112 protein-coding genes (1 of these 112 only partly in view) are annotated in these 115,343 nt (G+C 45.2%); 69 read left to right on the forward strand and 43 right to left on the reverse strand.

The genetic code is table 11. The features are described from left to right. Positions 1-409: 409 nt before the first annotated feature. Both QT987_RS04715 and QT987_RS04720 read right to left on the reverse strand, forming a co-directional pair. Positions 410-769, reverse strand: a complete 360-nt coding sequence (locus tag QT987_RS04715; RefSeq protein ID WP_333055558.1) for a group 1 truncated hemoglobin — start codon at positions 767-769, stop codon at positions 410-412. 183 nt (positions 770-952) lie between these two features. Continuing rightward, on the reverse strand, positions 953-1,174 hold the full coding sequence (locus QT987_RS04720; RefSeq protein WP_333237715.1) for a hypothetical protein: 222 nt from the start codon (positions 1,172-1,174) through the stop codon (positions 953-955). Positions 1,175-1,419: 245 nt separating this feature from the next. Here QT987_RS04720 and QT987_RS04725 point away from each other — a divergent pair, with 245 nt between their 5' ends. From QT987_RS04725 to QT987_RS04755, 8 genes are all read left to right on the forward strand, one after another. Continuing rightward, complete coding sequence (locus QT987_RS04725; protein WP_333055556.1) at positions 1,420-2,022, forward strand: 2OG-Fe(II) oxygenase; 603 nt, start codon at positions 1,420-1,422, stop codon at positions 2,020-2,022. A gap of 252 nt (positions 2,023-2,274) precedes the next feature. Then, a complete protein-coding gene (locus tag QT987_RS29850; RefSeq protein WP_445299597.1) occupies positions 2,275-2,682 on the forward strand; it encodes a deaminase domain-containing protein in 408 nt (135 codons plus the stop codon). A gap of 17 nt (positions 2,683-2,699) precedes the next feature. Then, entirely contained in the window at positions 2,700-3,569 is an 870-nt protein-coding gene (locus QT987_RS04730) for a hypothetical protein (protein ID WP_333237717.1), read from the forward strand. A 68-nt stretch (positions 3,570-3,637) separates the two neighbouring features. Next, positions 3,638-4,027, forward strand: coding sequence for a hypothetical protein (locus QT987_RS04735; RefSeq protein WP_333237719.1), 390 nt, complete (start codon positions 3,638-3,640; stop codon positions 4,025-4,027). 216 nt (positions 4,028-4,243) lie between these two features. Then, positions 4,244-5,518, forward strand: a complete 1,275-nt coding sequence (locus tag QT987_RS04740) for an alpha/beta hydrolase (RefSeq protein ID WP_333237722.1) — start codon at positions 4,244-4,246, stop codon at positions 5,516-5,518. Positions 5,519-6,518: 1,000 nt separating this feature from the next. Further along, the gene (locus tag QT987_RS04745) at positions 6,519-8,693 is read left to right on the forward strand and encodes a glutamine synthetase III (protein ID WP_333237724.1); all 2,175 of its coding nucleotides are present in this window, start codon (positions 6,519-6,521) and stop codon (positions 8,691-8,693) included. A 207-nt stretch (positions 8,694-8,900) separates the two neighbouring features. Continuing rightward, positions 8,901-9,905, forward strand: coding sequence for a BMP family protein (locus tag QT987_RS04750; protein WP_333237726.1), 1,005 nt, complete (start codon positions 8,901-8,903; stop codon positions 9,903-9,905). Positions 9,906-9,946: 41 nt separating this feature from the next. Then, a complete protein-coding gene (locus QT987_RS04755; RefSeq protein WP_333237729.1) occupies positions 9,947-12,778 on the forward strand; it encodes a PAS domain S-box protein in 2,832 nt (943 codons plus the stop codon). Positions 12,779-12,922: 144 nt separating this feature from the next. On the opposite strand, the gene QT987_RS04760 is transcribed toward QT987_RS04755, so the two are convergent. The 6 genes from QT987_RS04760 to QT987_RS04785 form a co-directional block, all read right to left on the reverse strand. Next, positions 12,923-14,293 (reverse strand): cation:proton antiporter, encoded by a 1,371-nt coding sequence (locus QT987_RS04760; RefSeq protein ID WP_333237731.1) that lies wholly within the window; start codon positions 14,291-14,293, stop codon positions 12,923-12,925. Between the two features lie 158 nt (positions 14,294-14,451). Then, the gene (gene hisA / locus QT987_RS04765; protein ID WP_333237733.1) at positions 14,452-15,225 is read right to left on the reverse strand and encodes a 1-(5-phosphoribosyl)-5-[(5-phosphoribosylamino)methylideneamino]imidazole-4-carboxamide isomerase; all 774 of its coding nucleotides are present in this window, start codon (positions 15,223-15,225) and stop codon (positions 14,452-14,454) included. Between the two features lie 131 nt (positions 15,226-15,356). After that, positions 15,357-16,034 (reverse strand): TIGR02117 family protein, encoded by a 678-nt coding sequence (locus tag QT987_RS04770; protein ID WP_333237735.1) that lies wholly within the window; start codon positions 16,032-16,034, stop codon positions 15,357-15,359. 14 nt (positions 16,035-16,048) lie between these two features. Then, positions 16,049-17,251, reverse strand: a complete 1,203-nt coding sequence (locus tag QT987_RS04775) for a glycoside hydrolase family 10 protein (protein ID WP_333237737.1) — start codon at positions 17,249-17,251, stop codon at positions 16,049-16,051. A gap of 131 nt (positions 17,252-17,382) precedes the next feature. Continuing rightward, positions 17,383-18,522 carry a serpin family protein gene (locus QT987_RS04780; protein WP_333237740.1) on the reverse strand — a complete coding sequence of 380 codons (1,140 nt, stop codon included), beginning with the start codon at positions 18,520-18,522 and terminating at the stop codon, positions 17,383-17,385. A gap of 113 nt (positions 18,523-18,635) precedes the next feature. Next, a complete protein-coding gene (locus tag QT987_RS04785) occupies positions 18,636-20,081 on the reverse strand; it encodes an amidohydrolase (RefSeq protein WP_333237742.1) in 1,446 nt (481 codons plus the stop codon). Between the two features lie 209 nt (positions 20,082-20,290). On the opposite strand from QT987_RS04785, the gene QT987_RS04790 reads away from it, so the two are divergent. The 4 genes from QT987_RS04790 (at position 20,291) to QT987_RS04805 (ending at position 24,080) form a co-directional block, all read left to right on the forward strand. Continuing rightward, positions 20,291-21,061 (forward strand): cysteine hydrolase family protein, encoded by a 771-nt coding sequence (locus QT987_RS04790; RefSeq protein ID WP_333237745.1) that lies wholly within the window; start codon positions 20,291-20,293, stop codon positions 21,059-21,061. A gap of 213 nt (positions 21,062-21,274) precedes the next feature. Further along, positions 21,275-21,727, forward strand: a complete 453-nt coding sequence (locus tag QT987_RS04795) for a cupin domain-containing protein (RefSeq protein ID WP_333237748.1) — start codon at positions 21,275-21,277, stop codon at positions 21,725-21,727. Between the two features lie 393 nt (positions 21,728-22,120). Continuing rightward, entirely contained in the window at positions 22,121-23,713 is a 1,593-nt protein-coding gene (locus QT987_RS04800; RefSeq protein WP_333237750.1) for a CocE/NonD family hydrolase, read from the forward strand. A gap of 19 nt (positions 23,714-23,732) precedes the next feature. After that, positions 23,733-24,080, forward strand: coding sequence for a DUF952 domain-containing protein (locus tag QT987_RS04805; protein WP_333237752.1), 348 nt, complete (start codon positions 23,733-23,735; stop codon positions 24,078-24,080). Positions 24,081-24,207: 127 nt separating this feature from the next. Here QT987_RS04805 and QT987_RS04810 read toward each other — a convergent pair whose 3' ends face one another. Further along, positions 24,208-25,458: a CCA tRNA nucleotidyltransferase gene (locus QT987_RS04810; protein WP_333237754.1), complete on the reverse strand. Its 1,251-nt coding sequence runs from the start codon at positions 25,456-25,458 to the stop codon at positions 24,208-24,210. 108 nt (positions 25,459-25,566) lie between these two features. On the opposite strand from QT987_RS04810, the gene QT987_RS04815 reads away from it, so the two are divergent. The 3 genes from QT987_RS04815 (at position 25,567) to tsaB (ending at position 28,566) form a co-directional block, all read left to right on the forward strand. Next, positions 25,567-25,815 carry a Ycf34 family protein gene (locus QT987_RS04815; RefSeq protein ID WP_006632635.1) on the forward strand — a complete coding sequence of 83 codons (249 nt, stop codon included), beginning with the start codon at positions 25,567-25,569 and terminating at the stop codon, positions 25,813-25,815. 232 nt (positions 25,816-26,047) lie between these two features. Beyond that, on the forward strand, positions 26,048-27,760 hold the full coding sequence (locus QT987_RS04820) for a serine/threonine-protein kinase (RefSeq protein ID WP_333237755.1): 1,713 nt from the start codon (positions 26,048-26,050) through the stop codon (positions 27,758-27,760). 2 nt (positions 27,761-27,762) lie between these two features. Further along, positions 27,763-28,566 carry a tRNA (adenosine(37)-N6)-threonylcarbamoyltransferase complex dimerization subunit type 1 TsaB gene (tsaB, locus tag QT987_RS04825; RefSeq protein WP_333237757.1) on the forward strand — a complete coding sequence of 268 codons (804 nt, stop codon included), beginning with the start codon at positions 27,763-27,765 and terminating at the stop codon, positions 28,564-28,566. A 278-nt stretch (positions 28,567-28,844) separates the two neighbouring features. Here the strand turns inward: tsaB and QT987_RS04830 are convergent, their stop codons facing one another. Beyond that, the gene (locus QT987_RS04830) at positions 28,845-29,108 is read right to left on the reverse strand and encodes a hypothetical protein (protein ID WP_333062003.1); all 264 of its coding nucleotides are present in this window, start codon (positions 29,106-29,108) and stop codon (positions 28,845-28,847) included. 151 nt (positions 29,109-29,259) lie between these two features. Here QT987_RS04830 and QT987_RS04835 point away from each other — a divergent pair, with 151 nt between their 5' ends. Then, entirely contained in the window at positions 29,260-32,199 is a 2,940-nt protein-coding gene (locus QT987_RS04835) for a CHAT domain-containing protein (protein ID WP_445299598.1), read from the forward strand. A 1,022-nt stretch (positions 32,200-33,221) separates the two neighbouring features. On the opposite strand, the gene QT987_RS04840 is transcribed toward QT987_RS04835, so the two are convergent. Together QT987_RS04840 and QT987_RS04845 are read right to left on the reverse strand one after the other, a co-directional pair. Further along, positions 33,222-34,043 (reverse strand): SDR family NAD(P)-dependent oxidoreductase, encoded by an 822-nt coding sequence (locus QT987_RS04840; RefSeq protein ID WP_333237762.1) that lies wholly within the window; start codon positions 34,041-34,043, stop codon positions 33,222-33,224. Between the two features lie 716 nt (positions 34,044-34,759). Further along, positions 34,760-36,193: a carotenoid oxygenase family protein gene (locus QT987_RS04845; protein WP_333237765.1), complete on the reverse strand. Its 1,434-nt coding sequence runs from the start codon at positions 36,191-36,193 to the stop codon at positions 34,760-34,762. A 194-nt stretch (positions 36,194-36,387) separates the two neighbouring features. Here QT987_RS04845 and QT987_RS04850 point away from each other — a divergent pair, with 194 nt between their 5' ends. The 8 genes from QT987_RS04850 to QT987_RS04885 all read left to right on the forward strand — a co-directional run bounded on the left by QT987_RS04850 (position 36,388) and on the right by QT987_RS04885 (position 45,520). After that, entirely contained in the window at positions 36,388-37,401 is a 1,014-nt protein-coding gene (locus QT987_RS04850; RefSeq protein WP_333237768.1) for an LD-carboxypeptidase, read from the forward strand. A gap of 104 nt (positions 37,402-37,505) precedes the next feature. Next, positions 37,506-38,264 (forward strand): class I SAM-dependent methyltransferase, encoded by a 759-nt coding sequence (locus tag QT987_RS04855; RefSeq protein WP_333237771.1) that lies wholly within the window; start codon positions 37,506-37,508, stop codon positions 38,262-38,264. A 221-nt stretch (positions 38,265-38,485) separates the two neighbouring features. After that, entirely contained in the window at positions 38,486-39,487 is a 1,002-nt protein-coding gene (locus QT987_RS04860; protein ID WP_333237775.1) for a cytochrome c oxidase subunit II, read from the forward strand. 78 nt (positions 39,488-39,565) lie between these two features. Next, positions 39,566-41,371, forward strand: coding sequence for a cytochrome c oxidase subunit I (gene ctaD / locus QT987_RS04865; protein ID WP_333237778.1), 1,806 nt, complete (start codon positions 39,566-39,568; stop codon positions 41,369-41,371). A 143-nt stretch (positions 41,372-41,514) separates the two neighbouring features. Beyond that, positions 41,515-42,138, forward strand: coding sequence for a heme-copper oxidase subunit III (locus QT987_RS04870; protein ID WP_333237781.1), 624 nt, complete (start codon positions 41,515-41,517; stop codon positions 42,136-42,138). Positions 42,139-42,429: 291 nt separating this feature from the next. Then, the gene (locus QT987_RS04875) at positions 42,430-42,717 is read left to right on the forward strand and encodes a hypothetical protein (RefSeq protein ID WP_333237784.1); all 288 of its coding nucleotides are present in this window, start codon (positions 42,430-42,432) and stop codon (positions 42,715-42,717) included. Between the two features lie 233 nt (positions 42,718-42,950). After that, complete coding sequence (locus tag QT987_RS04880; RefSeq protein ID WP_333237786.1) at positions 42,951-44,228, forward strand: transposase; 1,278 nt, start codon at positions 42,951-42,953, stop codon at positions 44,226-44,228. Positions 44,229-44,290: 62 nt separating this feature from the next. Then, positions 44,291-45,520 carry a hypothetical protein gene (locus tag QT987_RS04885; RefSeq protein ID WP_333237787.1) on the forward strand — a complete coding sequence of 410 codons (1,230 nt, stop codon included), beginning with the start codon at positions 44,291-44,293 and terminating at the stop codon, positions 45,518-45,520. A gap of 14 nt (positions 45,521-45,534) precedes the next feature. Here the strand turns inward: QT987_RS04885 and QT987_RS04890 are convergent, their stop codons facing one another. Both QT987_RS04890 and QT987_RS04895 read right to left on the reverse strand, forming a co-directional pair. Further along, entirely contained in the window at positions 45,535-45,834 is a 300-nt protein-coding gene (locus QT987_RS04890; protein WP_333208076.1) for a (2Fe-2S) ferredoxin domain-containing protein, read from the reverse strand. A gap of 262 nt (positions 45,835-46,096) precedes the next feature. Next, a complete protein-coding gene (locus QT987_RS04895) occupies positions 46,097-47,071 on the reverse strand; it encodes a cysteine synthase A (RefSeq protein WP_333237789.1) in 975 nt (324 codons plus the stop codon). Between the two features lie 155 nt (positions 47,072-47,226). On the opposite strand from QT987_RS04895, the gene QT987_RS04900 reads away from it, so the two are divergent. Next, positions 47,227-47,838 carry a lipase family protein gene (locus QT987_RS04900; RefSeq protein ID WP_333237791.1) on the forward strand — a complete coding sequence of 204 codons (612 nt, stop codon included), beginning with the start codon at positions 47,227-47,229 and terminating at the stop codon, positions 47,836-47,838. 21 nt (positions 47,839-47,859) lie between these two features. On the opposite strand, the gene QT987_RS04905 is transcribed toward QT987_RS04900, so the two are convergent. Continuing rightward, entirely contained in the window at positions 47,860-48,444 is a 585-nt protein-coding gene (locus tag QT987_RS04905; protein ID WP_333237793.1) for a Uma2 family endonuclease, read from the reverse strand. Positions 48,445-48,746: 302 nt separating this feature from the next. Next, positions 48,747-49,385 carry a peroxiredoxin gene (locus tag QT987_RS04910; RefSeq protein WP_006632618.1) on the reverse strand — a complete coding sequence of 213 codons (639 nt, stop codon included), beginning with the start codon at positions 49,383-49,385 and terminating at the stop codon, positions 48,747-48,749. A 160-nt stretch (positions 49,386-49,545) separates the two neighbouring features. Here QT987_RS04910 and QT987_RS04915 point away from each other — a divergent pair, with 160 nt between their 5' ends. The 6 genes from QT987_RS04915 (at position 49,546) to QT987_RS04940 (ending at position 53,621) form a co-directional block, all read left to right on the forward strand. Further along, positions 49,546-49,821, forward strand: a complete 276-nt coding sequence (locus QT987_RS04915; RefSeq protein WP_333055589.1) for a hypothetical protein — start codon at positions 49,546-49,548, stop codon at positions 49,819-49,821. Positions 49,822-49,916: 95 nt separating this feature from the next. Then, entirely contained in the window at positions 49,917-50,279 is a 363-nt protein-coding gene (locus tag QT987_RS04920) for a cupin domain-containing protein (RefSeq protein WP_333055521.1), read from the forward strand. Positions 50,280-50,927: 648 nt separating this feature from the next. After that, a complete protein-coding gene (locus QT987_RS04925; protein ID WP_333237795.1) occupies positions 50,928-51,809 on the forward strand; it encodes a ChaN family lipoprotein in 882 nt (293 codons plus the stop codon). 38 nt (positions 51,810-51,847) lie between these two features. Beyond that, positions 51,848-52,429, forward strand: a complete 582-nt coding sequence (locus QT987_RS04930; RefSeq protein WP_333237797.1) for an NAD(P)H-dependent oxidoreductase — start codon at positions 51,848-51,850, stop codon at positions 52,427-52,429. A gap of 148 nt (positions 52,430-52,577) precedes the next feature. Then, positions 52,578-53,048 carry an excisionase family DNA-binding protein gene (locus QT987_RS04935; protein WP_333237799.1) on the forward strand — a complete coding sequence of 157 codons (471 nt, stop codon included), beginning with the start codon at positions 52,578-52,580 and terminating at the stop codon, positions 53,046-53,048. A gap of 3 nt (positions 53,049-53,051) precedes the next feature. Beyond that, positions 53,052-53,621, forward strand: coding sequence for a PIN domain-containing protein (locus tag QT987_RS04940; RefSeq protein ID WP_333237802.1), 570 nt, complete (start codon positions 53,052-53,054; stop codon positions 53,619-53,621). Between the two features lie 522 nt (positions 53,622-54,143). Here the strand turns inward: QT987_RS04940 and QT987_RS04945 are convergent. Together QT987_RS04945 and QT987_RS04950 are read right to left on the reverse strand one after the other, a co-directional pair. Beyond that, positions 54,144-54,974, reverse strand: coding sequence for an inositol monophosphatase family protein (locus QT987_RS04945; protein WP_333055514.1), 831 nt, complete (start codon positions 54,972-54,974; stop codon positions 54,144-54,146). 94 nt (positions 54,975-55,068) lie between these two features. After that, positions 55,069-56,502: a BCD family MFS transporter gene (locus tag QT987_RS04950; protein WP_333237804.1), complete on the reverse strand. Its 1,434-nt coding sequence runs from the start codon at positions 56,500-56,502 to the stop codon at positions 55,069-55,071. A 150-nt stretch (positions 56,503-56,652) separates the two neighbouring features. Between QT987_RS04950 and QT987_RS04955 the strand changes: the two genes are divergently transcribed. Continuing rightward, positions 56,653-57,597 carry an aldo/keto reductase gene (locus QT987_RS04955; protein WP_333208184.1) on the forward strand — a complete coding sequence of 315 codons (945 nt, stop codon included), beginning with the start codon at positions 56,653-56,655 and terminating at the stop codon, positions 57,595-57,597. Between the two features lie 193 nt (positions 57,598-57,790). Beyond that, positions 57,791-58,306 carry an isoprenylcysteine carboxylmethyltransferase family protein gene (locus QT987_RS04960; RefSeq protein ID WP_333237806.1) on the forward strand — a complete coding sequence of 172 codons (516 nt, stop codon included), beginning with the start codon at positions 57,791-57,793 and terminating at the stop codon, positions 58,304-58,306. A gap of 112 nt (positions 58,307-58,418) precedes the next feature. Here the strand turns inward: QT987_RS04960 and QT987_RS04965 are convergent, their stop codons facing one another. Beyond that, entirely contained in the window at positions 58,419-59,729 is a 1,311-nt protein-coding gene (locus QT987_RS04965; RefSeq protein WP_333237809.1) for an NB-ARC domain-containing protein, read from the reverse strand. Positions 59,730-60,144: 415 nt separating this feature from the next. Between QT987_RS04965 and QT987_RS04970 the strand changes: the two genes are divergently transcribed. The 3 genes from QT987_RS04970 to QT987_RS04980 all read left to right on the forward strand — a co-directional run bounded on the left by QT987_RS04970 (position 60,145) and on the right by QT987_RS04980 (position 62,656). Further along, positions 60,145-61,212: an N-acetylmuramoyl-L-alanine amidase gene (locus tag QT987_RS04970; protein ID WP_333237811.1), complete on the forward strand. Its 1,068-nt coding sequence runs from the start codon at positions 60,145-60,147 to the stop codon at positions 61,210-61,212. A gap of 162 nt (positions 61,213-61,374) precedes the next feature. Then, positions 61,375-61,785, forward strand: a complete 411-nt coding sequence (locus QT987_RS04975) for a D-Ala-D-Ala carboxypeptidase family metallohydrolase (protein WP_333237814.1) — start codon at positions 61,375-61,377, stop codon at positions 61,783-61,785. 280 nt (positions 61,786-62,065) lie between these two features. After that, positions 62,066-62,656 (forward strand): C39 family peptidase, encoded by a 591-nt coding sequence (locus QT987_RS04980; protein ID WP_333237930.1) that lies wholly within the window; start codon positions 62,066-62,068, stop codon positions 62,654-62,656. A 242-nt stretch (positions 62,657-62,898) separates the two neighbouring features. Here the strand turns inward: QT987_RS04980 and QT987_RS04985 are convergent, their stop codons facing one another. Genes QT987_RS04985 through QT987_RS04995 form a run of 3 tightly spaced genes read right to left on the reverse strand, consistent with a single transcriptional unit; the run spans position 62,899 to position 63,551 of the window. Beyond that, complete coding sequence (locus tag QT987_RS04985; RefSeq protein WP_333237817.1) at positions 62,899-63,024, reverse strand: pentapeptide repeat-containing protein; 126 nt, start codon at positions 63,022-63,024, stop codon at positions 62,899-62,901. Further along, positions 62,997-63,377, reverse strand: coding sequence for a pentapeptide repeat-containing protein (locus tag QT987_RS04990; RefSeq protein WP_333237819.1), 381 nt, complete (start codon positions 63,375-63,377; stop codon positions 62,997-62,999). The genes QT987_RS04985 and QT987_RS04990 overlap by 28 nt, the downstream gene beginning before the upstream one ends. Then, positions 63,378-63,551 (reverse strand): hypothetical protein, encoded by a 174-nt coding sequence (locus QT987_RS04995; RefSeq protein ID WP_333237821.1) that lies wholly within the window; start codon positions 63,549-63,551, stop codon positions 63,378-63,380. It lies immediately after the preceding gene. A gap of 50 nt (positions 63,552-63,601) precedes the next feature. Between QT987_RS04995 and QT987_RS05000 the strand changes: the two genes are divergently transcribed. The 5 genes from QT987_RS05000 to QT987_RS05020 all read left to right on the forward strand — a co-directional run bounded on the left by QT987_RS05000 (position 63,602) and on the right by QT987_RS05020 (position 68,929). Further along, on the forward strand, positions 63,602-65,035 hold the full coding sequence (locus QT987_RS05000; RefSeq protein WP_333237823.1) for a hypothetical protein: 1,434 nt from the start codon (positions 63,602-63,604) through the stop codon (positions 65,033-65,035). 401 nt (positions 65,036-65,436) lie between these two features. Continuing rightward, positions 65,437-67,020 carry a chloride channel protein gene (locus QT987_RS05005; RefSeq protein WP_333237825.1) on the forward strand — a complete coding sequence of 528 codons (1,584 nt, stop codon included), beginning with the start codon at positions 65,437-65,439 and terminating at the stop codon, positions 67,018-67,020. A gap of 62 nt (positions 67,021-67,082) precedes the next feature. After that, on the forward strand, positions 67,083-67,958 hold the full coding sequence (locus tag QT987_RS05010; RefSeq protein WP_333237827.1) for an Rpn family recombination-promoting nuclease/putative transposase: 876 nt from the start codon (positions 67,083-67,085) through the stop codon (positions 67,956-67,958). A 128-nt stretch (positions 67,959-68,086) separates the two neighbouring features. After that, complete coding sequence (locus QT987_RS05015; protein ID WP_333237830.1) at positions 68,087-68,566, forward strand: J domain-containing protein; 480 nt, start codon at positions 68,087-68,089, stop codon at positions 68,564-68,566. 90 nt (positions 68,567-68,656) lie between these two features. Continuing rightward, positions 68,657-68,929, forward strand: a complete 273-nt coding sequence (locus tag QT987_RS05020) for a DUF3143 domain-containing protein (RefSeq protein WP_333039717.1) — start codon at positions 68,657-68,659, stop codon at positions 68,927-68,929. A gap of 145 nt (positions 68,930-69,074) precedes the next feature. Here the strand turns inward: QT987_RS05020 and QT987_RS05025 are convergent, their stop codons facing one another. The 3 genes from QT987_RS05025 to lysA form a co-directional block, all read right to left on the reverse strand. Then, positions 69,075-69,821: an isoprenyl transferase gene (locus QT987_RS05025; RefSeq protein WP_333237832.1), complete on the reverse strand. Its 747-nt coding sequence runs from the start codon at positions 69,819-69,821 to the stop codon at positions 69,075-69,077. 20 nt (positions 69,822-69,841) lie between these two features. Further along, positions 69,842-70,735: a diadenylate cyclase CdaA gene (cdaA, locus tag QT987_RS05030; protein WP_333055496.1), complete on the reverse strand. Its 894-nt coding sequence runs from the start codon at positions 70,733-70,735 to the stop codon at positions 69,842-69,844. 230 nt (positions 70,736-70,965) lie between these two features. Next, on the reverse strand, positions 70,966-72,384 hold the full coding sequence (lysA, locus tag QT987_RS05035; protein ID WP_333237834.1) for a diaminopimelate decarboxylase: 1,419 nt from the start codon (positions 72,382-72,384) through the stop codon (positions 70,966-70,968). Positions 72,385-72,509: 125 nt separating this feature from the next. Between lysA and rimI the strand changes: the two genes are divergently transcribed. The 7 genes from rimI (at position 72,510) to QT987_RS05070 (ending at position 80,759) form a co-directional block, all read left to right on the forward strand. Continuing rightward, positions 72,510-73,250 carry a ribosomal protein S18-alanine N-acetyltransferase gene (rimI, locus tag QT987_RS05040; protein ID WP_333237836.1) on the forward strand — a complete coding sequence of 247 codons (741 nt, stop codon included), beginning with the start codon at positions 72,510-72,512 and terminating at the stop codon, positions 73,248-73,250. Positions 73,251-73,252: 2 nt separating this feature from the next. Then, positions 73,253-73,528: a hypothetical protein gene (locus tag QT987_RS05045; RefSeq protein WP_333237838.1), complete on the forward strand. Its 276-nt coding sequence runs from the start codon at positions 73,253-73,255 to the stop codon at positions 73,526-73,528. Positions 73,529-73,771: 243 nt separating this feature from the next. After that, positions 73,772-74,299 carry a hypothetical protein gene (locus QT987_RS05050; protein ID WP_333237840.1) on the forward strand — a complete coding sequence of 176 codons (528 nt, stop codon included), beginning with the start codon at positions 73,772-73,774 and terminating at the stop codon, positions 74,297-74,299. 49 nt (positions 74,300-74,348) lie between these two features. After that, complete coding sequence (locus QT987_RS05055; protein ID WP_333237842.1) at positions 74,349-76,067, forward strand: hypothetical protein; 1,719 nt, start codon at positions 74,349-74,351, stop codon at positions 76,065-76,067. 625 nt (positions 76,068-76,692) lie between these two features. Then, complete coding sequence (locus QT987_RS05060; protein WP_333237844.1) at positions 76,693-79,170, forward strand: ATP-dependent Clp protease ATP-binding subunit; 2,478 nt, start codon at positions 76,693-76,695, stop codon at positions 79,168-79,170. Positions 79,171-79,568: 398 nt separating this feature from the next. Continuing rightward, positions 79,569-80,162 carry a signal peptidase I gene (lepB, locus tag QT987_RS05065; protein WP_333237846.1) on the forward strand — a complete coding sequence of 198 codons (594 nt, stop codon included), beginning with the start codon at positions 79,569-79,571 and terminating at the stop codon, positions 80,160-80,162. 273 nt (positions 80,163-80,435) lie between these two features. Continuing rightward, positions 80,436-80,759: a DUF1825 family protein gene (locus QT987_RS05070; protein WP_006632589.1), complete on the forward strand. Its 324-nt coding sequence runs from the start codon at positions 80,436-80,438 to the stop codon at positions 80,757-80,759. Between the two features lie 194 nt (positions 80,760-80,953). Here the strand turns inward: QT987_RS05070 and QT987_RS05075 are convergent, their stop codons facing one another. Beyond that, positions 80,954-82,873 (reverse strand): transglycosylase domain-containing protein, encoded by a 1,920-nt coding sequence (locus QT987_RS05075; RefSeq protein WP_333237849.1) that lies wholly within the window; start codon positions 82,871-82,873, stop codon positions 80,954-80,956. A gap of 283 nt (positions 82,874-83,156) precedes the next feature. Between QT987_RS05075 and tyrS the strand changes: the two genes are divergently transcribed. The 3 genes from tyrS to QT987_RS05090 all read left to right on the forward strand — a co-directional run bounded on the left by tyrS (position 83,157) and on the right by QT987_RS05090 (position 85,967). Then, positions 83,157-84,389, forward strand: a complete 1,233-nt coding sequence (gene tyrS, locus QT987_RS05080) for a tyrosine--tRNA ligase (protein ID WP_333237933.1) — start codon at positions 83,157-83,159, stop codon at positions 84,387-84,389. A gap of 116 nt (positions 84,390-84,505) precedes the next feature. Beyond that, positions 84,506-85,216 (forward strand): orotidine-5'-phosphate decarboxylase, encoded by a 711-nt coding sequence (pyrF, locus tag QT987_RS05085; RefSeq protein ID WP_333237851.1) that lies wholly within the window; start codon positions 84,506-84,508, stop codon positions 85,214-85,216. Between the two features lie 166 nt (positions 85,217-85,382). After that, on the forward strand, positions 85,383-85,967 hold the full coding sequence (locus tag QT987_RS05090; RefSeq protein WP_333237854.1) for a hypothetical protein: 585 nt from the start codon (positions 85,383-85,385) through the stop codon (positions 85,965-85,967). A gap of 31 nt (positions 85,968-85,998) precedes the next feature. On the opposite strand, the gene QT987_RS05095 is transcribed toward QT987_RS05090, so the two are convergent. From QT987_RS05095 to QT987_RS05105, 3 genes are all read right to left on the reverse strand, one after another. Further along, entirely contained in the window at positions 85,999-86,916 is a 918-nt protein-coding gene (locus QT987_RS05095; RefSeq protein WP_333237856.1) for a Bpu10I family restriction endonuclease, read from the reverse strand. Continuing rightward, positions 86,909-88,177 carry a DNA methyltransferase gene (locus QT987_RS05100; RefSeq protein ID WP_333237859.1) on the reverse strand — a complete coding sequence of 423 codons (1,269 nt, stop codon included), beginning with the start codon at positions 88,175-88,177 and terminating at the stop codon, positions 86,909-86,911. The genes QT987_RS05095 and QT987_RS05100 overlap by 8 nt, the downstream gene beginning before the upstream one ends. A gap of 223 nt (positions 88,178-88,400) precedes the next feature. Next, positions 88,401-89,087 (reverse strand): uracil-DNA glycosylase, encoded by a 687-nt coding sequence (locus QT987_RS05105; RefSeq protein ID WP_333237862.1) that lies wholly within the window; start codon positions 89,085-89,087, stop codon positions 88,401-88,403. A gap of 193 nt (positions 89,088-89,280) precedes the next feature. Here QT987_RS05105 and QT987_RS05110 point away from each other — a divergent pair, with 193 nt between their 5' ends. Further along, a complete protein-coding gene (locus QT987_RS05110; protein ID WP_333062723.1) occupies positions 89,281-89,952 on the forward strand; it encodes a phosphoribosyltransferase family protein in 672 nt (223 codons plus the stop codon). A gap of 42 nt (positions 89,953-89,994) precedes the next feature. After that, positions 89,995-90,285, forward strand: a complete 291-nt coding sequence (locus QT987_RS05115; protein WP_333237865.1) for a hypothetical protein — start codon at positions 89,995-89,997, stop codon at positions 90,283-90,285. A gap of 116 nt (positions 90,286-90,401) precedes the next feature. Here QT987_RS05115 and QT987_RS05120 read toward each other — a convergent pair whose 3' ends face one another. Both QT987_RS05120 and QT987_RS05125 read right to left on the reverse strand, forming a co-directional pair. Further along, positions 90,402-90,785 (reverse strand): VOC family protein, encoded by a 384-nt coding sequence (locus QT987_RS05120; RefSeq protein ID WP_333237867.1) that lies wholly within the window; start codon positions 90,783-90,785, stop codon positions 90,402-90,404. Positions 90,786-90,977: 192 nt separating this feature from the next. Further along, positions 90,978-91,598 (reverse strand): histidine phosphatase family protein, encoded by a 621-nt coding sequence (locus tag QT987_RS05125; RefSeq protein ID WP_333237869.1) that lies wholly within the window; start codon positions 91,596-91,598, stop codon positions 90,978-90,980. Between the two features lie 55 nt (positions 91,599-91,653). On the opposite strand from QT987_RS05125, the gene QT987_RS05130 reads away from it, so the two are divergent. Then, the gene (locus QT987_RS05130) at positions 91,654-92,121 is read left to right on the forward strand and encodes a hypothetical protein (RefSeq protein ID WP_333237872.1); all 468 of its coding nucleotides are present in this window, start codon (positions 91,654-91,656) and stop codon (positions 92,119-92,121) included. A 148-nt stretch (positions 92,122-92,269) separates the two neighbouring features. On the opposite strand, the gene QT987_RS05135 is transcribed toward QT987_RS05130, so the two are convergent. After that, positions 92,270-92,596: a hypothetical protein gene (locus QT987_RS05135; protein WP_333237874.1), complete on the reverse strand. Its 327-nt coding sequence runs from the start codon at positions 92,594-92,596 to the stop codon at positions 92,270-92,272. 351 nt (positions 92,597-92,947) lie between these two features. Here QT987_RS05135 and QT987_RS05140 point away from each other — a divergent pair, with 351 nt between their 5' ends. From QT987_RS05140 to QT987_RS05165, 5 genes are all read left to right on the forward strand, one after another. After that, positions 92,948-93,349, forward strand: coding sequence for a hypothetical protein (locus tag QT987_RS05140; protein WP_333237876.1), 402 nt, complete (start codon positions 92,948-92,950; stop codon positions 93,347-93,349). A 323-nt stretch (positions 93,350-93,672) separates the two neighbouring features. Then, positions 93,673-94,500, forward strand: coding sequence for a PHP domain-containing protein (locus QT987_RS05145; protein ID WP_039886987.1), 828 nt, complete (start codon positions 93,673-93,675; stop codon positions 94,498-94,500). A gap of 197 nt (positions 94,501-94,697) precedes the next feature. Next, positions 94,698-94,907 carry a CsbD family protein gene (locus tag QT987_RS05150; RefSeq protein WP_333237878.1) on the forward strand — a complete coding sequence of 70 codons (210 nt, stop codon included), beginning with the start codon at positions 94,698-94,700 and terminating at the stop codon, positions 94,905-94,907. Positions 94,908-95,546: 639 nt separating this feature from the next. Next, complete coding sequence (locus QT987_RS05160) at positions 95,547-96,506, forward strand: DUF362 domain-containing protein (protein ID WP_333237880.1); 960 nt, start codon at positions 95,547-95,549, stop codon at positions 96,504-96,506. A gap of 693 nt (positions 96,507-97,199) precedes the next feature. Then, positions 97,200-98,459, forward strand: a complete 1,260-nt coding sequence (locus QT987_RS05165) for a glycosyltransferase (protein WP_333055928.1) — start codon at positions 97,200-97,202, stop codon at positions 98,457-98,459. 607 nt (positions 98,460-99,066) lie between these two features. Here QT987_RS05165 and QT987_RS29855 read toward each other — a convergent pair. Then, positions 99,067-99,258 carry a transposase gene (locus tag QT987_RS29855; protein WP_445299596.1) on the reverse strand — a complete coding sequence of 64 codons (192 nt, stop codon included), beginning with the start codon at positions 99,256-99,258 and terminating at the stop codon, positions 99,067-99,069. A gap of 54 nt (positions 99,259-99,312) precedes the next feature. Here QT987_RS29855 and QT987_RS05170 point away from each other — a divergent pair, with 54 nt between their 5' ends. Further along, on the forward strand, positions 99,313-99,480 hold the full coding sequence (locus QT987_RS05170) for a hypothetical protein (RefSeq protein ID WP_333055927.1): 168 nt from the start codon (positions 99,313-99,315) through the stop codon (positions 99,478-99,480). Between the two features lie 113 nt (positions 99,481-99,593). Here the strand turns inward: QT987_RS05170 and QT987_RS05175 are convergent, their stop codons facing one another. Together QT987_RS05175 and QT987_RS05180 are read right to left on the reverse strand one after the other, a co-directional pair. Next, positions 99,594-101,696: a M3 family metallopeptidase gene (locus tag QT987_RS05175; protein WP_333237883.1), complete on the reverse strand. Its 2,103-nt coding sequence runs from the start codon at positions 101,694-101,696 to the stop codon at positions 99,594-99,596. Between the two features lie 533 nt (positions 101,697-102,229). Beyond that, positions 102,230-103,066, reverse strand: coding sequence for a hypothetical protein (locus QT987_RS05180; RefSeq protein ID WP_333237886.1), 837 nt, complete (start codon positions 103,064-103,066; stop codon positions 102,230-102,232). A 144-nt stretch (positions 103,067-103,210) separates the two neighbouring features. Here QT987_RS05180 and QT987_RS05185 point away from each other — a divergent pair, with 144 nt between their 5' ends. Together QT987_RS05185 and QT987_RS05190 are read left to right on the forward strand one after the other, a co-directional pair. Beyond that, positions 103,211-103,393 (forward strand): hypothetical protein, encoded by a 183-nt coding sequence (locus QT987_RS05185; protein WP_333237888.1) that lies wholly within the window; start codon positions 103,211-103,213, stop codon positions 103,391-103,393. Positions 103,394-103,517: 124 nt separating this feature from the next. After that, positions 103,518-103,652 carry a hypothetical protein gene (locus tag QT987_RS05190; RefSeq protein ID WP_333237890.1) on the forward strand — a complete coding sequence of 45 codons (135 nt, stop codon included), beginning with the start codon at positions 103,518-103,520 and terminating at the stop codon, positions 103,650-103,652. 210 nt (positions 103,653-103,862) lie between these two features. Here QT987_RS05190 and QT987_RS05195 read toward each other — a convergent pair whose 3' ends face one another. Both QT987_RS05195 and QT987_RS05200 read right to left on the reverse strand, forming a co-directional pair. After that, positions 103,863-104,306, reverse strand: coding sequence for a hypothetical protein (locus tag QT987_RS05195; RefSeq protein WP_333237893.1), 444 nt, complete (start codon positions 104,304-104,306; stop codon positions 103,863-103,865). Continuing rightward, positions 104,287-104,763: a type II toxin-antitoxin system antitoxin SocA domain-containing protein gene (locus QT987_RS05200; RefSeq protein WP_333237896.1), complete on the reverse strand. Its 477-nt coding sequence runs from the start codon at positions 104,761-104,763 to the stop codon at positions 104,287-104,289. Before QT987_RS05200 ends, QT987_RS05195 begins: the two co-directional genes overlap by 20 nt. Positions 104,764-104,878: 115 nt before the next feature. Between QT987_RS05200 and QT987_RS05205 the strand changes: the two genes are divergently transcribed. Both QT987_RS05205 and QT987_RS05210 read left to right on the forward strand, forming a co-directional pair. After that, entirely contained in the window at positions 104,879-105,259 is a 381-nt protein-coding gene (locus QT987_RS05205) for a hypothetical protein (RefSeq protein ID WP_333237898.1), read from the forward strand. Next, the gene (locus QT987_RS05210; protein WP_333237900.1) at positions 105,256-105,582 is read left to right on the forward strand and encodes a hypothetical protein; all 327 of its coding nucleotides are present in this window, start codon (positions 105,256-105,258) and stop codon (positions 105,580-105,582) included. The genes QT987_RS05205 and QT987_RS05210 overlap by 4 nt, the downstream gene beginning before the upstream one ends. 5 nt (positions 105,583-105,587) lie before the next feature. Here the strand turns inward: QT987_RS05210 and QT987_RS05215 are convergent, their stop codons facing one another. Then, positions 105,588-106,988, reverse strand: a complete 1,401-nt coding sequence (locus QT987_RS05215; protein WP_333237902.1) for an NB-ARC domain-containing protein — start codon at positions 106,986-106,988, stop codon at positions 105,588-105,590. Positions 106,989-107,127: 139 nt separating this feature from the next. On the opposite strand from QT987_RS05215, the gene QT987_RS05220 reads away from it, so the two are divergent. From QT987_RS05220 to QT987_RS05240, 5 genes are all read left to right on the forward strand, one after another. Then, positions 107,128-107,451: a hypothetical protein gene (locus QT987_RS05220; RefSeq protein ID WP_333237904.1), complete on the forward strand. Its 324-nt coding sequence runs from the start codon at positions 107,128-107,130 to the stop codon at positions 107,449-107,451. Positions 107,452-107,672: 221 nt separating this feature from the next. Further along, entirely contained in the window at positions 107,673-108,671 is a 999-nt protein-coding gene (locus QT987_RS05225) for a tetratricopeptide repeat protein (protein WP_333237907.1), read from the forward strand. A gap of 255 nt (positions 108,672-108,926) precedes the next feature. Continuing rightward, the gene (locus QT987_RS05230; protein ID WP_333237909.1) at positions 108,927-109,193 is read left to right on the forward strand and encodes a hypothetical protein; all 267 of its coding nucleotides are present in this window, start codon (positions 108,927-108,929) and stop codon (positions 109,191-109,193) included. Positions 109,194-109,315: 122 nt separating this feature from the next. Next, complete coding sequence (locus QT987_RS05235) at positions 109,316-109,591, forward strand: BrnT family toxin (protein ID WP_194011534.1); 276 nt, start codon at positions 109,316-109,318, stop codon at positions 109,589-109,591. Next, a complete protein-coding gene (locus tag QT987_RS05240; protein ID WP_106147613.1) occupies positions 109,575-109,787 on the forward strand; it encodes a hypothetical protein in 213 nt (70 codons plus the stop codon). The genes QT987_RS05235 and QT987_RS05240 overlap by 17 nt, the downstream gene beginning before the upstream one ends. Positions 109,788-110,024: 237 nt before the next feature. Here the strand turns inward: QT987_RS05240 and QT987_RS05245 are convergent, their stop codons facing one another. The 5 genes from QT987_RS05245 to QT987_RS05265 form a co-directional block, all read right to left on the reverse strand. Next, positions 110,025-110,318, reverse strand: coding sequence for a TIGR03792 family protein (locus QT987_RS05245; RefSeq protein ID WP_333237912.1), 294 nt, complete (start codon positions 110,316-110,318; stop codon positions 110,025-110,027). Between the two features lie 26 nt (positions 110,319-110,344). After that, on the reverse strand, positions 110,345-112,555 hold the full coding sequence (locus QT987_RS05250) for a PAS domain S-box protein (protein ID WP_333237914.1): 2,211 nt from the start codon (positions 112,553-112,555) through the stop codon (positions 110,345-110,347). A gap of 326 nt (positions 112,556-112,881) precedes the next feature. Further along, positions 112,882-114,090: an AAA family ATPase gene (locus QT987_RS05255; RefSeq protein ID WP_333237919.1), complete on the reverse strand. Its 1,209-nt coding sequence runs from the start codon at positions 114,088-114,090 to the stop codon at positions 112,882-112,884. A 71-nt stretch (positions 114,091-114,161) separates the two neighbouring features. Next, positions 114,162-114,707, reverse strand: a complete 546-nt coding sequence (locus QT987_RS05260) for an RNA 2'-phosphotransferase (RefSeq protein WP_333237921.1) — start codon at positions 114,705-114,707, stop codon at positions 114,162-114,164. A gap of 325 nt (positions 114,708-115,032) precedes the next feature. After that, positions 115,033-115,343 carry the final stretch of a methyltransferase domain-containing protein gene (locus QT987_RS05265; RefSeq protein WP_333237923.1) on the reverse strand. It continues 373 nt past the right edge of the window, so the window shows 311 of its 684 coding nt (coding positions 374-684); its start codon lies beyond the right edge, outside the window — the gene reads right to left on this strand; the stop codon is at positions 115,033-115,035.

Here is a 115,343-nt window from a genome sequence, read left to right on the forward strand (position 1 = left end):
CTTTATGAACAGGCAAGATGCCTGTTCCACAAAGACTAAATTTTCTTGTGGAACAGGCATCTTGCCTGTTCTTGATACCGTGGCTAGCCGAACAAGCTACTATAAAAAATGAAACAGGTATCCATAAATTAAGTGGAAAATAACTGAGCCTTTGTACCATTTTTCATTTTAAATCAGGCTTTATGAACAGGCAAGATGCCTGTTCCACAAAGACTAAATTTTCTTGTGGAACAGGCATCTTGCCTGTTCTTGATAACGCCTCAATTGTGAATTTTTCTCTTCCTTCGCCTCGAAAGCGGTTCATTATATCCTGCAAAAAACAAAGTGGAGCTTTCGCTTCACAATTACGAAATCTCCACTTTTATCACTATTCTAGTGGCTGCAAAAACCCAGTTGCATTCACTCGATCTTACTTGTACAAAACAGCCTCTTTCAAAGTCGCGATCTTACCTAGCGCTTCATCGAGATCCTCTTGGGATGCGCCGTGGGCAACTATTGCATCGGTCAAATGCTTCACAATTGCATCAAAGTGTTCAGGCTGTAAATTCAAACCTGCGTGTGCTTTCTCCATTGAACGGCCTGAGTATTGCTTGGTGCCGCCAAGGGCATAGGAGATAAAAGCAGTTTGATGGCGGCGCTGCTTTTCCATGTCTGTATGATCGAAGAAGTGGCTCACTATCTCGTCAGCCAAAACATCGCGGTAAAAATCATCGACTATCTCTTTAATGGCTGGCTCTCCACCCATTTTTTCGTACAATGTTGTTGCCATATCGTTATCGTTTCAGCGAGTTATTTTTTTTCCCTTACTCTTTAATTATAGCTGGCAGCTTGGCTTTTTTCCACTGTGAAATGTTAATTTAATCTGAAATAATTACTGAGTAACTGTTGCGACTGCTGGTATTTCTTAGACCACATTCTCTAATTGTAAACTTTATTAACGTTCTCTCGCCAGTTAGATATTGTCGATCGCCCTCCCAGCATTTTGACCTAATGCACGGATTGCTTGTTTTAGCAAGATGTTTCCTATACACCACCAACACGCATCTGTTTTCCAGCTAGCAAACTCAAGAAATCGGTGAATAAATAACGGCCGGCTGCGATCGCGGAAATTAGGATCGCCCCTGCAATTGGACAAGTTAAAATAAATGGGCGATCGGCTTCCCAGCAGCATCATGTATAATCAAACTGCAAATATAATCGAATCACCACAACGATCGCCTGTATACTGATATTCTGCCGTTGCTAGTCGGTTGCGAGACTTCCGGGCGATCGCCCGCAGTTAAGAAAAACCTTTGACTTAAGTACGCGGACACAAATAAACATTATTATCTCATTGCGAGAAACGAAGCAATCCCAAGTCTGAGCGATTGCTACATTTCTATCTGCTGTTTCCTTGAACTTTGATGATTTTTGAGTGCCTTGAAATACTATAGTCAACATCCTAACGCTTTCTCGATCGACTACCTCAACGACTTGCGAGGAGCAATTCTAGCCTCCCCTTATCTAGCAATCAACAACCTCAATCGCGATTTCATTGGCACAAAAGGGTTTTCCGTGGTGTTTCAACGTGCGGAAATCGCCGAAGTAGAACGGCGGTTCCCCTTGTTCAAACCCTATCTAGACCAAGCATTACTGCCTGAATGCAATGCTTTTTACCTCAACCCTTTGTTGCTGGGTGAAGGTTCCCGCGTCGATCCGCATATCGATCGATCCTTGCGATCGTACTGCAAAACAGTTGAACCTCCCGCAGCCGTCAGCGTTTTATACGTGCAAGTACCGCCGAACTTGCAAGGGGGAGAATTGATACTGCGGCGCAACAAACAGCAAGTCGGCCAGATTAAGCCACAAGCCAACTCGCTAATCTATTTTCAAGGAGATTTGACTCACTCTGTCAACGCTGTTAAAAGTACCGGCACTCGTTTGAGTTTGGTTTGCGAACAGTACAGTTTGAGCGAAACTGAACTGCAAGATATTCCAGGATTCACAGTGGAATCTAGGGCCGCGAAAGCAAAAATTAAGTAATGTTTATTCGCTCCTGGAAGGGTGATAAATTCAGGACACGCTTAACCCGCCGCTTGCATCAAGGGTTCAATCACCGCCAACTTATGTGCTAGGAGATTATCCATAACAACTACTGCGATCCGAGTGGCTTAAGACCGAGCATTATGGGCGAAAGCCTTGAAGGAAACAAAGAATGATGCTAGCTTTATAAATATAGTTTGTTGAGGAGCTAAAGTTCTGAAAAAAGAGGACTTACAAGCTAATGCTGTTTTAATCCGACAGCAGTACCTCAAGAAACCACCCGGCAAAGGAAATGTCGCACTTGCTGAGCTACAGGTTAAGGGAGGTGTAGCCTTTTGTGCAGCAGCAACATCTAAAGGTGGCAAGAAAAGTCCAATTAGGGAAATACCCCAGCCGAAGTCAGCAGGAGGACAATTCGAGCCAGCTATTGATTCTCGAACCCAGCGTATGATGGATACTGATGCTGAGTACAAAGTTTTGTCACAAATTGCTGATACTCTTGAGATGTTCTACGATCTTGAAGTAGAAGGCCAACTCTACCTGTATACTGAGTTCCAGCCATGTGAAAGTTGTAATAGCATTTTGAGACAGTTTCAGGAGAAGTTCCCGCACATAAAGATAGAAGTTTTCTGGGATTACCCGTATCCACCCGAATCTTAAAGAGGAAGAAATCAGTTATGACTTTGGAATACAGCAGTCTTACAGAAAAAAGGTTGTCCTTGTTGCGCCAATTGCCTGAATCCATCCAAGGTACGCTAAGTAGGGTAGGGCAGCAACATTATGAAGAACTCTATGAACCAGAAGCAGAGGATGCAGCTTCACTTCAAGATGCTTTAGATGAAATTCTGGAAGTGTTTCAGAGTAACAACCAAACACTGAGCCACATTCGTTATGTTTGGATGGCGCTGATACTAGCTTCAGTTGTAGAACCAACAGTTCAATATTATCAACCATTAAACTTGCTTCCACAAGAAACTATTAGTAAGATAGAACTCTGGCTCCTAGAAAATCTTGAAAAGATGCTGAATTCTCAAAGAAAGTTTTCTAAGGCTCTAAGAGAGGAAGAGTTTAATGCTCTAGGAGATGGGATTAAAATTGATTATACAAAAGATAAACAACTGGCAAATTTTCAAATAATATTTGAAGCATTAGATGTTTATAGGAGTGCGATTAAAACTTTGGATTACAATCAATCCTTAGAATCATTACTAGATATATTAGAGAATTGTTTAGAGGGCTATGCAATCTTCCCCGGTTCCCACGGACGACGTGAATTATTCGATTGGTGGCTACTAGAGGTTGTACCAGCAAGCTGGTATCTAATGCCTCCTAGTTCTATCTACTCGCTAGATAAATTGGGGACTGAAAAAAATAAGAGTTTTTGTCAGATGAATAAATTGGAGGAAATTAGCTCTGCCATGTGGAAGATTATCTTGACAGCTTCTATCAGTAGACAGAGGTCAAACCTGCGAACTTTCCCTAACAAATTTGAGGATTATTTAAACACGATACCAGGGGATGTTAGACTTGATAAGTGGGCAAGTTAATCTAAGTAACACTGCAAGTATATATAAAGATAGCGTTGAAACTATTTTTAGTTAAAGGAAGGACTGCAATGAGTAAGCCAGAAGATATTATAGCTGAAATAATGAAAAATCTTCACGAAAAAGAGCGCGATCAAGATGTTAATGAAGAGGAAGAAAACAACTATGGAGAGGAATATATTGCCCAGCTTAAATCAGTTTGTAAAAGTTTTCTCAAAAAAGAATCTTTGGAAGTTGGACAAATCGTGAAATGGAAGGAAAACTTAAAAAATAGAAAGCTTCCCCGCAAGAATCAACCAGCAATTGTTATTGCCATATTATATCAACCTGTCATCAGCACTGATAAGGAAGCTGGTAGTCCCTACTTCTTAGAAACTTTAGATATCATTCTTGGGATCGTAGTTGAAAACGGCACCTTTTTAACTTTTTACTATGATAGCAGAAGGTTTGAGCCTTATTAATTTATGTTTATATATTAATGGGGAAACCTTTGAGGAAATGCCCGTTTAGTCAGCATAAATATTGAAAAAATAACGAAAAATCCTGTTAGATTTGCTGATTCAAAACGGGTTAATTTTTGATGGTTTAGGCTGGGTAAAATGCCAGAGGCGATCGCCTTACCAATAAAAACCGCCAGATTAATTTAAACTGATTAAAAATTAGGCTGCGAAAATCCGATGATCCACAAGAAGAACCGCAAAAAGTTACCTTTATTGGCAGCATTCTTAGTCTCGCCATTTATTTCTTGGTTCCTGAGTGCGATCGCCCTATTTCTCAGTCTCTGGGTCATCGTACCAGCACCCACCATGTTCCTGTACCCTTTGGCGGTGGGAGCACCAGAAATCAGTCCTTGGTTGGTTGGTATCAATACGATCGCCCTTCTGCTGAACCTGCTGGGACGGCATCAAGGCAAAGTCTACATTATTTTACTGATTTGTAACCTGTTCGCCCTCATCCTGGGCCTGCTTCCCCTGATTCAGTTCCCAGCAGCCAATGCAGCCATCGCTACCCAAATGCAAGCAGTTTTAGGGGAAAACTATTTAGCAGCCCTTCCTCAAGCCGATCGCGCGCAGCTACGCCCTCAACCGTTTATCCTCGCAGATGCGTTCCGAGGAATTCCCATCAAAGAGGTTAGGATCGATCGGGCTATTGGATTTGCCAAACCTGACGGAGTTTCACTACAATTAAACCTTTACCGGCCGATGCAAATTGGCAAATATCCGGCGATTATCACACTCTACGGGGGAGCTTGGCAAAGAGGCAATCCCGATGCCAATGAGGAATTCAGCCGTTATATGGCCGCCCAAGGCTATTGTGTGGTTGCAATTGCTTACCGCCACGCTCCCAAGTATCGATTTCCTGCTCAGCTTGAGGACGTACAAGCTGCTCTTTCCTATATCAAAACTCATGCTGCTGATTGGGACATCGATCTCGATCGAATTGCTTTGATGGGAAGGTCTGCAGGTGCCCATTTAGCAATGCTAACTGCTTATGATTCTAGTGTGCTTCCAGTTCGAGCAGTGGTGAACTATTACGGGCCAAATGACCTGATCCGGGGATACAATGACCCACCTTTTCCTGATGCCATAAATGTTCGAGCCGTCTTGCGTGCCTTTTTGGGAGGAACCCCAGACGAACTCAACGAGCTTTACCGTCGGGCTTCTCCCATCAATTATATTAAACCGAATCTTCCCCCTTCTCTACTGGTTTATGCAGGTCGCGACCATATCGTTCAGCCCAAGTTTGGTCGATCGCTCTACCAACGATTGCGAGCCACGGGCGATTCCCTACGGGATAGCTTCGCTTCACGGGCTATTTTGCTCGAAATTCCTTGGGCTGAACACGCTTTTGATGCAGTTTTTAATGGCCCGAGCAATCAATTAGCTTTGTACTACACAGAACGCTTTTTGGCTCATACTCTGAAGTCTTCTGATTACCAACCAGTTAAATAAAAACTATCAACTTACTCATTTATGCTCAATAAACTGCGGCTATAACAGTTTAATAAGTTCCCAAATCTCGTAAAGATTTCTACGGCAAATTGTCGCACCAACTTTTAGAAGAGTTGCCAGACTTTATTTATCATATAGCAGTTCTTAAGAAAGTGAGGTATGCCCTATGCCCTATGCCCTATGCCCTATGCCCTATGCCCTATGCCCTATGCCCTATGCCCTATGCCCTATGCCCTATGCGAGTACGATCGCCCTTAGTTTGAGCGCCCCGCGTCCTGTTAAACTGAAACCCTGCGGTTGTGTGCGCTTGGTGCGATCGACCTTTCTGAAAAAAACCTAAAATTCTGTAGCATACAATACATTTATTTGGTTAATGATTGTTTAAACTCTCCAAGTGTAGATTGTGTACTCTCCATAATTCTCCAAAACTCCTAAACGAGTGCGTTGTTTGCTGGACTGCGATTTATCGATCGTCGAACCGTTAAAAACCATAAGTAGTTTTGACCTGAATTCATCGGAATTGATTCGCACAAAATTTTTGAGCTGACCAGGGTAAAGATTAATTACTAAATTTGTGCAGTGCAGACATCTATAATGTTGACTCAAGTTTGTACAGGCTCTTGCCATCTATCTTCTTGCTAATAACCGAAATCCAACCGCATCTCACACTGGATTCTCACGCCCGGTGGACGGCGAAGTGATTGCGCCTCGCTCATCCAATCTTGTAGAGCCTGCCAAAAAAGGCATTCTCGCAAAAGTTAGCTTTGACAAAAAATGTTGGGTAAATCTCATATGTTGCACCATTCTCAATTAGCCTTTTATGAACAGGCTGGACGGCCTGTGAAGCGAGAAAATTGATCTCTTGTGGAACGGGCATCTTGCCCGTTATTGAGAATGGTGCAAAATCTTAGGTAAATCCAACATATTCGTCAATCGTTAGACTTTTGCTAACATCTATTTTTTCTCAACTACTCGTCCCGCAATACCAATAAAAATAACCATGAGTGGAAACGAATCGCGCGTTCAAGCAATTTCTCAAATCGTCAACCGCAAACTGATGCCTAGTCGGCCTCCCAAGCGGCTAGAAGATATGTGGGCAACAGACGTTTTTACTCTGAGCAAGATGCAAGAAAGTCTGCCCAAAAGCATTTTCAAATCAGTAAAAAACACCGTTCAAACTGGCCAAAAACTCGATGCTTCCGTAGCTGATGTAGTTGCAGTAGCAATGAAAGATTGGGCTATTTCCAAAGGAGCCCTCTACTACGCCCACGTATTCTACCCGCTAACCAACGGCACCGCCGAAAAGCACGACGGTTTCATCTCAGTGCAAGGCGACGGTTCCGTCATCTCAGAATTTGCAGGCAAAGTTCTCGTACAAGGCGAACCCGATGGCTCCTCATTCCCCAACGGCGGCATCCGTTCCACCGCCGCCGCTCGCGGATATACAGCCTGGGATGTCACCAGCCCTGCTTATGTCATGGAAACAGACAACGGCATGACATTGTGCATTCCCACTGTTTTCATCTCCTGGACAGGTGAAGCCTTAGACAAGAAAACGCCGCTTTTGCGCTCCATTGCCGCCATGAACAAAGCAGCAACTCGAGTGTTAAAGCTACTAGGCAATACCGAAGTTGCTCCGGTAAATTCCAGTTGCGGTTCCGAACAAGAATACTTCCTGGTAGATGCCAATTTCACCAACAACCGCCCCGATTTACTGCTAGCAGGTCGCACCCTGTTTGGCAAACCTCCTGCCAAAGGTCAGCAATTTGACGACCACTATTTTGGAGCGATTCCAGAGCGCGTTCAAGTCTTCATGCAGGAAGTAGAAGAAAGAATGTACCGGCTGGGAATTCCTGCCAAAACCCGCCACAACGAAGTAGCTCCCGGTCAGTTTGAAATTGCACCAGTTTTTGAAGCGGCAAACGTCGCCAGCGACCACCAACAATTAACCATGACAATTCTCCGCAACACTGCGAAGAAACACGGTTTTATGTGTTTGCTGCACGAGAAGCCTTTCGCTGGCATTAACGGTTCTGGCAAACACGTCAACTGGTCGATCGGCAATGCCACCCAAGGAAACTTATTAGACCCAGGCGATACACCGCACTCGAACATACAATTTCTAGTTTTCTGCGGCGCTGTGATTCGCGGAGTTCACAAATACGGGCCGCTATTGCGCGCGGTAGTTGCTACTGCCAGCAACGACCACCGATTGGGTGCAAATGAGGCTCCACCAGCAATTATCTCTGTCTATTTGGGTTCGCAATTAGAAGATATCTTCGGGCAAATTAGCCGGGGAGAAGTTAAGGACTCTAAAGGTCGGGGAATTATGAACTTAGGTGTAGAAACACTGCCTACTTTCATGAAGGATGCTGGAGACAGAAACCGGACTTCGCCCTTTGCTTTTACTGGAAACCGGTTTGAATTCCGGGCAGTAGGTTCCGGTCAGTCTGTTTCCGGGCCACTGGTGGCGATGAATACAATTCTTGCAGATTCTTTGGACTGGATTGCTAACAAATTAGAAAGCGATTTGGCTAAGGGAACTGAACTGAATGCTGCCATCCAAACCATTCTCAAAGAAGTGATGGACGAGCACGGTGCGGTTGTATTTGGTGGCGACGGCTATTCCGAAGAATGGCACAAAATGGCCGTTGAGGAACGGGGTTTAGCTAACTTGCGGACTACGGCAGATGCTTTACCCGTGTTGAAGGAAGGATACATTGAAGACTTGTTTGAAAAGACAGGTGTTCTGACTCCCGTTGAATTGGAAAGCCGTTACGATGTTTATGCTGAGCAGTATTTGCTGGCAATTGAAGTCGAAGCAAAACTGGTAATCAGCATCGCAAAAACCATTATTTACCCCGCAGCGGTGAGGTATTTAGCGGAACTTTCCGGCACGATTTCTAAATTGAAAGAGATTGGGATTGAACTGGAAAAGGAAACTGCCGAAAAAGTAGCGGTCTTGCTTAAGTCCATGATGGATACTGCAAGCAAGTTGAGCGCTGCTTTGAGCAAGCACGATTTTGCTTCGACAGAAGACCATATGCAATATGCTTCGCAAACAATTCGTCCTTTGATGGATGAGGTTCGCCAGTATGCGGATGCCCTGGAAGGTGAAGTGGCTGATGATTTGTGGCCTCTGCCTACTTATCAAGAAATGCTGTTTGTTAAGTAAGAGCAAACAAATTCGGTTAATTGCAGGTTAGAGTTGTAAGGACACGGCAGTGCCGTGTCCTTACTTGTTTTTGAGGTTAAATGAGTGGTACGCTGAATCGGCCAGAGTCATTAAGTGCGAGCTAGAGTAAGAGTTGTAAAAATTGTTGAGATACCCTTCAACAAATTTATCGGCGTAGAAAAAGTAATATTGCTGCGAAAAGCTATTATGCGAATTCAATCTCTCTTGAAACAAATGACTCTGGCGGCTCTAGCTCTGATTTTTGCGATCGGTTGCAGTCGATCGACTCCGAACGTAAACTCTTCCCCGGAAGCAAGTACCTCTAGCAGCTTTAGAGTGGCAATGGTCACCATAGGACCTAAAGATAACCACAGTTGGGCTCAATCCTGCTTTGAAGGATTGAATCTAATCAAAGATAAATTTAATGCTCAGGTAGACATTACTGACAAAATTGACGGTGAACATAGTGAAGCTGCCATTCGCAAATATGCCCAGTCAGGCTATGACCTGGTAATTGCCGCCAGTGGTGCCTATATCAAAGCTGCCGAAAAGGTCGCTAAAGAATTTCCGCGAACGAAATTTGCCCTGATTACAACGCATCCAGGGAATAACAGAAATTTGGGGGCTGTTGCCTTTCGATCGGGTGAGGTGGGCTACCTCACAGGCGCTTTGGCTGCCATGAAGACCAAAAGCAATAAAGTTGGCTATATTGTGGGTGCACCTTATCCGGTTTACCAAGAAGAAGAAGCCTTGTTTAGGCGGGGAGTGAAGGCAACGAATCCCTCTGTTCAAGCCTCGACTGCTTTTCTCAACACTTGGAGTGATACGGACAAAGCCACCAAAGTGGCAACGGATATGGTTGCATCTGGAGTAGATGTTTTGACAATCAACGCGGATGAGGCAGGGTTAGCCGCGCTAAAAGCCGTTACGCAAAAGCCAGGAGTCCTTGTAATTGGTTGGGGAAAGGATCAGTACAAACTGGCTCCCGGCAAAGTCCTAACTAGCGTTCTGGAGGACATTCCCAATCTGGTGCTCAATGCGGCGGTGTTAACCCAGGAAGGTCGCTGGGAAGGAAAACTTTACAAGTTTGGGCTCAAGGAAAAAATCTACGACTTTGCCCCTTTCCGTGGTAGTCTCACGTCTCAGGAAGAGGACACTTTCAAGATTATCCGAGATGCTGTGACGACTGGCCAAATTGATGTTTCTCCTTAGTGTACCGATTAATTGGTTTACAAATATTGATTCTAAGTCCGATGCAAAATCAACGCAACGAGCGCGTTCTGCCGATCGCCAGAAGCTCCCGTTCTCATCCCTGGCAACGCTTCTTTTCTATTGCAAATCAGCTCCGCTATGGTTTGATATTTTTGGTTCTCCTGAGCTTACTGCCCACAGGTGGTTTGCTGATCTACCTCAGCTTTCAGGCGCAGATCCAGCAATCGCGATCGCTCCAAGAAGAGCGTAGCCAGACAGCAGCAGGGCAGATTGATAATTATTTAGATGACTTGAAACGAAAACTGAGCTATTTAGCTAGGGTTAAAGGACTCACAAACTTTCAACCTCAAGCGCAGCAGAGCCTGTTGGAAGGGTTAATTCGTCATCATGATGCTTATGAAGCCGTTGCCATTTTGAACCGGAAGGGACAAGTTGTCACGTCAGTTTCACCCTACGAACCGTTCAAGTTAGAAAATCCAGCCAATTCGCCACTGTTTATTCGTGCTTTTAAACAACAGGAAGATTATGTCAGTCCTGTAGAAATTAATCCTCAAACAAACCAACCCACAACCATTTTGGCGGTTCCGATTCGGAATGAGCGAGATGAGGTGGATGGGGTGCTATTAGCGCAGGTAAATCTCAACTTTCTCTGGTTTGTTGTTTCCCAAATCGAGGTTGGCAAGACGGGTTATGTCTATGTAGTTGATGAGCGTAATTTTCTCATTGCTCAAAAGGGTAGTAAGCCAGAAACTTTTCAGTTTCAAGATATTTCTAAGCGTCCCTTTTTTCAATTTTTGAAAGCATCGGAAGATACTAAGCACCTTAATGTTTATCTGGGTCTAAAGCAGGTAGAAGTATTGGGAGCCAGTACCTTAGTTCGGAGCGTGAATTGGACGGTGGTTGTAGAACTGCCAACGGCTGAGGCCTATGCTCCCGTTTACCAAATGCTCTCAATTATGGGAGGCTCATTGATGGTGGTGATGATCGTCGCTGTTGGCATTGGCTTTCTATTTATTCGGCAAATTGTGGTGCCACTCCAGCGCTTAACCACGGCAGCTACTGAACTCAGTGCGGGGGAATTAGAGACGCGGGTCAACATTGATAGCCAAAACGAACTGGGGACATTGGCGATCGCCTTTAACACTATGGCAACCCAGTTAGAGGAACTGATTACAGCAGTTGAAGTGGAACGGAATTTTGTTTCAGCAATTCTTGAAATTGCAGGTGCCCTGGTAGTTGTTCTCGACCCGCAGGGACAAATCGTTCGCTTTAACCGAGCTTGCGAACAAATGACTCATTACTCGTTTAGTGAAGTGAAAGGGCGCTACTTTTGGGACTTGTTCCCGAACTCAGACTTAGCAGGACTTGCCAAAACTACTTTTGAGTCTTTGCAATCTGGTAATTTTCCCCAGCAGTATGAAGGCAGTTGGATGAGTAAAGATCAACAACTCAGACTGATTGCCTGGTCAGATACTGCTTTACTGGATAATCAAGGTGAAATTGAGTACATCATCAAAACAGGCATTGACATTACTGAACGGAAACAGGTAGAAGAAGAACTCAAAGCGTCGGAACAGCGACTATCTTTTCTATTCCGCCAAACTTCACTGGCCGTGGTGGAATGGGATTTAAACTTTCAAGTCACGGCCTGGAATCCAGCGGCCGAGCAGATTTTTGGTTACACGGCTCAAGAGGCGATCGGACACCATGTCACAGAATTAATTGTGCCTGCGTCTGCCCGAAAGGTAGTTGATCAAGTTATGAACGAGTTGTTGGTTCAGGTTGGAGGAATCTATAGCGTCAACGAAAATATTACGAAAGACGGCCAAACCATTATTTGCGAATGGTTCAATACACCTTTAGTAGGGAATGCTGGAAAGATTGTGGGAGTTGCATCCTTGGCACTGGATATTACTGAGCGCAAGCAAGCCGAAGCTGCATTAAGGCAAGCAAAAGAGGAAGCTGAGGTTGCACTCAAAACCTTACAGCAAACTCAGGCACAGCTTATTCAGGCAGAGAAAATGTCTGGTTTGGGGCAACTTGTTGCTGGTGTTGCTCACGAAATTAATAATCCAGTCAACTTTATCTATGGCAACCTGAGCCATACTGCGGACTATACGCAAAATTTACTAAAGTTGATTCAGCTTTACCAGCAAACCTATCCAACTAATACCGAAATTCAGGAAAAAATTGAAGAGTTCGAGCTGGACTTCATTAGTGAAGATTTACCCAAAATCCTGACTTCAATGAAGGTAGGAGCCGATCGCATTCGTGAAATTGTCCTGTCGCTACGAAACTTCTCGCGGCTGGATGAGGCAGAAATGAAGCCAGTTGATATCCACGAGGGAATTGACAGCACATTGATGATTTTGCAAAATCGACTGAAGGCGAAATCGGATCATCCTGCTATTGAAATTGTTAAAGAGTACGGCGACTTACCGCTGGTAGAGTGCTATGCCGGACAGTTGAACCAGGTCTTTATGAATCTTCTGGCAAATGCGATCGATGCTTTAGAAAACTACGACAATCAGCGTTCTCGAAAAGACATCCAAACAAATCCCAGTCGCATCACTATTCGGACTAAGCTAGTCACAAAGGAAACTGGGCCCAATTGTTCTAAAAACGTGGTGATTCAAGTTCAAGACAATGGGCCAGGGATGACGGAAACTGTTAGACAACAGGTGTTCAATCCCTTCTTCACCACCCAACCAATTGGTAAAGGAACTGGATTAGGACTATCCATCAGCTATCAAATTGTAGTTGATAAGCATGGTGGCTTACTCCAGTGTTTCTCTCAACCCCATCAAGGAGCAGAGTTCCGCATTGAAATTCCTGTGTTACAAAGCGGTGCTGTAGCACTCGTGGGTAAATAACTGCGATCGCATTCTCTGAAGTGGTTGTCACCCCGTCTGAACCAGGAGGCGAATGAGTAGCAAGGGAGACGATCGCCGCCAAGTGATTCAATACCAGCAGATCGCCCCCAACCACCTCAAAACCGACTTAATATCACCCGGTAATCAAACGATTTTCTCGCTAGAAAGTTCGCCACTAGCAGGAGGCTCTACCGTATCGCCAAAGGCAACCCGCAGAAAAGGCGGCGCTAAAAATGTCGTCAGAATCACCATGATAATAATCGAGACTTCTAACGGTTTATCCAAAATCCCACTCGCGGAACCGATGCCAGCAAAAACTAACCCGACTTCGCCCCGAGGAATCATCCCCACTCCGATCGCCAATCGATTGATTCCCGGCAGACCAAACACCACCCAACCAGTAATCAGCTTGCCCAAAATCGCAACCACAATCAAAAATACGGCAATCAAAAGGCCAGCCCGATTATCTGGCACTGTTGGGTTCAAAACCCCCAAATCCGCGCGAGCTCCCACGGTTACAAAAAAGATGGGAACCAGCAAATCCGCGATCGGCTTCACCAGTTCATCCAACTCGTTGCGGGCATCGCTTTCATCCAACACCAAACCAGCCGCAAACGCACCCAAAATCGCTTCGAGATGAATTGCGTTGCCCAGAAAAGCCATGAAGAAAGCAAAGACAAATGCCGGGATGACTATATTGCCGCGAGTTTTGAGTTTCTCCACCACCGCAGTGAAGCTTTTGTTGAAGATGCCGCCCAACAGAATAGAACCCAACAGAAACGCAGTTGCACTGACAATCAAATAGATGACATTAACAACATCAATTTCACCGGTTTTCGCTAAACTGGCGACAACAGCCAGGACAATAATTCCTAGCACATCATCAATCACCGCTGCACCAACAATGATTTGACCTTCTTTAGATTTGAGTTGTCCTAATTCCGACAAAACTTTGGAGGTAATTCCGATGCTGGTTGCCGTCAAAGCAGCCCCCGCAAAAATCGCCGGAATCGCCGCCGTGTGGAAAATTATCATCAAGCCCGCAGTACCAGCGGCAAAGGGAACTGCCACGCCGGCACAGGCGACAACGACGGCTTGAACCCCCACTTCTTTGAGTTGTCTGATATCCGACTCTAAGCCAATTTCAAACAGCAGAATAATCACGCCTATTTCAGCCAGCACTGAAATGACTTCACTCTGCGATTCAAACACACTGGTGAGGGCGGCAGGAGACAGATGATTAATCGATTGCACAACTGTCATAATCCCTGAGTCTGAGGCTGACAGCCCTGCTTCGGGAAAAATGACCAGGTGTAAAGCAGATACGCCAACAATTACCCCTGCTACAAGTTCACCCAAAACCGGTGGCAAATCGAACTTTTTAGCCGCTTCCGCGCCTAATTTACTGGCGAGATAAATCACTACCAAAGTGAGCAAAACTCCGCTCAGAACGATCGGCGAATTTTCGGCTTCGACTGTTGCTAACAAAGGTATGGGAGCAACTAGGGATGCCATACCAGAACTTAAAGCTGTAATTGTATGGTTCAAAAACATGGTTACGATGATGGTAAGAAATACGATTCTACGCTGACTGTTGACTGTTGACTGTTGATTGTGAGTCGGAAAATTGATAACTGTTACATATTGGGTAGCCAGTTAACTCGACATGATTATCAAGCAAAGCTTGAAGAACCCAAATCTGGGGGTACATCCTGCCACCGCCCTTGTCCGACTGCTTGAATTGCTTCTTTTAGCAAGATATCGCCGGTATAAATTGCCCTACCGACGATCGCACTTTTGACACCAATTGGTTCCAAAGCCAGCAAACTCAACAAATCGGCGATCGAACTAACGCCACCGGAAGCAATCACCGGAATCGAAATAGCGTTAGCAATTTCGCGTAAAGAGTCCAAATTCGGCCCTTCCATAGTACCGTCACGGTGAATGTCGGTGTAAATAATTTCAGCCGCCCCTAACTCGGCCATTTTTTGCGCCAATTCTGTCGCTAAAACTTCCGAAGTTTCTAGCCAGCCTCTAGTAGCAACTTTACCATTTCTGGCGTCGATGCCAACCAGAATTCGATCGGGAAATTCGGCGCACAATTCGCCGACTAATTGCGGTTGTTCGACGGCGACAGTGCCGAGAATGACGCGCCGAACGCCTAAATTAAGGATACCAGCAACAGAAGCGCGATCGCGCATTCCCCCACCTACTTGACAGGGAACGTCTACTGATCGGACGATCGCTTCAATGGCTGCTTGGTTGACTGGATGACCGGCTTTAGCGCCGTCGAGGTCTACTAAATGCAGCATTGTCGCGCCTTCATTTACCCACTGTCTCGCGACTTCGACGGGGTTGTCGTTAAAAGTTTGAGACTTCGCGTAGTCTCCCTGATACAATCTGACGCATTTTCCATCCAATAAGTCGATCGCTGGAATTACATTCATGATTTTTGCTCAAATTGCTAATTATACCAGTTAAAAAACACAATGCAACTTTAACATCCCACCCATACATAATCATTTATTATAAATTTTATAAGCTAAAGTAAAACATTATTACCATTCGTTAATACCATTTATCTTTGACATTCGCAGCCGCTATTTAAATGAAACATAATCGCCGCAGAAAGCGTTGACCATAAAGGAGTATTGACATCGGCTTGTTGCAAAGCTTCGGCCGTCCAGTCGTTGCAAGTTTTCCAAATAGAGTAACTGCCTTTTGCTTCATAAAAACTATCGCTGTTGCCGTAGCCGTAGCTAATTTTAATTTTATTACCTGCTGCGTCTAATTGGAATGAATTTTTAATAAATTTTACCAGTCTCAGATAATTTTCGCCGCTAATTTTTACACATTTGGTTTCTATACTTTGGGGGAAAACCCGATAACTTTGAACGTGTAGGGTAGACGGAGTAGGGAGAAATAGAGCTTTGAAAGCTGTAACTGGGTTGATACTTGCTGATGTGGGAGTTTCCAACATAAAAGCTCGATCTCCCCAGCCAAAAGACAAATATTTATAATCATAATTCGCATCCCGCCCTATTTCTATTAGCGGTAAAAATTGATTCCAGTCAAAATATTTATTTTTAACTGGAACAATGATTTCGGTGTGAATGCCTTGGCTGGAAACGTATAGAGACATGGTGCAATCTGCTTGCGAGTAATTTCCCCACTTTGTGGGAGTGAGATAGCCAATTGTTAGGAAAGCGCTTAAAGATAAGATGACAATTCCTAAGCGCTGTATGCTTTTTCTCATTTTAACCGTGGGTTTCAAATTCTGGCTTCTGAGGGCGGGCGCTGCATCTTTGTGGGAAAGAATTCTTGCAAGGCAGAATTGCGCTGTTCCGGGGTTTCCTTCGCCCAATTCGACAAACTTTCGTAGAAAAAGAACGACACGCCAGCGAAATCTCTTTTTCGCACTTCTTGCACTTGTTCTTGAATTTGTTTGAGGGGAACAGAATTATTTTTAAGACCTGTTAAAATGCCGATCGCAGTTGGAATATTAAGTTTAGCCAGTTTAACTTCTTCCCGTTCCAGTTCGGCACTAAAACGCTTGATATCGCTGCGATAAACCTGCAACACAATTTCGTCGATGTAGCCGCGTCTTTCCCAGGTAAACCAGTCCTGCAAGTGGGCGGGTAAAGCAAAGTGAAAAGGGTTCGGAGATAAGCTGACAATACATTTTTCTTTGCGGGATTTGATGGCGCGGGAAACTCTGCCCACGAAGTCGTTGATTTTGTCAGCGCGCCAGCGCACCCAGAAGGTTTCGCGGGGGTCGTTGGAGGGAGGACTTTTGATTTGTTGCTGATACATTGACACGGTTAACGGCTCGTAGCCAAATTCTACGGGCAAGCCGAAATGGTCGTCAAATTGAATGCCATCTATATCATAATTATCGACAATTTCTAGAATTAAATCTGAGATGAATTGCTGGACTTCGGGATGAAAGGGATTCAGCCAAACTCGATCGTGTTTGCCTTCTTTCCAAATAGTTGAACCGTCGCGCCGCTGCGCCAGCCACTCTGGGTGAAGTGTGGCTAATTCCGATTCGGCGGGAGCCATGAAACCAAACTCAAACCAGGGGATTACTGCTATACCTTTTTGGCGGGATTGTGCTATAATTTCTTTGAGGATGTCTCGGTCTTTCAATCCGGGCGAGGGGTCGATCGACTGTCCGAATACTCGTTGGGCTGCATCGCTGGGATAAAGCGTATAGCCTCCTTGCCACACCGTGGGATAGATGGTATTAAAATTGAGTTGATCCAGTCGATTTACAGCGTCAATGATGTTGTTGCGGGAGAAGATAACGTCGCTGTCAATGTTAGTCAGCCAGACGCCGCGCAATTCGGTTGTTGGGGCTTTGGGCGGGGTTTGAGCCAACAAACGCGGGGATAATATGGCGGAGGAGGTAAGGGCGATCGTAAAAACAACTATTAAAGCCAGTATCCGCTGCCATTTGTGCAGTTTAATCATCAATTTGTCGCAAATATGATTATTTTTAGACTGATATTTTACCGTATAATTAGCTTGTTAGGGTGCGTCAGCTAGGGTTATTTGATTAAAAGTCGATCGAACATTTCCTGACGCACCTACTATTTTTGATATTATTGGGGGTCAACGATGGTACCCATAAATAATATTGTTCCTGTAGTATGGTCTTGAATGGCACAAAAGAATGGACGGTCTACATTCATTTGAAAAGGCACACCGAAGCTTACCTCCATTGAAGTCACTGCGGCTGCTTCTGTACCTTCTTCGTTCACTTCCACAAAGGTTTTGTGTTTTACTGAATCTACTGCTACGTTGTCATCAGTCATCGGAGAAAAGTCGGCTTTTGAGATATCAAAAATTCCTGCCATTCCCAAAGCTATGAGTGTGCTGTTGAGTTCAACTTCATACTCCATTTTGAAGCGCGGTATTTCAATTCTTCCATCTTCCCTCCCAAATTTCAAAAAGTGCATCCATTGATTCCAGTTTTCTGGTGTTAATTCCTGCAAGAAAGTTGCCAAATTGCTATTGGAATCGGGCAAGAAAATATACATAGCCAGAGCGCGTTCTTCTCCGTAAGGTAAACTGACTGCTTGAAATTTGTCTGTTTCGTAGTACCCATAACTGCCTGCCTGAGACATCATCGGATGCTGCTTGGAAGTGCCATCGGGCAAAGAGAAAGTTTTGTTGGCAGTTTGAGATTTATCAAAGGGCGTTTCCCAGTTGCCTTTGAAATAGATGGCGTTAATCAAAAACAAGAGTTGATCGGGGCTAATTTGATTGACTATTCGATCAATTTTTCCTTGAGTTTTTTGGCTTACCCAGTCGTTAATGATGCTGGGAGCTTGCGGATTCATAAAGTCGAGTTCGGTAAGATTAGCTTTGTAGTATTCTTGATTTGTTTGCAGAAATTCTGGTTTGAAGGAGAAGCCTTGTTTCGCCCAAAGCGAGTTGGCAATTGATACTTGGACAGTGGGGTCAACTTTCTGCAAACTATTTTGCAAAGCTTGATTTGCTGAGTTGATTTCTTGGGGAGTCATTCCCGTTAATTCGAGAACTTTTGTCATTTCTTGTTTCGTTTCTCCGCTTACTCCGTTGTATGTCATTGATAGTGCGAGGGCGACAGAAGTAGGGGAAATAAAGATATTTTGATTCGGCTGTTGTTTGCTGAGGGTGTTCAACAAGTTAAAACCAAATTTGGTATTAGCTGCAACAAGTCTGGCGTCTACATTTATCTGGTTGTTAGGGGGTGTCATGGCTAGTGCTTCTGAGTGATTGGGATTTGCGAGGTTGATTGCGTTAATTTTTAGTGGCGGCGCTAATTATGTGATTCTACCGGACATGATATCATATTCTATTGGTGAATTTTTTAAGAATAACCTTGCAGGTTCATGACTTTTCGATAGTGGGCTTCTATTTCACTTACTGTTTGCGATTGACGCTTGCTAGTCCACTCGCTGCGATCGAATAATTCCCGCCTCAAAGCATCAACATCGATCGTTTTCACCTTACCTTCTGCGACAATTTGCTTGCCGTTTACCCAAACGCTGTCTACCGCATTAGTCGGGCGTCCCAATATTAGCAAGCCGATCGGATCGGTGCGCGGCAGCAATGATAAACTGGTTAAATCATACAGCACAAAATCTGCTTTTTTCCCGACTGTCAGCGAACCCATTTCATCGGCGAGATTCAAGCCTTTTGCTCCTCCCAGCGATGCCATTTCTACAGACTGGCGCGGTGTAATCCATTGGCGGTAATCCAAATCCGTGATATTGTGCAAAATCGAACCAATTTTAATCGCTTCCAGCAAATCTTGAGAGTCATTGCTAGCAGCGCCGTCGCAGCCAAAAGATACGTTGACTCCGGCTTGACGGTATTTCAAAATCGGTGCAATGCCGCTTCCCAGGCGCAAGTTGCTGAGGGGATTGTGTACGACTGTTGCTCCAGTTTCGGCCATAATCGCAATGTCGGAATCGTCCAGCCAAACGCAGTGCGCTAAGGAAGTTCGGGGACTCAAATAACCAATTTTTTGCAGGTGTTCGACAGCGCTACAGCCGTATTTTTCGTAAGCTAACTGTTTTTGCGCGGGCGTTTCTAAGAGGTGGGCGTGCCGGCAAAGATTGTAGCGATCGCTCAAATCGATGCAGCCTTGAAACAAAGCATCAGAACACAGTTGAATTCCCGTCGGCGCCAACAACATATTAACACCTTTTTCGGGATGGTGAAACTGTTTTATGGCTGTTTCCATTAATTCCAAAGTTGCCTTAGTCGATCGAATGTAAGCCGCGTGTTCGATGCCGCTATCGCCCGCAGGCATTCCCGCTGTCAGGGATTCATCTTGAATTAACGGCCCGATAAAAGCGCGGATACCGATTTCTTGATAAGCGCGAACTGCTGCGGCGATTGTCTCTAATTCTTGCCCCGGAATCAAAACTAAATGATCGACTACGCTTGTACCGCCCGACAGCAATGTTTCTACCGCAGTTCCCAAGGCGCTCAAATAAACTTGTTCGGGATCGAGAGGTGTAAAATCGTATAATTCGGCAATCCACAACTCCAGGGGCAAAGGGGGAATAATGCCTCGTTGCCACATTTCTGAAGAGTGAGTGTGGGCGTTGACAAAACCGGGTAGCAGCAGCTTATTTTTGCCGTTAATAACTGTTTGACGCCCCCTATCCCCCCCTTGGTAAGGGGGGGAATTAAAGGGGGGGTTATTGGGCGCGATCGCACTTATGCAATTATGCACCACTTGCACATCTGCAGTTTCATAACCACTATCAACCGGAATTAAAGCATTTTGAATTGTAAAGCTCATAGATTTACCCTTTTTGTAAATTTACATTGATTTTTATTGTATGATTCCCAGGCGCTAACATAGGCGATCGCCTGTAATAAAGTTAATAAATCCTAAAATTTCTCAAAAAGTTGCCACGGATACTTAATTATAGCAAAGATTTAAGATATGACAAGTTAGTAACCATCAAATAGTTATAAGATTGAAATTGTTTTTGAATCACAATCTATATGAATCCTGATTCTCTCCGCACTTTGGGCGTACCGCCGAATGCTTGGAAAGTTGATGCCAAAATTGCCGATATCACCCGATCGCCGATCGCGCCTCAACCTGTTACCCTGGAAACAGAAACTAAAACCCTGCGTTTGGACTTAGCAAAAGCAGCAATGTTGGTGATAGATATGCAAAACGATTTCTGTCATCCCGACGGTTGGCTAGCACATATCGGCGTAGATGTAACGCCCGCCAGAACTCCAATTAATCCTTTAACAAATTTGCTGCCCAAATTGCGATCGCACGCAGTACCAATTATTTGGATAAACTGGGGAAACCGCCCGGATTTGCTCAATATTAGTGCAGCTTCCCGTCACGTTTACAATCCCACAGGGGACGGCATAGGTTTGGGAGATCCGCTGCCAAAAAACAACGCACCTGTACTGATGGCAGGGAGTTGGGCGGCCGCAGTTGTCGATGAATTAAAACCCAAACCGGAGGATATTTGCGTTGATAAATATCGGATGAGCGGCTTTTGGGATACTCCTTTAGATAGTATCTTGCGGAACCTTGGCAGAACTACACTTTTCTTTGGAGGAGTAAACGCCGATCAGTGCGTCATGGCTACCCTGCAAGATGCTAATTTCCTCGGTTACGACTGTATTTTAGTCAAAGATTGTACAGCTACGACATCTCCCGAGTATTGCTGGCAAGCTACTCTTTATAACGTTAAACAATGTTTTGGCTTTTTGTCGGATTCTCAGGCTATGTTAGAAGCAATTAAATAGCAGTCATCAGGGGAGTATCCCTCTGGAGTATAAAAAGCGTTTTTTAGGAGTGCGAGAGTCCCGCACAGCAAAGCCTATATATCTCGCTTCCTGCTCTGACAGCGAACTCTCCTGTGAAATCAATAAACTTTGGAGGTTGAGCGGCGGACTAATGACTCTGGATTCTCACTAATGACAGCAGAAACATAACCACTGACAACTAACAATAAAAAAATGACAAACCAGTGCGTGATTCCTGTTATCAAGTCTCCGAAAGACTACCAAGCATTTCGCATCAGTCCGGGCGATACTAATAGATTAGCTATCGTCTTCGATCCGGTAATAGCTAATGTTTCATTAACAGTTTGCGTGGAGATTTTCGATGTGGGGGGCAAAACTCCTCCCAACCGCCATCAATTCGCAGTAGAAATGTTTTTTGTACTCAAAGGAAGAGGGCAAGCAACCTGCGACGGCAAAACAGTTAGTATTCAGCCTGGAGATAGTTTGTTAGTGCCCCCAACTGCCACTCACGTAATTGAGAATACGGGCAGTGGACGTTTGTACACTTTGTGCATCATGGTGCCGAATGAGGATTTTGTGGAACTAATTCGCAGCGGTACACCAGTCGAACTCGATGAGGAAGATATGAGAGTTCTTGGGCGATCGGATGTACTCGTATCGTGCTAGGTTTGTAGTATAGCAGTTTTTAATTGGATGAAATACAGGACACGGCATTGCCCAAAGCGTGTCAACTTAAGCTATCAGTCCGCCAGTCCTCCCGCGCACCCGCCATTCCGCCAGGGACTGAAGTCCCTGTCTAATAGCTAAAGTCCTCTAAAGAGGACTAATGAGTTGAAAAGTGTTTTTCTTAGTCCTCTTTAGAGGACTTTAGCTTTGAGGCAGGGGTTGAAACCCCTGCCGGAATATGGGTTGTACGTTAATTGGACACCAATGGGCAGTGCCGTGTCCCTACGAACAATTATCAGGTTTGTAGTAAGGATCTCAGTCCTTTATCAGAACTTTTTTATTTGATGTTTTGTAGGATTTATGCTGAAACTTTGTCAGAAAGAAACAGCGTCAATGCTAACTAAAGATGGGGTTCGTTTAGATGCTGACATCTACCGCCCCGATGCGGAGGGCGAATTTCCAGTATTATTAATGCGGCAACCTTACGGAAGGGATCTCGCCTCTACAGTAGTATATTCCCATCCCGCATGGTACGCGAAACACGGCTACATCGTTGTCATCCAAGACGTGCGGGGACGTGGCACTTCCGAAGGCGAATTTAACCTATTTGTTAGCGAAACACAAGACGGTTTTGATAGCGTCAATTGGGCAGCTAATTTGCTTGGAAGTAACGGCAAAGTCGGAATGTATGGTTTTTCCTACCAAGGCATGACTCAACTCTACGCGGCGGCTGCTAAACCGAGCGCATTAATCACAATTTGTCCGGCAATGGTAGGCTGCAATTTATACGCAGATTGGGCCTATGAAGGCGGCGCGTTTTGTCTGCAATCAAATCTCGGCTGGGCAATTCAGCTAGCCGCAGAAACCGCTCGCTTAAAAGCTGATATTTCTGCCTATCAAGCCTTGTATGCAGCTTCGAGAAATCTCCCGCTATACGATACCGTGCCGGCGCGTCCTGAGATTATTAAAAATCTCGCACCCGACTCATATTATCACGATTGGTTGCATAATTATCGACCGAGCGAGTATTGGGAAAAGTTATCGCCAAACATCAAAGATTTAGACTTACCGATGCTGCACATTGGTGGTTGGTTTGATACTTATTTGCGGGGAACAATCCATCTTTATAAGGAAATGGTGACCCGGAGTTCCTATCCGCAGCATTTGATAATTGGCCCTTGGGCGCATTTACCTTGGGGGCGAAAAGTGGGAGCGTTGGATTATGGTTTGGCAGCTTCAAATCCTGTGGATGAGTTGCAAATTCGCTGGTTCGATCGCTTCCTCAAAGGAGTTGATACAGGAATATTAGACGAGCGGCCGATTTCGCTATTTGAGATGGGGAGGAATGATTGGCAAAAATTTAATAAATGGCCTAATAATAATCATAAATCTTATTTTTTAGCAAGTAATGGACTTGCCGCGATGAGAGAAGATGCGGGTATTTTAACAGAGAGTTGCGCGGATGTTGGCACTGATGATATATTCGTACATGACCCTTGGCGGCCGGTGCCATCCTTGGGAGGTCACGCTGCATTTCCTGCCGGTGCGATCGAGCGATCGACTATTGACTGCCGCACCGATGTGTTAACATACACTTCGGCACCGCTAACAGCAGATTTGCACTTAGCTGGAGATATAATTGTCGAAGTATTTTGTACCGCCGGTGCGCCGAGTTTTGATATGTGTGCGATACTTTCTGAGGTCAAAGATAGCGGCAGCGTCTACAATTTTACTCAAGGTTATGTCCGGGTAAATTCAGATGAAACACCTGTGAGAATTGTGCTGCAAGCAACTTGTATGCAAATTGCCAAAGGTAATGCGTTGCGTCTGAGTTTGAGTGCGGCTTGTTTCCCCGCTTACGACGTGAATCCGGGAACGGGCGCGCCGGGCGGTGAAGCGCGGGCGATCGATGCTAAAATTATCACGCTGACAGTAACTTGTGGCGGGAATTGTCCGTCTCAAATTTGGCTGCCAATTGTCAATTAAACCTAAAACCTATCTAACTATGAGCGTTATTTTTCACATCACCCGCAGCCAACAGTGGGAACAAGCAAAACAAGTTCAATCCTATCGCGGCGATACGCTAGATACAGAAGGATTTATCCACTGTTCGACTCTGACACAAGTTCTTAGATCTGCTAATAAATTTTTTGTGGGACAAACAGGATTGCTGCTGCTTTGGATTGACTCGGACAAAGTGCAAGCTGAACTTAAGTATGAATTGGCTGCGGGTGAGAATTACGCGCACATTTACGGGCCGCTGAATGTTGATGCTGTGTTGAAAGTTGTTGAGTTTGAACCGGGTGCCGATGGCAAGTTTGAATTGCCGGAAGAATTAAAAAATGTTGTTTAAGATTCTGATTTTTTAGCATTGTAAACTAACTTTTTAGGGCGGGCTAGAAGCCCACCCCACGGGAAAGTTAAATTTTGTGGAACGGGCATCTTGCCCGTTCTAATTTCTGCAATATATCAATTTAAACTTACTGATTAACCAACTCTGCCGCCAATTTCAGCGCATCTTCGCGAGTCGCAATTCTCCCCTCAACCCGCGCTAATTGAATCTCCATCAACAATTGACCGATGCGCGGACTTCTGGGCAATTTCAAATATTCCATTAAATCATTGCCGCTAATTAATTGTGTCGGATGAGCAATAATATCATCAGCATCCAGATAGCGATTAATTAACAGTGAAATATCCTCAACCGCAACTCCTGCCGCCACGGCCAAAACTGCTAAAACTGGAAATGCTATTCCCACATCCCGAAACAGAAAATACTGTTCTCGCAAAGACATTTCCGCGATAGGTTTTGCTTGCAATTGTGGCAAGTATTTCAAAAGCCCGATCGCACTTTTAATCTCCGCATTGCTGTACTTCAACCGCAGCAACTGCGTTTCAGCAATTGTCTGGTCAGAATCTGCCAAAATAGCCAGCTTCGCGACAGCCAACAAAGGCGTTTTAATTGTATCTCGAATCTGACGCCCGAATTCTTTCCCTAATTCCGGGTAAATTGTCGCTAATTTGTCAGCAGATGCGTCAATTTTTGTCAAAATATCAAAACGGTCGATCGCACTTTCAAACCAAATCGAAAACAAACCGTCTTCGCAACCGCGACAAATCCAAGGAACACCGTCAGGATTACTCAACAAATAACCCAATTCCGTCCGCACCCGTTCCACCGCTACCCGACTCAACAACGGCGCTAATTCCCGAATCGCCGATTGAGTTTCAGGTTCGATCGCAAAACCCAACTGCGCCGCTTGGCGGTAAGCTCTTAATAACCTCAGCGGATCGTCCTCCAAATTTGACCGCGAAACCATCCGCAGCAAACCCAAGCGCAAATCAGTTTGACCGTCCAAAGGATCGATGATTTCTCCTGTAAAAGGATTGTAGGCGATCGCATTTATCCGAAAATCTCGGCGCAGCAAATCCCCCTCCAGACTCCCCCCTTCCGCTTGCGCCAAATCCACCGTACCGCCCGCAAACACCACCCGCGCAATTTGGCGTTCCGCATCCAACAAGACAAATCCACCTTTCGTGCGATCGGCAATTTTTCGAGCAGTTTTCACGGCCCGTGTTAGCATAACGAAATCCAAATCAAAATAGTGCGATCGGCGGCCCAGCAACGCATCCCGCACCGCACCCCCTACCAGATAAGCAGGCGGTGTCAGCAGTTCCAAATCAAACGGCCAAGTATCAGGAGATAATGAAGAGGGCAAATTAATCGGCATCGCAACAAAAATCTACTTTCCTTACAAACAATTAAACTCTTGCTACGCTAGATTAACAGAAAGCTCAAATTTCACCAATCTTTTTGAAATGCACAGAGGATATCAAGAATGTGTATTTGTATTAACTGCCACTATGTAGACCGCTGCTTCACCTACCACGCCGTAGAAGAACAGCACGAACAGCTTCACCTCACCGAAACACCCGATTTCGACCCCGTAGAACCCACCATCAACGTCAACATCCGTCCCCGCCAAGACGAAATTGAAATGGAATGGGATGTAGTTGGGTGTCAGAGTTTCAAGCAAGAGACCGGCAAATGGGCAAAATTGCGGCCAGGCGAACTCGTCCCGACTTAAGGAAGAAGTCATTAGTCAGTAGTCAGTAGTCATTAGTCATTAGTTATTTGTTGGTTGTTGGTTGCTATTTGTTGTTTTTTATAGGTTTTTTGTGAGTGGTTGGCGATAACAACCAATAACCAATAACCAATAACCAATTCCCAATGCCCGATGCCCGATGCCCGATGCCCAATTCCCCATTCCCCCTTCCCAATTAAAAATCTAAAATCTAAAATCTAAAATCTAAAATCCAATGTGCTATTGCTTAAACCCAACTTGTCAGAATCCGCACAACCCAGGGGATGCAGAATTGTGCCAAAGTTGCGGCTCAAAATTGTTGTTAACTCTTGACGCAGAAACACCATCAGCATCTCGCTACCGAACCGTAAAGCCGATCGGGCAAGGAGGCTTTGGCCGAACATTTCTAGCAGTTGATGAAACCAAACCCCTGATTTTTTCGCAGTGCGTAATCAAGCAATTTTTGCAGCAAAATACCGCAGCCGAAAAAGCCGCTCAACTATTTCACCAAGAAGCAGCCCAGCTAGAAACCTTGGGAAAACATCCCCAGATTCCCGAATTAATCGCGCATTTTGAACAAGACGGGAGACAGTATTTAGTACAAGAATTTATAGACGGCAAAAACCTAGCCAGAGAATTAGAACAAAAAGGAGCATTCACCGAAACTCAAATTCGGCAAATCCTCAACGATTTATTACCAGTGCTCCACTTCGTCCACAAATCCAAAGTTATTCACCGCGATATCAAACCCGAAAATATCATTCGCCGCCGGCTAACTCCAGCCCCTTTACCCGCCTTAGAAAATTCCTATCAACCCTCTCCTTTCCAAAAAGATATTGTTTTAGTAGACTTTGGTGCAGCTAAGAAAGTAACAGCAACCGGATTGCCGCAAACAGGTACAATCATCGGCAGTGCTGCTTATACAGCCCCAGAACAATTGATGGGAAAAGCAGTTTTTGCCAGCGATATCTACAGTTTGGGCGTTACCTGCATTCACTTGCTGACTGAAATTCCTCCCTTCGACTTGTTCGACAGCACAGAGGATTCTTGGGCTTGGCGAAATTATTTGAAGACTGCTGTTAGCGATGATTTCGGCCGCATCCTCGACACAATGCTTCAAAGTGCCACCAATCGGCGCTACAGTTCAGCATCAGCAGTCATCCGGCACTTGAACCCCAAACCGGTGTATTTAGACGCACCGCCGGTGCTAGACGCGCCGGAAACGCCCGCAGAACGGGTGCTTACACCTGCGCCCGGTGTGTCGCTTTTCACTCGCCAACAGCAAGCCGAAATTCAGCAAGCTTTGCAAGAGGATCTCGCCCCCTACAATGTTACAATCCAAGTCAGTCAAGCCAAGCAACAGCTCACTATCGTCATCAACAGAACCGAAGACAACCCCGTTTACTATCCGCACTTATCTCAAATAATTGCCACCAGACTCACCGATTTGCAGTTAAATAAAGTCGCAGCCGTGAAGCTGTTGGGAAGAGTCAACAATTCTCGCCGCCCGGAGTGGAAGCAAATATTGCAAATCGATCCCAAGATTCAATTGAGAAACAAACTGTTGCGGCTGCAACACAATCAATTACTCAAGAAAATCGCCTCTGTTACTACCCAAGAATTTTGGCTGCCGAAGTTGAAAACTCAGGATTTTTGGATAGATGCGCTAATGTTTGCGTTAGTTTGGTTTATCTTTGGCTCTCAAATAGTCATTTTTAATTCTTGGTTTGCGCTAATAGTTACGTCGGGTTTTATGACGGTGAAGCATCAAGTTTCCCAAAACAAAGAATTTGCCAATAAAAATTTATTTGCAAGTTTAGTAGTGCTGTTTTTGATGACTGGAGGAATGGGTAATTCTAGGATTTTAAATACGGGAATATTTGGCATTCTTTTGGGTTGCTTAGTTGTGGCTTTGCCTCTGTTTTTTGTTAAGGAAAATTATCAGTAATCGTGAATAGCAATCCCCAAGACGGAACATCAGTTAAAAAATACGGCTTAGCCCTGCACACAGCTAGTCGGGAACTCGGTTTAGCCATCAGCAATTTTGCCGGGGATTCTCGCTGCAAAACTTGGAATTTGGATCGGGATTTAGCGACTCATTTGCATCAGTATTTAGTCGAGTTTATTGGGCCGCAAACTTGGGCGGATTTGGCTTTTATTGCAGTGGCGAAGGGGCCCGGAGGCTTCACGGGGACTCGGATGGGTATGGTGACGGCGCGGACTTTGGCTCAACAGTTGGATATTCCGGTTTTTGCGGTTTCAACTCTGGCGGCTGTCGCTTGGGCGGAACCCCCCCAACCCCCCCTTGCTAAGGGGGGGCTTTTGAGTGCAGAACCCCTCATTGCTAAGGGGGGGCTTTTGGATACGGAACCCCCCCAACCCCCCCTTGCTAAGGGGGGGCTTTTGGATACGGAACCCCCCCAACCCCCCCTTGCTAAGGGGGGGCTTTTGAGAGAGGATATGGCGGTGCAAATGCCTGCACAGCGGGGACAATTGTTTGGCGCTGTTTATTCAGTTAACAAGGATTCTGGTTTAACTGAGTTGTTTCCTGATACGGTGATGACTCCTGAATCCTGGCAGGAAAAGTTGGATAATTGGGGGAATTCTTATCAGTTAATTGAAGTTGGTAGCGAGTTGGGATGGTCGGTTTCTAGTGTGTTGGAATTGGCTTATTTGGAGTGGCAAATGGGCAGTCGTCCTGATTGGTCGGATGCTTTGCCTTTTTACGGGCAACATCCGGTTAAGGGACACTGAATATTGGGAATAGGGCATTGGGAATAGGGAATTGGGCATTATTTCGTTTCTGTTAAACTCACATCTTGCACCATTGTCAAGAACAGGCAAGATGCCTGTTCCACAAAGAGTAGATTTTCTTGTGGAACAGGCATCTTGCCTGTTCCTAAAAGGCTAATTGAGAAGGGTGCAAGATATAAGTTAAATCAACTTGTAGAGTGCGTTTTTTTTCCGACAATGCCCGATGCCCGATGCCCGTAAATGATTTATAAGCAATTAAGCAGACTTGATATCGTTGTTTATTTAAGGGCTATACAAACTTCGAGGCAAAAAGTTAATGTTAGCGGGTCTGGGCTTTCGGTTCGCAATCGATCGATCTCAGCTCGATCGCAGCCGCGAGATTCCATAAAATCGAGCATCCAGTTCGTTATTGTCGCGAGATCGATGTATTTTGCTCCGAGACAAACAGGGCAAATTTCTGGGCTGAGGGTACCGGTGCCGCCGCATTCGGGGCAATCCCAGTGGCTGGTTACGGGATCGGGGGTAGTTGGGATGTTGTTCATGCTGGGAAAAAGTTCGTCAAGCGTAGCTATCCGGCAGAGAATCGCACCTACTTGTTCACTCTAGCAAAAATGCCGATCGCCCTTACTTGTTCCTGTCTTTACACTAAGCGGGCTAGTGATTAATATTGACAAAAATACAAAAGGGGTGGCTATGCTCGATCGCACTCAATGGTTTTTGGCTGGTATGTCGATCGCACTTTCGCTTCAGTTAAGTCAGCCAGTGGCAGCAGCCGTTCCCGTTGGTAAAGCCTTACAAACAGCACAAATTGGCAGTAACGACGCTGCTGAAACAGCATTAAAAGAAGGACTGCGACTGTACCGGCAAGGAACATTAGAAGCGAAAAAAAGCGCGATCGTCAAATTTGAAGAAGCATTAAAACTGTATCGAGAAGCGGGCGACAATAGAGGGCAAGCACTTAGCCTCCTTGGTCTTGGCAAGGTCTACTCAGATTTGGGAGAAAAACAGAAAGCGCTAGAGTATTACACCCAGTCGCTTCCCCTGAGTCGGGCAGTAGGCGATCGCAGTGGGGAAGCTGCCACCCTCAACAACATCGGCTTAGGCTACTCAGAATTGGGAGAAAAACAGAAAGCGCTAGAGTATTACAGCCAGTCCCTTCCCCTGGTTCGGGCAGTAGGCCATCGCTCCGGGGAAGCTATCACCCTCAACAACATCGGCTTAGTCTACTCACAATTGGGAGAAAAACAGAAAGCGCTAGAATATTACAGCCAGTCGCTTCCCCTGAGTCGGGCAACTGGCGAGCGCGCTCTTGAAGCTAGCACCCTCAACAACATTGGCAGAGTCTACTCCGATTGGGGAGAAAAACAAAAAGCGCTAGAGTATTACAGCCAGTCGCTTCCCCTATTTCGGGCAGTAGGCGATCGCAGTGGGGAAGCTCTCACCCTCAACAACATCGGCGGTGTCTACAATGAATTGGGAGAAAAACAGAAAGCGCTAGAGTATTACAGCCAGTCGCTTCCCCTGAGACGGGCAGTAGGCGATCGCAGCGGGGAAGCTGTTACCCTCAGCAACATCGGCGCTGTCTACAATAAATTGGGAGAACAACAAAAGGCGCTAGAGTATTACAGCCAGTCGCTTCCCCTGAGACGGGCAACCGGCGATCGCAGTGGGGAAGCTGCCACCCTCAACAACATCGGCGGTGTCTACAATGAATTGGGAGAAAAACAGAAAGCGCTAGAGTATTACAGTCAGTCGCTTCCCCTGAGTCGGGCAACCGACGATCGCAGTGGGGAAGCTAGCATCCTCAACAACATCGGCGCTGTCTACAATGAATTGGGAGAAAAACAGAAAGCGCTAGAGTATTACAGCCAGTCGCTTCCCCTGAGACGGGCAGTAGGCGATCGCAGCGGGGAAGCTCTCACCCTTTACAACATAGCTTCTTTCAAACGCGACCAAAACCATCTTACCGAAGCCCTCAACGACATTGAATCCTCTCTCAAAATCATCGAAAACCTCCGCACCAAAATTGCCAGCCCAGAACTCCGCAGCTCATACTTTGCCACAGTACAAAACTACTACGAACTCTACATCGATTTGTTAATGCAACTGCATAAAACTAATCCTAAATCCGGTTACGATACAAAAGCCTTAGAAGCCAGTGAACGTTCTCGCGCCCGCAGTCTCCTCGAACTCCTCCAAGAAAGTAACGCCAACATTCGCGAAGGCATTGACCCCGATTTACTGCAACAAGAAAAGAGCCTGCAACAGCAACTCGATGCCATTGAAAAACAGCGCATCGAAACAATCAGCACCCCCAATCCCAATCAAACTAAAATAGCTGAAATCGACTCTCAGCGCCTCGCACTTTTGGAACAATATCAACAAATTCAAGCCCAGATTCGTACCGCCAGCCCCCGCTACGCAGCCCTTACCCAACCCCAACCTTTAACACTGCCAGAAATTCAGAAACAGATTCTCGATGAAAACACTATTTTATTGCAATATTCCCTCGGCACAAACCGCAGTTATTTGTGGGTTGTGACATCAACAGGAGTAACCAGCTATGAATTACCAAAACGCGCAGACATTGAAACAGCAGCTAAGGACTTCCTAGAGACAATAACTAGCCCAATCCAGAGAGATATTCCCCAACAAGTTGCCCAAGCAAGTGCCAATCTCGGTCAAGTAATTTTACAACCCGCAGCAGCCCAATTAGGCAATAAACGCTTATTAATTGTTCCCGACGGCGTGCTGCATTATACCCCTTTTCAAGCTTTAACTATTTCCCAAACCGCCGGACAAAATACCAATCTTCCCTTAATTGTCGAACATGAAATTATCACTCTGCCTTCTGCCTCAACTCTCGCCATTCTCAGGCAAAATTACGGAGATAGAAAACCACCAAGCCGAACTTTAGCTATTTTAGCCGATCCTGTTTTCAGTCCAAATGATGAAAGAATTAAAGGAAAAATCACCCAAGCAACGACTGAAAAATTAGAAGCAAATAACCTCGGTTTAAATCGCTCGCTTCGTGCTTCTAATCGGCAATGGCCACCCGAACGCCTCCCATTTACCCGCCAAGAAGCCCAAACGATATCCAGCTTATTTCCCTCAGCTTCTAGCACTCAAAAGATTGATTTTGATGCCAGCCGCACTACTGCTACCGACGGCAGTTTAGCTAATTATCAAATCGTTCACTTTGCCACCCACGGCCTTGCCAACAGCCAAAATCCCGAACTGTCAGGAATTGTGATGTCGATGGTAGATGACAAGGGCAATCTTGTCAATGGTTTTTTGCGCCTCACGGATATTTTCAACTTGAAACTGGCGGCAAATTTAGTGGTTTTAAGTGCTTGTCAATCGGGCATGGGGCAGAATGTTAAAGGCGAAGGAATGGTGGGATTGACAAGGGGTTTTATGTATGCGGGTGCTCAGCGGGTGGCGGTGAGTTTGTGGAATGTGGATGATGAAGGAACTTCTGTGTTAATGCAAAAGTTTTATCAAAAAATGGTGCAACAAAAGTTAGCGCCGGCGGCAGCTTTGAGGGCGGCGCAGATGGAAATGATGCAGGAGGAAGAGTGGAAATCTCCCTATTATTGGGCTGCTTTTACCTTGCAAGGCGAGTGGAAATGATATACAGCACTTGTGCTGGTAAGTAACTACATAGCCCTTGTAGGGAAACGGCAATGCCCATTGGTGTCAACAAACACGTTAAATCGGTAGTCCGATAGTCCGACAATCCGACAGTCCGACAATCCGACATTCCGACATTCCGACAGTCCGACAGTCCGACAATCCGACAGTCCGACAATCCGATAGTCCGATAGTCCGATAGTCCGACAGTCCGATAGTCCGACAATCCGACAGTCCGACAGTCCGACAATCCGACAGTCCGACAATCCGACAGTCCGACAATCCGACAGGGAATGAATTCCCTGTCTAATAGCTAAAGTCCTCTGAAGAGGACTAATGAGTTTAAAAATTCGGCGTTGCTGGGCGTTGCTAAATACAGGTAGGAATTCAGATTTCCCAATTGCTATAAAACCAGTATGGTCAGTTTTGTAACATCAAGCAAAAAGTTGATTCCTACCGCGAATCAGCAACGTCAAAAATTCTTCTTCCCAGTCCTCTTCAGAGGACTTTCACTATGAGACAGGGGTTTCAACCCCTGGCGGATTGGCGGACTACCGGGTGGGCGGCGTGAATCAGCAACGTCAAAAATTCTTCTTCCCAGTCCTCTTCAGAGGACTTTCGCTATGAGACAGGGATTTCAACCCCTGGCGGATTGGCGGACTAACGGGTGGGCGGCGTGAATCAGCAACGTCAAAAATTCTTCTTCCCAGTCCTCTTCAGAGGACTTTCGCTATGAGACAGGGATTTCAACCCCTGGCGGATTGGCGGACTAACGGGTGGGCGGCGTGAATCAACAACGTCAAAAATTCTTCTTCTCAGTCCTCTTCAGAGGACTTTCGCTATGAGACAGGGAATTCATTCCCTGGCGGACTACCGGGTGGGCGGGCGGACTACCGGCTGGGCGGGCTGACAGCTTAAGTTGACACCAATGGGCCGAAGAGCCCGGAACGGGCAAGATGCCCGTTCCACAAAAGAAAGAGTTTTCTCGTGGGGTTGGGCATCTTGCCCGCCCAGAAAAGGGTTTATCGCCCGCTAGCTAAAGCCTCCCGCAATTTGCGGCCCCGCGATTTATCCCGAAGTTCTGGAGTTGCCATCCGCAACACAAAATCCAGCAACCAAGGCGCAATTCGGTGACACCAAACTGCTAGATGACTTTGCCATCCTACCAAGATTTCCGGCGCATCTTTCTGCAATCCCGCGACAAGTGCTAGGGCAACTTTTTCGGGAGTTGTGGGCACTACCCACCGGAATTGTTCCAAGTCTCGCACCATGTCGGTATCTGTTAGAGATGGCAGCAAAGCTGTGACTCGAACATTGTACTGAGTTAACTCGCTACGCAAAGCTTGGGTGAATCCCAAAATGGCAAATTTGGTAGCAGAATAAGTCGCCATTGTGGGAGCGGCAATTTTGCCCATTAAGCTCGAAACATTGACGATGGTTCCCTCTTTTTGAGTCGCCATTCGCCTCGCAATCAAGCGGGTAATTGTGTAGGTTCCGAGCAAATTTAAGGCGATTTCTTCCTCGATTAATGGCAGCGGGGAACGTAAGAATGATGCTTGGTGGGCGACGCCTGCACAGTTGACTAGCAGGTGAATCGGGCCGCAATCTCGCCAAGCTTGGGCGATCGCAATATTCACCGCTACTGACTGAGTTAAATCCAAAGCTAACGGCACTACTTCTGTGCCCAAAACATCGATTTCCTCTGCCAGTTCAATTAATTGCTTGCGGTTGCGCGCCACAATCAACAAACGTTTGACTCCTTGTCTCGCTAATTCCAGGGCGATCGATCGCCCAATTCCGCGCGAAGCTCCTGTAACAAGAGCTGTTTTTCCTTGAAGTTGCATAATAGATTAAACCTTTTGGTAGATGCTCACCGCGGCACGGAGTTATGAGTTGTGAGTTGTGAATTATTAGTTATGAGTTGAATGTTTTGGCGGTAACAACTCATAATTCATAATTGTTGAAAAGGCTATCTTGTTTCGATAAGCCTAATTTTTTCGTGGGGTTAACTCAAAACCCAAAACTGTTGAATCGCTAACGTGCGCGTGAGTTGAACTAAACTTTTGGTTTGCCAGGAATCAGTCAAATATCTGGTCATGTAACCTCATGCAAGCAGACAAATTTGAGATGGGCAAACCTAGTCGGAAATCATGACCAAGCGGGCTTTATTACCGCTTTTTTTTCAGTTCGCGGAGGTGGACTTTGCCTGTGTAGCCGCGAATTTATTCGCCAGGGATTGGTTTTCTTCAGTCCGCGAAGGCGGACTTTGCCTGTGTAGCCGCGAATTCATTCGCCGGGAATATACGCCGGGGATTGGTTATCCGCCAGGGCTTTATTACCCTCTTTTTTTAGTCCGCAGAGGCAGACGATATCCTGTGCAACCGCGACTTACAATCGCCGGGGATTCGTGCGAATTGGCACAGGATAATTGAGCAATGCAGATTATCAATTCCACACCTCCTAGATATGAGAATTTCCTATCTACACACACCTTAACAACTTGACAGAGAAGCGGCAACAATTTTTAATAAATCTTCCGCAACACTTCTTTACAATTTTCTCAGAGTGCCGATTTCCAAGTGCCGTGAAAGCCTAAAGGTATGACACCAGGCAATTCTAGCTTGCAAACAGGTTCACGGGAAAGTCCGTCGCTGTCAAATATCCAGACTTCGCTGCTATCAGAATTGCCGTCGTAAACAACTGTTACTATCCAACCTTTCTCCGAGGAAATATCTGGAACGTAGATGGGCTCTGCGGGATAGCGATTTTCGCCACAGTCGGCAATTGTGAGATTGCGGCTTTGCGTGTCCAAACGGGCGATCGCACCGAAACGTTCCGCTACAATATCAACGTCAGGCCGATACATTGCCAGATAAATATACCGCGAGTCTTGACCTACTTCGTCCGCAGGTACAACGGGAAACTCACACGGTTTATCCAACAATTCTTCTATTCCTGTCACTTTCGCCGTCAGAGGATTGAGATGCACTCGGCAAAGAGTACCCTCCGCATCGGTGCTAGTTTCACCAGTCGGTACTTCTTTCAGCCGCTGATTAGTTTGAAAGTCAGCGAAGCGCACAAAATCTACAGCCACCGAACCATCTTCCTTGACAAAACCGTTAGCAAAATGCCACTGAAACCAAGGTTCGGTTTCGCCGCGACTAACTAAAGAGAGAGTTTCAGAGTCAAAAACTAATATCTGAGTACCTAACTCCGGTTTCCACTGAAAGGACTCGCTATAACTGCTAATTCCCGTTAACAATGGCAAAAAATTGACTTGCACCGGCGGGATAAAAAATATCAGATATTTACCCGCCAAAACAAAATCGTGGAGCGCGTAAATTCCATCTAAAGCAACTGTTGATTGTTGCACGACTTGGCCAGTAAAATCGCTTTTATACAGATTCAACTTTGTAGTCGCACCGTTGGTAACTCCAAAGTTGAAAATATTGCCAGTAATCGGGTCGCGCTTGCAGTGAGCAGAATAAACAAATTTACTATCTAAACTGCCTAAATCGTCCGTTCCCTGAGTTTCCAGGGTTTGCAAATCGAGGCGGTGAGGCGGGCCACCTTCCCACAATGCCAAAAGGCGATCGGGCAAAGCTAAAACAGAAGTATTGGCAGCATTTTTAACAGTTTTAGTCCACCGCAACCACACAGGGCCCGGTGCTGTCATGCCATAATTACTGTAGAGAAATTTATCTGCTTTTTCTTCAGCTAGATATCCCGCTGTTTGCACGTAGCGATAAACAGCCGTAGCACCGACATCGGTAAAATGTACTGCCAAAATTGCACCGTCGCCATCAAACCAGTGTCCCGCAGCAACACCGCCGCGTTCCAAACGTCCGGGCCCGTTGCGGTAGAGAGTGCCGCGCAATCCGTCGGGAATTTTACCAGTTTTAACCGATAGCTGAGTCAGCGGAAACTCTGCCGCCGGACTGGCTAAAGATTTAGCCCAAGATTTTTTAGCTGAGATTTTAGTGTCTGTTTTCATTTGAAACTCGCAATTTTAAACTGATCTGACAGATATTTTGCTATACAATTATAGCAAAAACCATCTATAACAGTTCTCGCGTGAGCCATTCATCAATGAATTAACAATTGCTCAATCCCCCAATCTAAAATCTAAAATCTAAAATCTAAAATCTCAACCTGTACCTCACTTAATCGAACAAGGGTATAACACCTATGACTCTCCGCCGCCGCGCTCTGCTCACAACTTTTGGGCTGACTGCTATTGGTACTCAGCTTTTGCCAAGCGCCCAAACCAACCTATCTCCCAAAAGTGCGATCGAGCCGCGCCGCCTGCAAGTCGGCGATACTGTAGCTTTAATCAATCCTGCGGCTTTCAACTACGAAAAAGAAGTGCAGCCATTTTTTAAAGTTCTGGATAACCTGGGTTTAAAAGTTAAATTGGGAGAGCATTTTTACGACCGCTACGGCTATTTAGCCGGCAAGGATGCCGATCGCGCCGCCGATGTCAACGCAGCCTTTGCCGATGACTCAGTGCGAGCTATTTTTACCGGAATGGGGGGCTGGGGCTGCGGTCGGATATTGCCACTCCTGGATTACAATATTATCCGCAACAATCCCAAAATCATTATGGGATTCAGCGATATTACGGCGCTATTATTGGCGATTTATGCTAAAACTAATATAGTTACTTTTCACGGCCCTTTAGGTGTGTCAACTTGGAGTCCATTGACAGTAAAATACGTCAAAAAACTTTTGTTTGAGGGCGGCTCTATAACCATGCAAAACTCCCCAAGCGTGCAAGTTCAAACAATCGGGCGCGGCACAGCTAGGGGAAAACTCATCGGCGGAAATTTATCAGTAATAGCAGCAATGGTGGGTTCTGCATATTTACCGCAGTGGGAAAATAGTATTTTGTTTGTTGAGGAAGTGGGCGAAGAGGTTTATCGCATCGATAGAATGTTGACGCAGCTTAAATTAGCGGGCATTCTTGATAAAATATCAGGTTTTATTTTCGGACAGTGTACCAAGTGCGAAGCTGAAAAACCCCAAGAGTCCCTAACCTTGCCTCAAGTCTTGTCCGACCACATTCGCCCTTTGAATATTCCTGCGTGGTATGGTTCAATGGTGGGACACATTCGGGAGCAGTTCACTTTGCCGATCGGTCAAGAAGTCGAAATCGACGCTGACTCTGGTACAATCAGATTATTAGAATCCGCTGTCAGCTAAATCTTAAACTATTCTGGATATTACCGAGGCAGAGCCTCTGGATCTGCGTTCCCAGGCAGAGCCAGGGAACGAGAAATAAATTTAAACACCACATCCGAAATATCGTGAAAAAAACCGCACAATTAATTAAACCATTAACAGTAATAATCCTGACAATTCTTTGCCTGTTGCCGCTCAATGCCTGTGCAGGAGCAAGTAAAACCGCTAACAGCGACCCAATTTATCAGCAGCGAACCGTCCACAATCCCGACGGCATCGGCAAATTTTACATGGGTCGAGAAATTGCCCAAGTCATGGGATATCAAGGCGCTAGTTGGCTGGAAAGACCGTCTCGCGGCATGGAAGAAAAATCTGCTCGCTTAGTCAACAATCTCGATTTAAAACCAACGGATATTGTAGCAGACATTGGAGCCGGAACGGGATATTTTAGCTTTCGCATCGCTCCCTTAGTTCCAGAAGGAAAGGTTTTAGCCGTTGACGTGCAGCCGGAAATGATTAATTTTCTGGAATTGAATAAACAAGAACAAAATATTGCTAACGTTGAGCCAGTTTTGGGTAGTATCGACAATCCGAATTTGCCGGAAAACAGCGTAGATTTAGTTTTGATGGTGGATGCTTATCACGAATTTGCCTATCCCAGAGAAATGATGCAAGGAATTGTGAAAGCACTCAAACCGGGAGGCCGCACGGTATCGATCGAGTATCGGGGCGAAAACCCGCTGATTCCCATTAAAGGTTTGCACAAAATGACGCAGAAGCAGGTGAAAAAAGAAATGGCCGCCGTCGGTTTAGTATGGAAAGAGACAAAAGATATGTTACCCCAGCAGCATTTGATGGTGTTTGAGAAAAAATCTCAAATTTAGCAGCCAAATAGAGCGATTCTATACCATTTTTACTGAGTTTTGTCAAGGTACAAAAGACGTATTTTTGAGGCGATCGGGCGATCGGTCAAAAATTCTAAGCCTTAAGTAACCCTTAAGAGAGACATTTTACTAAAAATACCATTTACAATTAAAAATTGATAACCCAGAGGCGCTTCCTTCATTTTTCAAGCGAAGAAGTGTCGCTATTAAGAAGTACCAGCGTGAACATTCCAAGTTCCATCCTCACCATGCTCGCCGGCATCGGAGTGACTCTGATCAGTCTCTGGTACGGGCAGAATCACGGTTTGATGCCGATCGCCGCCTCTGACGAAGCATCCGACATAGACGCACTTTTCAATACAATGATGACCATTTCCACTGGACTATTTATCATGGTCCAAGGAATTCTCATCGTTGCTGCAATTAAATATCGCCGCCGTCAAGGAGACAACACAGACGGGCCGCCTTGGCATGACAACTTTCCCTTAGAAATTCTTTGGACAGCCGTGCCGGCGGTGATTATTTTAGGAATCGGAGTCTACAGTTTTGAGATTTACAACTCAATGGGAGGCCTCGATCCGATGGGCAATCATGACCACGGCACGATGCAAGCGCACTCTAAAATGCGGGGAAGTGCGATCGCAGCCACACTCTCAGATACACCCCAAAACGCCCCTCAAATTCCGTCTAGAAAACTTGTTGCTCTAGGCGTCGGCGCTTCCCCAGAAAATGAAGACAAACCAGCAGATTTAGTTGTAAATGTCATGGGTTTGCAGTACGCCTGGATTTTTAGCTATCCAGAAAGCGGCGTTAGTTCAGGCGAACTGCATATGCCAGCAAACCGCGACGTACAGCTAAATATCTCAGCTCAAGACGTGCTGCACGCATTTTGGCTGCCGGAATTTCGCCTCAAACAAGATGCAATTCCCGGCAGGCCGAGCGAACTGAGATTTACACCAACTAAAACCGGCGAATACCGGGTTGTTTGTGCTGAATTGTGCGGCGCTTATCACGGAGCGATGAAAGCTGTAGCAGTCGTTCACACGCCCGAAGAATTCGACAGTTGGCTGCAAGAACAGCAAGTTGCTAGCAGTCAAAACTTAGAGCAAGCAGTTGCAGTCAATCCAGGGGAATTGTCAGACGGTGAATTTTTGGCTCCCTACGTCAGGGAAATAAAAATTAATTCCGAAGCCCTAGAACAACTTCACCCAACTCATCACTAAAAATAGTCATTAGTTCCTGGCACTGGGTCTTCGATCCTTAGCTAATAACTAATGACTAATAACTAATGACTAATAACTATGACACAAGCACAGTTCCAAGAAAGTGCAAACACTGAGGCTCGCGGAACAGCGCCCGCCGATAGACATTGGCGCGACTACTTCACTTTTAATACCGACCACAAAGTCATCGGTATTCAATACCTGGTCACAACATTTATTTTCTATCTAATCGGCGGCGTGATGGCAACTTTGGTGCGAACAGAACTCGCCACCCCCGACTCCGATTTTGTCACCCCCGAACTCTACAACAGTTTATTTACTGTTCACGCGACGGTGATGATCTTCCTGTGGATTGTACCCGCCGGAGCCGGATTTGCTAACTTTTTGATCCCCTTAATGATCGGGGCCAAAGACATGGCATTTCCCCGGCTGAATGCCGTTGCCTTTTGGATGATTCCCGTAGGTGGCATTTTGCTGTTGAGCAGTTTTTTGGTAGGAGCTCCACAGGCGGGTTGGACTTCCTATCCGCCTTTGAGCTTAGTTACTGCTCAAGCGGGGGAAGAAATTTGGATTCTCAGCGTTTTGATTCTGGGAACTTCTTCAATTTTGGGGGCGGTGAATTTTGCCATTACCATCTTCACCATGCGGGTTCCGAGCATGGGTCTCAATGATATGCCTTTGTTTTGCTGGGCGATGATTGCGACTTCAGCGCTGACTTTGATTGCTACTCCAGTCTTAGCCGCAGCTTTGATTTTGCTGTCGTTTGACTTGTTAGCAGGGACGGCATTTTTTAACCCTACAGGCAACGGCGATCCCATCGTCTATCAGCATTTATTCTGGTTTTATTCGCACCCGGCAGTTTACATTATGATTATGCCCTTTTTTGGGGTGATTTCAGAAGTTTTGCCGGTGCATTCCCGCAAGCCAATTTTTGGTTATTTGGCGATCGCATATTCCAGTCTCGCGATCAGCTTTTTGGGCTTAATCGTGTGGGCGCACCATATGTTTACCAGCGGCACTCCCGGCTGGCTGCGGATGTTTTTTATGATCACAACTATGATCATCGCCGTACCAACTGGGATTAAAATATTTAGCTGGTTGGCAACTATTTGGGGAGGCAAACTCCGGCTTGTCAGCGCGATGCTATTTGGGATGGGTTTTATCTCAACATTTGTGCTGGGCGGCATCACCGGGATCATGGTAGCTTCCGTACCTTTCGACATTCACGTTCACGACACTTATTTTGTCGTCGCTCACCTACACTACGTGCTGTTTGGCGGCTCAGTGTTTGGAATTTACGCTGCTTTTTACCACTGGTTCCCCAAAATGACGGGGCGGATGATTAATGAATTTTGGGGTAGAGTTCACTTTGTTTTAACCTATGTGGGCTTTACTGTAACTTTCCTGCCGATGCACGCTTTGGGTATGCAAGGAATGCCTCGGCGCGTGGCAATGTACGACCCGAAATTTACCACAATTAATGTCATTTGTACTGTCGGTGCTTATATGCTGGCAGTGTCTACAATCCCGTTTATCATTAATGTGATTTGGAGTTGGAGGTACGGCCCGAAAGCAGGTGACAATCCTTGGCAAGCTTTGAGTTTGGAATGGATGACGACTTCACCACCCCCCATCGAAAATTTTGAAGGAGTGCCGGTATTGGCAACTGGGCCTTACGATTACGGCATGGAAAAAATTCAGAATACAGGGGAACGTCTCAGGCTCAAGCTGAGGGAAAATGCCACCCGCAACGCCCAGAAAACAGGTATTCCTATTGCGGAGGCTCAAGCTTCAACTTTCTTTGGCGGTACTGCAACTTTGGTAGCTCCTGAATCAGAGAGAGATGTTGATTCTCCTGCTGATGAAAGTCAAGATGGCGAATAGTTATTAGTCATCAGGCATTAGTCATTGGGAATTGTTGACGGTTGACGGTTGACGGTTGACTGTTAACTAATGACTGATGACTAATGCCAACTGACAACTGACAACTGACAACTGACAACTGACTTCTTCATTACCAATTTCTTATGCAAATTCCAGCGATCGATCCGACAAAAACAGCCCTAAATTACCACCACGAGGGCGAAGTAGAAGCACACGGCGTCGAGCATCCCGACCACCGAATGTTAGGTGTAATTGTCTTCCTGTGCGCTGAAGGCATGATATTTTTCGGTATGTTTGCCGCCTATTTGATTTATCGGGCGATGGCCCCCGTGTGGCCTCCTGAAGGTACGCCAGCGCGAGAATTATTGCTGCCGGGAATTAATACGGTGATTTTGATTGCTAGCAGTTTTGTGATTCACAATGCTGATACGGCAATCAAAAAAAATGATGCCGCCGGAATGCGGAATTGGTTGCTCGTAACTATTGCTATGGGCGCAGTTTTCTTGGCAGGTCAGGTTTACGAATACACTCATTTAGAGTTTGGCTTGACGACGAATTTGTATGCCAGTTGCTTTTACGTTTTGACTGCTTTTCACGGCTTGCACGTTACGTTTGGAGTGCTGCTGATGGCGGGGGTGGTGTGGCGATCGCGCATGCAAGGTCACTATTCTAGCGAGCACCACTTTGGAATCGAAGCGACTGAGATTTACTGGCACTTTGTGGATGTGATTTGGATTGTTTTGTTTCTGTTACTGTATATTTTGTGATCCCAGAGGCTTTTGGGCCTCTGCCACAAGAGATTTGTATGACCCCCAAGTGGGGGTTTTTTTATTGTTTGGAAAGTGCGATCGACTTTCATATCAAGTCCGGTCGAGCGACCGCGATTTTCGTAGGGGAGGGTTCGCCAACAATACCTGCCAATAATTGACAATCTCAAAAACCCGCCCCGACCGGGATATTATGGTTAATCGATCGCACATGATATCATTCACCTCCTCAAAGCCGATCGCGCTAAACTAAAAGTAGCAATTCTCCTATCCAGCAGCATTGAGAAAATTATGCAGTGCGAATTGTGCGATCGACAAATGGAAGCATTAACCGCCCATCACCTCACCCCCAAACAAAACACCAAGCGCAAAAACGAAGATCCAAGCCCGACAATCGACATTTGCTCAGCCTGTCACCGTCAGATTCACTCTCTATTTGACAACAAACACCTCGCCCAAGAGCTCAATACCCTGGAAAAGCTCAAAAATGAGCCTGAACTCCAGAAATTTGTCTCTTGGATTAAGAAACAAAAAACCGACAAACGTATTCAAGTACGCGGCAAAAAAGCTCGATCGTAGGGTCAGAAATTAGGTATATATTCCTGGACGCAGTTACTGTCTGAGGTCCGGTTTCTTCATTAATTTTTCATTCCCTAACCCAAAATTTAACATATAAACCCGGTTTGTTTGCGTAAATCCTACTATCATAAAACTTCATTAAGATTGTAAGCATCAATAAACAATGGTAGTACCATATAGTCAAGAAAGTAAAATAAAAACTTGTTGCGCTAGTTAAAAAATGGAGAGTCTGGATGCAACTAGCAGAGAGGCACATCATTAAATCTACGGAACACCGTTTCGCCCAGATTGATGAATTAGCTTTTAAATCCAAGAATCTCTACAATGCTGCTAACTACGTCATTCGTCAGAGTTTTGTCTATGGATGGGGTTACATTAATTACAACGAGATGAACCGTTTAATGAAGTCTCATCAAGCCTACAAGGTTTTGCCAGCCAAGGTAAGTCAACAAATCTTGATGATATTGGACAAGAACTGGAAATCGTTTTTTGAAGCTGTCAAAGCTTACAAAGTTGATTCCTCTAAATTTACTGGTCGCCCGAAACTACCGAAGTACAAAGATAAAGTCAAGGGTCGAAATATTCTTGTCTATACGATTCAGGCGATTAGTAGCAAGCAGTTGAACAAAGGAATTATCAAGCTTTCGGGTACACAAATCTCAATAAAAACCCAAATAAAATCAGATAAAATTTGCCAAGTTAGGCTGGTTCCCAAATGTGATTCCTATGTAATTGAGGTAATTTATAATGAACCGGAGTCCACCGTCGAACAGATTCAAACAGAAGCAGTAGCTAGTATCGATTTGGGACTAAATAATTTAGTGGCGTTAACTTCAAATCAGTCGAGTTTTACCCCTCTCCTGATTAACGGGCGACCATTGAAATCGATCAATCAGTTCTACAACAAGCGTAAGGCAAAACTACAATCTCAATTGAAAGGAAGTAGCAAGACATCATCCCGTATTCAACGCCTAACTCGTTGTCGCAATCAAAAAGTAGATAATTACTTGCACTCCTCCAGCAGGCTTATAATTAATCTTCTCGTCGCACGAAAGATTGGGACGCTAATAATTGGAAAAAACCTACAATGGAAGAGCGAGATTAGCTTAGGGAAGCAAACCAATCAGAACTTCGTAAGTGTTCCTCATTCCCGATTAATTGAAATGTTGGAATACAAAGCTGAATTGGTTGGGATAAGGGTGATTGTGCAAGAAGAATCCTATACTTCTAAATCGAACTTTCTAGCTTTAGACCCAATCCCTGTTTATGGGAAGACTGGCGCTAATGATGTCGCATTTAGTGGCAAGCGAATTAAGAGAGGATTGTACAAAACATCGGTCGGTCAATTAATCAATGCGGATGTTAACGGAGCTTACAATATTTTGAGAAAAGCAATCCCAAATGCGTTTAGCAATGGGATAGGGAGCTGCGTAGTTCAGCCAAGGCGGGTCAATCCGCTCGAAGTGAAAGTGAAAGGGGAGGGACTTAATGCCTCCCATGTCATGTCATAAATGACTATACTTTTACCAGCTATAGTGATTTACTTATTTGTAACAAGCTGCCAACAATTATCATGAACCTCACCTCCCTCGAACTAGCAAAAGACCGAGCGCGCATCTACAAAAACTACCTCCAAATGGAAATAGATGCCAAAGCGAACATAAACAAACTAGCCTTTTTAGACCGGGGCATTGAAAAATCTCCTTACCAACAACACATTAAAAACTATCCCGATTATCTCAAACAGAAACCCGACGGCTTAAAAGTAATTAGCTCTATTCCCGGCCCCAATAATCCCCTCAAACCTACTCCGTTTCCCAGCCTGGGAGAACTACCTCAAATTAACTCTCAAGCTTTAAGTTTCCTCCACGCAGACATCAAACAAGCCTGCGTTTGCATTGGTACTTTTGTAGATGGCAAAATTCAGGCGCAGTGGCTGGGAAAAAACGCACTTACCAAAGCTGAACAGTGGAGTGCTACTAAAATTATCGCACTCCTTAATATCGTTAGTCAAGTAAATACCAAATATCCAGACTGCGACATTGACAACTGCGTTGTTAGAGATGGCAACGGGCTAAGACACGATTTTTACTTTTACGATTTAGCAAAAGATATGATTAGCTATGCCTCAAATATAGCAAGTTCAAACTCCTTAGCCGCGATGTTCAAACGCTTCGATACTCGCATAGGACTAGAGCAATGGCTGAAGAGCGCTACTGGCAATAATGACCTAATTTTTCGCGGCGATTACGGCGAAAATCCTTATCACAACAACCCAAGAATATTTGATCTCAGCCAAAAACAAGTGCTGCTAAGTGCCGCATTAAACAGCACCAAACAAAAAAATTCAGTATCTGCTTATGACTTGACCAGGCTAATTTCCATGTTAGGATGGCACTTCCACATCGAACAGCGATCGCGCATGAAAGGATCTCAGTGGAACAGTTTAGAAAGCATTGTCAGAGCAATGGGACATGATAGCGCTCGATATGTGGACGTAGCAATTAAAACTTTGGGGATGGATAGCCTCATCACTTCTCCTGTAATTATCTCCAAATTGGGTTACGGACTCAGCTCGATCCGGGGAACCCTAGAAACAGTTTATGTGGCTTTAGTGCGGTTTGTTGACGAGCGGCCGAAGGCGGCGGGAAAGCCCGCAAAACTCAGAACTTTAGCCATGACTTTGCGGGCTGAAAAACCTGTAGGCGGTTCCAGTATCGATCGCCTAGCGATCGAACTCGACGCCAGATTTTGCGCCGAAGTCACGGAAATTCTCCGCCGATTGTTTGCGGAAGAATTTTAAACGCGGGCGATCGACTAATGTGAAAGTCGGTGAAACTTGCGATAAAGCATCCTCTCTACCGGCTTTCCTCCCCGCAAATGTTGCTCAGTTATTGCCGCAACTTCTTCAGGGCAAACCCCATTGTACCAAACCTCTTCTGGTAGTACCAACACCATCGGCCCGTTGCCACACTGTCCCAAACAACCGCTAGCAACAACTTCAACTTCTGAGGGCGACAATTTCTGAAAAGCTGCCAGTACCTTTGCTGAATTTTGCTTGCGACAAGTGCGGTTTTGGCAAACGAGAACTTGCCTAGAAGATTGGATAATTTTCATGTTTTTTCACTTGACAATCTGCTCAATATATGCTATTTTTTTATCATGGGAATATGTGTGGCCATATATGCCCAAATTGTAGGAAAGTCGTTAAAAACTTTGGACGGGCTAGAAGCCCATCCCACAACTCATTAAACTTGAATTGCATTCAATCGCTTTGAATTCCTCAAATTATCGTGGGGAGTAGGGGCCCTAGCGTCCCGCCCGCCCGAAAAATACAATTTAGATGCGGGACAGCTTAAGACTTCAACGCACCCTATAATTAATCTGGTGACAAACCTTTGGAAGCCAACCATTGTCGATCGAACAAACGCGACTGATACCGAGCCCCGCCATCACAGAGTACCGTCACAATCGTATGTCCAGGCCCCATTTGCTTCGCCAAAGCCACCGCCGCCCCCACATTAATCCCCACAGAACCGCCCATAAACAGCCCTTCTTTCCTCAGCAGTTGGTAAATCACCCGGACAGCTTCAGTATCGTGAATTTGGATGGCGTCGTCTACCGGGGCATTCTCCATATTTCCAGTGACGCGACTGGTGCCAATTCCCTCAGTAATCGAACTACCTTCCGTCTTAATTTCCCCAGTTTTGAAATAACTGTAAAGCCCGCTGCCCATCGGGTCTGCCAAGACAATTCTCACAGCAGGATTTTTTTCTTTCAAAAACATTCCTACGCCAGCAAAAGTGCCACCAGTACCAGTAGCTGTTACCCAAGCATCAATTTTGCCGTTTGTTTGTTCCCAAATTTCCGGGCCAGTCGTCTCGTAATGAGCTCGGCGATTGGCTAAATTGTCAAACTGATTTGCCCAGACTGCATTCTCCATTTCCGAAGCCAATCTTCCCGACAATTTGACATAATTATTCGGGTCTTTGTAAGGAACAGCGGGAACAGTCCGAACTTCAGCGCCCAAGGTTTTCAAAGCATCGATTTTTTCTTGAGATTGGTTATCGGGAATCACAATCATACATTTGTAACCTTTAGCGTTGCAAATGTGGGCCAAACCGATGCCAGTATTGCCCGCAGTGCCTTCAACAACGGTGCCGCCCGGTTTCAGCAAGCCTTTTTCTTCTGCATCTTTGATGATGTATAAAGCAGCCCTATCTTTAACGGAACCGCCGGGATTGAGAAACTCTGCTTTGCCGAGAATTTCGCAGCCAGTTTCATCGCTGAAGCTGTTTAAGCGAATTAGTGGTGTGTTGCCTATTGTGCCTACAAAGCCGTTTTTAATATCCATATTTTTTTGATTTTTGCCTGCTATATTTATAGACTATCGCGAACAGACAAACATTATACGTCTAATTAGGCAAGAAAGAAGGTAGAATCTCAAGATATCTCAGAGGCAGCTAGCTCAACTCAAAGTTGAGATGCTATACAAATTAGTAAGGTGTCATGGAAACTGTCATTTTAGTTAACGGTGTGGGACTTCGCGGTGCAGAAATGTTATTGTTGCACTGGCGCTTGCAAAAATACGGCTATCGAATTAAACAATTTTCCTATGCTGCTTGGGGAAATTCATTAAAGCAAAATGTTACGTCTCTCCAAAAAATATTAGCAGCAGAAAAAGCTGATACTATCCACTTTGTCGGTCATAGTTTAGGTGGGCTATTAATTTACCTATTGTTTGACAACTTTCCGCAGCAACGTCCGGGAAGAATTGTTACATTAGGTACTCCCCATCAGGGTAGTAGCTTTGCTTGCAGATTGAGTCGCAAATCTTGGGGAAGATTTATCTTAGGACGCAGCCTCATGACAGGATTGTTCGATAGAATATTACCGCCACCCAATAGAGATGTGGGAATCGTTGCTGGTAACTTGGATATCGGTACTGGTTGGTTGTTGCGCTTGCCTCGTCCTAACGATAGTCTAATTGCAGTCGAAGAAACTCGCTGTACGGGTGTTGCCAAACATATTATTTTGCCTGTTTCCCATACCGGACTCTTGGTAGCACCCATCGTTGCGAAACAATGCTCCAGCTTCTTAAAAACTGGTCATTTCCTGTGATTTTATACCTGCGATTTCGCCTTACCAAATTTTACTCATATTGAGTGCAAATCCCGGCAAAACCGGGTCGCCGCTAACTGTAGCCGGATTCTCCAAACATTCTTCGGGCAAACCGGGATGGTAAATATAAACTCTGCGATTTTTGCGGTCAATTAACCAGCCTAACTGCACTCCTGGTTCTCTCATATATTCTTGCATTTTTTCTTGCAATGGCTTGAGATTGTCAGAAGCCGACCTGAGTTCTACTACAAAATTCGGGCAAATCGGGGCAAACTTTTGCTTTTGTTCTAGTGACAAAGCATTCCATCTCTCCAATTTTATCCAAGCAGCATCCGGCGACTTTTGTGCACCTGTTGACAGAGTAAATCCTGTACTCGAAGTAAACGCTAAACCAGTACCATTTTGTTCTGCCCAAACCCACAGCGGCCCAAATATATTACCTTCTCGGTTTCCCGTCTCCGAACCAGTAGGGGGCATAATTAGCAATTCTCCCGATTTGTTGCGTTCAATTCGTAACTCACTATTGATTTGACAGAACTCGAAAAACTCGTCGTCTGTCATTTGCAATTTGGGCGGTATTCGCAACACAATTGTTGATGACAGCATTTTGCCTTTCCTCCACTTTAAATTGTTCAGACAAGATTGCACAAGTTCTTTGTTTGTAGTTAGGACTTGAGTCCTCAAAAATCCGGTTAAGGACTCAAGTCCTAAATGTAAGCTGTTGTGGACTCAATTCCGGTTGTATCGGAATGATTAAACCGCAGAGGGCACAGAGGACACAGAGAAAGAGAAGAGAGAGATAATAATTCCGATGTCAACGGATTTGATATGACGCGGGAATTATTATAGAGGTAAGGTGCTCCGTGGGCACCCTACATAATTAGGTTCTGCTTTCAGGAATGTTAAACCTATTTATTCGGCTGAGGAGTCATCCGCAAATAAGGCTTAATCGGCGTATAACCTTTAGGAAATTTCTCTTCCAACTCTTTCGGGTCAGTAATCGAAGGTACGATTACGCAATCGTCGCCGTCTTTCCAATCAACCGGAGTCGCGACGCTGTATTTGTCGGTAAGTTGCAAGGAATCAATTACTCGCAAAATTTCATTAAAATTCCGACCAGTGCTCGCGGGATAAGTAATGCTCAAACGCAATTTCTTTTCCGGGTCAATAACAAAAACTGTGCGGATTGTTAAGTTGTTTAGCGAGTTGGGATGGATCATGTCGTAAATGTCGGAAACTTTACGATCGCCATCTGCTAAAATCGGATAATTGAGGGTGACGTTTTGAGTTTCCTCAATATCTTTAATCCAGCCCATGTGAGAATCCACATCATCGACGCTGAGGGCAATGGTTTTGACTCCCCGCTTTTCAAATTCCGACTTGAGACGGGCCACTGCACCGAGTTCTGTGGTGCACACTGGAGTATAGTCTTTCGGGTGGGAAAACAACACGACCCAGCTATCCCCAGCCCAGTCGTAGAAATTGATTTCGCCTTCAGACGAAGCTTGGGTAAAGTTGGGAACTGTATCGCCTAATCGCAGAGTCATAACTGATTTCCTCTAATTTTATTTAAGGACTGTTCCTTATCATGCCATAATTCCCCGGTTTCTCGATCGAGCTGTAAAGGATTCTAAACTTTTTGGTCGATCGATCGGCAATTCCACTACTGTAATGTATGTGTGGCTTATACCGCTAAATTTGATTGCTATGCTTTACTTTTTGCTCAAGGCAATACAGCCTGTTTTAGTCCCGCTGTGTTTTGTCTCCGCCTGGGGTTTAGTTTTTTTGATATTTTCGAGTATCGGGCGTACTGTCGCCGACTCCCTGCGCCGAGCTCAGCGGATGCACCAAATCCCTTGTGCTAACTGCGTATTTTTCACCGGCGATTACCACCTCAAGTGTCCCGTTCAGCCTACCATAGCTTTATCTGAAGATGCGATCGACTGTCCTGATTATCGAGGGCATTCGGGAATTTACGGTTGAAAAATCCGGCCGCCACTTTACATATTTCTTAACATCTCTGGCTCTTTCAATTAAACTTAAGTTGTGGTAAAGAGATTTTTAGGAGTGTGGAAATAATGCTAATTCAAAAGCTAAATGCCTGCGACGAGTTTATTGCTGGCGACGGTACTCAACTGCGAGAATTGCTGCATCCAGACAAACAAGCTGTGGATTTGCGTTACAGTTTAGCCCACGCCACTTTGCCACCGGGACAAACTTCTGCGCTGCACTCCCTGACAACTTCTGAAGTTTACTACATCCTCAGTGGCGTTGGAGAAATGCACATCGACGAGGAAAATCAATTCGTGGAAGCCGGAGATGCAGTTTACATTCCGCCAAACGCCAAGCAGTTTATTTACAACTGTGGCACAAAGCCGCTAATATTTATTTGTATCGTCGATCCCGCGTGGCGAAAGGAAGACGAGACAATTTTCGAGTAATATCATGTCCTATCGAGCGATTAAAAGGGCGGGTTTTTGAGATTGTCAATTATTGACAGATATTTTTCGTGAGGGGAGCCCCTACCGTATTAGGGGTCATCGACCGGAGATAATATAATTATGCTCGTTACCCGGCTCTGCCCGGTAACGCATATCTAGAGGCTCTGCCTCTACTGAAAAAAACATCACAAATCGAAAATCTCTTTTAACAACAACAGCACCCAGCCATATGTACCGAGTGATTTCCTCTTTTTTCAACTTCGATGTGGAGTTGCAATAATCCTCGGATTCAGTTGCATTGCTCCCCTCTCATTAGTTGAGGAAGTATCAGCTTTGTTGGTGGGTGCTGCTATTGGTTTTTAATGAGACAGATGTGAGATTAAACAGCGTTTTTACTCCTTAGATTCTATTGTGAACTTCGCTGTGCTATCTAGATGTTGTATCTGTCAGAGAAGCTTTTTGTTCGCTTCATATTATTAATTTAGCACCTTATTCTAGAAGCGCAAGTACCTGCAACTAAACTTTACATTTTTAGAAGTAACGGGGGAAAATGATGAAGTTAAATTAAGCATTGAGCTTTCTAGCTGCTCAGCTAAAATAGTAGAGTTCGGCTGTGCTTGCGGCTGCAAGAAACGGCATAATATTTGTATGAAAACAACCAAACTCATCAAACTGTGCGCCTTGTCGCTGAGTATCTTTCTGCTGTGCAGCAGTGCAGTGACAGCCCAAACGACGGCGAACCCTCAACCTGGGCAGACTTACACTAACCAAGAGATTCTGCAACAGTTGGTGAAGGCAAAAGTCGTGTATCTGGGAGAAACCCACGATAGTGCGGAAGACCACCAAGCTCAACTGAAGATTATCCGAGAAATGCAGCGGCAAAATCGGAAAATTGCGATCGCGATGGAAATGTTTCAGCGTCCCTTTCAAAGCGCGATCGACAACTACTTAGCAGGTAAACTGACTGAACAGCAATTAGTCGAGCAAACAGAGTACGATCGCAGATGGCGCTTTCCCTGGGAATCTTACGCCCCCATTTTGCGGTTTGCCAAAGAAAATCAACTACCTGTCCTCGCCTTAAATACACCATCCGAAGTAACGAGAAAAGTTGCCAGTCAAGGTTTAGAAAGCCTCACAGCCGAGGAAAAAAAGCACATTCCGCCAATATCCGAAATTCGCACCGACAACGCCGAATATCGGCAACTGCTGCTAGAAGTTTTCCAGCAACACCAAAAGGCAGGACAGGGAAATAGTACGGCTTTTGAAAGATTCTTGCAAGCTCAAGTTTTGTGGGACGAAACTATGGCGGAAAAAATAGCTGAATTTGTCAAAGCAAACCCCGACTATCAAGTTGTGGTGTTGGCGGGGAAAGGACACATTATTTACGGTTACGGCATTCCCAGTCGCGTCGAGAGGCGTTTGGGTGTCGGGAAGGTAAAAATGCGATCGGTTTTACTAAATTCCAGTGACAATCCTGTTTTGGCGGCAGATAGACCCATTGCTGACTTTGTTTGGAATCACTCGGAATAGTACAATTTTACTCGGAAGCAATAATCAGGAAAAAATCAATGACAAACAGACCAAAAATACTTGCATTTGCCGGAAGTACCCGCGAAGGATCATATAACAAACTGCTGGTAAAAGTTGCGGCGGCTGGGGCTACGGCGGCGGGTGCAGAAGTTACTTATGTAGATTTGCGCGATTTGCCGATGCCGCTATTTGACGAAGATTTGGAAGCAAAAGAGGGAATGCCAGAAAATGCCCGCAAATTGAAGGAATTGATGGTAGGGCATGACGGGTTTTTGATAGCTTCCCCTGAGTATAACAGTTCAGTTACGCCGGTGTTGAAAAATGCGATCGATTGGGTATCGCGCCCAGCACCTGGTGAACCGGGATTGGTGGCATTTACGGGCAAAGTAGCGGTAATTATGAGTGCTTCCCCAGGCGGAATGGGCGGTTTGCGGGGATTGGTTCATTTGCGATCGATCTTGGGGAATATTAACGTATTGGTGCTCCCGGATCAGAAAGCAATTCCCCAAGCTTTTGAAGCATTTAATGCTGACGGTACGATGAAAGATCCCAAACAGCAGGACTCTGTTGAGAATCTCGGTGCTAAGTTGTCTAATGTGCTGTCGAAATTAATCGCATGAGGCAATAAATTCATTTTGCAGTAGGGATACAGCAATGTTGTGTCCCTATCCCAACATCTGTTATTTTGCTGGCTGCATCAAGTGCGATCGCCTCGCAAAATTGCTACGATCGTAGTTGATTGGCTGTTATTCTCACCCCCAAATTAACATGACATTCACCGGAGATCCCGACTCAGCACCTGCTTTGCCCACAGCCGAAGAAGCAGCGGTTGCCAAAACCAGTAGCCGCGCTTTAGAATCGCACTTGCAAAATCATCCGTCTGGCGAATCCCTCAAATTGATATTAAACGAAAAAGAGGGAAAGACAATTGACATACCTGCCGCAGCATTGCCACTGCTATTAGCGATTTTGCAACAGACAAGCAGCGGCAATACTGTCAAGCTGATTCCAATTACTGAGGAACTCGATATCTGGCAGGTTGAGGCCATACTCAATGTCTCCCGCGAGTATGTGTGGAAGTTGCTAGATTCTGGCGAAATTCCTTACAAAATGGTAAGTACCTGTCGCCGGATACGTTATGAAGATGTAATGAAATATAAAAAGCAGGATTATGACAAAAGAAGTAAAATACTTGACGAACTTGTCGCAGAATCAGAAGCACTCGGTTTGTACGACTAACTCATGGAAATTGTAAAAGTTGTCTGCGATGCTAATGTTTTGTATTCAGCCGCACTCCGCGATTTTTTGATGGAATTAGCAGTTGGTGATGTGTTTGAGCCGAGGTGGACAGAAGAGATTCACGGCGAGTGGATGAGAAACGTGCTTCAAAACAATCCAAATCTCACATTAGAACAGCTTGCCAGAACCAAAAATCTGATGAATGCAAGCATTAAAAATTGTGTGGTGACTGGCTACGAGTTAATTATACCAGAGTTGGAACTTCCAGATCCGGGCGATCGGCACGTTCTAGCAGCAGCAATTCATTCTCGCGCGGATTTTATCGTTACTTTCAATCTCAGGGATTTTCCTACTGAGAATCTCAAACAATATAACATTGAACCGCTGCACCCAGATGACTTTATCCTGCGCTTTCTCAACTTAAAGTTTGAAGGTGTATGCAAAGCAGCCGAGAAACAAAGAATCAGGCTCAAAAATCCGCCAAAAACGCCTGACGAGTATTTACAAACGCTGGTAGAATTGGGACTGCCACTGTCAGCAAATCGGATGCGAGAATTGTGCTATGGAGATTAGTGCGATCGCAAACCGTAGACTTTTCCGAGTTTCTTCCCAGGTTTATTCTTGTATCTTCCCCCAGGCTAACTCTTCGACATAGCCAATATACCACTCATCTACTTTTTCCCACACCGCAGTAAATCTATTTACCCTTGTGCCTCTACTTGAAAAGGGGTATAATTTTATTTGCCAGAGATAATAGGTCGTCAAAACATTACCACAAATTATACCAAGACTGCATCACCCGATCGACGTAAAACAAAACCACCCGATCGCAGATTGGCAGAAATAGACAACAGTAGGCATACTTGAACCATCGGTCATCGGTCGGTATATTTCTTCCAAACAGCACGGCAGGCGTGGGAGACTCCTCCGTTACGCCTGCCTTGCAGTTTTATTTGATAATTGTGTGATTTGTGCGATCGCCAATGATACCAGTTCCCAAAAAGAATTAAACTGTAGATTATATTCAAACCCTTTGGGAATTAGTAATTCCTTAATCGAAAATCGAAAATCGAAAATCGAAAATCGAAAATAGTATCACCCCATTTTTTTCTTCTTCCAAGCCTCCACAAACGGCAAAAACACGGACACCAACTCCTGCCGATTCATCACCAAAGTCGGATAAGAAATCCTGCCGTAATTCTTCCCCACTTCCAGCGGAAAAATAGCCGGGGATTCCAGCGGCAACCAAACCGCACCAGCAGCCTTCACAATTACCCAACTCCCCGCAATATCCCAAATTTTGGGAGTCGCTTCCACCCCTCCCATAGCCACACCCGAAGCCACAGTCAAAAAATTGTAACTAGCCATGCCCAACATCCGAACTTTACTCGGAAGATGAGGCCCGATTCCCACACTCCGCGAACACAAATTAAAAAAATGATTGCCGCTCATTTTATCAGCAGTCGGCCGAATTTGCTGCCCGTTTAAAAAAGCACCTTGAGGCATATTGTCAAACACGCCGCCCGCAAAATCAGGTGCATAAAAACCGTGAAAAGACTGATTAATTGGCGGCAAATGCACGCAGCCAAAAACCGGGGTTCCGCGATACAACAAACCCAAAGAAATACCCCAAATCGGAATTCCCCTAGCAAAATTAGTCGTAGCATCCAAAGGATCGACAACCCAACACCATTCAGTATCTGGGAAAACGTGTTCGCCCTCCTCACTTAAAATCCCGTGACTGGGAAAAGTAGATGCGATCGCACTTCTAATTTCCGCATCAGCCCAATTATCCGATTTCGTCACCAAACTCCCGTCATCCTTCTCATCCGCTTGCGCGGAACCGAAATCTTGCAACAACTGCTGTCCGACTTTCTCGACAGTAACCCGTGCAAAACTTAAAATAGAATCCCAAAAATTAGTCATTAGTTATTAGTTATTGGTTATTGGTTATTGATTATTGAAACTAACAACTGCCACAGCCCAACTGACAACTGACACCTGCTTTCCTGACAACACATCAGTCTAATTCATTTTCAAGAATAGTGGCGATCGCACTTTTAGCATTATCCTGAAACTCCCGAACATCCACCCTACCCAACAACCAAACAGCCAGAATCATACCCACCGCCGGCACAGCAAAAACCAACCCGTAAGCCAACATCGGCACCCCAAACAAACTTCTGCCCAAATCCAAAATAGCACCGCCACTAATCGTCGCCACACCCCGCGCCATCGCCTGCGACAAACCCCAAGCACCAATAAAAGTCCCAGCAGTTTCCGCCGCAGTCAAATCCAACATCAAACTCAGCGCACCCGTCGTAGTAATACCCGAAGCTAAACCAAACAACATTAAAGCAGACTTAAACACAATTGGATTACCAGTAAATCCCGATAAAATAATTAAACCAAAACAAGCAGCAACCGACAAACAGCCCAACCTAATCGTATTTTCCTTGCCAATGCGCGGCACAATTAAAAAACCAGTTGCACTCAAACCGATCAGAGTACCAGTACCATAAATAGCATTCAACTGCGTAGTTTCCGAAATCGACATCTTAAAAATTTCCCCGCCGTAAGGTTCCAAAACTGCATCCTGCATAAACAAGCAAATTGTCATAATCAGCAGGAAAGTAAAAAACAAACCGGTTTGGCGGCTAGCAGTCAAAATCCGCAGCGCACTTCCCAGAGTAATTTTATCTTCTCGATTCACTGCGGACGATCGCATCTTGTACCGCGAATACTTTTTCTCAACGCCAAAAGTCGCAATCCCCACCAACAGCAAAACCAGCGCCGGCACCTTCACAAACAAACCGTTAATCGAAGCCTGCAAAACTTCCCGTGGCACATCCCCATCAATTTGCTTCAGCAAACCACTGCTAACAATCGCCCCGATAATAATACCAACCATCAGCATCGACCACACCACACCCACCAACTTCGATCGATCCTCCTCATCCGAAACATCCACCAACAAAGCAGCAAAAGGAGTCGAACTCGAACAAATAGCAATACCGTAAAGTGCAAAAATCAAACCCAACAAACCCACCCAACCGTAAGTAGGAGTAGTCCACCCCACAGCCTCCAAACTGCTACCCAAGCGCCACATCACCTGCACCGCCAAAAAAGCAGAAATCACAAACACAACCCCGCCCATCCACACATAACCCGTGCGGTGATGGCCAAACAAAGGCTTAGCATCAGACATTTGCCCGAACCACACCCTAGCCGGGGCGACAAACTGGTGCATAGCCAGCGTACCCGCCACCACAGTAGCCGGAATCGCCAACTCTTTAATCATCACGCGATTGAGCACCCCCAGGGTCAAAATCGACATCATGCCCAATCCCATCTGAAACAAACCCAACCGGAACATAGTCACGAGGGTAACTCTCTTGATGGCAGGAGTCGCGGAATCTGTTAATCTTGAATCTGGCAAACGGTCGATCGACATAACTACTCAAATAAACACATCATTTGCACTTATAGTAACTGAGATATCGCCACCAGCCGCCATTCCTCCCCCGGCTAGAAGCTCGATCGGGATTATTCGTATAAATTCATATAAAAATAAAGAGAATCAATAACTGTGGATTTACCAACCGTGACAACCATTACCCTAGGACAAAACGGCCCCGCCGTCATTCCCCTGTGCGTCGGAACTTGGGCTTGGGGCGACAAACTATTTTGGAACTACGGCAGCAACTACGGCGCCGCCGAAGTCGAAGCAGCATTCAAAACATCCCTTGACAACGGAGTCAACTTTTTTGACACAGCCGAAGTCTACGGTAACGGCTTGTCAGAAGAATTACTGGGGCAGTTTCTCAAAAAAACCAGCCAACCCGTGCAAATAGCCACCAAATTCGGCCCCGTACCTTGGCGGATTACAGGAAAATCAGTTTCCGACGCTTTGAGTGCCAGCTTAAAACGCTTGCAAGTAGAACAAATAGCCCTCTACCAAGTGCACTGGCCATTCACTTTTTTACTCAGTCAAGAAACCCTGATGAACGCCTTAGCCGATGAAGTAAAACAAGGCAGAATTCAAGCAGTAGGAGTCAGCAACTATTCAGTAGAACAGATGCGCCAAGCCCATAAAATCCTAGCAGCCAGAGGCGTTCCCCTAGCAACAAATCAAGTCCGTTACTCCTTGCTGTCGCGGCAAGTAGAAAAACAAGGAATTGTGGGTGCAGCCCGCGAATTGGGAGTCACAATTTTAGCATACAGCCCCTTAGCCCAAGGATTGCTCACCGGCAAATACACAGCCCAAGAACCACCTACAGGAGCCCGCAAAATGGACTCCCGCTTCAGCAAAAGCGGCATCGAAAAAATTGAATTAGTCATGTCTACCCTGCGGAAAATGGGCCGAAAGCGCGATCGAACTCCCGCCCAAGTTGCCCTAAACTGGTTGATATGCCAAAACGGAGTCATCCCCATTCCCGGCGCCAAGACTGCCAAACAAGCCCAAGAAAATGCAGGCGCATTAGGCTGGAATTTGAGCCAAGATGAAGTCAATCAATTAGAACTAATGACTCGTCCTTGGCGAGAATAAATTTGTTAATTGTTGACTGTTGACTGTTGACTGTTCGCTGTTCGCCGTAGGTTGGGTTTTACTTCACTCTACCCAACCTACAGTTCACTTTCTTCTCCCCTCTTCCCTCTTCCTTCTTCCCTCTTCCTGACATCCGTTACATCCGTTACATCCGTTACAGAATCCGTTGCCGAACTTCCTTCTTCCTTCAATTATGAAAATCTTAACTGACTGGGGCTTCACGCGCGAAGGCTGGCGCAACAACAGCCGCGGCGAATATTTAGTTTTGCTTCAAGGAGGATTGCTCACAGGATTTGTAATCTTACCAGTTTATCAACTGCCAGGATTAAAAATTCAATCAACCCACTTACTTTATATTATCTGGTTTATGGCCAGTATTCTCGGCTTAACCGGATTAATTTTCATCATCAAAGGATTGATAGACTTAGGAAAAAACCTCACACCTTTACCATATCCCAGAGAAGACGGAGAATTAGTCCAAACAGGCATTTACGGAATAGTGCGGCATCCATTATACAGCGGCTTAATTTTAGCAGCCCTCGGCTGGACACTTTTTCAAATGAGCATATCCCACTTAATAGTCAGCGCACTATTAATAATACTTTTTGAGATCAAAGCCAACCGAGAAGAAACCTGGTTAACCAAAAAATATCCAGACTATTCAGAGTACCGCCAGCGAGTAAAAAAACTAATTCCGGGCATTTATTAAAAATTAGATCGCCCGTAGTTTGCGATTGCAAATGAATCAGTTTAGATTTCGGTATAGTTTTTACCTGAGTCTAGATCCCCCTCGCATCCCCCTTAAAAAAACCCACTTAGAGCTACTTTTCGAGCCATCGTTCTTTAACATACTCGGCGATCGCCGGTTGTAGCATTAAACTGGTTGATGCGGTATAATTGAGCGATAGTTCATCGAAAATGAGCGATCGCTCCGCTAGGGATTGCAATGCTTCCATCAGTTGTCGGCCCGAAACTTTGGGTAAAATTTCTGCTTTTAAATTTGCGGGAGTCGCTCTTTCTTGATTAATTGCAATCCCATACATAATTTGTTGTTGTAAAGGAGACAAGCGATCGAACTGGCGATCGAGCAAATCCCACAAATCGCTAAAAACAGTATTTCCTTGAGCTAAAAATGCGTCAATCTCACCGCTAAAAATAGTTTTAATCGTAGTTGCAGCAAGTTTGATGGCGAGGGAATTACCACCAAAATGGTTGACAAGATTTTGACACTGCAATAGCGTTGGTTTTAATCCTTTATCGGCGAGGATTTTCTGGCATACGGGCGGTGAAATTCCGAAGAGTTGGAGCGATCGCACGGGTGAATTTTCGCCCGATCGCACAGCAAACCCGCCCGGTTGTTCTCTTCCGGTTAAAACCAGACAACTTTCGTGAGTTTCGTCAGCAATGCGCGCAAATAACTGTCGGTATTCTTCATAACCTTGTTGGTATTGTCCGCTGCGATTTCCTCCTTGCAAAATCGACTCCTGATTGTCTAAAATTAACAAACAGCGTTTTTGCCGCAACTGTTCCATGAGAGCGTTAATAGAGTAATTTTTGGCGGTTGATGAACCAGTGAAAATTGGTAAAATATCGCCGAGGATAGCATCTAATGGCGGTGCTTGCTGCAAACTCCGCCAAATTACAAATTCAAATTGAGATTGAAGTTGCTGGGCGAGTTTGACAGACAGAGAAGTTTTACCGATACCGCCAAGTCCAAAAATACCGATCGCGCGGGTAGAATTGCCGCTAATCCAAGTTTTTAATGTTTCCAGTTCCTGTTGCCGGTTGTAAAATTGGGAAACATCGATCGCTTCTCCCCAATCTTGAGTGCTGCTATCTCCTTCGCTAGCCGGCAAGATGCCCGCACTGCAATGCTGGTAACGGCGCAAGACTGCTTGCAGATTTTGCTTTGAGATTTTTTCGCCGATGATTTGAGAGAGATTTCGCCACAAATGCGAACCGACTTTTTTGATATAGTCATGTTCGTAAAGTAAGCGATCGGCTATCTCTTGATAAGAGTGTCCTTCCCAAGTTTGCAGAAAGACGCGGGATTGAATGTCATTGAGTTTTTGCTTTTTGTTTGCGGATTGTAACAGACTATCAACTAGGGCGATCGCCTCTTGTCCCGTCATAGCCATTTTGACCTATTAAGTAAATTTACTTATGTTTCATGACGGCGACTTCCTTTTCAGGAAAGAAAACAAATTGACTGAATTAACCGGAAGGTAATCCCTTTTATCCTTGTCGGTTGAAACCGATACTACACAAGCTTTTGTTCCCCCTTCCGAGACTGAGCAATAAGGGGGATATTTAACCCGGATTGGGGATGAGGTTAATTGCACAATCTCAAATCTCAAATCGATTGAGGAGTTTACGTAAGTTTACAAAAGCTAGTCACTTTTTCTCACCGGCAGGGCGATCGGGGGATTTACGTAAGTTTACAAAAGCTAGTCACTTTTTCTCACCGGCAGGGCGATCGGGGTTGGTTATTCTTTAATAGTTGAGTTTGTTCATTAAATTCATCATTTACAACACCTGGAGGATTTTATGTTTACTTGGGACAATTTTGTGCAGGCTTTGAAGCTAACAACGGTTGAATTTGAACATTTGAAAATTATTCAACTAGCACAAGCAATCTTAGAATCTGGACGCGGTAAGTCAGAACTATTCAAGCTTCATGCAAATCCTTATGGAATGAAGTTTCGGAGAGAAATGAGAGCAATTGCCGATCAGGTTATTTATACTGACAGTGCTGGAGAAACAGACATATACTGCAAGTTTGATGATTTAGAAGAAGCAGTTAAAGGCTATTGGGTGTTTATCGATCGTCCCGTTTATTCGGGTTGGCGAACCAGCAACAGCACTCCTGAAGATTATATTGAGTTTATTGCTTACGCTGGATATATTGGTGGGCCATTTACTGGTTCTGATGAGGATCGAAAGAGTAAAGACGCTTATATCAAGAAAGTCCTTGACCTTGTACCTGAAGCTAAAACTCTTTTGGGTATTTCTTCTCCTACGCCTACACCAACTCGTAAAACTTGGAAGGGTAAAGGAGTGCTTTTAGAGATTGGGCATGGTGTTAACCCAAGTGGTTTTGACCCTGGAGCGGTAGTTGGACGTGAACGTGAATATGACCTCAACAAAATTGCAGCCCAAGAAGCAAAAAATGTCATTCTAGCAGCAGGCGTGCCATGTACCGTTACTGATTTTGGTGGTGTTACTCCGGGGAATGACTTGTATGAAATTGGCAAAACTGCTGAGGGGTTTGATGTTTTTTGTTCAATTCATCACAATGCAGCAAACCGTTCAGCTCAAGGTGCCGAGGTGCTAATTCACAAGACAAAGGGGGATGCCGTAGATCTGGCATTGGCAAAATTGATGAGTGCTGAGATTGCCTCAGAGCTAGGAATTCGCGATCGTATTGCTAGGGGAAGAGATCCCCGTAAAGCTTTAGGGGTTTTAAGCGGAGCAGAAGATACAGATGTTCGTGTTTCAGTGCTTGCAGAAATTTACTTTATGGATGCACCAGTCGCAAATCGCAAAGATTGGAGCGAGCGCGGTGGAAGAGCTGTTGGTCGGGCTATTTTGAAGTGGCTTGCAGCTAATTCATAGGCACTAAGCTGTTCTGCATTTAAATTGTATGTCAAAAAAAATTAACTTTTTGTGGGGAGTAGGGGTTGGGCGTCCCGCCCGCCCTGAATATACAATTTAAATGCGCGACAGCTTAAAACGTTTTCTATCTACGAGATTTATAGAAACAAGGAAAAACAGAATATGGCTCTCATTACGCTGCCAAACGGCACAAGTGTGGATTTGGTCGAGCCAATTTTGGCCGATGGTAATTTCTATTGGTACGAAGCAACTAAAGGAGGGGATAGAATTCCAACCTCTTTAGGCGAACTCAATGGAATTTTGCAGCTTGCTAAGGAAGCCGAGAAAGCACGTTCTGCGCTTGGCGAACCTATGATTGTTACTTCTTGGTATCGCCCCAAGTGGCTCAACGATGAAATTCCCAATGCTTCTCGCAATTCGCAGCATATTCCTGGGAAAGCTATGGATTTTTACTGCATTAACCTTACTCCCTTACAAATCTACAGGAAGTTAGATCCAATCTGGGAGGGAGGGTTAGGTTTATACGGTGGTCATGTACATATTGATGTCAGAGGCAGTAGAGCTAGATTCTAAACCTGTTTTCGGTTTCGCTCTTGAAAGACTTGAAAAATCAGTTGTATCAAAATTTTGTCACTTTTTCTCACCGACAGAGCGACCTATAGCAATCCTAAGTGATTTTCTAGATCCGTAAAATCTCAAAGTCTTGCTATACAACAAGTCTAGGAAGACTAGAGGGCGTTGTGTTGTGAGACTCAGATCGGATTGCTATAGTTTGGGTTTTGATTGAGTTAAGGCAGAGCAAAAGCTGCTAACACCGTATTTCTAATTCCAATACAACAGCTTGAGGTAAATTATAGCTGTCAATCATAACGTTCCGTATTTCAGTCAAGAAGATAACGAAATTGAACCTTGGCGCACTTGCGGTTCTACCAGCACGGCAATGTGTCTGAAGTATTTTCAAGTTGCAGATTTAGGCCCCTGGCCACAGTACGAGGATGATGTAAAAAAACGTTTCGATCGACTGGGAATAGATCACGGTTCTCCCGATGGAATCAAAAGATTGTTAGAAGGTTTAGGGTTGAGAGATAATTTGACATTCAAGGGGAGTCTTTCAGACATCACTCGCTCTCTCGATTCTGGTGAGATATGTATATTGCATGGTTATTGGACGCGGTGGGGTCACATTCTAGTTATTCGCGGTTATAACAACAATGGTGACTTTTTTGTGAACGATCCAACCGGAGAATGGTTCTACGCAGGCTATCGGAAAAATTCCCGATTTTCACCAGACAACAAGGGCGAAAACAAGTTATACAGTCGTAAATTGATATCCTCCGGTGGGAATGCCTTTAGTTTGCGTGAAGCTTTAGATTTTTATGACACTTGGAACAGTAGCAAGATCGAATCTACTGCAACAATGTGGTTGCATCGAGTTTCTAGATAGCTCTGAAAAGTTCCTGCGTTTGCAATTGACATTCTGCTCGCTAAGTGAATTCTCCTCTCAGGGCGATCGCCCTCACGTGATCCATCAGCTCGATCGCCCTTCGTAGCCCAAACTGCTAGCTATTAGAATAGCGATCGCACCTCGTCACTCCTTCATCTCCTCACCAAATAAAGGAAATGAAGATTGCAGGTGCGATCGCTCTTTCCTCTGACTAATGACTAATGACTAATGACTAATGACTTTCATTCATGCCGCGTACCATCAGGCATCACCGCACCCTTTAAATTCGCCCCTGCCAAATTAGTATCCAACAGCAAAGCATTTCTCAGATTAGCACCCTTCAAATTAGAACTTTCCAGATTAGCCATCCACAGATTAGCACCCTCGAAATTCGCCCTTCCAAATCAGCGTTAACGAGAAAAATACCTTTCATAAAAGCACATCTTAAGTTAGCACTTATCAAATTACTCCCTCCCAAATAAGCATCCTCTAAAAACGCCTTTTCTAGATTGCTTACCTCCAAAATTGCCCCAGCCAAATTGCTGCTTATCAGGTAAACCCCAGCCAAGTTTGCCTGTTTCAAGTTAGCATTTACCAAATGCGCGCTCCACAAATTGGCATCTTTCAGGTTGGCTTTTTCTAAATTGACGCCTTCCAGAAAAACTTCGCTCAAATTCCCCCCGGAAAGATTGCAACCTTGACATTCTCTCGCTGTCAGCAATTACCGGACTTGATGCTTGACTGACGAACGGTTCGCTGCGACAATTATTAAACCTGTAGTTGCTAAGGCAATAATACTAAAAGTTGCCAGCCCGATCGCACTTACAAGCTTTCTCTGTTGTATTTTTCGGAAAATCCGCTTGCAGCCCCTAAAAATATTTACAAAATTGCTCATATTTATAATCAAGTGTTTTGCTTCCCTGCCCTTCCCCTTCCCCTTGCCTTATGAAAAAACAGTTAAAATTTAAATTTCTGACGATCGCACTTCTTGTAAGCTTAGCAATAATCGGTGTCGGGTGCGATCGCCTTTTCAAAAAACCCTTTCAACTTCCCGCCTCAGCCAAACAAGAACCCTGGCCAATTCAAACAGGCCTCCGAACCGCCATCCTCCGATCCAACATACCAACAGTCAACCGCGTAGTTTTAGTACCCGACGAAGCCACATTTTTAGCAGCCATCCAAAAATGGAATCTCAAAGGAAACTGGCCGATTCTCATCGAAGATAAAAAATATGCGCCCATGTTTTTGCAGCGCTTTCAACCCGAAGAAATAGTCCGTTTGCCAAGCATCAAACAGCAATTGCCCACCAATCAAAAACTCCAGCAATTAATGCTGAACGCCACAGCAGCAGCCTGGAATGCCACTGATACTCAAACCTTAAAAGCAAAATGGACGCAACTCGGCTGGGAACCCCCAGGAGTAGTAATCACATCAGAAAATGACCCCGCGCGCTCAGCAGCAGTTGCCTTAGCAGCCGCTCACGGCCAACCTTTAGTATTTCTAGAAGGCAACTTCGGAAAACCCAATGATACCCTCAATAACACACAGTGGAAAAATCTGCAACTAGCCGTTACAAAAGCTGTCGAATCAACTGGATTTTTTTATTCTCAACTCGCAGACCCGATCGACACAATAACCATTGTACGCCAACAAGCAGTCAAATATCAATCTCCTGAAAAACCAGACGAACAACTAGCCGTTACCGATGGTTTGGGAAGGCACCCCAACGACGAACGCTGGGCTGCTGTCGGCTGGATTTACGGTTCCGAGGTACGATCGATCTATCAAGCCATGTGTGCCATATTTCTAGACAGCCAAACAGCCATGCTTTATGACAGTTACCCCAAGGAAGGAAATTGGGCAAAATATGAAATGGAGGAAGCAGCTAGCGAACTAAAAACCATAGGTTTAAATGTCGAATTAGTGCAGAAACCCGAATCTAGCCTGGAAAAGTGGCGGAGTTTAGCTTCAAAACTGTGGACATTTGACTTAATATTAATGAATTCCAAAGGCTATCCAAAATCATTCCAAGTGGGCAACGGCGACGCTTTAGTTGAAGACATACCAAAACTACAATTTCCCGCAGCAATCCACATGATCCACAGTTGGTCAGCAGCAGCGCCAGATGACACAAACACCGTTGCCGGAAGGTGGCTAGAGAATGGTGCTTACGCATATATTGGCAGCGTCAACGAACCTTTTTTATCGGCATTTATTCCACCTAAAATAATGGTCGATCGCCTAAAGCGAGGAGCACCCTTTTTAATCGCAGCACGTCAGCTCGAATCCCCACCCTGGAAAGTCGCCACCATCGGCGATCCGCTAATGTCGATCGCCAAACCCAGACCAAGAATTCCGCCCACCCAACAACCGATGTGATACTATCTATGCGCGAGCGAGGATTTTAAAATTGGAGATTTGAGATTTGTGGTTGTAAGGTAAAATATCCAATGGCTAATTCTTTAATTTGAAAGTTGTTTTGCACTGAGTTATATGATATGGCTAGTTCACTGAAGCGCTCAGCATAACCACCCACAAGGTAAATATAGTTAATTAGCATTATAGCCAGAGTATATCTAAGTTTGAATGTAACTGAGCATACAATCACGCCAAATCCGTCGCTCCTCATAATCAGTCATTCCACCTCAGCGGCTAGCCCCAAAAATTTACCCTAAAATACGCCTTAATTAAGTTGTCAATTCCCCTAAAATCACTCAAAATGAAAATAAGAAATAAATTGTAATATTTATATAACTTCTCACCGAAGAATTAACCGCTAAATGAGAGCCATCCCTCCTGTGGATCTGCCGCCACCCGGGCCAACCGCAGCAACTCCCCAAGCCTCCCGACTAAGCCCGCTATTCAACCGCCTGCACCCCAGCCCAGAAACCCTCCTGCTCATCCTCTCCCTAGTCATCGGGGGAGTTACGGGTGCAGGCGTCGTCACCTTTCACTACCTCATCCACTTCATCCACAGCCTGATGCTGGAAGACTTCATGGGGGCGATCGCCTCGAAAGGCTCTTGGACGCTAGCCTGCATTCCCACCATCGGCGGAGTCATCATCGGGCTGATGCGGTGGCGATTTCGGGATTTTGGGCCGAATATGTCTTCCTTAATTGCAGCCACCCGCGGCCTGCAAGAACTCTCCCCCCTCAAACCCATCACCAAAATGGTGGCGGCCTCAGTTTCCCTCGGCACCGGCGCCTCCCTCGGCCCGGAAGCGCCCAGTGTCGAAATCGGCGCCAACTTCGGAATGCTGCTGGCTCAAGTCTTGCAGCTTTCCCCAGAACGGCAGCGCTTGCTCCTCGGCGCGGGAGCTGCTGCTGGTTTATCCGCCGGGTTTAACTCTCCCATCGCCGGAGTCTTCTTTGCCTTAGAAGTCGTGCTCGGCAGCACCTTCGCCACTTCGTCAGTCAGCGTTGTCTTGCTCTCCGCCGTAGTTTCGGCGCTCATCGCTCAAATCTGCTTGGGAGCTCAGCCGGCCTTTTCTTTGCCGATCTACGATGTCCGCAGCCCCCTGGAACTGCCTCTGTATATGGGATTGGGACTTTTAGCGAGCGGAGTGTCTCTAGCCTACACAGAAGCAATTCAATTAGCCGAGGGCTGTTTTCAAGGAAAAGTCCGAGGATTTGCTTGGCTCGGACGACTGCCCCGGCCGCTTCACCCGATCATCGGCGGGGCCGCAGTCGGCTTAGTCGCCCTGCAATTGCCTCAAATTTTGGGTGTTGGCTACGAAACAGTCCAAGCCATGCTCCAAGATGTTAAATTTTCCTTGCCTTTGCTGTTGCTGCTGCTGTTTGTCAAACTGGCGATGACAGCAATCAGCCTCGGCAGCGGTTTAGTGGGCGGTATCTTCGCTCCGGCGATGTTTTTGGGAGCTTCCCTGGGTTCGGCTTACGGCCTCTTTTTGGAAATGCTGCCGGCAATGAGCGATCGAGTTGCGGGCCCTGCCGCCTACGCAATGGTGGGAATGGCCGCCGTGCTCGCCGGCAGCGCCCGAGCACCGCTGACAGCCATCCTATTGATGTTTGAATTAACCCGCGATTACCGGATTGTCTTGCCTTTGATGGCAGCAGTCGGATTGAGCGTTTGGCTGGTGGAGTGTGTCAACCGCCGATCGACAGCCCACAGCCTCAACCTTCAGCAAATGGGCGTAGACGTGGCTGTCAATACACCGATCAAAGCCAGAGAACAGTTGCAGGATTGGGAAGATGTTCTGGGCGATCGCATCGTCACAGAGTTGATTTCTTGCCAACTCCCCACCGACAGCGAACACAGTATCGAGGAGCCTGTGCTGGCGATAGCTAATTCACATTTGCCGGAAAATGTCAAACCATTACCTGAAACAAAATCAGCAGTTTGACGGCTCTCAAATCGGGTTGTTTCGCCACCAAACCGATAACCTTAAAGCTAAATCTGACAACTATGATATTTATCAACCCGAAAACGGATTACGCCTTCAAAAAAATATTCTGTTCCTCAGAAAGCAAAGATATTCTAATTAGCTTTCTCAACGCTCTAATTTATGAAGGCAATCCCACCATCCAAGACTTAGAAATTATCAACCAGAATCTGCCGAGGCAACTTGAAAGTTTAAAAGATACTTACCTCAATGTCACAGCAAAACTAGACGATGGCAGCTTAGTCATTATTGAAATTCTAGTTCTCAACGTTCAATATTCTGGCAATCGGGTGTTGTACAATGCAGCCACAACCTACGCATTTCAATTGCAAAGAGGAGAAGGCTATCGAATGCTCAAGCCATTAATAGCTTTAACCATTACAGATTTTGAAATGTTTCGCAACAGCCCTAACTTAATTTCGAGATTTGTGTATAAAGAAGTTAAAAGCAATTTAAACTATCCCGAAGATGCCATGAACTTAGTGTTTGTAGAATTACCTAAATTCCATAAAGAAGCAAGTCAACTAGAAACTTTGACAGATAAATGGATATATTTCATGAAATATGCCAGAATTCTCTCAGAAGTTCCCGAAACAATCGATAGCGTACCGGAAATCCACAAAGCATTCGATCTTGCCAATCAAGCCCGGTTAAGTCGGGAAGAAGTAGAAGTTTTGGAACGCAGGGAACAGTTTATTCACGATCAACAGGGGGCAATTATTAAAGCTTTTGAAGAAGCAAGACAGGCAGGAATACAGGAAGCAAGAGAGGAAAGAAAACGAGAAGAAACGCTAGCGATCGCCCGACAATTACTTTCACAGCTAGATAATGCCACGATCGCCCAAGTTACGGGGCTTAGCGTTGAGGATGTGCAGAATTTGCGCTCGACCAATTCATAGTTTAAAGTGGGCGATCGTACCTTGAGCCGATCGCCCACCCTCAACCCCTCGACATCGCAGACAGTGGCGCTACCCTCAAATCTGCTCTAAAATAATCAAAAATTATAAACAAGCCCAGAGGCGCTGAGGTGACTCCTAACGAGGGAACGGCAAACAGCGAAAGTCAGAAAATACCCGGCAAAACCCCCTTGGGTTCTAGTTACTACGGCTTGTTAGGGCTGCATCCTTCCGCATCGCCGATCGAAATTCGGCGATCGTACCGGGAACTGAGCAAACTCTACCATCCCGATACCACCGAGCTGCCGCCCGCAGTCGCCACCGCCAAATTTCAGCAGCTCAACAACGCCTACGCCACCCTCAGCAACCCAGAACGTCGCCTCGCCTACGACCTCAAAATAGGCTATTCTCGCCTGAACGTGATTCAGTCGCCCCCAGGCTTCAATACTCCGGTTTCGGGATCGGGCAAAAAAACTTCCAACTCCGCTTACCTAGATCCCACGGATCGACCCCTTTCTCCCGGAGAAATGTTCGCTCTGTTTATCATGGGAGCTAGCTTAATCGGATGTTTGGTACTGGCGATCGCGATCGGCTTAATTCGCGGCAATTAAAGCCTCCAATCCCAAATCTCCAATCTACAATCGGAAATCCCCAATCCGAAATCCCCAATCTAAAATCCAAAATCTAAAATCTAAAATCCCATGACTCTTCCTTCCGCTGACACTCCTTTGTACAACCATCCACTCCCGGAAATCGAGCAGTGGCTAAAAAGCCGCGGCTGCCAGCAAGATCGGCGAGAACTCCACTGCTGGCAGATCGAGCAACTTACATGGAAAGCAGAACTCTCCCTCGATATTGACCAACTTACCGTCCGCTACATCGATGCTGGAGCCGACGGCCAAGACATTCAGCGAGCATTCAAATACTCCCTCTCACGTCAAGACATTGAAGCGGCCGTTTTCTCCGGCCCCTAATTTGATTTTAGATTTTAGATTTTAGATTTTAGATTTGTCCTCCAATCTAAAATCTAAATTCGTTATGTTGAGCAGGAGATGACCTACTTGGAAACTAAAAAATCAACCAAAAAATCTAAAATCTAAAATCCCAAATCCAAAATCGTTAGACTTTGCCAAATCGGCGACTGCGCTTCTGATAATCAGACAAAGCGCGGTGAAACTCCGATCGATCAAAATCCGGCCACAGCGTCTCAGTAATGTAAATTTCCGAATAAGCCATTTGCCATAGTAGAAAATTGCTCAACCGCATTTCCCCGCTCGTCCGGATCAGCAAATCCGGGTCACAAACATCAGCAGTATACAAATAGCGTTTAAATAAAACCTCATCAATCTCCTCCGGCTGCAACTTGCCCTCTTTCACCTGAGTGGCGATCGCCCGACAAGCTTGTACAATCTCCTGACGCCCCCCGTAATTCGTCGCCACCGTAAACAAAATCCCCTGATTATGCTGAGTGGCCGTCACAGAACGCTCGATTTGGGCCTGCAAAGACTTCGGCAAAGCCTGCAAATTCCCCATAAATTGAATTTGCACGTCCTCGTCCACCATCTCCCGCAATTCTTGTCGCAACTTACCCTCAAACAAACTCATTAAAAAATCCACTTCCCCGGCAGGCCGCCCCCAATTCTCCGTCGAAAAAGCATAGGCCGTTAAAGCTGGAATCCCCCAATCTTTGCAGCAGCGCAGCAGTTCCTTCAGAGTGCTAGCTCCTCGGCGGTGCCCCGCAATCCGCGGCAAGCCCTTCTTCTTAGCCCAGCGCCCGTTCCCGTCCATAATCACTGCTATGTGCTTAGGCAGTAGTTCCTGTTGCAGATCCTCCGGCAACTTTTCCAAGCAAATTCCTTGACTCATGGTTTCTCCCGATTACCCGACTAACGGCGCAGTATCCGTTTTAATAGCGTCACTCCCTTCAATCCTATCTGGCGTCCGAGATTGCCGATCGGAATTGGAGCCACAACTCTTTCTCCCTCGGACGGAAACAGCTTTGCTTCCAGCAATTCCTTAAGTTTGTTGCTAGTCAAAGGTCGATTTAAAAGTCCCATCTGGGCTAAAGAAATAGAACCCGTTTCCTCGGACACCACCACGCACACGCAAGCTTGCACCCGTTCCGTAATCCCCATCGCCGCCCGGTGGCGCGTTCCCAACTGCCGCGACGCAGTGCGATCGGACAAAGGCAAAATTACTCCCGCCGACACGATCCGCGAACCTCGAATCAAAACAGCCCCGTCGTGCAGCAAAGTTTGCGGCTGAAAGATAGTCTGCAACAATTCTTTAGAAACTTCAGCATTTAGCTTTAACCCCGGCACAGAAAAATCTCGATCGTCGATCGGAGAATCTGTTTCTATAATTAGTAAAGCGCCCGTCCGGTTTTGCGAAAGTTCTTTTACTGCGTCCACAATTTCATCTATTACGCTGTCCGGTTCGGGAGTTGGCCGGCGATCGCGTCCAAACAATTGCCGAAATTCCCCCCGACCCAATTGTTCCAGAAATCGGCGAAACTCCGACTGCAATATTACCGCCATTGCCACAGCCGAACCAGTCACCAAGCTATTTAGCGCAACGTGCAACAGCCTCAATCCAGCCCAGTTGCTCACCGCCGCCGCCAGCATCAAAATGATAAATCCCCGTACCATCCACAGCGTTCTGCGCTCGCCAACAATGACGAGCACCAAATACGCAAGGGCAAAAACCAGTCCAATATCGATCCCTTGAATCAATAAGGACTGAACCAGGGCCAAGTCAAAGCCAGATTGTTGATTGTTCATGGTTCATCGAACGCTACCGCCTGTGAACCGCGAACCGTGATGCACTCGAACCCGTGAACCATGAACAGTTGTTATAAGGAATACTCTGAAAATCCCCGTGTTTTTAGACCGGGGAGTGTCAATCCAATCGCGTGACTGAACAAGGCAAAAGTTAAAAGTGAAAAGGCAATCGTCACTAAGTAAACATGGATTGTCTTTCTTTTAACTTTTAACTTTTAACTTCTAAGTTTTTACTTTTGAGCTCCGAGTCGTTCAGGAAGGCGGTCAAGCCTCAGCAAATCCTGGTAAGTTTCCCGCTGTATAATCGTGTTAACTTCCCCATTTCTCACTAAAACCGCTGCCGGTCGGGGTACTCGGTTATAGTTAGAAGCCATACTGTAATTGTATGCCCCTGTGGCCGTAACCGCGAGGACATCTCCGGCATGACACTCGGGCAATTTGGCATCTTTAATCAGAACATCGCCTGATTCGCAGTGTTTCCCAGCAATTGTCACTGTTTCCGTTAAGGCAGCAGACATTTTACCGGCTGCGAGGACTCGATAAACTGATTGATAGGTAATAGGACGCGGATTGTCCGACATCCCTCCATCCACAGCTAGATACGTCCGCATGGACGGAATGACTTTTTTAGAGCCAACGGTGTAAGCTGTAACGCAAGCTGTACCGACGAGCGATCGACCCGGTTCGCAAAGCAATTTTGGTAATGGCAATTGCTGCCGCTCGCAAGCTGCTACCACTGCGGAGCAAATTGTACGAGCCCAATCTTCAATGCTGGGAGGATCGTCCGCTTCAGTATAGCGAATGCCCAACCCCCCGCCAATATTAATTTCTGTTGCTGGCAAACCATAACTCTGTGCTTTTGTCAAGGCCTGAATGATGACTTCAGCTAAATCGTCATGGGGTTGCAGTTCAAAAATCTGAGATCCGATGTGAGCGTGCACTCCCACGCAAAATAACGACGATTGTTGGCTGATGAATTTAAATACTCGATCGAGCGAGTTGGGATCAAAGCCAAATTTACTGTCGATTTGACCCGTCTGAATGTACTCGTGGGTGTGACACTCAATTCCTGGAGTAAACCGCACCATAACTCGTGTCGGCCCACCTGTGAGGCTGCTGACACCCGATTCTCCCAACTCTGCTAGAGTCTCTAAATCCCGCCAATTGTCGGCTACGGTAATGCAGCCGCTTTCGACAGCTAGCTGGAGTTCCTCGCGGGACTTGTTGTTACCGTGGAAGTAGATTTTGTCGGGACTGACTCCGGCTTGCAGTGCAGTGTAGATTTCCCCGGCGGATACGACATCTATGCCTAAACCTTCGTCCGCTGCGATCGCGCAAACTGCCAAACAACTCCAAGCTTTAGAAGCATAGAGCACTTGAGATTCGCCCGGATAGTAACGCCCGAAAGCATCCCGGTACTGGGTACAAGCCGCCCGCAACGTTTCTTCGTCTAAAATATACAACGGCGAGCCAAATTGCTCCACCAAAGCTGTCACCTCGCAGCCTCCGATTTCCAACCGATCGCTGCTGTTAACACTGGCTGTCAGCGGTAACAGTTCTTGATTGGGCGATCGAGTTTGCAGAGCTTGTTGAGACTCAGACAGATACTTAAGTCCAGATTCTACCCCGATCGATTGAGTTGATACCATCTCGCAATAACTATCCTTACGGTCTTTCCCAGTGTACAATTGACCGCAAGCAATTGGGTCATAAGCGCCCAGATTGATGCTTTTGAGTAATTTTAAAATCTAAAATCTAAAATCTAAAATCCCCTGTGCGTTTTATAGAAATTAAACATCTCGCCCCAGAACACCTGCCTGACGCCGTAGAACTCGATCGGCTTTGTTTTGGCGGACTTTGGGCGATCGAAGGCTACAGGCGCGAGTTAGACAGTCCTAACAGCGATTTATTAGGTCTTTGGACATGGGAAACTGACGACTGTGAATCAGCTCAACATGGGGCGGACACGCACCCCGTACAAAACCGGGCGGGCACGGGGGCACCGCCCCTACAAAACCGGGCGGGCACGGGGGCACCGCCCCTACAAAACCGGGCGGGCACGGGGGCACCGCCCCTACAAAACCGGGCGGGCACGGGGGCACCGCCCCTACAGATTTCGCGAACTCTCATCGGTATCGGTTGTTTGTGGGCGATTTTAGAGGAAGCTCACATTACAATGCTCGCAGTTCATCCTCAGTTTCAACGTCAGGGTTTGGGACAAGCTCTGCTTTTGGCTTTGCTAAAATCGGCTTGTGAAAGACAATTAGAACGGGCAACTTTAGAAGTGCGAGACTCGAATTTAGCCGCAGTTTCTTTGTACAAAAAGTTTGGTTTTAAAGAAGCAGGACTGCGGAAACGATACTACGAAGACACTGGGGAAGATGCTCTGGTAATGTGGCGCAGCGCTCTGGAAAAACCGGAGTTTCAGCGATATTTGGCGGTTGAGAAAGTGCGGATGTGCGATCGGCTGCATCAGAAAAAATGGCATTGGGCGATCGACATTTTTGAGTTGTGAGCATGAGGCTCCAGAAACCTGGTTTTTTACGACCATACTTCATTGCCACCCGCAAACTCGATAAAAACCCGGTTTTTTTTGTCGGTATTCAAGCACCCATGAGGCTTCAGAAACCGGGTTTTTTACAACAATACTTGATTGCCGCCCATAAATTCGATAAAAACCCGGTTTTTTTTGTCGGTATTCAAGCACCCATGAGGCTTCAGAAACCGGGTTTTTTACAACAATACTTGATTGCCGCCCGCAAACTCGATAAAAACCCGGTTTCTTTTGACTGAAATTTTCACAATATCTCCTAATTTTGGCTCAAAAACTCTAGTAAATTTACGGTATCAAATACGGCAAAAAAGCTTTAATCTCTATCCCAAGATGTTGTTTTCGTTAATTGCTGCTACAGACGAAAACAAACTCACTGCTGTGGGTCAAGCCTTTCAAAACAGGAATATCTAATGAACATAAAATATGGACTGACCGCTATCCTTGGAACATATTTAATATCCACATTTGGAGGAGCGACCGCTATGGCAGCCACAATAGGAGGCACAATCAGGGTTGACGTAAGTGGGGGCGACTTCGCGGGGGTCTACACAGGTGACTTTGCCTACGACGACACATACCTGACCAAAGCCGGCTCAGAATCCATGAGCATCAATGGTCGTGGAAGCCGAACTCGACCGGGACTGCTATCTTTTAACTTTAGATTTCTCGACTTTGTAACAGGATTAACTCCTGTTACCTATACGGTCAATGATGTAGACAACTTCCCAAACGCTCCAGTTTTGCTTTTCGAGAATGGAATTCCCACTCAATTTGCCTTACAAGTTTTTTCTGAATCTGGAAATGACGCATTTGGGTTCTTAGATCCCAAGGCATTTTTTTTCGCCTTGCAGAATGGAACTAATGGAGGTGATGGGATTGTGACCTTAAAAATTACTGAACCTACTACTGAACCTACTCCTGTACCAGAGAACTCTTCTCCCTTCGCCTCATTGTTGGCTTTCTTGGGCTTGGGTGGGGTTCACCTGTGGAGAAAGTCGAGAAAGCGTTAGTCAACAGAAACAAATAATCTTTAACAACCTAACTTGAGAGGAATTTCCCATGACAGTAATCGATACTCCGTTTTTGGTGACAGGTGGCGAAACTAAGAACCCACCTAGCAATGCTTTTAGTCCAAGTCAGCGTCAAATAAATATTCGCGCGCCCTTCTCCGTTCCCTCTGCCGAGCAATGGAGTGGACAAAAAGTATGGCTGCTACTTCCGGGTTTCACAAATCCCGCCGATTATTACGATCCAAATCTGGCGGCAGCCATCAGGGATGCCAACCCAAACGATACGGTTTTAGCCCTTGACTGGACTCAAGTGAGCGGAACCAAGTTTTTCAATATTGGGCCATTAGGGATAGCCGCTGGAGACCTTTACAGATCGGGTTCGTGGATTACCCCAGTGGCAAACGCAGTCCGAGACAAACTTGTTGAGTGGGGAATGCCAGCCGCAGCACTCAATATTGTTGGTAATAGTCTCGGCGCTCACTTAGCCAGCGATCTTGCTGCCAGTTTTACTAGCTACGGAAGTCAAGTAAGTTCGGTGACAGCCCTTGACCCAGCATCAAATAAAGCCAGAGGTGTCAGTCCATACGATACAGATAATGGCTACGATACTGACCTATCAAATGGATACTTAGAAAACGGAGGAACTCCAGACCCAATCAAACGCTTAGACCTTGGTGGTGCTGCGGTTTCAAGAAGTTTTAATGGCATCAGTAGTTTAGCAGGAAATGAAGCTCAAGCTGGAACTGCTAAGGAATCTTTCCTGTTTGACTTCGGCACCAATCCGGGTAATATCTCGGCACAAATTGCTCAACACAACGGTGTCGTCACCGCCTACACAAATTTGGTTAAAACTGATGCAGCCGGCCATTCTCGTTTAGCCACAAATATTCTGGGTCTGAGTGACACGCGGGCAGATCATCAATTTCGACCAAATTTCTATAAAGGGGATTTTAATGTCTCTCCTCAAGTGCATGAAGGAGTGATTCCTGTTGATACTGAATATAATCCTTTGTTTCTAGTTGGTGCTAAGCTTGATGGCGGGATAAATGACCGAATCATCTATGGGACTAACAGAAACGACGTATTAACAGGGACTGGGGTTTTTGCCAAATATTACAACAACAACGGCAACCATACTTATTATTTTGGGGATGGGGACGATATTGTCTCTGCTGGCACTGGCAATGATATCATCTCTGGGGGGAATGGAGTTGACGCCCTTGGTGGCGGAGATGGAAATAATCTGATCTTTGGTGAGGCGGGTGGTGATTTTATCACTGCTGGCACTGGGAATGACACCATCTCTGGCGGGCCTGGAAATGACAACATCAATGGCGGAAATGGCAGGAATACCATTCGCGGTGATGAGGGTAATGATTATCTCACTGGTGGAAACGGCATCAATATCTTGTTTGGTGGTTTGGGGAACGACACTCTCGCAGGTGGTACCGGTCAGAACATATTAAGAGGTTCAGAAAACAACAGTTTGTCTAGTGCTGAGGTAGATACTTTAATTGGCAACAGCGGTCAATCTCTTAACACATTTTATATTGGTGATGGTACAAGAAATTGGTACTCAGTCGCTGGTGGAAATGATTACGCCTATATTCAGAGGTTTAATCCAGACAGTGACATAATTTTGGGTGGCGTGAATATTGAGGCGCAAAACCTCATCACTCAAACTTTTCTCTGGGCGGGAAGTGAATTGATTGCAAAGATTGACGGTCTCTGGGCTTCGCAAATGCAGTTCCCTGTAAGGATATTTTAGGCTTGACCTTTCTCCGGTATTGCAGAGGTAGCTGCGAGCAGTCAATCTTTAGAACTTGGCAACACTACACTACGATCGATTTTGAGGTTTGTAGTTGCGCTAAAGGAAAACCATAAACTTTCAGTGCACGCATTCCGACTAAAGAAACCGGGTTTTTTGCTAAATTTGTGGGCTACAGCGCGTCTTTTCGTGAAAAAACTCGGTTTCTGGGCCTCATCCGTAAGTCCTAATTTTTTTAAAGTTCGTACATCGATCGCCAGTCTAACCAATAACTTTTGTAAAAAAACTGCCCTACACTTCGAGAAATATCCATTTGGCACCTGCATGACAGCCAAAAAGATTATGCTAGAATCCATCAATACGCAGTCGTAGGTTGGGCACGGGCCGAGAAGAGCAATCTTCTTGCAGTCTAGGGGAGGTTGTAGGTCAGCCACCATTTGGGTCTTCCCAGTTGAAAGCCACCCTGCAACATGAGCCTGGAATCTGCAACCGCAGCCGAGTGCGGCAGATAGGTTGGGAGTGTCGCGCTAGAATAAGCAGTACGAGTTAACACTCGAACACAAACGCTCGTTGTGCGAGCGTGACCTCGAAACGGGCACATAGCAGCAGGTGATGGGAATAAATCATGTTTGAACGCTTCACAGAAAAAGCAATAAAAGTAATCATGTTGGCCCAGGAAGAAGCTCGCCGCCTGGGTCACAACTTCGTAGGGACAGAACAGATCCTCCTGGGTCTGATCGGAGAAGGAACCGGGGTTGCAGCGAAAGTCCTCAAATCAATGGGCGTCAACCTGAAAGACGCGCGCATTGAAGTGGAAAAAATCATCGGGCGCGGTTCCGGCTTCGTAGCAGTCGAAATTCCGTTCACTCCCCGCGCCAAGCGGGTTCTAGAACTATCCCTAGAAGAAGCTCGCCAACTCGGACACAATTATATAGGTACTGAACACCTGCTGCTGGGCCTGATCCGCGAAGGTGAAGGAGTAGCGGCCAGAGTCTTAGAAAACCTGGGAGTAGACTTATCGAAAGTCCGCACCCAAGTGATTCGGATGCTGGGAGAAACCGCAGAAGTCGCAGCCACTGGTGGCGGTGCCCGCACCAAAACCCCAACCCTCGATGAATTCGGTGCCAACCTGACTCAAATGGCGGTCGATGGCAAACTAGACCCAGTAGTCGGACGCCAAAAAGAAATCGAACGGGTAATTCAAATCCTCGGTCGCCGCACCAAAAATAACCCGGTGCTCATCGGCGAACCCGGAGTTGGTAAAACCGCGATCGCCGAAGGTCTGGCCCAGCGCATCGCTAACAACGATATCCCAGACATTCTCGAAGACAAGCGCGTCGTCACCCTCGACATCGGTTTGCTCGTCGCCGGGACGAAATACCGGGGCGAATTTGAAGAACGCCTCAAAAAAATCATGGACGAAATCCGCACGGCGGGTAACGTGATTTTGGTGATTGACGAAGTGCACACTTTGATCGGTGCAGGTGCTGCTGAAGGGGCGATCGACGCCGCCAACATCCTCAAGCCGGCTCTGGCTAGAGGCGAACTCCAGTGTATCGGCGCTACCACCCTCGACGAGTACCGCAAGCACATCGAGCGCGATGCAGCCCTAGAACGGCGCTTCCAGCCCGTGATGGTCGGCGAACCGACTGTAGACGAGACGATCGAGATTCTCTTCGGTCTGCGGGAACGCTACGAACAGCACCACAAGCTGAAAATCTTGGATACAGCCCTCGAAGCTGCAGCCAAACTCTCTCACCGATACATCTCCGATCGCTTCCTCCCAGACAAAGCAATTGACTTGGTAGACGAAGCTGGTTCTAGAGTCCGCTTGATCAACTCTCAACTGCCCCCCGCAGCCAAAGAACTTGACAAAGAATTGCGCCAAGTCCTCAAAGATAAAGACGAAGCGGTGCGTTCTCAAGACTTTGACAAAGCGGGCGAATTGCGCGATCGAGAAATGACCATTAAAGCCGAAATTCGCGCTATTTCCCAAGCCAAAAAAACCGACTCGGCCCGCACCGGCGAAACCGACCCATCGCCAGTTGTCACCGAAGAAGACATTGCTCAAATCGTGGCAAGCTGGACGGGCGTCCCGGTCAACAAACTGACCGAATCCGAATCCGAAAAGCTGCTGCACATGGAAGATACCTTGCACCAGCGCTTGATCGGTCAGGAAGAAGCAGTCAAAGCCGTTTCCCGCGCCATCCGTCGCGCTCGCGTTGGCTTGAAAAATCCCAATCGCCCGATCGCCAGTTTCATCTTCTCTGGCCCCACCGGCGTCGGCAAAACCGAACTCACCAAAGCCCTAGCCGGCTACTTCTTCGGTTCCGAAGACGCCATGATTCGGTTGGATATGTCCGAGTACATGGAACGTCACACCGTCTCCAAACTCATCGGTTCTCCTCCGGGCTACGTCGGCTACAACGAAGGCGGCCAACTCACAGAAGCAGTCCGCCGCCGTCCTTACACCGTCGTGCTGTTCGACGAAATCGAAAAAGCCCACCCCGATGTCTTCAATATGCTCCTGCAAATATTGGAAGACGGCCGTTTAACTGATGCCAAAGGTCGCACCGTAGACTTCAAAAATACACTGCTGATCATGACATCAAACATCGGTTCTAAGGTGATTGAAAAAGGTGGCGGTGGTCTCGGCTTCGAGTTCAGCGACAACCAAGCCGATGCTAATTACAACCGCATTCGTTCTTTGGTTAACGAAGAACTCAAAAACTACTTCCGCCCCGAATTCCTCAACCGACTTGACGAAATTATCGTCTTCCGCCAGTTGAACAAGGAAGAAGTCAAGGAAATCGCGGTTATCATGCTCAAAGAAGTGTTCGGTCGTTTGACAGAACAGGGCATCACTCTGGAAGTGACCGAAAAATTCAAAGAACGGCTGGTAGAAGAAGGCTACAACCCCAGCTACGGAGCCCGACCCCTGCGCCGCGCCATCATGCGCTTGCTGGAAGACAGTTTGGCTGAGGAAATCCTTTCTGGCCGCATCAAAGACGGTGACACCGCTGTTGTGGATGTGGGCGAGGACGGAATTGTTAAGGTGCTGCAAGGTCAAAAGCGGGAATTGCTGCCCCAAGGTGTTGAGTAAGTTTGAGTTGTGTGCGATCGCGAGTTAAGTTGGGAAATAACCAATCTCGCAATCGCAAACAACTCAAAATCCTCACATAAAAAAGGTAGAGAATTTAAATTCTCTGCCTTTTTTATGAGTTAATATCAAGAGTAGACTTATTGCATAAATCTTTGATTGATAGGGAAACCGTAGATGCAACGCATAAGCATTTGTAGATTTTTTGCCAATGCCTGCACTTCAAGTCTAGTAATTAACAGCGACCTACTTCAATGGTAAGCTAATCAGCATTTAAATTGTATATTTGGGGCGGGCTCGCGTGCCCATATCGCTCATTGTTGAATTATTTCGTGAGATGCAACTTAAATGCTAATTAGCTTAATCAGATAATTAGTGGCAACTATTTAGCGAGGACTTTCATGACATCTGAAAAAAATAAATTGGGTACAGAAGTAGCAGAAAATCCGCCTGAAACCTGGTGGCAGAAAGCGTGGAAGTCTAGCTTTGAAAATCTTCAGATAGTGATTATTGCTTTGAGTTTAGCAATAGTGATTCGAGCCTTGGTCGCCGAACCGCGCTACATACCCTCAGATTCTATGGTACCCACTCTGCACGTGGGCGATCGCGTCGTAGTCGAAAAAATCTCCTACTACCTCGAACCTCCAAAAACTGGCGACATCGTAGTATTTGCGCCGCCCGAAAAGTTGCAAGAACAAGGCTTTACCCAAGACCAAGCATTCATCAAGCGGGTAATTGGCTTACCGGGTCAAACCGTCGCCGTTAAAAAAGGTTTAGTTTATCTCAACGACAAACCCCTGGTCGAAAAATATATTGCCGAACCTCCTAAATACCAGTGGGGGCCTTATCGCGTCCCAGAAAATGAATACTTTGTGATGGGAGACAACCGCAACAACAGCAACGACTCCAGCAGGTGGGGATTTTTACCTAAGCAGAATATCATCGGCCGCGCTGTAGTGCGGTTTTGGCCTCTAGAACGCATCGGGGAAGTTTGAAGAAGTCATTAGTCATCAGTCATCAGTCATTAGTTATTGGTTATTGGTTGGTTGTGAGTTTTAATAACCAATAACCAATGCTTTTCGGGCCCGATGCCCGATGCCCGATGCCCGATGCCCGATGCCCGATGCCTCTCCTGTACGGAAATTTCTACTTATTCTTGTACCTTCAGGGGTAGGGACTTCCTCCGGCAACTGATAAAATGGTACAAAAAGCAGCGGGATTTCTCGCCTAGATCAAAATTAGTTGAATATTAAAAAATTAGGAAAGCTATGGGATTTTTTGATTCAGAAATTGTTCAGCAAGAAGCCAAACTGTTGTTTGAAGACTATCAATCTCTCATCAAACTAGGTGGCAATTACGGCAAATTCGATCGCGAAGGCAAGAAAATGTTCATCGCTCAGATGGAATCAATGATGGAGCGCTACCGTATTTTTATGAAGCGCTTCGAGCTGTCTGAGGACTTCATGGCTCAGATGACTGTAGAGCAGTTAAAAACACAGCTCAATCAATTTGGCATCACGCCCCAGCAGATGTTTGAGCAAATGAACTCAACGCTGGAGCGGATGAAATCTGAGCTGGAAAAACAATCCTAGTGAGCAGAAGGAAGAAGGAAGTTCGGCAACGGATTCTGTAACGGATTTAACGGATGTAACGGATGTCAGGAAGAAGGAAGAAGGAAGAAAGTATTCCCAATGCCCAATGCCCAATGCCCAATGCCCCATGCCCCATGCCCCCTGACTAATGACTAATGACTAATGACTAATGACTAATGACTAATGACTGATAGTTAAGGGCGCTCAAAAGCTGAAGGAGGTTTGAAACTTTCTGCGGGAACTCCCTGCAAAGCTTGGCTCATAAAATCGCGCCAAACAGGGGCGACAATCCCACCGCCAGTAGCACCGTAGCTCATGGGTCTATAATTGTCGTTGCCCATCCAAACAGCCACCGACAACTGGGGTACGTAACCCACAAACCAGATATCCCGTTCTGAGGAAGTTGTACCAGTTTTCCCAGCAGCCGGCCGCCCAAGTTGAGCCGCCCTTGCCGTTCCGCTGGTAATTACCCCTTGCAGGGCGCTGTTGACAGATGCCGCCGCCCAGGAATTGAGAACTAATTTGGGTTTGGGCGTATTGTCGAGCAAGACGTTGCCGCTGCTGTCAGTTACTTGCACGATAAACGTGGTGTCAGAATGCCAGCCGTTGTTGGCGAAGGTAGCAAAAGCTCCGGCCATTTCTAAAGGAGTGAGGTCAACGGCACCCAAGGGCAAAGAAATCACCGGTTCCATCGGACTTCTGATGCCGAGCACGCGGCAAATCTCAATCACTTTATTCAATCCGACTTCTTGGCCAAGCTTGACGGCGGGAATGTTCAGAGATACTTCCAAAGCTCTGCGGATGCTGACTGCACCGGAGAAGCCGCCACCATAGTTTTGAGGGTAGTAGTAGCCGTCGCCGTCGCGGTAGCCGACAGGGGAGTCGTAGACAACTGAATCGGGGGCGTATTTGCCGCTAGCAAAGGCAGCGTAGTAGATAAAAGGTTTAAAAGCAGATCCGGGCTGGCGACGTGCTTGAATGGCGCGGTTGAACTGGCTCTTTTCGTAATCGACGCCGCCAACCATTGCTTTGACGAAGTGGGTGCGGGGATCGACGGCGGCTAGGGCAATTTGACCTTCCTGGCGATCGTAAAACAGGCCTTGGTAGTAAAGCCGATTGTGCCACGCTTTGACGGTTTCTTCGGCTATGCGCTGCATTTTGAGGTCGATCGTGGTTTGAACGCGCATTCCTCCCTTAACCACGGCATCTCGCCCGAAACGCCCAGTCAGTTCCTGGACTACGGCTTGTGTTACGTAAGGAACTTGAGAGCCGCCAAAAGAGGTAATTTTGCCTAGCTTAATTTTTTCCTGGCGGGCAGCAGTTTCTTGGGCCGGCGTAATCCATTTAAGATCCTTCATGCGGCCTAAAACGAGGGCTTGCCGCTCTTTTGCCAACTTGTAATTGACGAAAGGACTGTATTCTTCGGGCGCAGAAATTAAGCCGGCCAGCATCGCTGCTTCTGAAAGAGTCAAATTACTTGCTGATTTGTTGAAATAGCTTCGAGAGGCTGTCTCTACGCCATACAAGTTGTGACCTAAGTAGATTTGATTCAGGTATAGTTGCAGAATTTGGTCTTTGTTGAGAATTTGCTCCAAGCGGATAGACATTACCGCTTCAGCTACCTTGCGACTAAATTTTGACTGGGGAGATAGAAACAAGTTTTTGACTAGCTGCATAGTCATAGTCGAGCCGCCTTCAACGGTTCTACCTTGTTCTAGGTTGACTATCAGAGCTCGGGCTATCCCGCCGGGGTTGATGCCTTTGTGGGTGAAGAAGTTGCTATCTTCGATCGCCAGAACAGCTCGTTTCAGGTTCGGGGAGATTTGGTCAAGGGGTACGACATCCCGGTTGGCTTCGTCGTGGATGCTAGCTAGCGGCTTGCCGTTGATGTCGTAAATGTGGGTAGTTTCTGTGGGAGAGTAGGTTTGCAAGATCCGAACATCTGGCAAATTGCGGAAGCTGATCGCTAAGCCAACCAGTCCACCAGCGACTACGGAACTGGCAAGCATTGTCATGCTGAGTATGGTTCCGGCGGTCACTTTACTGACTGACTGAACAAACTCGAATACGGGGGCTGAGTTTTCCGTGTTATTGCGGACTGCGTTGGTTGACACGTGGATTTCACTTCCTCACTCGATTTGGGGTTTAAGACTTTTAATTTTAGATGCGAAACCTAGAGACTGTCAGTCGATTTGAGATTGGAGATTTGAGATTTTAGATTTATTCCACAGATGAATCTGGGAGTTTGAACAAGAGTCTAAAATTTGGGGATCTCCACGACTTTGGGCGGGGTCAGCTAATGAAAGCCGGTCAGCTTTCGGATTATAGTAGCGTGATAGTTATGTTTTTATGCGTCAACCAGTGAGTGTAACTAATTCTGCTGCACTTTGGCAAAATATGATGGACGATCGCTCCCCGATGATAACTCCTAACCTTTCAGCGCTTTACCGCGGCATCAGCGAGATTTTTCCAGATCGACCTGATTCTAGCAACCCTGACGAAAATTTAGCCCAACTGCTGGCCCAAGTCGATCGACCTTTGCGAGTCAAACTGGGAATTGACCCGACAGGGAGTGACATTCACTTGGGACACAGCATTTGCGTCCGCAAGCTGCGGGCTTTTCAGGATGCCGGTCACACAGCCGTACTGCTGATCGGAGATTTTACCGCAAGAATTGGCGATCCGACAGGGAAGTCAGAGATGCGTAGCCAGTTGACTGCCGAACAAGTGGCGGAAAATGCCAAGACTTATTTAGACCAAGTGCGTCCGATTCTAGATTTTGACACGCCCGGACGTTTGGAAATTCGCTATAACTCCGAGTGGTTGTCGAAATTGGACTTGGCGAAGATTTTGGAACTGCTAGGCACGATGACGGTGCAGCAGATGCTCGCTAAAGAGGGATTTGATAATCGGATGCAGCAGGAAAATGCGATTTATCTGCATGAGTTTCTGTACCCACTAATGCAGGGTTACGATTCGGTGGCTTTGGAAGCTGATGTGGAGTTGGGGGGAACTGACCAAAAGTTTAATATTGCGGTGGGGAGAGATTTGCAGCGGCATTTTGGGATGAAGCCGCAGTTTGGTTTGCTGATGCCGATTTTAATCGGGACTGACGGGGTGCAGAAGATGTCGAAGTCTTTGAATAATTATGTCGGTTTGTCGGAAGACCCGCTGACGATGTATTCTAAGTTGGAGAAAATTGCCGATAGTTCGATCGCCCAATATTTTGAACTATTGACAGATTTGCCACTTGATGAATTGCCCGAAAATCCGCGAGAAAAACAGAAACTTTTGGCTTTGGATGTGGTGCGCCAGTATCGGGGGAAGGAAGCGGCGGAACGCGCACAACATGATGCAATTGCGCTGGTTAAAGGTGCTGCGGGACAAGCTGATGCTGTGGCGGAGTTTTCTTTGGCAAGTGTGCAGTTTCCGGCTAAGTTGTTTTATATTCTCAGTGCTAGCGGGCTTTGTAAAAGCAGCGGTGATGCGCGGAAGTTGATGCAGGGCGGTGGGGTGAAGTTGGAGGGCGATCGGGTTTCTGATGTTAACCTTACTTTTGAATCACCGGCTGATTTAGGCGGTAAGGTTTTGCAGGTGGGGAAGAATAAGTTTGTTCGATTGGTGTCTTGAATAGACATCTCCAATAATTATTGTGGAACAGGCATCTTGCCTGTTCAAAACAGGCAATTATTGCGATGACTAATCTATTTTTTTAACCGCAGATGAATACTGAAGATGAACGCGCTATGAACGCTGATAATCGAATTATTGTTGCTTTGGATGTTTCGAGTCAAGAAGAGGCGATCGCACTTCTTGACAAACTGCCTGATGTATCTTTTTGGAAAGTGGGTTTGGAACTGTTTGTGAGTTCCGGGCCGGGGATTTTGGAAATTTTAAAACAGCGGGAAAAGCGGATTTTTCTTGATTTGAAGTTTCACGATATCCCGAATACTGTGGCTGGTGCTTGTCGGGCTGCTGCTAAGTATAATGTGGATTTATTGACTATCCATTCTACTTGTGGTAAAGATGCTTTGAAAGCGGCACAGTTGGCTTTGACTGAAGGGGCGGCGGCTGTGGATAAACCGAGTCCTAAGTTGATTGCAATTACTCTGTTGACGAGTTTGAATTCGCGACAGTTGGCTTTTGAGTTGAAAATACCTTTGGAGTTGCCAGAATATGCTTTACACATGGCATTGTTGGCTAAGGAAACTGGTTTAGCTGGTGCTGTTTGTTCTCCGCAAGAAGTGGAACAGTTAAGAATGAGTTGCGGGGATGATTTTGTGTTAGTTTGTCCCGGTGTGCGTCCGAAATGGGCTGAGGGAGGCGATCAAAAACGATCGATGACTCCAAAGGCCGCTTTGAAAGCTGGTGCTGATTATCTGGTGATTGGGCGGCCAATTACTGCTGCGGACGATCCGGCGGTGGCTTTTGCGCGTATTTGTGAAGAGTTGGAGTAACAATATGAATGTTGTTTTTAACTCACATCTTGCACCATTCTCAAGAACAGGCAAGATGCCTGTTCCACAAGAAAATTCACTCTTTGTGGAACAGGCATCTTGCCTGTTCATAAAAGGCTTATTGAGAATGGTGCAACATCTCAGTTTTAACCGCCGATAAACGCCGATGAACGCCAATGGAATTTTATCTGCGTTCATCTGTGTTTATCTGCTGATATCTGCGGTTGCAACTCCGACTTTGGCTGCTAATTTTGTCACAAATCGCGATCGCAGTATAAACGCAAGTGGATCGGGTTTGTTAGCGCGATCGCCCTGTCCGGCTGATTTAGAAACTTTGGTCGATCGCCTGTTGCAAGATTTGCCGAGTTATGCTAATCGCGTAATTGTGCGATCGCACTTTTCTCCTAACACTAATACACCGCCCGGTTACGCGCTGCCGCAAATAATTTTAGCCGGCCGCCCGGAGTTTGAACCGCTACCTTTAAATTTTGAAGATGCACTTCCTGAAAATGCCAGTCAAGTTTTCATTACTACTTTGGAACGGCAGTATCGCGGGGAAAAACCAGTCGAAATTCAGCAATATCATTGGTTGTTTTTTATGAAAACTGCGAACGGCTGGGAGTTGGCAAAAATCGTTTCTCGGTTTGGTACTGCGGCGGATATTCGTCCTTTATTTGAGCAAGATAGCGACAAAAGCGCAATTGCTGAGGCTATTCGTTTGTGGCTGCGCGATTGTCAGGCAAAGCCATAACTTTCGCTGGTTCCGATGATTTTTTTTACACTTAAAAATAACCTCTTGACAGCACGTCATCTTCGTCTAGTTCATCTTTACCAATCATCCCTTCAATCTCACTTAAAAATCTCATAAAAACTTCCGGTGCAAAGGGGTTGTTATCGAGATGGTTGACAAAATAATCTTTATTTTTCTTTCTTCCCTCTACCGTACTAAAAGCACTTCTTATATTAGACGATAAGCGTTTTGCTTTTCTCAAAATTAGTATCTCATCAATAGCTGTGAGTGATGAGCTAATCGGCGACATATCAAGCCACTCACATAGCAAGAAATACTTGGCTCCTGGTACACTCAATTTTACATCCAGGGCAGTTGCTGCGCCCTCTTGAAACATGGTTTTATCAAGATTTGTTTTACACTCAGCCGCAACATAAGCAATATTTGCCTCGCGGGAGGTAGCCTCCTTAAAATCTTGGTTATGAGAGGCTTTTAGAAATATTTTTCTACTAATCGCAAAATCTTGATCCTTGGCTCGAATACTCATCCCACCGCCTTTTGGACTGAGTTTTAAACTTGACTCAAATCGTAGTGATGAAAAACACTGTGTTGGGCCAAAGGATAATTCTTTGTCCTTTAATGAATCTGCAAAGACGGTTGTAACTAAGATAGGTATAAATTCTTCAATAATTGAGTTGTCAAGTTTTAATTGCCCTTTTTGACGGTACAAAAAATCATTGTCACTGTCAAAAATTAGTTCAACGTCAATGTATCGCTTATAGGAGGTTAGATGGGATACCATCTCTGGAACAACTTTCAGATCATCCCCCCTGATGTTTTTAAGCGTTTCCAACCATTTTTTGTAGTATTCGATTGCTTGATTAACACGCCGTTTATCTGTAGGAGGTAATTTCACGTTATCAAGTAATGCTGCTAGTTTGTCCCCATGTGGTTGAGCTAAATTAAACATAATTTTCTTCTTTTGGGTTGAGTATTTCAATGGTTTTTCGTGAACGCTGCAGATCGAAATAAGGTGAGGGCTGTACTGTGGCAACCTTATCGATAGCATCCTTGATTTCATCTTTTACTTGTTCATTCGCTACGGAATAAGCAGATATTAAAGCTTCTATAGAAAGAGTTCTGGCTTGATCTATGGCAAAATAATACTGTAAGTCTTCTCTTTTTGTAAAGTGTAGTATATCTTCTTTGATAATTTTTCCATAGCGATTTACAAAACTTCTTTCTTGACGGATATCTAAGCTAATCCCCAATACTTGACGAGCAACTTCTGCAACTAACTCCCCGTTTAAAAAAGGCGTTCCTCTAATATTTGATTTTTTACCTACTACAAATATTAGTCTACTGTTAGGGCTGCATATTCTTAACAATTCTTGCAAAGTATAGGCGATGTCTAAGCAATATTGAATGACAGTTAGAAATCTATTACTTCTATGCTTGCGATTAGAACCAAACTCGGATTTTGCCACCTCTAAAATTTTCCAGTTTAGTGCTTCAGTAGAACCGCGATACTGCTGATGATAGTTAAATACATTGATATAAGGGGGGGAGGTAATCACAAGATTGACGCTGGAGTTTTGTAAGGGAACGTTTCTTGCATCGGCATTGTAGGCATTTATCGGCTTTTTACTATAGGGTAGTTTAAGGACAAAAGTAGCGATATTTTCCGCAATTGTAAAAACTCTTAATTGGGTAAGTTTTTTGTTTTCTAAGTCTAGCAATATCACTAATGCTTCATGTAGAATATTAAGGAACTTTTCTTCATCATCAACGGCTACGTCTACAATTTTATCTATTAAATCATTGGGTGTAAGTTCTTTTTGTATAGTTTGGAATAGTGGCATTCTCTCCCATATCTCTGTTTTTAGTTGAGTGAGAAAACAATTGATACATTTTTCACGCTTTCTTGGTGAGATAGTGATGAATTTATAAGTGTTAGCTAGGATTAAAGCTGCTGGATTGATTTCTGTTCCGCAGGCTTCCAGTCCGAATCTTCCTGCCTCATATAAAACTGTTCCACTACCTAAAAATGGGTCGAAAATCACACTATTTTTATTGGCATATTTATCAATCAAAGTTTCGACGAACTGGGGGGAAAATTGCCCTTTCCAAGGAAGTGGATTAGTACGTTGTTTATCTTCAATGTCTAATAGTTCTTGAGGAATTTCTTGTCTATTGATAGGAGTTTCACTAAAAATACTAGAGACAACCATAATTCGGATTTTTACTACGGGGCGTGAATTTATGAATGGAAAGCGGGAACTTGTTTTGTAGATGGCAGGTAAAAATCAGAGATTGTTGGTGAAACCAGCCCCCTACAAATTACACATGAAAATTAATTATAATTTTTCGGTGGGTGGGGGCGGGTTTTAAGATTGTGGGTAAAAATCCGAGATTGTGCCTCAAACCAGCCTACCAATCAACAAGAAAAATTGATTAGAATTGCTCTTTGAATTCATCCAGTTTAGCCTTGATAGCCTGCATATCTTGCCACATAAACCATTTCGGAGTTTCCGGTTCACGGGAGGGGTTTCGCAACAAGTACGACGGGTGAAAAATTGGCATACACAAACGATTTTCCCATTTAATCCATTGACCTCTGATTTTACTAATGGGGCGCTTGTCGCTTAGCAAACCTTTGAGGGCTGTTGCACCGGTTAATAAAATAATTTTGGGGTCTAAGATGCGAATTTGTTCGAGCAAGTAAGGTTTGCAAGCTTCGATTTCTTTTGCTGTTGGAGGGCGGTTGTTGGGAGGGCGACATTTGATGACGTTGGCAATGAATACGTCGGTTTCTGCACTCAATCCCACGGATTCTAAAATCTTATCTAACAGTTTGCCCGATCGCCCGACGAAGGGCAATCCGGTTTCATCTTCGTTTTGTCCGGGCGCTTCTCCCACAATCAAAATTGAGGCTTGAGGATTGCCGCGGCCGATGACGGCGTGAGTGCGGCTGTTGCCCAATTCGCAGCGGTAGCAGCGGTTGCAGTGCTCGGCGATTTGTTCCATATTTTGATAAGTGCCGGGAGGGATGGGAATTTTGGCATTTGCTGGTATTGAGTCTGTTTGGAAAGTGGCACTTTGATTGTTGTCAAAAAGGCTGAGTTGCAAGTCGCTGGACATACTTTTTACAATTAGGGAGATATTTTTGAGCCTAGAGTTTATAGTTTAGATCGGGTTGTGTGATTTGAGATTGGCTAGAAGCTTGTGTGCGATGCTGTCGATTCCCTACGGGATAGCTACGCTTCACGCACTTTTCTCAAATTAACACTGGCACAATCTCCAATTGTTTGGTTGAGCTCGTACAGGCAAAAATATGTTCTCTAACCCGTTTTTTGACGATCGCGCCGATGCAGGCGAAAAACTGGCCGAGGCAGTTGTGGACGAGTTCGGCAAGTTGAGTTTAATGACACAGAAGGCGGTGAAACCGATTGTTTACGCCTTGCCGCGCGGGGGTTTGCCCGTTGCTGTGCCGATTGCGCGGCGCTTGGGCTGTCCTTTGGATGTGGTTGTCGCGAAGAAAATTACTCGCCCAGATAATTTAGAATTGGCGATCGGGGCTGCAACTGCTGATGGTCACGTCCTCTGGGAAAAGCAAAAGCAGCACAATTTACGCTTGCAAAAATCAGCATTGCCCCTGGCCCAAAATAATGCTCAATCTCTGCTGGCAGATTTGTCTCCGGGACGCCCCAATATCAGCGCGGCGGGGGCTTTGGCGATTTTGGTAGATGACGGCATTGCTACGGGGATGACGATGGCTGTGGCGGCTAAGGCTTTGGAGTCGCAGCAACCGCTGGCTTTGTGGATTTGCGCGCCTGTGGCCCCGGCAGATTTGATGGGATTTTTGGCCCAGATGGGCGATAAGTTGATCGTTCTGGAGACTCCTCACCCTTTTTACAGTGTTAGTCGCTTTTATGGGCAATTTCCGCAGGTGGAGACGGCGGAGGCTTTAAGGTGTTTGCAGCAACAAACTGAATGGCGATCGTAGGTTAAGCTAGAAGGCTAAATCTAAAAGCTCGATCGCTAAAACATGAGACCTTGGCAATATTGGTTGGACACTTTGATTCTGTCTACTCAGCACAATCCGCCTCGCTTTGTTGAGTTGGTGATGTTGACTTTGGCGATGATTTTGCTCGCGCTGTGGAGTGTAACATTGCAGTGGCAGTATTTAACCCTGTCTCTGAGTTATATAATTGGTTCGTCTTTTTCAATTTTGGTGCGGGAATACCTCGGCCCGCGGCCTCAATTTCAGCTAACTCACCTGACAGCTTTGCTGTTATTAATTATCAGTTTTTATAGTTTTGCTGAACTGATTAGGTAGTTGATGTTTTTTTTGACGAACCGCGAAGACGGGAAGAACCACAGGCGGGACGCCTGTTCCACAAAGGCAGAGAAGAGGATAGAAGAGAAGATCGAGAGTTCACAAATCATTAGCCCTCATCCTACATTCTCATGGGATTGATGTAAAATTATGCGGTTGCCTGCAGGATCGAAGGCATAAATTTCTAGACCGTGAGAAGCTTTGATAATTTCTCCTGCGGGCGGATATCCTAAAGCCCAAATTCGGGCGATCGCATTTTCGATATCGCTGACTTCCAAACACAGACTCATGCCTGTTTTGGCTCGATTTGCAAATTCTGATTTGTGGGAATCTTTTGGTTTGAATATGCCGAGTCTTAAGCCGGGGAGTTGAAATTCAGCATAAGTATTGGGAATGTAAGGGTTTGGTTCTATGTCGAGAAATTTTGTGTAAAATTTAACGAGAACTTCTTTATCAAGGTCTGCTAAAGTCACTAGGGCGGCGCTGTATAGGAAACTCATATAAATTGGTAATTATTTAGTTGACAGTTGACAGTTGACAGTTGACAGTTGACCGCGGGGCGACCTCTACCTGGAAGGAAGAGGATTGCAGTAATGAATAGTTGGATTTTAATTTATCCCACTTATGCTTGGGGCTTTAAACCCATTATTTAGGGTAAGGGGGAATTGTTAACATTATAAGTTTCTACATATTTAAAGTCCTCCTATTCGTCCAACTATTTGGATTTTACCTTGTCGATCGCTTTTGAGAATCACAGCTTCGCCGCTTTGCGGAAAAATATCAGTAATCGCGGTAATATTTACTTGATGAGTTACCATAATAACCGCGCCTTTAGTGTTGCGGTTGTCAACAATTAATTTGCGAATTGTCGCTGTTTGTCTGGCTTCTGTGCTGCTGTCCCTAAAGAACGAGTTCAGTGCTGGGAACGGTTCGACTTTGCCTAAATTTATCAGTTTTGCTGTTTCCAAACACCTACACCACTGACTCGATAAAACTCTGGCAACTTTGATGTTGCGGTTGCGAAATTCTGCTCCAATTTGCTTGGCTTGGGTTCTCCCTTGTGCCGATAAATTGCGCTGGGTGGAACAGTCGCCCAACTTAAAGTTAGCAGGATCTCCCGTACCTGGGGCGATCGCGTGTCGCATTGCTACCACCAACCCCGTCTCATCCCGCTGCAACAATTGCCACCCTGCTTGAGTTTGCGCCTTGGTTGCTGCGTCCGAATTTGCAGTTGCAATCATTAAGCCGATCGACAATACTAAAGCTAGCGACCGGAAAAACCATTTCCAGTTAAGGTAAATCCGTGCAGCCATTGTTGCAGAAGTTAGGAATTAACTTATCATATTATAATACAACAAATATTGCTCTATGGAACTCACCAATTTTATTGCTCTGTCTGTCATTATTGCCCTTGTGCTGGGGATTGGGTTTGGAACAATGACTTGGGCTTACTTCGGCAAGGGCAGCATTTCTGTACTCTTTAAAGAACCAATTTTAACTTACCCAGAATTTCCAGATACCGACAGCGGCAGTAAAGCTTCCGTTTATTTTCAACAAGGAATTGAGGCGTATCAGTCAGGAAAGTACCGCAAAGCAAAAGATAAATTTACCAGCGCTGTAGAACAAGTTTCAACTTTGGCAGAAGCTTACCACAATCGTGCCTTGGCTTGTGCGAATTTGCGATCGGATGAGGAGGCTGTTGCAGATTTGATCCGTGCCAGCGAATTATACCAACAGCAGGAAGCTGGATTTGCGATCGACACGATTAAACAAAATCTGGCAGCCTTGAAGCAGCGCAAATTAGAACGAGAAAAACAAAAAGCAGTAGCGAGATAAATTATTATGTTCAACCAGTAGGACTCAACTCACACCTAGATTTGAGGTCTGAAAAACCCGGTTTCTTGAGTGTGGTTGGGAGAAACCGGGTTTGTTTACATAATTTTTATTAAAGTTGAAAATCAAGATTTAACCTTCTCCTTCTCAACTAAATTGTTCTGGCATCTTCTATTTGGTCGATTTTAGCAATCATCATTTCTCGGCTAGGTGCCACAACTCGATAATTAGTAATGGGATCGTAAGCTTCCCATTCTTGAGTCACTTCGCTGTCTTGCCACAAAAACCATTCCCGGTAAATTTCGCCGTCATCTATGTCGCCGCACAAGGGAAGCCAATCATCTCCTCCCAAGCTTTCAAAATCTCCTCCTACTAAGTCAATCCAAGCAGTAAGGATACAAGAGTCAATAGCCTTATTATTAACAGTGACTGCGTTAGAGTGAAGAGAAGTTTCGGGAAAACAAAGTGTGGATTTCATAAGCTGTACCTGAATGTTATGTTATTAATTTATAAAAAAATCCTCTACGTCAGTGACAGCAGAATGCCGCTATCCTAACCTCCACAGTTCCCCCCTCGACAAACCGTGACACCCAAAGCGCTCAAATGCCTCTGCTGTAAGACTTGAGACCGCTTTGAGTCAAGTCGCTACAGAGGCTAAATTGAGCCACTTTGCTAACTGGCATAGAAGAAAGCCCGATCGACCAAATATTTCTGGCGAAGGCTCTCGCGCATTGAGGAGCGAAGACAGCGCGACTGCCAATTGTATACTGGGTAAGTTGGCGAGTTTCCGTACAGTTTTTGTGATAAAATTAGCAGGAACCGAACTTTCGTGCCGACAGCCTGGTTTGGTCAAAAGCTTTGCAACGAGCTTTCCAACGGTGGTGCGATCGCCAGTTTTGATTTATTGTTAATTTTGCGAAGTCCCGATCGACTGTTAGGGAAAAAAATTATGCAAGCAACCAACCCAGAAGGAATTATCAATCTGACAATCCACTATACCAACGGCAAACAGCAACACTTCCAGTTCATTGCGCCAGAGGGAACAGTAGGAGAGCAAGCAACTTTAGGGACTCGCCTGCATAAAATGTTGACAGCAGACCCGGTAATTCTCGAATTGGCAGATAAACTGGTAGTTATCCCAGTTCACAACATACAAAGTATTGAAATATCGCCGGTTCCTCCCAAATTGCCAGAGGGTGTCCTTTACCCAATGCGAGAAATCAAGAAATAGCTAAGCTGTTCTGCATCTAAATTAAACTGCAAAGGCGGGCTGAAACCCATGTCATGCCGAGTTTGAATAAGCATAAATGTGTACCCATTAAAGGCGCAAGAAGTTATTACAAATACAAATAACGATAAACATAAAAAAAATGTTGCTGGTTGTGAAACCAGTTACGAAAAAAAATGCAACAGTAGACAAGCTCCCAACCCTTATATTGTCACTCATGCCCAATCTAAAATCTAAAATCTAAAATCTAAAATAGTATGACGATATATGTGGCATGAGTGAGGGGAATAATTGCCGATTTCGCAGACTTTAACTTACCGAAAAAAATGCTAGAACTCCACTGTCACACAACTTATTCCGATGGCACTCTCACTCCTGCCGAACTCGTAGCCGCCGCCGCTTCATCGGGGGTTCGCGCCTTGGCTGTCACGGATCACGATACGATGTCGGGTTGGGATGAAGCCTTCGCCGCTGCTGCTTTGCACGGTATTGAAATAGTCCCCGGACTAGAACTCAGCACCGTTCACAACGGCCGTTCCCTGCACATTTTAGGTTTTTATCCTGATGCAAATAAGTTGCGCGTTCCTTTGAACGATCGCCTGGAAGGAAGGTTTCGCCGATCGCAGGAAATGGTAGAAAAATTAGCAGCAATGGGATACGCGATCGAACTGCCCAAAACATCCCCAGGAATGGCACCCGGAAGGCCTCACATTGCCTCTGCACTTGTAAAAGCCGGTCACGCCAAATCATCGCGGGAAGCATTCGATCGCTGGCTGGGAGATGACGGCCCGGCTTATGTTCATTACGAGAAATTCTCAATCGTCGAAGGGATTGATTTACTGAAAAGTTGTGGCGCAGTACCAGTTTGGGCTCACCCTTATTTATTTCGCGGCGGCGCTGTTGAAGAAGTCTTAAAAGAATTAGTAGATGCTGGTTTAATGGGAGTTGAAGTATACCATCCCAGCCACAGTTCTAGCCAAATCCAAAAGTTGAAAGATTTGTGTCTTCATTACGGTTTGCTGGCAACTGGTGGCAGCGATTATCACGGCCCCGATCCGGAAAGGAAAGCAGCAGATAGCACCCAATTGAATATGCTGCATTTGCCGTTAGAATTGCTGGAACCGATTAAAGTTGCTGCGGCGAGTTTGAAATAGTTTTTTATGACGCATTTTGCGGATGTATACAGTTGTCAAAAAAAATCCTTGGCTTTTTGAGTGACGAGTTTGCCGGAAGTAAATCATCAGAAGAACACCGAGGTCAAGCAGAATATAAATTAATATGAAGTTAAAGGCAATTGCAGGCGAGTTGATTTTACAATGTTACTAAAGCAACTTGCCAAACGGAGCTTATCATGACTACAGAAGACAGAGCGAAGGCGATCGGCAAAAATTTAGAAGGCAAAGCTCAGGAAATTTTCGGTAATATTACGGGCAACAGAAAAGACCAGGTTGAAGGCAAAGCCAAACAAGCCGAAGCGGCTGCCCGCCACGCAGCCGAAGATGCAAAAAATGCGGTTAAAAATCTGGCAGAGCAAGCCAAAAGGTCGATCGACAAATTGTAGAAACTGCGTTATACCAATTCCGGGCGAAGAGTATTTGCTTCATATCAAATCCTTTGCTATCAAGGATTTGATATGATTTATTTTTGGCAGGTGCAAAAAAATGGGTGACTCCTGCGATATCTCCTCAAAAGCGCACTGGAGAAGTCCCTATTAGACCTCTTGCAAAAGATTTTTATGATATAATGAAAATGTTTGCTTTAGTTGATTGAATCCCAACTCCTCACTGCTTTTGGCTCGGAGCATTACCAAGATTTTAATTTGACTAAAAAATAAAATTAATTTTCATGCCGAAACAAATAGCTTACAAGATAGTGGCTATCAAGGGATAAAGGATGAGCGCACCAATAGTTATCTCCCTAAAAATCAACCTAAAAAGGGGAAACTGTATCTTTGAGAAAAAGACTACAATAGAGTTTTAGCACAGGAGCGAATAGGGAATTGAACAGGTTAATCGAAGTCTCAAATTTTTTAAAATATTGTCGAGTCGTTATGGTCTGCTTTGTAATTTGTTGTCAGCAATTTACAATTATGAGTTGGCTCTAGGGGATTCAATTTAACACCTGTGATGATAACATATATCTTTTTTTCAAGAGGTATATTATTCCAGATCGATAACCAATTACCAAGGAATTCATAATTATGTCTGCTGTTAGCTTAATTCAGGCCAATTCCTACGATCGCCAAATTTTACAAACATCTTTAGAAAGTTTGCTCGCACCCTTGGGCGGAATCTCGGCTTTTGTCAAATCGGGCGATCGGGTTTTACTCAAACCCAATCTCCTCACCGGTTCTCGCCCTACAAAAGAATGTGTCACCCGCCCAGAATTGGTTTACTGCGTCGCTAAAATGGTCATTGAGGCGGGAGGAAAACCCTTTTTAGGCGATAGTCCGGCTTTTGGTAGCGCGATGGGTGTGGCAAAAGCTAATGGTTATTTGCCTCTGTTGGAAGAACTGAATTTGCCAGTTGTTGAGTTTCAAGGAAAACGCTACGAAACAGTCAGCAAAGATTTCAATCATCTGCGAATTTGCAAAGAAGCAATGGAAGCGGATGTAGTGATTAATTTGCCCAAACTCAAATCTCACGTTCAATTAACGGTGACAATGGGCGTGAAAAATTTGTTCGGCTGCGTTCCCGGCAAAATGAAGGCTTGGTGGCACATGGAAGCTGGCAAAGATAGCGCCAGATTCGGTGAAATGCTCGTAGAAACTGCTCGGGCAATTAACCCAAATTTGACGATTTTGGATGGAATTATCGGTCACGAAGGTAACGGGCCAAGTGGCGGCGAACCTAAGTTTTTGGGAATTTTGGCCGCCTCTGATGATGTGTTTGCTTTGGACAGAACTTTAGTGGAAATTATTAATGCTGATCCGGAGGCGGTTCCCACTGTAGCTGCGGCGATGAGATTGGGGCTTTGCTCGAATTTAGAGGATCTTGATTTTCCGCTTTTGCAGCCGGAAAATCTCAAGGTTTTAGATTGGAAGTTGCCCGAAAGCATGATGGCGATCGACTTTGGTATGCCCCGCGTGGTGAAGTCGGCTTTCAAGCACCTTTATATCCGGTTTATAAAAGAAAAGTTCAGCATCAAAGCTTCGCATTAGCGAAGACAGAAGGGGTAAAATTTTTTTTTATTCCTTCTACTTCGCCAGGGGAATTGTCAAAAAATATTATTATATTACAAGATATATATTTATGTAAAGTTTATAATAAATTTGTTATAAATCTATGGTTTCATTACGTAGACCTGCTTAAACCGCATAATGTAACACCATGTAAACAGGTTTAAGTCAGCCATTAGAGAGCATTTAGAGACTTTGCCCTCGTTTACCTAGGGGCGTTTTTTCCCATCGACTTACTTAAAGCATTGAGATCGCCGTATTCGCAACTCGCGCTCATTCTTGCTAGTTAGATGATTTTACTTAAGTATAAATACTTAGAACAGCCCTTGCTTTAACCAAATTCACCCTAAAATTGCACTTTTCTTTATAATTGACCGCTAAACTATAAAGATTTAGTAAAGCTCGGAAAAGATTATTGACACTTATACGTAGATCGCAGATGATTGCTACATATCAAACAGACCTCCCATTAAATAATAAAGGTCTAATCCAGTTGCTGAATCAATCTTAAGTATTAGATATCTCCGAAACCGAGTCTGAAATGCTTCTCGTATCAGGGGGCGAAATTAAAATTCGGTAAATGTCTGTTATATTGATAAACAGCCCTTGCCAAGAACAGCAAAGATTCACTACCGCATCAACCGTAAAAACTTACAATCAGGGAGTCCCTAACCTATGCTTACTAACAACAATCTGACTATCGTACAGCCACTCAAAGTAAAGCTTTTGCCAAACGGTGAAGTTTTACTCACCCGCAAATTGATTGAAGCAGTTGGTGAGTTAGCCGAGTATTGGTCGGGCTCTATTACGGTGATGATGGAAGAAACGAAAAAAGACAACGACCAGATAGATTCAAAAATATTCAAACTTGATGAATTGCCATTCAAACTGGAAATAATTTCTTTTGACAAAATCACCCCAGCTTTACTACATCAGCATCAGAGTTCGCTGGTATTGGCAGCCCCGGAATACAGACAGAACCATATCAGTAAAGTGTGTAAAATAGCGGGAGTACCGTGTATTTACGTTTCCGAATACAGTCTGAAAACTCGCAAACAGATCGTGAATGTGAGTACGAGCAATCCCTTGCTCCGTTTGCGGAGAATTATTTGGACTTACATTCAGGAATATAAGCAGCGCAAGGCAATCGCAATGGCAGATGGATTGCAGTGCAACGGCACCCCTACTTACCAAGAATACAAGCATATCAATCGCAATCCACAGTTTTTCTTTGACACGCGGATTAGCGAGGATATGTTAGCAACAGAAGCTGATATTGAACGGCGCACTGAAAACCGCTCTCCAGATATGCCTCTGCGGCTAGTATTCTCAGGTCGCCTAATTAAGATGAAAGGAGCAGATCATTTACTTGAGGTCGCTAAAGAACTCAAACAACTGAAGGTGAAATTTGAAATGTTCATCAGTGGTATTGGTGAATTAGAAGAGATGATGCACCAGCAAATAGCGGCCAATCAACTTAATGATTGTGTAAAAATGCTCGGAGTGCCTGACTTTAAAACAGATTTCTTCCCCTTTGTGAAGAACAATATTGATTTGTTTGTTTGCTGTCACCGGCAGGGCGATCCTTCTTGTACTTACATAGAAACTATGGCTGCTGGCGTGCCGATTGTTGGCTATGCTAACGAAGCATTCGAGGGAATTGCAGAAATGTCGGAGACGGGATGGGTTGTGCCAATGAATCAGCCTAAACAGATGGCGAAGAAAATTGCAGAACTCAGCCACAACCGGGAAGAAATTAAATCGATGTCGTTCAAGTCCCTCAAGTTTGCTCAACAGCACACATTTGAGAAGACTTTTCAAGCTCGCGTAAAACATATGCACGCTATTGCCTACTCAACGCGGCCTAATCCAGTCACCGAAAGTCAAGTATGTGATGCTCCCGATATGGTTTTGGCGTACAGTCAACTGCCTTAAGAATCCTTCTGCCTATGATTGAGACAGGTTTCATTAAGGTAGCCACGGAAATCGGAGGTTTTGTAAAGGCAATGGTTGAGGCGAGCGATCGTCATTAGATTTAGATGTTTTTCTCAAACTTAATAGCATCCAACTCGACTGGGCGATCGCACTTGTTCCATAGGTTATCAAGTATTCTTTAGTGGGTTACATTTTCTTGGCAACTATCAGATCCCACAGCAACTATAAACAATGGAGCGACCAACTCATTTTCCTTTCCACCGGAACTGGCAAAACTAACAGGGGTTTTAAGTAGGTAGGCGGGATTAAACCGAATACTGTAACAGTATGTAAATAGGCTTAAGTTAGCCAGTAGAGATCATTTAGACATTTTACATCGTTTACATAGTGGCGTTTTAAAGCGCCGACTTATAAGCTGTTGCGGCCTTTAAATTGTATGTCAAAAAAAAATCAAAGTCTTGTGGGATGGGCGTCCTGCCCGCCCTGAATATACAATTTAAATGCGCGACAGCTTACCAATTTCCTAAAGTCCTGCTACAGAGATATCCTATCAAATAAATTTCCCTCCCCTCAAAGAAGCAATAACTTCCAACGTCAACTTATTTAACTATTTTTGCTCCGCTGCTCTCAACTCTTCTATTTGGTCAAATCTCAACCATTTCAATTGTTTTTTTACGTAGCCCGACAGTCTTTCTATGGGGTTTACTTCCGGACTGTATGGGGGTTGAAACAGCAGGGTAAGCTCATCTAATTTGGGATAAATTGTACTTGACTTTAAGGGCAAGATATAAAGGATCATCCTGTCAAGAGTGGTTCTTTTGAACTCATTTGAGATACAGCATATTCCATGTAGATGTGGTACACACAAGAAGAGCGATCGCCTGCTGTTTGGTGCGGATACACCCGTCAATCTGTAAGTTTTATCGACCTTTTAAATAGAACTTGCAGATTGATGGGTGTATCCGCACCTTATTTACTACAAGATAGTGTGTACTACATATACATGGAATATGCTGTATAAACACCCTAAACATACAGGATATGCCCAAATCTTCTTCAACAAAAAAACAGGGATTAATGCAAAGAAATTCACCCGCATTAATCCCCAATTATTCCAGATTAGATTAAGCCAGATTAAGCAGCAACTAAACCGCTGTGTCTCAACAAAGCTTTAGTGCTCGGTTCGCGTCCCCGGAAAGTTTTAAACACTTCCATCGGGTGCAAACTGCCGCCCAATCCTAACACTGTATCTCGGAAGCGCTTACCTGTAGAGGCGATCGCACTTTCATCTTCCAAACCCGCTTCCTCAAACGCCGCAAAAGCATCAGCGCTGAGCACTTCCGCCCATTTATAACTGTAATACCCCGCCGCATAGCCACCCGCAAAAATGTGTCCGAAAGCGCACAAAAATGCGTCTTCTTCCAGAGGAGGCAAAACAGTCGTAGTTTTAGCGATACGGTTGCGGACATCGGCCACAGTTTCGCTGCCGCCCGATCGATAGCGGTGGTGCAATTCGATATCAACGCTGCTAAAATGTACTTGCCTGAGCATGACGGTGCCACTCATGTAGTGGCGCGCTGCTAGCAGTTTTTGGTAGTAGTGTTCCGGCAAAGTTTCCCCGGTTTCGTAATGCTTTGCCATCCCGAACAAAGTCGCGCGATCGTAACACCAATTTTCCATAAATTGACTGGGCAATTCCACCGCATCCCACTCAACATTATTGATGCCAGAAGCCCCCGGATAGTCTACCGTTGTCAGCATATGCTGCAAACCGTGACCGAATTCGTGAAACAAAGTTTCGACTTCCAAGAAAGTCATTAAACTCGGTTTGCCGTCAACCGGAGGACTTTGGTTGCACACCAAATAAGCCACCGGCAACCGCGTGGTTGTTTTTCCCGCTTCGACAAATTTAGCGCGCACCACGCACTCGTCCATCCAAGCACCGCCGCGCTTTTCTTCGGGGCGGCTGTAGGGGTCTAAATAGAAATTGGCGATCGTATTTCCTGCTTCATCATCTATTTGGAAATAGCGCACATCTTTGTGCCACACAGGAGTTTGACCGTCCGCCGCAGTTACTGTCACGCCAAACAGCCGCTTTACTAATCCAAATAACCCCTCTAATACCTGTGGTAAAGCAAAATAAGGTCGCAATTCTTCGGCACTAAAAGCAAACTTTTCTTCTCGGCGCCGTTCCGACCAAAAACCAATATCCCAGTGCTTTAAATCCCCAGATTCCGCCGCGCCTTTTTCGGCAGCAAAAGCTTTCAATTCTTCTAAATCTTTGACAGCAGCATCATAACTAGCTAAGCGCAATTCTTCTAACAAAGCTTCCACTGCTGTCACGTCGGGAGCCATTTTGCTCGCCAAGCTCAATTCGGCATAACTGCTAAACCCCAGCAAAGCAGCTTTTTCCTGGCGCAAAGCTAAAATGCGATCGGTCAACGGCCAGTTATTCAATTCTCCGCTACTTGCTCTGCCGATAAAAGCTTTGTACAACTTTTCGCGCAAGTCGCCGCGGGTGCTGTGCTGCATGAAAGGGCCGTAACTCGGAAAGTCTAAAGTAATCCGCCAAGGGCCGTTTTCGGCATCCGCATTTTCTTCGCCGGCGCTGCGAGCGGCTTGAGCTGCTAAACTCAACAAACTCGGCGGCAAACCGTCAATTTCGTCTTTGTTTGTGAGGGTGATGCTGAATGCTTTGGTAGCGTCGAGGACGTGATTGGAAAATTGGGTAGTAATTTCGGCTAATTCTAATTGAATGGCATTAAAACGATCTTTTTCCTCGCCTTCTAAACCGACGCCGGAGAGTTGGGCGTCTCGGAGAGCGGCTTCGACAATTCGCTTTTGAGCTGACTCTAACCTGTCCCAATTTTCACTAGCCCGCAGTGCTTTAAAAGCTTCATAAAGCGGTTTGCTTTGACTGAGCTTGCTCCAAAATTTTACTACTTCCGGCTGCACTGTTTCGTGAGCCGATCGCAGTTCCGGGCTATTTTTCACACCCATCAAATGTCCGACAATGCTCCAGCTCCAATTTAAACGCTCTCCGAGTCGCTGCAATGGTTCTACTAAGCCGCTCCAAGTCTGCTCTACAGAGGCTTCTAAGGCAGCTAGCGAGGCTTCTAGTTCGGTCAGCAGTTGGGTGATGGCGGGGACTACGTGTTGTGGTTCGATCGCGTCAAATGGGGGCAATCCTTGACCGATTAGTAACGGGTTATCAGCAATAGTTACGGTTGCAGTCATGATTTTTCTTGTAACAGGTTGAAAACAGTTGACACTCTCCGGGCTAAAGCCACGAAGATTCTTAAGACCACAATTTGAGTCTTAAAGGCGCTGACAAATCGCCTCTACACGCTCAAAACAACTACTAATACCAGAAGTATTGCAATTGCGCTTACTTTTGTCTTTTTATACTTTCAGAGTCCATCACCAAGCCAGTTAGGTACGCTCAACAATTCACTATTGCTTGTTTAACCAGACTACGATCGAGTCGAGGCGAGCTAAATCAGGAGTTACACCTTTTGAGATTGTTTCAACACGTAGATGGTTGTTCTTACTTGCCTTTCTAAATGTTCTAACACAAAGCCGTCAAGCGAAGGACGGGGCTTCAGACTCATTTTGTTGGTGAACTAGACAGATTAGCTTTTAATCTTTTAACACAGTTGTCGAAAAAGTAGGACTCGATCGGGCGTGAGTCACAGAGTCGGAGAGTGTCCAGCGTGTCCGATGGGAAAAGTATTCCTTCTGACTGATGACTAATGACTGCTGACTAATGACTACTGACGGTTATCTGGTGTGTGCTGCAACTCCTTGACAACTGAGATTAAGCGTTTGAGGTGAGGTTTGACAACTTCTTGCTGCTCGTGTTCCAAACGGTGGATTTGAGCTTGGACAATCGACAAATCCGCACTCGATTGGTGTGCGGGAGCTAGCAGTTGGCTTTGCAAATTGGCCATGACTTTCTGGATTTCCAAAAATCGAGTATTTACTACTTCCCAGTCGTCTCGGCTGATAGAAGTTTCTGCCAAGCCTTGCGTCGCACTTTGCAGTTGCTCTATAGCCTGTTCCACAGCTTGGAGATTCGCCCGTTGGCCAACCGATAAATCTTGCACTTGTTCGCTCACCTGCTGGCGGACATCGAGCACAGCAGACGCCACGATTTCTTGCAAAGAAGCTACCGACTCTCCTAAACTTAGTAACTGCCGCTGAATATCGATCGACTCCTCAAAAGCCTCATGCCTAGGCAGTGCAGCCATTTGCTGGCGCAGCGCTGCAATATCTGCTGACAACTGCCTGCGTAATTTAACAATTACCGTCACCGCCGTTTTTTCGACTTTATTGACAGACTTTTGGACTTGGGCCATTTCCGAATTTTGATGCACCCGCACTTGCTGCTCGAACCGATACCGGTTAGCAACATTCAGCGACAAAGCCAAAGTTAGGGGAGCCACCCCGTAAAAAGCTTGACCCGACACTGCCACCGCCAGGGAACCCACACCAGAGGCCGCCAGAGAGGCGTACTCTGCCAGCTCCAGCCAGTGCCTTTGAGGAAAACTTGGTCTCAAGTGGTTTGCAACAGAGGGTTTTGGCTTCCGCACGGCTCTTTGGGTCATAGTATTTGCTCGTTGTGGGTAAGGTTGCGAGACTGGGTGGAGCATCGATTTCTATCCTTTTTTCAGTTATATGTTTTAGATTATTTCTTGGCACTCTTCTATTTTTACCTTTGTGAGTAAGTTAAGGATGACTGCCATATTATTATGTATTTGGGAGCCTGTGGCGATCGCGCCCAATTCCGGCTGTTAAAAGGTTCGCCCCAACGCGCCCTCTATTTTACAGGAGTTAGCGCCATCGGGTTTGGGCGATCGACTTTCGCGGCTGCTGTGCCCAACCAAACAATGCCTAAGACTATTTTAGATTTTAGATTTGAGATTAAAAATTAAAAAATGCGACTTACTCAGGGCGATCGGGATTTGGAGCGTGTCTGGAGTTGCATTTTTGTTCGCTTATTGGTATAATTTACTTTTTCTGAATTGCGCCTCTCAAATTTACTGCAAAAATTGACCAATGAACTCAGAAAAACCCGGAATTGGCGATCGGCTAAAGTCTATTTTCAGTATCGCCATCTTTATCATTCTCGTACTAGGCGTAGGCTTTTTAAGCGTTAATTTTATTTCAGCTCTCTCTGCTAAATTTTCTTAAACAGGACTTACGCACGGGGGCCCAGAAACCGGGTTTTTTGCGAGAATATTTTGTCGCAGCCACAGATTCGATGAAAAACCCCGTTTCTTTTGTTTTGATGCGTAAGTCCTGAAAATGACTGATGAGTAACGCTCTTTTTTTAGATTTCCAACTTCGCCGAAGTTGTCGGGAATGTGGAATATTGTGTTTTTTTCAAAATTTATTATAATTTCAACTGTAAAGATTGTGGTCTGGGTCTAGCCAGACAATATAAAAAACATTTTCACTAAAAAAGCCATGCACCCTGCCGTATTCATTAGCAGATATTTGAAACTGGTAGGGAACATTTACTAGCGCAGCTTCATTGGGAATCCCAAAGCCATTAGGCTCAGTTGTATTTTTCCAAACTATACCATGACATCGCAAACTTTTACTCTGATTATTGATAACTTCTTGAGCGTTCAATTGGGACAAATCGCGCAGCCTTCTCAATAGAGATGCTAGATACTTAGCATCTCTCCCGCCAATGGAAAACTTATCTTTATCATCCTGATAATACCTGAAAGAAAAACTAATTCCTTCGGGAATTTGGATCTTGACAACCTCTCTCCTTGCTGAAGATGGCTGACTGCGAATGTCTGTATCTTGTCTTTTTTTATGCTTCTTCGATGACACGGGTTTTGTAAAATTTTTTCATTGATTCCTTCGTAATAATAGCATGAGAAGGTTCATCTCTTGGCAACTCACCTCTAGCATTAATCCAAGGATCTTCACGGCGCACCATCAATTCTAACTCATAGGCATCCCGAAAGAGGTAATCATCGGATAATTCGTCTAAAAACTCTTGTACTTCTTCGGGAAACTCGGGTTTTTCGACTTCTTTCAGAATTGGCTTCCAGCCAAATTGTTCTTTGTATTCATAAAATAAAGCCGGGATAGTCGGCCCGTGCATCCAAGCTTCAAAATCTTCATCAAACAGCGGTGTATCCTCAAATGCTAAATACCATGCTTGGGCGTAGTACAAGAGTTTTTGTAGCTTGTGGTTGCTGAGATAGGAGCCTACATCATTCGCGAACCAGATGTAGTAATCAGCGAGTTTTGAGGCTGTTGTGACTGTAGTTATTGTGGTCATATAACTCGACTCAATAAGTTTTGTATTCTATGATAGCACAGACTGTTAACAGTTAACTATTATAGGTTATAATATGTTTGTTTGCAGTTAACTTTTTTTTCAGGCAAGGTTAAAGTTGATTTTTGATGAAGGTAGGCAATTAGAGATTGTGCAAGCAATTGAGCGGGTGAGAGACGGAATTCTCTGGAAACCTGGAAAAGCAATGCCTCATTTACTCAAAAGGATTAATTTAGGTCATTTAGGGCCGGATGCGACCCTTGAAGAATATAATGGAGTTATCAGTTTAATTGTCAGGGATGCTGATGCTAAAGTTTATGTGTATGTCTACGGAGAAACGTTTTATCCGACCGTTACCAGCAGTGTAAATAACACAATATGGCTGGTAATGATGGGCTTGGATGGAGTTTTAGAAACGGCTTTTCCTCCAAAGGAACCGGAAAGCTACCTGGCTAATTCAATGTTTATTTATGTAGGTTTAGTGAAGGATTTGTTATGAATATTTTGGTAAAAAACTATTGTGTAATGGTTGAATTTCCTGATGTGAGTGGGGCTGAACATTTAGAAATGTTGCAACTTAGAGATGAGTTGGCAAAAGTTGAATCTCAACTGAGTGAGGAAGAGAAAGGTTTATTAGCAAATGCAGATCGACGGTTAGTTGAACAAGCAAGGGAGTTTTATGAGGAGTTGTCGAGATTTGTGGATTTAATGCAGAAGCGCAAATTTGAGGAGATTACACCTCAGCGTTGGTGGTGGTATTTGGATGTTTTGGCATTGTTGCCGAATTTGAGAAAACAAGAGTTGACAAGCGGTGTTGTTTGAAATGTTTATTCACTGTCGATGTTTGTTAAGTGCGATCGTCTAGTTTTGATATACTGCTTCAGTACAGGTGGCAAAGTGTAAAGACTTTCCTGTTTTTCGAGCAAGCAGCGCCGCGATAGAGATTGCAATGCGTTTAGCAAATCGGATGATGATATTTGTCCGTTTTGTAGCAATTTGGCGAAGTTGACTGGCTGGTTTTCTGTCGCCAACAAGGACAGGACTTGTTTTTCTAGTTCGGAAGTGCGATCGTACTGCTGCTGTAAAACATCTTTCAAATCTTCGGGTAACAATATGGTATCATCTATTAATAACTCACTGGCGCCGATTCCCAACTCTTGAATCAAAGTCGCCACGCTTTTTAACCAGAAGGGGTTGCCTTGGTAGCGGTGAATGAGTGCTTCGCAGTTTTCGATTTCTGTTAATCCTTTATCTCTGAGTATTTCTCCGGTGGCTGCGGTGTCTAAACCAGTGAGTTGTAAGGTATGAATGGGAGTATTTTCGCTGGTGAGTTGAGGAACTTCTTTCGGCGGTTCCCAACCGACTAGCAGCAAGCAACTTTGATGGGATAATTTTTCTATTTGTTTGAATAGGGAGCGATATTCTTCGTATTTTGGTTGATATTTTCCTGCCAATTCGCCGCTACAGAAAAGGTTGTGAATGTCATCTAAGACTACTAAACAGCGATGGTTTTGTAAATATTTAATCAGCGGTAAGCGTTTCTGGTTTGTTGGGGATGAATCTTGTTTTTCTGACTGGGAAAAAAGCTGTATTAGGTTAGATTGAAATTTATCTATGGTGGGAAATTCGTCTAGTGTGTACCAAGCTGCGTATTCAAACTCGTCTTTGATTTGTTGTACGAGTTGTACTGCTAGGGATGTTTTGCCGATTCCGCTGATACCGGTGATGGTGATGAGGCGACAGTTTTGTTGTAGAATCCAGGTTGTGAGGGTGTTAAGAGAGGGGGTGCGATCAAAGAAATTACCCAACTCCGGCATTTCGCTTAAATCTTGATGTAGAGTTTTGGTTTGTTTTGAGTTAGATTTTTCGTCATTTAATTGATTTGAGTTTCTTTGTTCTGGTGGGTGTCTAGCTTCTCCACAGGTGTTAAAACTACCACTGATGTGTTGCTCGCTGACGTTTTGTGCAAAGTTTGAAACATTAGAGACTTGGAACCTCTCCATTGCCGATCGAAAATTCGTTTTACTAACCTTTTCTCCTAACTCTTTTGAGAATATTTGCCATAGTTCTGAAGCCGCATTCCTAACACGACTTTCAGAACAGTCAAAGTCCTTGGCTATTTGCTTATATGTCTCGTGTTGTAGAGTTCCACGCATTACCGCTTCTTGTAAATCATCAAGGTGCTGACCTGTTTTAGCAAATACTATATCATCAGCTAATTTTAACATTTTTTTAATATTTATCTGGTTAGTTAGATGCAATCATAGCACAGTTTTATACATTTTAGTATATTTTGAAATATTTTAGTACAAAGTTAGATTGAAGAGATTGAAATTAGGTAAAAATTTGTTGGCAAAATAAGACATTTTGGGACTAGACAAAGCTTTTATTTCTAAGATAATGATGGGAGATATATTCAAGTCTAAATTTCTAACGGAGGACAAAATAATGAGTACATGGGAACCTGCGGGTGATGGTATGGAAGCAAAAGTTACAAATAAGGGCGCTCTGATGATCCGCGAGGCGGGCAAATACAAGGCTAATGATGACTATCCTCACTTTTTAGTAGAGTTCGATAGCCAAGGTAATATCCGTGACTATCATTCTACTGATTCTGATCGCAGTCGTTTTGGACAAAATGAAGTCGTTGGGACTGCTTTGGCGTTTCTCAGAGAGAAAGGAATGCTGTAGTGCAATGCGGCTGTTGTAGTGCGATCGCTCCTCTCCTGTAGGTTGGGTTGACGCAAGGAAACCCAACTTTCATCAGCGTTTAGTATCGAGTTGATATTTAAATATCACCAAATACAAAGTATATGAAAGTGAATTTATGTCATAATGACTAAAGAATTACAACTGCTATAATCTAAATTATCCCAATTAACATATCCAAAAAAAAAAGAAGAAAACTTATTATGAGTGCTGATATATATAGCCAAGGTATTGAAAGGTTTAACGCAAAAGATTATCACGGCGCGTTTAAGTATTTTAACCAGTATATTCAGTTAAATCCTTATTCCGCAGATGCTTATTATGTGCGAGGTTTTGTCTGTAAGGAACTAGGAGATAACCAAGGAGCCTTTAATGATTACTCTCAAGCAATTAATCTAGGTACCAGTTATGCTGCTGATGCTTACACGAAGAGAGGTCTTACTCGCTATCTAATGAAAGATTGGCTAGGCGCAATAAGCGATTTAAATCAAGCTATCGAACTCAATAGTGGTTCCTACGCTTATGCTCTTCGAGCTACTTGTCGAGATCGCTTGGACGATCTGCCCGGTGCTATTATTGAAGACTGTAACCAAGCAATAAAACTAGATCCTAACTCGGCACTTGCCTACGGACAGCGAGGTGCTAGTCGTTTAAAAGTCAAAGATTATCAGCGTGCGATTGCTGATTTAACTAAAGCTATTGAGCTAGGACCAAATCATTCATCTGTTTACTTGAATCGAGGTAAATGTTACGGAATATTGGGCAATACGCAAGAAGCAATAGCCGACTTCACTAAATGTATCCAGATGAATCCAGAATATAAGGTAGAAGTGTACTTTGTTCGGGCAACAGTCCGTTATAAATCGGGAGACTTGCAGGGATCAATTGTAGATTTAACTCACACCATTGAATTAGATCCTAATCATGCTAATGCCTATTATGTCCGAAGCGATCAACTTTATAATTTGGGAGATAAACAGGGAGCGGTCAATGATCTCACTCAATATCTTCGACTAAATCCCAATAACGCTGAAGCTTATGATTTACGAGGAGTTCGTCGCTATCAGCTAGGGGACAAGCAGGGATCAATTGGAGACTTCCAGCAAGCTGCTGTACTCTACATTCAACAAGGAGATTACACTGAATACCTGAACGAAGTAGAGCTGATCGCAAAGATTGAGAAGGAATTAGCCAATGCTTAATGGTCAAAGATTTTTATTGATAGAGCGAATTGATAGCATTGGGCGTTAGCAAGTCGGCTTGCGTGGCGAAAGTCATAAATCTTTAGAGCGTTGGTTATCAACACGCAGCGGTGTAATGCAATGATTGCACTCTTAGCGATCGCCCATCACGCATCAAGATCGATCGCCCCTCACACCAAATACCAAACACTACGATGATTGTACGAAGTGCGATCGCCGTTACAATCAAAGTATCAATCCTCGTGAGATGCCGCGATGACCATCAAAGAACTCCTCATCCAAGAAATCGATAGCACCCCTGACGAACTGCTTGCGGATCTTCTCAGTTTGGTACGATCGCTAAAATCCACTCCAAACCCCCAACTTAATACCTACGAACAACTGCTAGAGCGTATCGACTACCTCGAAGCCATCATCGGTATCCGCAAAGGACTCGAAAGCTTCGAGCGAGGTGAAGGTATTCGGGCCGAGAGAGCCATGACAGCGCTACAGCAGCAGTTCAACATCCCTCCTCGTCTATGAGTTCCTAGAAGTTAGTCACATTGACATTTTTGATTTTCGCCATTTTGCCCTAAATAGTAAAATAGAGCAGTAAGCTAGGCAATTGCCAACCTCCCTCTTCTGCTTGAGAGTAGAATAGATCTATGAAGTTTCAGTGGGACTCAAACAAAGCGATTAGTAATGCCAAAAAGCATGGTGTGTCTTTTGAAGAAGCTGTCACTGTCTTCGGAGATCCACTAGCTATTACAATTTCTGACCCTAACCACTCTGTAGGTGAGTTCCGTCTTTTAACGATCGGTCAGTCAAATTTACAGCGCCTTTTTGTTGTGTCCCATACAGAACGAGAAGGTGAAGTGCGTTTAATCAGCGCCCGTTTAGCCACCCGACAAGAGAGAAAAAGCTATGAGTCAGGAACCTGAAGTAACAATTAATGACGAGATGAGACCTGAATACGATTTTTCAGGTGGTGTCCGTGGCAAATACTATGAAGCCTATATGAAATCAAGTAATGTTGTGATTCTCGATCCAGACGTAGCAGAAATATTTCGAGACTCAGCTTCTGTCAATGAAGCGTTGCGATTGCTGGCAAAAATTGCCAAGTCTGTCACTGTCTAGGTAGCGCACAGAGCACAACAAATCAGATCCGAAAGTTTCCAGGTTATCTGTGGTTGCATAGGTGGAAAGCAAGGGGTGGTGCGATCGCCCTTCACACCAAATACCAAACACTGCGATGATTGCACGAGTTGCGATCGCCCCTCCCACCAAATACCAAATCGATGTCTGCGGTGCAATCAAGGTAAAACTCATGATTAATCTTTCAAAAATTAACACGAGCAACTGACTGCTGACTAACTAATGCAAAAACTTGCTAACTTGATATTCGCGACTTTCGGCGATCGGCATTTGCAACTCACCCATTTGGGCATCCAGCTCATCTATGGTGCTTTGCAACACCGACTTCCACAATTCTCTAGTTTGCCAGCGAATCAGTATCACCACCTCATTTTGTACCGGATCTACCCAAGTTTCCTTGCCCAAAAAACCGGGTAAACTTCTCAATCCTGCCGTCCAAACTTCTTCATCTCGCTCAATAAATGCCTCCAACTTTTCGGGAGGTACTTTAAATTTGAGCCACTCAATTACCATCTTATGTCCTATTTGTAAATACCTAATTAATCGTTGCCGATCGCAATTTTAATTATCAACTCCGTTCCCTCTCCCGGACGCGAAACACAGTGCAACTTACCGCCGTGCTTTTCTACTACTAAATGCTGGGAGATTGCTAGACCCAAACCAGTGCTCGTGTCTGAACATTTAGTGGTAAACAAAGGATCAAAGATGCAGTCGAGGACTTCTTCAGTCATGCCAGGGCCGTTGTCACTAATGGCGATCGCAACTTCGTTTTCCCCTACCACGGAAGTCCGAATCCGAATTTCGGGATTGAATATTTCAGATTTCGACTTGGCTGAAGCTAAGTAAGACTGATTTTGAATTTTACCATACTTTTCGGCATTTCTCCCCCCTTCTTCCAAAGCGTCGATCGCATTTGTCAACAAGTGCATGAACACTTGGTTTAAGTGTCCCGCATAGCAGTGAACTCGTGGCAAATCTCCGTACTCTTTAACTAGAGAAATTCCTGGCCGTCCCCCTTTAGCTTGCAGGCGATTTTGCAAAATCAGCACAGTGCTATCCAAACCTTCGTGGATATCAGCCGGCTTCATTTGGGCTTCGTCGGTACGCGAGAACAAGCGGAGCGATCGCACGACATCGCGAATCCTTTCCGAACCGACTTTCATGGAATTTAGCAGTTTTGGCAAGTCTTTTTTGATGAAGTCTAAGTCTAATTCTTCTATCAAATCTTGAATTTCCCGCACGGGATGGGGATAATACTTTTGGTAAAGCTCGATCGTTCGCAGCAGTTCTTGAATGTAGCCAGTGGCGTGGCTGACATTGCCAGAAATAAAACTAACTGGATTGTTAATTTCGTGGGCTATTCCTGCTACCAACTGCCCCAGAGATGACATCTTTTCTGTTTGAATCAGTTGAGTTTGAGTTTGCTGCAAAATTAACAGCGTCTGCTCTAATTTTGCCGCTTGTTGTCGCAGGCGTTCTTCGGATTCTTGCAAAGCTAAAAGAGACTGTTTGCTGTCTGTAATATCCAATCCCACAAATACCGCCGCCGTATTATTATGGTATTTTTGAGCCACTATTAGATAAGTTTTATTTTCTCCTCTGATGCTCGCTGTTACTTCTTGAGATGTTTTCTTTTTATGGTTTGCAAAGAAATCGTATACTAAATCGTTAAATTTGGGACTTGTCTCTAAAAAACCTACTTTTTGACCGAAAAATAGTTCGGCTGGCATTTTGTAAGCGCTAGCTAAATGTCGGTTTACTCCCAAATAACGCAAATCGGAACTTACCCAAGAAACTAATCCCGGCACCGCGTCCAAAACTGCTTGAAGTTGCTCTTTTGCCTCTACGAGCGCTGATTCTGCTGCGAGGCGAGCGGAAATGTCGCGGGCGATCGCGCAGCGGTATTCGCAGCCGCCGTATACTAAATAATTGACTTTAACTTCGACGGAAAAACTGGCGCCCTCTTTGGTTTTGTAACTGGTTTCAAAAGTGAGGTTGTTTTGCTGCTTGAGAAGAGCCCAGTGTTCTCGCCAATCCGATGCTGGCAACTGCGAATCGATGTCGCTAACCCTCATGTTTAGCAGTTCCGATTCCGAGTAGCCAAAAAGATGGCAAGCGGCTTTGTTCGCGTAGCAAATTTGACCGTCGGAGGTACTAAAAAAGATTGTATCAGCAGCATTTTCGAGGGCAATTTGAGTTAGTTGCGGTATTGTTTCTAACTGCTTACTTTTGACCTCGGACTGAAATTTATTATAGCAATTGGTTTGAGCGGAAGCCTCACCTATCTTAGATGCAAACAAAATCAAACCGCCGATCGCACCTTCGTTATTTTTCCAAGGTTGAAATACCCATCTTACCGGCTCGCTAACAGAGCCGCTTGCGATTTTTCCTGATACAGATGCGATCGATCGCCCTGCCACAAACTCGCTGTATTCCAAAACTCCCGTCAAACAAGCCTGGGCATTTTGCTCCCAATATTCCGGGAGATTCGGGAACAGTTCCCAATGAGATCGGCCGATCGCCTCGCCGTCGCCCAACCCGCAATCTGTTTCCCAGCGACGAGAAACCGACAGATAGCGCATTTCACAATCTACCATTGCCACGGCCTCGGCGGAGCGCTCCACAAACCGCCGAAATCTGTCTTTACTCTCCGACACGGTTGCCTCTGCGGGTTGTTGGGCGATCGGGAAAGTCCCGTCAACGTACCTTCCCAGTCCCTGACTTTTTTGCTGAACTGGCTTAGTTTGCACGGTTTGGGATTTCCTCCATAGCTGTCAAGTTTGAAAAATTCTGTTTGAGACCAAAAATGCTGTTTTTCCCTGATTTGCTCTCTCGGACGATACCCTTAGAGGGTATCACCCATCATTGATATCATTTTTGATGGGGATATGTCTATAGGCATTAGTGTCAACTTAAGAGCAAATCTAGTGCCCGACTGCTGTTTGACCATTAGGCATATATCACGCTGGCGCCGCCGGAATAGTCGGAGGGGACTGGAGTGCTCTGTTTTGTCCCCCGACTATGAGATCGTGTAGCCAGTGCGATCGCCAGATAGCTTGATAATCCAAGATAGCGCTCAAACAAATTTGTGCGTAAATTCACTGGTAAAATCCACTCTCCCTTTCCGTAACATTGCAGGATCTAATCTTTCCGTCGTGTTACAAGTCATCAAAACTACGAGTTTTTGCTGAAATTGAATGCCGTTTTCGTCGATAACGCTTTGATACAAAGTGCCATCCAGCAAACTCAAAATATGTTCAGTTTTGTTAGTGCGTTGTGCCTCTGCAGTCGATCGATCTTGAGCCAAATTATCAGCCTCATTGATAATAATACAAATCCGCTCCAAATAACTCGGTGGCACAAAATTTTCCACAGCATCGTGGTCTAAGATAAAAATCACATAACCCAGCGGCACTAAAATTTCCTTTGCTACCGCTTGCGTCCAAGCAGTTTTGCCCGTTCCCGGTTCGCCACTAACCAAAACAGCCAACTGATTTTGATCTAGAATTGCCTGCTGAACTGTATCGGTAAAACTTTGAACCTCCGCAGAAAACGTGCGAATTGGGAACTGGCTGTGAACCTGTCCGACGCGGCTTTTGTACCCGCCCAGAATCACCGCTAAATTATAAGTTGCCTTGCTAACGAGCGGCGCAATATCTTGGCAAATCAGAGTGTAGCAGCGTCTTCCCCTGTCGTAGCTGTCAATTTGTACCCAGCAGCCGAATCGGGCCCAAGAAGCATAAACAGTACCCAAAACTTCTAAGCGTTCCCAGCTAACAAATCGCTCCGGGGGATAAGAAAAATGTCGCTCCATAAAAGACTGGGTAATTGCATCCGGTTTCCCTAGCAAATCGAGAACTTTGAAAACAGTAATCTCTTGGAGTTTGTTGAGAACGTAGTCGATGGGAATGCTAGCGCGGCTGACCAATTGCACCACCGGCGTTTCGGTAACTAAAACGTCTTTGTAGCGGTAATCCGGGTAAACTGGCTGCGGAGTAATGTAATCCCAAAATTCATCCATTTCGTAGCGAGTATTTTCCGAAAATACATTTAAAATATTTGCCCACCAAGTATATTGGTGTCGTCCCATTGCGTCGGCAATGTCGCTAGCTGCCCCTAAAGTTTTTTGAGCTAGTTCTTGGGGGTCGCTAGACGCTAAATGTACCAGATATTCCCAATCAAATTGACGGTAAAAAGGTCGCCAACCAGAGCCTAGCAGACCTCTATTTTTAGAATTGTTTTGATAAAAATTGTTTTCGCGATCGCCCATATCTTCTGCACTCATTTTGCCAAAGTCCTACTTACTCTTATTTTACATTTTTTGTGGCACACATTCTACAAAAAGAAGGAAAATTATCAAGTTATTTTGAGATAAGCTGGCGGCACAAAATCTACTAACCACACTTTGTTTTCCGAGAAGTAAAATGTATGACCGTCGCGTTGCATGGCTGCGGCATCTACAGTAAAGACTGCCGGGATGCCATGTCTTGCACCTACTTGGCGCGCCGTCTGGATATTCACCGACAAATGAACATGATGCCGTGACATTTTCCTCATTCCTTGACTGAGAATAGACTCGACAGCAGTGCTACCTGTTCCGTGGTATAAAATAGCCGGGGGAACAGCGGGTTCTAACTGCAAGTCAACCTCTACGCTGTGCCCTTGGTTGGCACGAATTAGAGTGCCTGTGGAGTCAAATGAAAAGCGCTGCTTGTCGTTTTCCGCGACTACTTCCTTGAGTTCTGCAAGCTGAACAGGGAAGTTATTTTTTTGGCACGCAGCGAGGAGTTCGCTAACAGGAACCCAGCCGCCTGGAGCGAGTTGAATGCCGATGCGATCAGGAGCGTGTCGCAAATGTCTGCTCAGGTATTTGCTAATTTTTACTAAGCGAGAATCGCTCATGATTTTACTTTATTTATTGAGCTTTTAAATCACATTTTGCCAAATGTCACTAGCGGGTTATATTGTGGGGGTGGGGGCGGGTTTATTGAATCTGTTGGCACTGCCAGAGAGCGCTTGATTGAACCCGCCCCTACAGGTTTTTTGAAACTTATTCATATCGCAAAAAATGAAGGATTTTACGCGCGAATTATAGGGTAAAAGTGGCTTTTAACAACCTACAAAATTAGGTTAGGCGTCCGGGGATTAAAAAGTTTTCAGTGTGCGACTTTTACGAGCTTTATTTTTTGATAATTATCAAAAAAATCTGCATGTTGTCGAACGCTTTCTACCTTGGGATAACTCCGCCAAAAATAGCAAAATTTAGATAGCGCCAGTGACATCCTACGTCGGCAAAACCAGCTTCTGCAAGCCACTTTGTCTGCTCTTCCACAGAGGAGGGAATATCTTCTTCTAAATATTTTTGAAACCAGGCTGCATCGTCTTCTCCGTTAGCTTTCATGTACTGCCGCCACAACTGTTCGTATTGCTCAGTCAGCCGGGGAGTAGCACCTGTCACAATATCTCGAATTAGCAAGATTCCCCCTGGATTCATGGAGTGGAAAATTTTGTGAAATAGCTGTTGTTTACCTGCGCTGT

The organism is Microcoleus sp. SVA1B4, assembly GCF_036700545.1.
Taxonomy (GTDB): domain Bacteria; phylum Cyanobacteriota; class Cyanobacteriia; order Cyanobacteriales; family Microcoleaceae; genus Microcoleus.

Coding starts and splice junctions, on each gene's coding strand:
- tyrS (WP_333237933.1), top strand. CDS start 83,157: ATGATGGACGATCGCTCCCCGATGATAACTCCTAACCTTTCAGCGCTT.
- QT987_RS04840 (WP_333237762.1), bottom strand. CDS start 34,043: ATGCAACTTCAAGGAAAAACAGCTCTTGTTACAGGAGCTTCGCGCGGA.
- QT987_RS04885 (WP_333237787.1), top strand. CDS start 44,291: ATGAACCTCACCTCCCTCGAACTAGCAAAAGACCGAGCGCGCATCTAC.
- QT987_RS05215 (WP_333237902.1), bottom strand. CDS start 106,988: ATGTTAAAATTAGCTGATGATATAGTATTTGCTAAAACAGGTCAGCAC.
- QT987_RS04750 (WP_333237726.1), top strand. CDS start 8,901: ATGCGAATTCAATCTCTCTTGAAACAAATGACTCTGGCGGCTCTAGCT.
- hisA (WP_333237733.1), bottom strand. CDS start 15,225: ATGAATGTAATTCCAGCGATCGACTTATTGGATGGAAAATGCGTCAGA.
- QT987_RS04915 (WP_333055589.1), top strand. CDS start 49,546: ATGCTTTACTTTTTGCTCAAGGCAATACAGCCTGTTTTAGTCCCGCTG.
- QT987_RS04970 (WP_333237811.1), top strand. CDS start 60,145: ATGTTTACTTGGGACAATTTTGTGCAGGCTTTGAAGCTAACAACGGTT.
- QT987_RS05010 (WP_333237827.1), top strand. CDS start 67,083: ATGATATTTATCAACCCGAAAACGGATTACGCCTTCAAAAAAATATTC.
- QT987_RS04985 (WP_333237817.1), bottom strand. CDS start 63,024: ATGGCTAATCTGGAAAGTTCTAATTTGAAGGGTGCTAATCTGAGAAAT.
- QT987_RS04875 (WP_333237784.1), top strand. CDS start 42,430: ATGCAGTGCGAATTGTGCGATCGACAAATGGAAGCATTAACCGCCCAT.
- QT987_RS04870 (WP_333237781.1), top strand. CDS start 41,515: ATGCAAATTCCAGCGATCGATCCGACAAAAACAGCCCTAAATTACCAC.
- QT987_RS04850 (WP_333237768.1), top strand. CDS start 36,388: ATGACTCTCCGCCGCCGCGCTCTGCTCACAACTTTTGGGCTGACTGCT.
- QT987_RS05235 (WP_194011534.1), top strand. CDS start 109,316: ATGAAGTTTCAGTGGGACTCAAACAAAGCGATTAGTAATGCCAAAAAG.
- QT987_RS04900 (WP_333237791.1), top strand. CDS start 47,227: ATGGAAACTGTCATTTTAGTTAACGGTGTGGGACTTCGCGGTGCAGAA.
- QT987_RS05260 (WP_333237921.1), bottom strand. CDS start 114,707: ATGAGCGATTCTCGCTTAGTAAAAATTAGCAAATACCTGAGCAGACAT.
- QT987_RS05170 (WP_333055927.1), top strand. CDS start 99,313: ATGTGGTACACACAAGAAGAGCGATCGCCTGCTGTTTGGTGCGGATAC.
- QT987_RS05070 (WP_006632589.1), top strand. CDS start 80,436: ATGGGATTTTTTGATTCAGAAATTGTTCAGCAAGAAGCCAAACTGTTG.
- QT987_RS04760 (WP_333237731.1), bottom strand. CDS start 14,293: ATGGCATCCCTAGTTGCTCCCATACCTTTGTTAGCAACAGTCGAAGCC.
- QT987_RS04995 (WP_333237821.1), bottom strand. CDS start 63,551: ATGAGCAATTTTGTAAATATTTTTAGGGGCTGCAAGCGGATTTTCCGA.
- ctaD (WP_333237778.1), top strand. CDS start 39,566: ATGACACAAGCACAGTTCCAAGAAAGTGCAAACACTGAGGCTCGCGGA.
- QT987_RS05165 (WP_333055928.1), top strand. CDS start 97,200: ATGCTTACTAACAACAATCTGACTATCGTACAGCCACTCAAAGTAAAG.
- QT987_RS05230 (WP_333237909.1), top strand. CDS start 108,927: ATGACCATCAAAGAACTCCTCATCCAAGAAATCGATAGCACCCCTGAC.
- QT987_RS05105 (WP_333237862.1), bottom strand. CDS start 89,087: ATGTCCAGCGACTTGCAACTCAGCCTTTTTGACAACAATCAAAGTGCC.
- QT987_RS04890 (WP_333208076.1), bottom strand. CDS start 45,834: ATGAAAATTATCCAATCTTCTAGGCAAGTTCTCGTTTGCCAAAACCGC.
- QT987_RS04755 (WP_333237729.1), top strand. CDS start 9,947: ATGCAAAATCAACGCAACGAGCGCGTTCTGCCGATCGCCAGAAGCTCC.
- QT987_RS05150 (WP_333237878.1), top strand. CDS start 94,698: ATGACTACAGAAGACAGAGCGAAGGCGATCGGCAAAAATTTAGAAGGC.
- QT987_RS05125 (WP_333237869.1), bottom strand. CDS start 91,598: ATGGCTGCACGGATTTACCTTAACTGGAAATGGTTTTTCCGGTCGCTA.
- QT987_RS04730 (WP_333237717.1), top strand. CDS start 2,700: ATGACTTTGGAATACAGCAGTCTTACAGAAAAAAGGTTGTCCTTGTTG.
- lepB (WP_333237846.1), top strand. CDS start 79,569: ATGACATCTGAAAAAAATAAATTGGGTACAGAAGTAGCAGAAAATCCG.
- QT987_RS04720 (WP_333237715.1), bottom strand. CDS start 1,174: ATGATGCTGCTGGGAAGCCGATCGCCCATTTATTTTAACTTGTCCAAT.
- QT987_RS04845 (WP_333237765.1), bottom strand. CDS start 36,193: ATGAAAACAGACACTAAAATCTCAGCTAAAAAATCTTGGGCTAAATCT.
- QT987_RS05160 (WP_333237880.1), top strand. CDS start 95,547: ATGTCTGCTGTTAGCTTAATTCAGGCCAATTCCTACGATCGCCAAATT.
- QT987_RS04800 (WP_333237750.1), top strand. CDS start 22,121: ATGCTAACTAAAGATGGGGTTCGTTTAGATGCTGACATCTACCGCCCC.
- QT987_RS29855 (WP_445299596.1), bottom strand. CDS start 99,258: ATGATCCTTTATATCTTGCCCTTAAAGTCAAGTACAATTTATCCCAAA.
- QT987_RS04830 (WP_333062003.1), bottom strand. CDS start 29,108: ATGAACAACATCCCAACTACCCCCGATCCCGTAACCAGCCACTGGGAT.
- QT987_RS05245 (WP_333237912.1), bottom strand. CDS start 110,318: ATGGTAATTGAGTGGCTCAAATTTAAAGTACCTCCCGAAAAGTTGGAG.
- QT987_RS05020 (WP_333039717.1), top strand. CDS start 68,657: ATGACTCTTCCTTCCGCTGACACTCCTTTGTACAACCATCCACTCCCG.
- QT987_RS04960 (WP_333237806.1), top strand. CDS start 57,791: ATGAAAATCTTAACTGACTGGGGCTTCACGCGCGAAGGCTGGCGCAAC.
- QT987_RS04950 (WP_333237804.1), bottom strand. CDS start 56,502: ATGTCGATCGACCGTTTGCCAGATTCAAGATTAACAGATTCCGCGACT.
- QT987_RS05110 (WP_333062723.1), top strand. CDS start 89,281: ATGTTCTCTAACCCGTTTTTTGACGATCGCGCCGATGCAGGCGAAAAA.
- QT987_RS05130 (WP_333237872.1), top strand. CDS start 91,654: ATGGAACTCACCAATTTTATTGCTCTGTCTGTCATTATTGCCCTTGTG.
- QT987_RS05055 (WP_333237842.1), top strand. CDS start 74,349: ATGACAGTAATCGATACTCCGTTTTTGGTGACAGGTGGCGAAACTAAG.
- QT987_RS05090 (WP_333237854.1), top strand. CDS start 85,383: ATGAACGCCAATGGAATTTTATCTGCGTTCATCTGTGTTTATCTGCTG.
- QT987_RS04810 (WP_333237754.1), bottom strand. CDS start 25,458: ATGCCGATTAATTTGCCCTCTTCATTATCTCCTGATACTTGGCCGTTT.
- cdaA (WP_333055496.1), bottom strand. CDS start 70,735: ATGAACAATCAACAATCTGGCTTTGACTTGGCCCTGGTTCAGTCCTTA.
- pyrF (WP_333237851.1), top strand. CDS start 84,506: ATGAACGCTGATAATCGAATTATTGTTGCTTTGGATGTTTCGAGTCAA.
- QT987_RS04735 (WP_333237719.1), top strand. CDS start 3,638: ATGAGTAAGCCAGAAGATATTATAGCTGAAATAATGAAAAATCTTCAC.
- QT987_RS05240 (WP_106147613.1), top strand. CDS start 109,575: ATGAGTCAGGAACCTGAAGTAACAATTAATGACGAGATGAGACCTGAA.
- QT987_RS04775 (WP_333237737.1), bottom strand. CDS start 17,251: ATGATTAAACTGCACAAATGGCAGCGGATACTGGCTTTAATAGTTGTT.
- QT987_RS05180 (WP_333237886.1), bottom strand. CDS start 103,066: ATGACCCAAAGAGCCGTGCGGAAGCCAAAACCCTCTGTTGCAAACCAC.
- QT987_RS05190 (WP_333237890.1), top strand. CDS start 103,518: ATGAACTCAGAAAAACCCGGAATTGGCGATCGGCTAAAGTCTATTTTC.
- QT987_RS04820 (WP_333237755.1), top strand. CDS start 26,048: ATGTGCTATTGCTTAAACCCAACTTGTCAGAATCCGCACAACCCAGGG.
- QT987_RS05000 (WP_333237823.1), top strand. CDS start 63,602: ATGAAAAAACAGTTAAAATTTAAATTTCTGACGATCGCACTTCTTGTA.
- QT987_RS05060 (WP_333237844.1), top strand. CDS start 76,693: ATGTTTGAACGCTTCACAGAAAAAGCAATAAAAGTAATCATGTTGGCC.
- QT987_RS04835 (WP_445299598.1), top strand. CDS start 29,260: ATGCTCGATCGCACTCAATGGTTTTTGGCTGGTATGTCGATCGCACTT.
- QT987_RS04965 (WP_333237809.1), bottom strand. CDS start 59,729: ATGACGGGACAAGAGGCGATCGCCCTAGTTGATAGTCTGTTACAATCC.
- QT987_RS04940 (WP_333237802.1), top strand. CDS start 53,052: ATGGAAATTGTAAAAGTTGTCTGCGATGCTAATGTTTTGTATTCAGCC.
- QT987_RS05115 (WP_333237865.1), top strand. CDS start 89,995: ATGAGACCTTGGCAATATTGGTTGGACACTTTGATTCTGTCTACTCAG.
- QT987_RS04925 (WP_333237795.1), top strand. CDS start 50,928: ATGAAAACAACCAAACTCATCAAACTGTGCGCCTTGTCGCTGAGTATC.
- QT987_RS04715 (WP_333055558.1), bottom strand. CDS start 769: ATGGCAACAACATTGTACGAAAAAATGGGTGGAGAGCCAGCCATTAAA.
- QT987_RS05045 (WP_333237838.1), top strand. CDS start 73,253: ATGAGGCTCCAGAAACCTGGTTTTTTACGACCATACTTCATTGCCACC.
- QT987_RS04920 (WP_333055521.1), top strand. CDS start 49,917: ATGCTAATTCAAAAGCTAAATGCCTGCGACGAGTTTATTGCTGGCGAC.
- QT987_RS04895 (WP_333237789.1), bottom strand. CDS start 47,071: ATGGATATTAAAAACGGCTTTGTAGGCACAATAGGCAACACACCACTA.
- QT987_RS05255 (WP_333237919.1), bottom strand. CDS start 114,090: ATGAGTGCAGAAGATATGGGCGATCGCGAAAACAATTTTTATCAAAAC.
- QT987_RS05225 (WP_333237907.1), top strand. CDS start 107,673: ATGAGTGCTGATATATATAGCCAAGGTATTGAAAGGTTTAACGCAAAA.
- lysA (WP_333237834.1), bottom strand. CDS start 72,384: ATGGTATCAACTCAATCGATCGGGGTAGAATCTGGACTTAAGTATCTG.
- QT987_RS04910 (WP_006632618.1), bottom strand. CDS start 49,385: ATGACTCTGCGATTAGGCGATACAGTTCCCAACTTTACCCAAGCTTCG.
- QT987_RS05135 (WP_333237874.1), bottom strand. CDS start 92,596: ATGAAATCCACACTTTGTTTTCCCGAAACTTCTCTTCACTCTAACGCA.
- QT987_RS04930 (WP_333237797.1), top strand. CDS start 51,848: ATGACAAACAGACCAAAAATACTTGCATTTGCCGGAAGTACCCGCGAA.
- QT987_RS04790 (WP_333237745.1), top strand. CDS start 20,291: ATGAATCCTGATTCTCTCCGCACTTTGGGCGTACCGCCGAATGCTTGG.
- QT987_RS05120 (WP_333237867.1), bottom strand. CDS start 90,785: ATGAGTTTCCTATACAGCGCCGCCCTAGTGACTTTAGCAGACCTTGAT.
- QT987_RS05210 (WP_333237900.1), top strand. CDS start 105,256: ATGAATATTTTGGTAAAAAACTATTGTGTAATGGTTGAATTTCCTGAT.
- QT987_RS04905 (WP_333237793.1), bottom strand. CDS start 48,444: ATGCTGTCATCAACAATTGTGTTGCGAATACCGCCCAAATTGCAAATG.
- QT987_RS04740 (WP_333237722.1), top strand. CDS start 4,244: ATGATCCACAAGAAGAACCGCAAAAAGTTACCTTTATTGGCAGCATTC.
- QT987_RS05175 (WP_333237883.1), bottom strand. CDS start 101,696: ATGACTGCAACCGTAACTATTGCTGATAACCCGTTACTAATCGGTCAA.
- QT987_RS05100 (WP_333237859.1), bottom strand. CDS start 88,177: ATGGTTGTCTCTAGTATTTTTAGTGAAACTCCTATCAATAGACAAGAA.
- QT987_RS04795 (WP_333237748.1), top strand. CDS start 21,275: ATGACAAACCAGTGCGTGATTCCTGTTATCAAGTCTCCGAAAGACTAC.
- QT987_RS04975 (WP_333237814.1), top strand. CDS start 61,375: ATGGCTCTCATTACGCTGCCAAACGGCACAAGTGTGGATTTGGTCGAG.
- QT987_RS04815 (WP_006632635.1), top strand. CDS start 25,567: ATGTGTATTTGTATTAACTGCCACTATGTAGACCGCTGCTTCACCTAC.
- QT987_RS04780 (WP_333237740.1), bottom strand. CDS start 18,522: ATGACACCCCCTAACAACCAGATAAATGTAGACGCCAGACTTGTTGCA.
- QT987_RS04785 (WP_333237742.1), bottom strand. CDS start 20,081: ATGAGCTTTACAATTCAAAATGCTTTAATTCCGGTTGATAGTGGTTAT.
- QT987_RS04745 (WP_333237724.1), top strand. CDS start 6,519: ATGAGTGGAAACGAATCGCGCGTTCAAGCAATTTCTCAAATCGTCAAC.
- QT987_RS05025 (WP_333237832.1), bottom strand. CDS start 69,821: ATGAGTCAAGGAATTTGCTTGGAAAAGTTGCCGGAGGATCTGCAACAG.
- QT987_RS04880 (WP_333237786.1), top strand. CDS start 42,951: ATGCAACTAGCAGAGAGGCACATCATTAAATCTACGGAACACCGTTTC.
- QT987_RS04805 (WP_333237752.1), top strand. CDS start 23,733: ATGAGCGTTATTTTTCACATCACCCGCAGCCAACAGTGGGAACAAGCA.
- QT987_RS04935 (WP_333237799.1), top strand. CDS start 52,578: ATGACATTCACCGGAGATCCCGACTCAGCACCTGCTTTGCCCACAGCC.
- QT987_RS05145 (WP_039886987.1), top strand. CDS start 93,673: ATGCTAGAACTCCACTGTCACACAACTTATTCCGATGGCACTCTCACT.
- QT987_RS05005 (WP_333237825.1), top strand. CDS start 65,437: ATGAGAGCCATCCCTCCTGTGGATCTGCCGCCACCCGGGCCAACCGCA.
- QT987_RS05200 (WP_333237896.1), bottom strand. CDS start 104,763: ATGACCACAATAACTACAGTCACAACAGCCTCAAAACTCGCTGATTAC.
- QT987_RS05185 (WP_333237888.1), top strand. CDS start 103,211: ATGTATTTGGGAGCCTGTGGCGATCGCGCCCAATTCCGGCTGTTAAAA.
- QT987_RS05095 (WP_333237856.1), bottom strand. CDS start 86,916: ATGTTTAATTTAGCTCAACCACATGGGGACAAACTAGCAGCATTACTT.
- QT987_RS05050 (WP_333237840.1), top strand. CDS start 73,772: ATGGCAGCCACAATAGGAGGCACAATCAGGGTTGACGTAAGTGGGGGC.
- QT987_RS04770 (WP_333237735.1), bottom strand. CDS start 16,034: ATGAGAAAAAGCATACAGCGCTTAGGAATTGTCATCTTATCTTTAAGC.
- QT987_RS04945 (WP_333055514.1), bottom strand. CDS start 54,974: ATGACTAATTTTTGGGATTCTATTTTAAGTTTTGCACGGGTTACTGTC.